Below are 115,343 nucleotides of genomic sequence, written 5' to 3' on the forward strand. Positions count from 1 at the left end.
CACGCCCGGTGCCAACGACAGCAGGATCCCGCCCACCGCAGCGACCTCCGCGAAGATCACCGACAGGACGGTGGCCTTGACCGGGTTGGCCGTCACGCGCGCGGCCGCCGCGGCCGGAGTGATCAGCAACGAGAGCACGAGCAGTGCGCCGACGATCTGCACACCGATCGCGCAAGCCACGCCGACGAGGACGGCGAACACGGTGGACAGCAGGCGCATCGGGACGCCGCGCGCCTCCGCGCCTTCGGGATCGGTGGACGCGAACAGCAGCGGTCGGTAGACGACGAGGAGCACCACCATCACGACGGCGGCCACCGCCAGCAGCAGCCCCAGCCCGGTGGATCCGACGCCGACGATCTGGCCGATCAGCAGCGAGAAGCTGGTGCCGGTTCGGCCGGGATACGCCCACAGGAACAGCACCGACAGACCGAGACCGAAGCTCATGATGACGCCGATCACCGAATCACGTTCGCGCGCACGCCGACCGAGTACCGCGAACAGAATTGCGGCGACCACGGAGCCCAGGATGGCGCCGATCCCGACGCTCAAGCCGACCAGCAGTGCGGCGGAAGCGCCGGTCAGGGACAGCTCGGACGATCCGTGGACGGCGAACGACCACTGCCGCGAGACGATGAGAGGTCCGAGGATTCCGGCGATCACGCCGAGAACCGCTGCGGCGATCAGCGCTTGCTGTACGAAGTCGTAGCGCAGAAGGTCTGCGGTGGTGGCGAAGTCGAGTGCTTTGCTCAACGCGTCGAGAACTTTGTCCACTGCTCTACTCCGGACCGACGTGATGTGAGTTGCTGCCGAGTGCGTCCATTGCGTCGCCCGTGCCGACCACCACGAGCCGCCCGCGCACACGCAGCACCTCGACGTCGGTGTCGTACAACTCGGACAGCACTTCCGACGTCATGACCTCGTCGGTGCTGCCGATGCGGAACTTGCCGTCGACGAGGTAGACGATGCGGTCGACGATGGGAAGGATCGGGTTGATCTCGTGCGTGACGAACACGACGGAGGTGGCGTGCGCGCGTCGGCGCTGATCGATCAGGTGCGCCACCACTTGCTGATTCGCCAGGTCGAGGCTGAGCAGGGGCTCGTCGCACAGAAGTACGTCGGGGTCGCCCACCAGTGCCTGCGCGACTCGAAGTCGTTGCTGCTCACCGCCGGACAGTCGGCCCAGCGGGTCGTGGGCGAAAGCGCCGGCGCCCACCGACTCGATGGCCAGGTCGACGGCCGCGCGGCGTGCGCGTCGCTCCCGGAACCCGATTCCCCAGCGGTGGCCGTCCCACCCGAGCCCGACGAAATCGCGCCCGCGCAGCGGGATCCCTTCGTCGATCGCCTTCTGCTGCGGGATGTATCCGGGTGTGCCGCCCAGACGCGCGGTCCCGGACGTCGGGTGGTTCTGTCCGAGAAGCACTTTGAGCAGGGACGTCTTTCCCGACCCGTTGGGGCCGAGCACGGCGACGAACTCGCCCGGTGCGACGGTGAGATCGAGGCCCGACCACAGGGTGCGGTCCCCGAACTTCAGCGACGCATCACGGAGTTCTACGAAGCCGCGCTCGACACCACTCACTTCGCCAGCGCTGTTTCGAGATCCTCGGCTGCCTTCGTCTGCCACTGGACGTAGGACATGCCGTCGGGGAGCGTTTCGGTGACCTCGACGACGGGGACGTCGTTCTGCTCGGCGACGGTGCGAATGTTCTGCGTCACCGAGTCCTGGGTCTGCGTGTTGTAGACGAGAGCGCGAACCTTCTTGCCGGTGAACAGATCCTGCGTCGCGGCGATAGCGGCGGGGGACGGGTCGTTGCCCTCTTCGATGGCGTCTTCGAAATCGGCCGGAGTGAGGTCCATCGACTGTGCACCTTCCAGCAGGTAGTGGGCGATCGGCTCGGTCTGCGCCACCGGTGCGTCGGGGTGATCCGCGGCGATCCGCGCGGTCACGTCGGTGATCTCGTGAATCTGGTCGTGGAACGCCTCGGCGTTGGCCGTGTAGGTGGCTGCGTTGTCCGGGTCGATCTTACCGAGTTCGGCGGCGATGGCTTCCGCGGTGGCCGCGGCGACCTCGGGGTGGTACCAGACGTGCTCGTTGACGCCGGAGTGGTCGTGCCCGTCGTGGCTGTCGTTCGAAGCCGCAGCCGTCGCCGTCTCCGGTTCGGACGCGTGGTCGTGACCGGAATGATCGGCGTCGAGCTGGGAGAACGCGTCGACGGCGGGTGTGCCCGACTCGGTGTCGAGGATGTCGGTGATGAACTGGTCGTACCCGCCGCCGTTGTAGACGACGAGGGATGCCCGTGAGACCGTCGCCGCATCCGACGGGCTGGCCTCGTAGGAATGGGGGTCGGCCGACGGGTCCGCGATGATCGAGGTCACCGTGCCCTTGTCGCCGACCACGGCCTCCGCGACGCTGCCCCACACGTTGGTGGACGCGACCACGTTCACGCCACCACCGGACGCGGGGGAGTCGGAGGAGCTGCAACCGACGAGTGCCAGCGCTGCTGTCGCGGACACGGCAACGCCGAGAACCATCTTGTACACGGGGGTCTGCTCCTGAGTTGATATTGGTAACCGTTTCCATTTCATTCTGGCACAGCTGCGCCTTCCACGAAAACCGGCGCAGGCGGCTACCGTTTCAACCATGTCGAGGTCTCGGGAACCACGCCGAGTCGCCACGCTCGCCTCCCTCGCGTCCGAGCTGGGCGTCTCCCGCACCACGGTGTCCAATGCCTACAACCGCCCGGACCAGTTGTCCCCGGAGCTGCGCGAGCGGGTGCTGCTGGCGGCGAAGAGTCGTGGGTACGCCGGGCCCGACCCCGTGGCCCGGTCGCTGCGTACCCGACGTGCCGGCGCTGTGGGCCTGGTCCTGACCGAAGCGCTCAGCTATTCCTTCCGGGACCCCGCCGCCGTCGGCTTCCTGACGGGACTGGCGGAATCGTGCGAGGCCGCCGGCCGCGGTCTCCTGCTGATCCCGGCCGGTCCGGCGTCGTCGCCCGAGGACGCTGCCGCCGTCGTGCAGCAGGCGGGGGTCGACGCGTTCGTCGTCTACTCCGTTGCCGACGACGACCCCCATCTCACCGCGGTCCGCGAGCGGCACCTGCCGACGGTCATCTGCGACCAACCACGAGATCTGGACGGCACGTCGCTGGTGGGGATCGACGACCGACGGGCAATGCGGGAGTTGGCCGAACGCGTTCTGCAGCGCGGTCATCGGCGCATCGCCATGCTCTGCATGCGGGTGCGCCGCGACCGCAACGACGGCGTGATCGACTCGGATCGCATGCAGCAGCTGCAGTTTCACGTCCAGCGTGAACGTATCGCCGGCGTGCGCGACGCCATGACCGAGGCCGGACTCGACCCGAACTTCCTCGTCGTCGAGCGGTTCGATCACAGTCGCGAGGCCGGCGCGTCCGCGGCGGCCGAGGCTCTGCGTGTCGACCCGGGCCTCACGGCGCTGATCTGTTCGTCGGACGTTCTCGCCCTCGGCGCGCTCGATCACGCACGCGCGCAGTCGCTCTCGGTACCGGGCGACCTGTCGATCACCGGGTTCGACGGCGTGCCCGACGCCATCCGCGCCGGACTCACCACCGTCCGCCAGCCCGTGTTGGACAAGGGGCGACGGGCGGGCGAGCTGGTGCTGGGCGTCTCGCACTCCGGCTTCGATCGCACCGAGTTGCTCCCGACCGACGTGGTCGAGGGCACGACGCTCGCCGCGATCTAACCTTTCGGAGCCAACAGCGACGCGCACCGCAGCAGGCCGAGGTGGCTGTACGCCTGCGGATGATTTCCCAGCGACCGCTCGGCGACGGGGTCGTACTCCTCGCTGAGAAGGCCCGTCGGGCCCGCTGCGGCAACGAGCTGCGTGAACAGCGCCTCGGCGGGAAGCCGTTGGTCGATCAGCAGATATGCCTCCACCAGCCACGCGGCGCAGAGGTGGAACCCACCTTCGCCGCCGGGCAGTCCGTCGTCGTGGTGGTACCGGTACACCGTTGCGCCGCTGCGCAATTCGGCCTCGGTGGCGACGACGGTCGCGGCGAACCGGGGGTCGTTCGGGTCGATCAGTCCCGACAGCCCGATGTGCAGCGTCGACGCGTCGAGGTCGGTGCCGTCGTAGGCCGCGGTGAACGACTGCGCTTCCTCGCTCCATCCCTTCTCGAGGACCTGGGCGCGGATGACGTCGCGCAGGGTGCTCCACCCCAATTGCGCTTCGCGCCCGAACGTCTCGGCGAGGGTGATCGCCCGATCGACGGTCAACCAGCACATCACCTTCGAGTAGACGTGGTGACGTGGGTTGCCGCGGATCTCCCAGATGCCGTGGTCGGGTTCGGACCACCGGCGCTCGACGGCCTCGACCATGGAGCACACCAGGTTCCAGTCGTCGTCGGTGAGGGCGTCGTCGATTCCCTTGTCGCGCCGCGCATGTGCGAGCGTCGAGATGAGGTCGACGATCGGGCCGAACACGTCGAGCTGCACCTGCTGGTTGGCCGCGTTCCCCACGCGCACGGGCCGCGAGCCGGCGTAGCCGGGCAGCGAATCGATGACGGCTTCGGGCGGAAGGCTTTGTCCCCACAGTGTGTACAGGGGGTGCAGGCGTTCGGGACCGGTCACCGTCTGCAGCACGTCGTGCACCCATTGCAGGTAGTTCTCGGCCTCGGTCAACGATCCGAGGGCCACGAGCGCCGACGCGGTCAGCGCGGCGTCACGTAGCCAGCAGTACCGGTAGTCCCAGTTGCGGACGCTCCCGATCTCCTCGGGAAGCGACGTCGTGGCGGCGGCCATGATGGACCCGGAATCGGCGTGCACGAGTCCGCGGAGCGTGAGGGCGGACCTCTTCATCAGGTCCGGCTTCAGTTGCGGCAGAACCAGATCGCGCGCCCAGTCGTGCCAGTACGCCTCAGCCTGTGCGCGGCGGTCCGGCTCGGGCACCTCCGACGGCCCCAGATCGGAACTCCCGCAGCGCAGTTCGAGAACGATCGGTCCGTTCGACGGATCGACCTCGGCGTGGGCGGTGTCCTGACCACCCTCGTCGACGATGTTCCAGGTGACGCCCGGCGAGCGCAGCACGATCGGATCGTTGGTGCCGATGACGCGGATGCCGTCGTCCTCGGCCTCCAACCGCACCCATGCCTGACCGAACTCGGGGCGGGGGGCGAAGGTGATGACCGCCTTGGCCTTACCGGTGATGACCCGCGTGAAATCCGTTCGGCCAGAGGGGACGTCGTGCGGGAGGTAGTCGTCGACCTGCAGGCTCGCCCACCGCGTCTGCACGGTCATGGTGCTGTCCAGGTACTGCTGGCTCAGGGGCAGCGCGTCGCGACGCGGGCCGATGGTGAAGTGACCGGCTTCGTTGCCACCCAGCAGATGCGCGAAGATCGCGGCCGAATCGGGCTCGGGATGGCAGAACCACGTCAGTCCGGCTTCGGGGGTCAGGAGGGCGACCGAGCGCGGGCTCGCGAGCATCGTCAGGCGCTCGATGCGGGGAGCGTCGGCTCCCGAGAGCCAGGTGCGGCGCTCCTCGAGAAGAAAGACCAGTGCTGCGGCGACCTGCTCGGTGGAGTCGACGCGGTACTTCGCGAGCGATTCCCCGCCGCCGACCTTCACGCCGATGTCGGGCCCGTGGAGGCGCCGAAAAGCCTTCTCGTCGGTGACGTCGTCGCCGAAGAACACGGCCGCCGACGCGCCTCCCTGGTGCCGGAGGATGTCGAGCGCCTGTCCCTTGTCGGTGGAGATGACGGCGAGCTCGATCACCGACTTGCCTTCTGTCACTTGCACTCCGGCCCACGTAGCTGCGCCGGCACGGACGTCGTCGAGTGCTCGCGCACCCTGTTCGGGGTTCGCGTTGCGCACGTGGAGGGCGGCACTGGCCGGCTTGACCTCGACGGAGATGTTCTCCCCGCGCGACGCGACGTCCTTCAGTTCCGTGACGATCCTGTCCAGGAGGTTCTTGGCCTCGTCGGGCAGGCCCGTGACGAAGCCGGCGTCGAATTCCGACCCGTGGCTGCCGACCAACTGAACTTCGACGGGCAGGCGCGAGAGGATTGCGAGATCACGCAGCGCCCTGCCCGAAATGACCGCTGCGTCCGTTCCGTCCAATCCGGCCAGGGACCGAAGTGCGCGAACGGATTCGGGGTGCGGGAAGGCCTTCTGCGGGTCGGAGACGATCGGCGCCATCGTGCCGTCGTAGTCGGAGGCGACGAGGAGCCGCGGCATCCGCGCCACCCCGGACAGTGCACGGCGCAGTTCGATCGGTAGTTCCACAACACTCACAGGGGACAACCTAGGTGATCGAGGGGGCCGACGCGTTATCGGAGAGTGTCCCCTCCGCTACTCCGGTCGCTGCGCGTTCAGGGCGTCGACGGATTCGGCGACGATCGCTCGCATGGCGGTTTCGGCGGCGTCGGCGTCGCCCGTCTGTATGGCCGACGCCACGACGCCGTGCAACCGGATCGCGTCCGGGTCGGCGACGGTCGGCATCAGGTCGTAGCGAGTGCGGCCCTCGAGTGATGCCACGACCAACGCGGACATGCTGATCAGCATCACGTTGGCGGACGCGTCGAGCAGGGTGCGGTGGAAGTTGCAGTCGTGCGCGAGGTATGCGGCGGCGTCGGCGGCCTTCGCCGTGGACGACATACCGATCACGGACGCGGTCAGCTCCCCGCACTGCTCGGGAGTCGCGCGTCCGGCCGCGAGGCGTGCGGCGAGAGGCTCGATACCGAGGCGAACTTCGCTCAGAGCGTCGAGCTGGTCGAAACGTTCGGGGCCGGTGAGCCGCCAGCGGATGACGTCGGGGTCGATGGCGTTCCACTCGGTGGTGGGCTGAACGGTGATTCCCACGCGGCGACGGACGCCGATCAGTCCGACCGACTCGAGCACTCGCACCACTTCGCGCACGACGGTGCGGGAGACGCCGTACCGCTCGGCGAGGTCGTCGGCGTTGAGGATGGTCCCGGTGGGCATGGACCCGGAGGCGATGTCCGAGCCGAGGGCATCGAGGACCGAGCGATGCAGCTGCCGGGCGGGCCCCGCTTCTGCGCTGGTCATTGCTCGACTATGGCACGTACTCGGCGGGGTTTCGCGTCGACGGCGCGAGGTAGGTGTTACTCGAAGTCCGTCTCGCGTGCTTGTTTCAAATACTACGATTAACTTCTAGTTGGCCCATTCGTCATGTAATTTTGGAACCGTGGTGCAGGACACCTCGACACACAGGAGAGCCATGACGAAACCCGTACAACTCCCCGAGCCGGTCTCCTCGACCTGGGAGTGGCAAATGGACGGACTCTGCCGCGGAATGGACTCCGCCGTCTTCTTCCATCCGGAAGGCGAGCGCGGCAACAAGCGGTCCGACCGCGAGAGGCGTGCCAAGAAAGTCTGCGCGCAGTGCCCGGTGCTGCAGCGATGCCGTGACTACGCCGTCGCCGCGGGCGAGCCCTACGGCGTGTGGGGCGGACTGTCGGCACCCGAGCGCCTGGGTTGGGACACCCGCGCGACAGGATAGGAGCCATGAGCTCACCAGTGGTCCTCGTCGTCATGGGCGTCTCGGGGTCCGGCAAGACCACCATCGCCGGCGCCATCGCGGGACGTCTCGGCTGGGAACTGCAGGAGGGCGACGACCTCCATCCCGACGCGAACGTCGAGAAGATGGCGCACGGGACTCCGCTCACGGACGACGATCGGTGGCCGTGGCTCGACCGCGTCGCGGCGTGGATCGACGACCATCTGGCCGCCGGAAAGTCGGGTGTCATCACCTGTTCCGCGCTCAAGCGCAGCTACCGCGACGTACTGCGGCGCGACGCCGTCCACTTCGTGTACCTCGAAGCGAGTCGAGACGAACTCGAGAAACGGCTCATGCGACGGCAGGGCCACTACATGCCCGCATCACTCCTGGACTCGCAGTTGGCGGCGCTCGAACCGCCCGCCGACGACGAGCAGGTCTACGTCGTTCCCGTCGGACGCCCGGCGCCGGAGATCGCGAGCGACATCGCGGATCGGATCGCCGGCGGCTGAACGGGCAGGCCGGAGGCCGGTCGCAGCCGACTGAACGGGCAGGCCGGAGGCCGGTCGCAGCCGACTGAACGGGCAGGCCGGAGGCCGGTCGCAGCCGACTGTCGGTGCCGTGGGGCACCATCTGCGCTCATGACCCGAGTTCTTCGCAGCGTGCTCGTCACCGCCGTCTGCATCACCACCGTCATCGGTGTCGCCTCGTTCGTGCTGAGTTTCGCTGCGCTGTGGGATCTCGCGACGATGGCCGGCGTTCCGCGATCCCTGTCCTGGCTGTGGCCCGTGATCGTCGACGGCACGATTCTGCAGGCCACCATCGCCGTCATCGCCCTCGCGTCGTACCCCGACCAGGCGAGTGGCCGACGGTTCTTCTGGGGCGTTCTCTTCGTCGCCGCCTCGGTCAGCGTGGCAGCGAATGCGTTGCACGCGTTCATCTCCGGGGCGGGCAGCCTGCCGCCCGCACTCTCCGCGGCCATGGCCACGGTTGCGCCGATCAGCTTGCTCGCCGCGACGCACGGTCTCGCGGTGCTGGTGCGAGTCCCCGGTCGCGCTCCGGCCGTGGCGGATTCCCGCGAGATCGTCGCCGATCCCCCGGTAACCGAATCACTCCCTGCTGCACCGCAGTTGACGCCACCTCACGTCCAGACGGAGCCCGAGGAACCGGCCGACGTCCTGGATGTGCACGCCGAAACATTGCGTCTGCATTCTCTTGGACTGTCGGCGTCGGACATCGCGCAGCGGCTCGACGTGCCCACGGCGATCGTGGAGCGAGTTACCGCGTCCGAGTTCAGGTTCGGGGACGAGAAGTTCCCGGTCCACGCGCCGTGAGGGCGGTAGATTCGGGCCATGTCCGACTCCCAGTCCCAGTCCACTCCGTTCCACCGCTCGCTCGACGAGAACGTCGACGCGATCGCCGACAAGTACCTCGATCGTCAGGTGTCGATGCAGCACGTGGTCACCGATTCCATCGAGGCCTACACGGCAGCATGGAAGGAACATCGGGGCGGCGAGGCCCTCGATCTTCTCGAGCCCGCCAATCGGGCCGAACTGAGCTCGTTCGTCTACACGTGCATCACGTCGGTGGGCGAGCCCGAGAATCCGCAGTTCCCCGTCCGCCGCTCCTGAACCGGCCCACGGGATTACCGTGGTTGTCATGTGCAGAAACATCACCGAACTGCGAGGACTCGAACCGGCGGCGACGGACGAGGAGATCGAAGCGGCGGCCCGGCAGTACGTGCGCAAGGTCAGCGGATTGCGCACCCTGTCCGACGCCAACCGCGACGCGTTCGAGAAGGCGGTGGCCGAGGTGACCGCCACGACCGAGCGCCTGCTGGCTGTGCTTCCTCCGCGCAAGCAACCCCCGGCGACGGTACCTCCGCTGCGCCGGCCCGAGGTCCGCGCGCGGTTGGGTATCTAGCCGCCGGTCGGATCGAACTGAATGTGCTCGACGGGTGTGCCCACCAGTCGCAGCGCGTACGTCGTGCTGCGCACCATCGACGGTGAGCCGCAGATCTGAATTTGGCGGTCGGCCCACGAGCCGTACCGAGTGACCACCTGACCCACCTTGCCGACCTGCAGGTGATAGAGCCCGCGCGGTATGTCGCGGCGGGCGTCCGGCCGCCACCACGGCTCCTCGGTGTCCTCGACCACCGGCACGACGGTCAGCCACGGGTTGGTCTGCGCCAGATGCCACAGCGTCTCGATGTCGTAGAGGTCGCTCGGATACTGGCCGCTCACGAACAGGTGGACGCGTGGATTCCGACTGCGCATCGCCATCGCCATCAACTGGGCGCGCAGCGGCGCGAGGCCCGTTCCGCCGGCGATCATCAGCACGTCCTCGCAGCCCGGCGACGTGTCCACGTTCAGCCCGCCCAGCGGCGGACCGACCAGCCAGCGGTCTCCGACCACGGTGTCCGCCACCAGCGCCGGGCTCACCCAGCCACCGGATACGCGTCGGACATGGAACTCGATGCCGCCGTGGTCGTTCGTCGGAATCGCCGGGGAGAGATAGCGCCACATCCGGGGGCGCTGCGGAACCTGCACGCTGACGTACTGCCCCGGCTCGTACGGAACCACGCCGTCGGTTTGCACGCGGATGATCGCGAGGTCGTCGAGCACGCGTCGATGCTCGACGACGGTTGCGCCCCAGAACGCCGGCATCCGATCGCTGTCGGCACCTGCGGCCATCGAATTGGAGACGACACCGAAGGTGGTACGCCACGCCGCCTCGACGGTCTCGGTCCACACTTCGGTGCCGACGAACGACCTGAACGCCGAGACCAGGGCGTTCTCCGCCGCAAGAAAGTGTCGGCCGTCGATGCCGTGCTTGCGATGGTCGCGGCCCAGCTGGTGGAGGAACGGCAGGAATCGGTTGGGGTCCTCGAGGTTGTCGATCACGTACTCGAGTGCGCGGACCAAGCGGTGCCGCTGCTGCTCCATCGCGGCCGGGAAGAAGGAGCGGAACTCGGGGTGCTCGGCGAAGAGGTGCGCGTAGAAGGATCTCGCGATGGTCTCCGGCCCGTCGTCCTCGGCCAGAACGGACTTCAGACCGGCGCGTACCAGGGAGATCGCTTGCGCATCGAGCACAGTGCAACCTCCAGACCTGCGTGAAGTTCGATCGGCCCCCGAATTGCCCGCTACCGGGGCACGAACCGACTCCTGTCACAGTAGTGGCTTCTCACATCAGTGACCACTGCACGGACGCATCGTTATGTTTGCCGATTCGGGGGCGGTTCGGTTGGGGCACCGCGGTTCGCGTCGGGCACTCTCGATCGGCGATGCGCGAGGCGATTCGGGGTGTCCGGGCGTGGGGCACTCACGATTGCGGGTGCGCGGGTCGGGCCGCTTCGTGCACCTCCGATCGCAGGTGCGCGGGCTTGCGGCACCGCGGTTCGCGTCGGGCACTTCCGATCGGCGATGCGCGGGGCGATTCGGGGTGCCCGGGCCCGACCATGCACGCGCAACCACACCGCCCACGCTCAACTAAGTTGAGTGGAACAGACTCAAGTGTTGTAGTGTTGCACCCATCGACAACCGTTACACGAAACAAGTGAGGTGACCGGTGGACTCGTTCTCTCCCACCACCAAGACGCAGGCGGCGTTGAGTGCTGCCCTGCAGGCTGCTTCGGCGGCCGGGAATCCGGACATCCGTCCGGCTCATCTTCTCGTGGCGTTGCTCGATCAGACCGACGGCATCGCCACCCCACTCCTCAAAGCTGTCGGCGTCGACCCGGCCACGGTCCGGCGCGAGGCGCAGACCCTGGTCGATCGCATGCCCACCACGTCGGGGGGCGCGTCCAAGCCGCAGCTCGGGCGCGAGGCGCTCGCCGTCATCAACGCTGCGCAGCAGCTGGCGACGGAGCTCGACGACGAGTACGTCTCCACCGAGCACGTCCTCGTCGGCCTGTCCGAAGGCTCGACGGATGTGGCCAAGCTGCTGGCCGGGCACGGTGCGACGTCCGTCGCGCTGCGCGAGGCGTTCGCGACGGTCCGCGGGAGCGCACGCGTCACCAGCCCCGATCCGGAGTCGACGTACCAGGCCCTCGAGAAGTACTCGACGGACCTCACCGAGGCCGCCCGGTCCGGCAAGCTCGACCCTGTCATCGGTCGCGACACCGAGATCCGTCGCGTCGTGCAGGTTCTCTCGCGTCGCACCAAGAACAATCCGGTGCTGATCGGTGAGCCCGGTGTCGGCAAGACCGCCATCGTCGAAGGGCTGGCTCAGCGCATCGTGACCGGCGACGTGCCGGAAAGCTTGCGCGGCAAGACCGTCATCTCGCTCGACCTCGGTTCCATGGTCGCCGGCGCGAAGTACCGCGGTGAGTTCGAGGAGCGGCTCAAGGCCGTGCTCGACGACATCAAGAACTCCGCCGGGCAGGTCATCACCTTCATCGACGAGCTGCACACCATCGTCGGCGCCGGGGCGACCGGCGAGTCCGCGATGGACGCGGGCAACATGATCAAGCCGATGCTGGCCCGCGGCGAGCTTCGGCTGGTCGGTGCGACCACGCTCGACGAGTACCGCAAGTACATCGAGAAGGACGCCGCACTCGAACGGCGGTTCCAGCAGGTTCTGGTCGGCGAGCCGTCGGTCGAGGACACCGTCGGCATTCTGCGCGGGCTCAAGGAGCGGTACGAGGTGCACCACGGTGTGCGCATCACCGACTCGGCCCTGGTCTCCGCCGCCGCACTGTCCGATCGCTACATCACGTCGAGGTTCCTGCCGGACAAGGCAATCGACCTGGTCGACGAGGCCGCGTCGCGTCTGCGCATGGAGATCGACTCGCGTCCCGTCGAGATCGACGAGGTGGAGCGGGCCGTTCGACGCCTCGAGATCGAGGAGATGGCGCTGGCCAAGGAGAAGGACGACGCGTCGAAGTCCCGTCTCGAGAAGCTTCGCAGCGAACTGGCGGATCTGTCGGAGAAGCTGTCGGAGTTGACTGCTCGCTGGCAGAACGAGAAGAACGCGATCGACTCGGTTCGTGATCTGAAGGAGCAGCTCGAGCAGTTGCGCGGCGAGTCCGAGCGCGCCGAGCGCGACGGTGACCTGGGCAAGGCAGCCGAGCTTCGCTACGGCCGAATTCCTAACCTGGAGAAAGAACTCGCCGCGAAGACCGTCATTCCTCAGGGCGACATGATGCTCAAGGAAGAGGTCGGACCCGACGACGTCGCGGACGTGGTGTCGGCGTGGACCGGCATTCCGGCCGGACGCATGCTCGAAGGTGAGACCGCCAAGCTTCTGCGCATGGAGGACGAACTCGGCAAACGCGTTGTCGGACAGGATGATGCGGTGCAGGCCGTCTCGGATGCGGTGCGTCGCGCACGTGCCGGTGTCGCCGATCCCAACCGGCCGACGGGCTCGTTCCTGTTCCTCGGACCGACGGGTGTCGGTAAGACGGAGCTCGCGAAGTCGTTGGCGCACTTTCTCTTCGACGACGAACGCGCCATGGTTCGCATCGACATGAGCGAGTACAGCGAGAAGCACGCCGTCGCGCGGTTGGTGGGTGCACCCCCCGGCTACGTCGGCTACGAAGCCGGCGGGCAACTCACCGAAGCCGTTCGGCGACGGCCGTACACGGTCGTGTTGTTCGACGAGGTCGAGAAGGCGCACCCGGACGTCTTCGACATCCTTCTCGCCGTGCTCGACGAAGGTCGCCTGACCGACGGTCAGGGTCGCACGGTCGACTTCCGCAACACGATCCTGATCCTCACGTCCAACCTCGGTGCCGGTGGCACCAAGGATCAGGTGATGGACGCGGTGCGGCACGCGTTCAAGCCGGAGTTCGTGAACCGTCTCGACGACGTCGTGGTGTTCGACTCGCTCTCGGAGGTTCAGCTCGAATCGATCGTCGACATTCAGCTCGATCAGCTGCAGAACCGGTTGGCGACACGGCGTCTGACGCTCGACGTGTCCGACGACGCGCGGGCCTGGCTCGCCGTCCGCGGCTACGACCCGCTCTACGGAGCGCGTCCACTGCGCCGGCTGATCCAGCAGGCCATCGGCGATCAGCTCGCAAAGCTGTTGCTGGCCGGCACGATCGTCGACGGAGACACGGTGCGGGTGTCGGCGTCCGAGGACGGCGAAGGATTGACGCTGGGCTGACACATTTCGGTGCGGAATCGTGCGCTGAGCGCACGGTTCCGCACCGAAGTTGCAGACCGTCAGGCCATTTCCAGCGGCAGGTAGTGACCCATCGCCGAGCGTTTCATCTGCAGGCCGCGTCGTCCGCCATCGTCGCCACGGCGGAGCACCCGTACACGCAGGGCCTCCTAGGCTGCATCCCGACACTCGCCAACCGATCGGCGGACCGGCTGCCCGTTCTGGCCGACTTCATGAGCTGATGCGCTCGCCTTCCTTGTGGAGTGCACCAGTTCCACGGGCTCTTTTACGCTGATTTCTCATCGTGGTTCGTGGTCGTGAGGGCAACTTTCGGCCGATATTCTTTGACGTGTGGAGACGGAGTCCGACCTGGCGTACGCAGGGGAGCGTCGGGCCGAGCGCGGTTCATACGACGTGCTGCTCGACCCGGTCCACGGCGCCGCGATGCCGCACGGGTACACGGTCTACTTCATTCCGGAGCTGCCCGAGGAGCCGCCGGTCGCCGAGGCCCCGCTCCTCGTCGAGCCGGAGCCGATTGTCGAGCCCGAGCCGATTGAGCCCGAGCCGGTTGTCGAACCCGAGCCGGTTGTCGAACCCGAGCCGGTGGTTGTCAGCAAACCCGAGCCAGCCCCTGTCCTCCCCGAGGAGCCCGAGGTCCCCGCCTGGATGTTGACGACCGGGTGGACGCCTCCGCCGCCGCCCGACGTCGTCGTGGCGGCTCCGGAGCCGGTGGTCGTGCCGGAGCCTGTAGTCGTTCCGGAGCCCGTGGTGGTTCCCGAGCCTGAGGTGGTTCCCGAGCCGGCACCCGAGCCGCCCGCGGCCAAGTCGGTCACCGCCGAGCCCATCGCGCCCCCACCACCGCTCGACCGTCCCCGCCGCTCGGCGCACCGCAAGCCCGTGCCGGCCGCGACGGAGTCACTGTTCGCGCCGCCGACCCCGCGCCCGCCGGTGACTCAGCCGGTCAGCACGCTGCCGTCGCCTCTCGAGCAGCAGCCGAAGCACGCGCAACCGCCCGTCCCTGCTGTGCGACGTCGTATCACCACGGTTCGTCTGGCCGCGCTGGGGACGCTCGTCGTCGTGATCGGTGGGTTGTACCTCGCGACGCAGGGCGGCGACGATCAGGAGGCGACGCCGCGTACGTCCGGATCGTCAGACGCGTCGGTCACCTCGACTGCCCCGACTGTGCCTGTGCCACTGTCCAATCCGGACATCACAGGTTCCATCGTCTACAACGACGGGACGACATTGGTGATCATGCAGGCGGGTCGCAACGAGATGACGGTCGAAACCGACGCGTCGACCCGCATCGTCGGCACGAGCGAGACGATCCCGGAACTCGCTGTGGGGCAGGAGATTCTGGTCCAAGGAACACGGACGTTGGCCGGAACCTATCTGGCGCAGACGATCACGATGCAATCGTAGCGTCGAAGGACTTCGGCCGTCCCGGATAGAACCCCTGCACCATCGTGGCGCCCAGCGCCCGGGCAGCGGACAACTCGTCGGCGTTCTCGACCCCTTCGAAGATCGTGTCCGCGCCGATTTCCTTGGCCAACCCGACGATCGACTTCGCCGCTGCCCGGCGGACGGGGTCGTCGTCGATCCCGCTGACGATCGACGCGTCGAGCTTGATGATGTCCGGGCGCACCTCGACGACGTGGCGGAGACCGGCGTATCCAGATCCGACGTCGTCGACCGAGATGCCGACTCCTGCAGTGCGGAGCGCCGACACTGCGTGCCCGAGAGCGGTGTAGTCGACCACCATGTCCTGCTCGGTCAACTCCACGATCAATCGTCGCGGCGGGACGATCGACGCAAGCATGTCGGGGAGTCCGGTGGTCAGAATGGTTGTCGCCGAGGCGTTGAGGCTCAGGAACACGCCATCGGGCAGTGAGTGAGCACCGGCGATGGCGTGCTGAATGGCCGCAAGTTCCAATTCCGCGGACTGTCCGGTCTCGGTCGCAGCAGTGAACCAGGCCTGAGGAGAGCCGAATCCGGCGGGGAATCGAGAGAGTGCTTCGTAGCCGATGACGGCGCCGTCCGACGTCGAGCAGATCGGCTGATACACGATGCGTGGTCCGCCCGATTCGATGATCGACCGAATCATGCTGTGCGGCAGCTGTTCCGTCTCGGATCGATCGCGGAGTCGAGACGCCTGCACGTCCAGTCGCGCGCCCGCGAGCAGTCGCTGGAACGCCTCTCGTGCGCCGTCGCCCACCGTTCCGAGCGCGGAGACCGAACGCACCGTCACCCGCGCACTGCGCAGCGATGTTTCGCTCACCTCGACCGCAATTCGCGCCAGTGACTCCTTGACGGCTGCGCTTCGACCCCAAGCGACACAGACGATTTCGGTGATGCCGATACGTGCCAGCTTCATGTTCGGGGGCGCGACCCGCGAGAGTCCCGTCGCCAGTTCGGCGACGGCGTCACCCATCGACGAGCGATCCACCGGGCTCGTGGTGCTGTTCGGGTCGAACACCTGCACGAGCTCGATACCGAGTGTGGTGTCCGCTCCGCCGACCTCGGCCAGTTCTCGATCCAGACCACGAAAGGTGAGCAGCCCGGTGAGCATGTCCGTGTGCGAGGTTCGAAGGTCCCGCTTGAGCGTCGAGATGTACAGCCGCATCGCCAGCGGCGCCACGGAAGCCGAGAGAATGGTCAGCGAGCGCGAGATCACGATCGCGTATCCATTGCCCTCCACGACGGAGAGTGCGGCGAAAACGAAGGTGACGGCGACCGCGAAGCCCGTATGGACGAAAAGAAATCGTGACGTCGTGTAGACCGCGGCGAACAGTGACACCACGAACAGCAGCGCCACGCCCGGCATGGCGACCCACCTCTCGGTGAATCCCCACAGAATGACGGTGATCCCGATGTCGGCGAAGACGACGAACGCCACCTTCCAATGTGGCGGGTCGACGGGGCGAAGCCATACGGCGGCGATCGCACAGCACGCCACCGCGAAGACGACGGCAATCCACGACCAGCCCGGGCGGAGAGCTCCGGACGGGATGAGGAGCAGGCCCGAGGCGCCGGTGGCCAGTGTCACGGTGGCGATGAGCCGACGAACCAGCGGGGCTTCGAGTGTGTCGATCGACAGCAGAGCTTCCGGCCTGGACCGCATCACATCCACTGACGCTCGTTTCGGGTCGCCCGACGTCGGAGTGTCGAGAATTCGTACAGGGCACGAAAGCACGTGCCGGAAACCCCCGATTGCCGACAAAGGGACCTTACCCTCGCGTACGGCTATCTGGGGTCGGAACCCACCGTCGACGCGTCGGCGCGCTTGTTCGACGACTGTTTCCACACCCCGAGCGCCACGGTGATCACCGCGAGAGCGAGCGTGAGGAAGATCGAGGATCGCTGTTCCGGCATCACCACCATCATCACGAGCACGAAGATGATGAATGCGATCGCGATGTACGTCAGCCATGGATAGAGCCACATGCGGACCGCGGGAGACCTGCCTTCGCGGTCGAGCTTGCGGCGGAGAACGAGCTGGCTGCCGGCGATGGTCAGGTACACGAACAGCGCCACCGCTCCCGTCGTCGCCAGAAGATAGGTGAACAGCTTCTCGGGGAGAATGTAGTTACCGATCACGGCGAGGAACCCGAGCACCATCGACGCGATGACGGCGACCCACGGGACGCCGCGGCTGCTCACCTTTCGCACCGAGGCCGGTGCGTCGCCGCGCCCGCCGAGGGAGAACAGCATGCGCGACGCGGTGTACAGCGCGGAATTGAGGCACGACGCCACGGCGGTCAGAACCACCACGTCCATGATGCGGTCCGCGTGCGGAATACCCATGCGCGACAACACGTATTGGTACGAGCCGGTGGACACGTCGAGCTGATCCCACGGAACGAGAGCCACGACGATGAAGATCGAACCCAGGTAGAAGAGGAAGATGCGGTAGATCACCGAGTTCGTGGCCCGGGTGATCCCCTTCTCCGGGTCGGGCGATTCCGCGGCGGCGATCGTCACGATTTCGGCCCCCATGAACGAGAACATGGTGGTGAGCATCGCTGCGATCACGGCCCCGAACCCCGCCGGCATGAAGCCGCCGGACGCCCAGAGTTGGCTGACACCACTGACTTCCGAGTTCGGGAGCAGGCCGAAGATCGCCGCCACGCCGAGCGCGATGAACGCGATGATCGCGACCACCTTGATGAGCGCGAACCAGAATTCGAACTCGCCGTAGTTCCCGACGCTGAACAGGTTGGTGCCGGTCAGGAGGATGACGATCACCAACGCGTACAACCATTGTGGGCCGCCGAGCCAGGTGGAGAGAATGACCGCGCCGGCCGTGGCCTCCACCGGAATCACCAACACCCAGAACCACCAGTACAGCCACCCCACGGAGAAGCCGGCCCAATGGCCCAGCGCGCGTGTGGCATACGTGGAGAACGATCCGGTATCGGGGTTGGCGGTGGCCATCTCGCCCAGCATGCGCATCACCAGGACGACCAACGTTCCGGCGAACAGGTACGACAGGAGCACGGCCGGTCCGGCGGTGTTGATGGCCGTTGCCGATCCGACGAAGAGTCCGGCGCCGATCACGCCGGCGATGGAGATCATGGTGACGTGGCGCGGCTTGAGGCTGGTGCCCAGCTCGCCCGCAGGCGCGTCCTTTTCGATAGTCATGACGGCCTTCCCGACTCGAAAAAGTAGATCCTCGTAGTCGATCACAAACGCAAACCCGGCGCGATGTGCCTGGTCGAAGTCGTCCGGTTTGGGCGGATTCGAATATCCCCGCTGTTCGAGAGCCGAATGCGCTTCTGCGAGCCCTACAGGGCTATCGAGGAAACGATCGACTCTCGAAGAGTGCGCGCTGACCTATCCTCGGACGCATGACGAACCCGAACGATCCGGACCGGGACGGCCGTGACAACCCGACGGAGCACTTCGACCGGCCGGGCAACACCAACGACCCGAACCAGGCATACGGCCAGTCGGGATACGCCGCTCCCGGCTACCAGGCGTACCCGGATCAGGAGTACCGCCCCACCGAGGGGTACCCGACCTACGAGGGCGGCCAGTACCCGAACCAGCAGAATCCGAACCAGCCGTACCCGACTCAGCAGTTCCCAACGGCGGGATACGGCCAGCCCCAATACGGCGGTCAGCCCCAGTACGGCGGTCAGCCCCAGTACGGCGGTCAACCCCCGTACGGCAATCAGTACCCGACGGAGGCGCCCTTCCTGGAGAACGGGAACGGCGGCGGCGGTGGGAACGGATCGCGCAACCTACTGATCGCGCTGGGCGTGATCGTGCTCCTGGCCGTCGTGGCCGGCGGTGCGTTACTGCTGATGCACTCCACCGCGGCTGAGGATGCGGCTGCCGCCCCCTCGACCACGCGGTCCGCACCCACCACGACGAGAAGCCCGTCGGCGCTGCCGAGCCTGCCCTTCGAACTTCCGAGCAACGTCCCAACCGCGCCGAGCGACATCCCCGGCGCGACGGGAGCGGCGCTGGGACAGATCGCGTCGATCGACGGCACCACCATCACGCTGAACGACCTGACCGGAGTGCAGGTCGAGATCCGCACGGATGCGCAGACTCAGGTCATCGGACTCGGTGCGTCCTCCGTCGGTGACCTGAAGCCCGGCGACAGCCTGGTCGTTCAGGGAACGGCCAACGAGGACGGGTCGATCACCGCGGCGACCATCATCAGCACCAGCGTGCGGTAGCCGACCCGCCCCACCCCCCCTGTGCGCGAATTCCGCCCCTACAGGGCACTATTTCGCGCACAGGCGGCGGAGCCGCGTTCCACCGCCGCCACCAACTGCGGCCTCAGCTCGGCTGCTTTCACGATCGAGTGAACCGAGCCCACCGTGCGCGCCCGCTCGATGTTGTGCACCGCCTCGAACTCGGCGGCAACCTCGCCGAGCTTCTGCGACCGCACGGCCGAACGGGTCTTGGCCAGCTCCACCTGCAGGTGCGCCCGCTCGGTGTCGTCGTCGGAGGAGTTGTAGCGAGCTTCGAGCTCGCGAACCTCGGGGTCGCTCGCCGTGCGGGTGTTGACGTCGCGGGTGAACACGACGGCCGCGGCGGGGGCGCCGCCGAGAACCGAGGCGAACGATCCCTCGACCGCGAGCACCTGCATGTTCTCGTTCAGCGCTCCGGAGAACACCACGAACGCGCCGCCGTGGTAGCGCGAGACCACGCAGAACACGATCGGGCCGTCGAAATTGACGATGGCCCTACCGATTTCGGCGCCGTACTCGAGCTGGATGTTCCGCAACGATTCCGGTGACCCGTCGAATCCGGACAGGTTGGCCAGCACCACCAGCGGGCGATTTCCACTGGCCGCGTTGATCGCTCGTGCCGTCTTCTTCGACGACGCGGGGAACAGCGTGCCCGACGTCCACTGGTCGGGGCCGTCCGCCGCGAACCAGCCCTTGCGCGGGATGGCACGCGACTCGATGCCGACCACCGAGATCGGATACCCGGCGAGGTGAGCGTCGAAGACCACCGAGGTGTCCGCGTCGGCCATGTCGGCCCACCGCTCGAGCACCGGGTGATCCTGATCGACCACGGCGCGCATCACGGTGCGAATGTCGAAGGGCTTCTTGCGTTCCGGGTTCGTCTCCGCGGAGAAGATGTCGCCGACGGTCTTGAAGTCCGACGACGGATGCACGTGCGGGTAGCTCCTCACGTCGCGGTCGATCGGGTCCGAGGTGGCGGCGCGACGCGGGAAGCGTTCACCCACAGCGAGATACGAGTGGTCGTAGTGCGCGAACAGCACCTCGACGGCCGCGGTGAGGTTGGGCGCCCAGTACTGCGCCTGTCCGTTCGGACCCATGACGCGGTCGTATCCGCCGATGCCGAAGTTGTCCTCGGCCGAGACTCCACCGGAGTAGTCCAGCGACTGCTTGCCGGTGAGCACCATCGCGCTCTCGGGGGTCATCACCAGGATGCCCTTGGTGTGCTGGAGCATCGTGGCTTCGGCGTTCCAGTACGGCTGCGCGCCGACGTTGATGCCCGCGACCACGATGTTGATCTCGCCGCCGCCCTGGGTGAAGGTGATGATGCGGCGCAGTGCACGCGAGACCCAGTCCATGTTCTCGGTGCCGCTGTCCATGGAAATGGTTGCACCGGAGGACAATGCGAACCACTCGACCGGAGCCTTCATCTGCTCGGCGAGGTCGATCGCCTTCACGACGCGGGCGCACTCGGCCTCGGCCACCGTGCCCAGTGCCTTGGTGGGGTCGCCGAACAGGGCGACTCGCTTCAGCCCTTCCGGGTACAGCTCCGTGGGGGTCGAGACGACACCGACGATGATGCCGGCGGAGTTGCCGCCGTACGGGCGCTCGACCGGAACCAGTTGACCCGACGCATCGAGATCGTGCTCGACGAACGTGCCGTCGGCGCCCGTGAGTAGCGGAATCAGCTCGTACGGGTACATGGTCCCGCGCGCCTGCGACCGCTGCACCTTCTGCGTGTACTGATCCAGCGGGCGCATCGGCTCGGTGGGCGGATCGGTCACCTTGACGACCAGTCCGGTACCGGGGCGGTAGGAGAACCTGAGCGCCAACGACTTCGGCTCCGCGCCGGGCGTCGACCGCAGGCGTGCCATGAGGGTGATCTCTTCGAGGCCGGCGGCGGTGGTGAGCGGTGCGAGGTGGCGGGCGACGGTCGTGAGGTCCTCGATGGACAGGTCGAGAACCTGCCACACGTAGAGCACCACACGGTTGTTGTCGAGGCGTCGCGATCCGCGTCGGGCCTGGGCCCGGCGGATGCCGTCGAGGCACGCCGACAGGGTGCGTTCGATGGCGGGAACGGAGACGACCTTGCCGCTTCCGTCGAATTGCACCGTGGCGTCCCGGATTTCGGCGAACGCGACGAAGCGCTCGTCCTTCGGGTTCTCCTTCGCGCACAGCTGGAACAGGTAGGTGCCGACGGGCGACGTGAGGCGAGTGGCGTCGAAGTTCTTCAGGCGCCACAGGTCCAGCCGCTGACCCGTCAACGGGTGGATGTCACGAATCGCGTGGTCCTCGGCGTACTCACCGTTCGGGCCGGGACGCAGAGTGACCTGGCGGATGGCACCGTCGGCGGCGCCGAAGACGGTCACCGTGACGCGCCGCCAGTTCTCCGAATGCCGTTGCGCGTCGATGATCTCGCGCAGCGCGTCGGCCAGTGCGTCGCCGCCGGCGGGTGCGGAGGGCCAGGAGACGTAGAGGTCCACGGCCAGCTTCTCCGGAGCGGGCCCGGCGATGTCGTCGACCACGGACAGGCTCGACGCGATGCCGGCGTAATCGGTGATGGTCGCCAGCAACTGAACCTTGCCGCCCACCAGAGTGAAGGTTCCGGAGACGAAGTGGAAGCCGTCGCGGTCGAAGGCCTTGACGTCCTCGAACTGGCGAATCTCGTAGTACTGCCGCGTGATCACCTCGAGCAGGGCGCCGGGATCGGACACCCGGTCGGCCAGCATCTCGATGAGCGGCTCGTCCGTGGCCACAAGGGCGGCGATGCGCTCGGCGTGGTCGGGGGAGTCGGGGCGCTCGGCGAGGTACTGAAGGCTGCCCCGAACTCCGTCGTAGACCTGCTCGCGCGCACGGCGGATCTGCGGCTCGTCGAACAGCTGGAAGCGCAGGTTCCGAGCGACGTCACCGATCAGTGGGTACCGCACCTGAGTGGCAACGACCAAGCGCTCCAACACTTCTCCGAGTGCGGGGTCGCTGTCGGGTGCGTCCGACGCGTCGGCCAGCCACCGCTCGAGCAGCGACGCGATCACGGGCACCTGGTTCTCGATGCGCTGCTGCGCGAGGAACAACCGGTAGACGGCCTCCTCGAGGTCGCTGCCGGGCTCGAGGTCGTGCTGGTCGTAGTGCCGCAGCGCGCGAGAGAGCTTGTCCAGGAAGCTTTCCGGCAATCCCTTCTGATCTGCGTACAGCGCCTTGAGGAATGCGTGGAAGTGCTCGCGGGGACTGTGGACACGCTCGTCGGTGTCCTCTTCGTCCATCGTCGGCCGGTTACGGGTCAGCTCGCACATGTCGGCGAAGGTGGTGAGCAGACCCAATTCTGCTTGCAGCAGTTCGCGATCGCGGCGAGGCAAGGATGCCCGCACGGTCTCGTACTGCGCCATCAGCGATTTCGCACGGGAGGCGTTGACGTCGTAGCCACTGATCAGGGCGCCGATTTCCTCGAGGTACGAGAGGGCGTGCGCTCGATCGTCGGCGGTCGCGGACTCGTCGGGGCGGAACTCCACCCGCGCCGTCTGGGACGCGGCGGCCTGTTCTCCCTCGGGATCGATGCGCAGAAGCGACGCACCCGCGTCGACCTGGGCGTTGACGACGGCGAGAACCTCACGCACCGTGCCGGCCGCGGGTGCTCGCACGGCGGTTTCCATCTTCATCGACTCGAGAACGACGATCGTCTGTCCGACCTCGACCTTGTCACCGACGGCGACGGGAACCGCGACGACGACGGCGGGGGCGGGTGCACGGACCAGGCCGGCTTCGTCCTGGCTGATCTGGTGGCTGATGCCGTCGACCTCGACCAGGTAGTTGGCCGGTCCGGCGACGGTGACGACGGAGAAGCGTCGGCCGTCGAGGGTCAGGCGCGACTCGAACGTGCCGAGCCGCTCGATGTCCACGTCGAGATCGCGTCCGTCGACACCGACCGTGTAGCGGTGCGGGCCGAGCTGGCCGACGGTCAGTTCGTAGCCCTGGCCCTGGTAGCTGAGCTCGACTGTCCGGCCGATGTCGTGGCTGGCGCGGGGACGGCCACCGCGTGCGGAAGAGAGGAACTTGGTGCGTTCCCGAGCTTCCTCGGCGTCGTACGCGTCGACGGCGGCGGCGATCAGAGCGATGTCGGCGACCCGCGTCGGGCCGGTCGCGGTGCCGGCGCCACTGCGATCGAGCCAGCCGGTGTCGGCTGTGGCGTCGATCAGTTCGGGCTTGTCGAGAAGGTCGAGAAGGAACGACTTGGTGGTGGTGCCGCCGTCGATCACGACGGTGGTCTCGCGGAGCGCCGTGCGCAGTCGGGCGAGTGCTTCGGACCGGTCCTTGCCCCACGCGATGATCTTGGCGACCATCGAGTCGTAGTCGGGCGGGATGACGTCGCCCTGGGCGATGCCGGTGTCGACGCGCAGGCCGGACCCGAGCGGGAACTTCAGCAGCCGGACGGTGCCGGGGGCCGGGGCGAATCCGTTGTCGGCGTCCTCGGCGTTCAGACGTGCTTCGACGGCGTGGCCGAACTCGGGCGGGCAGTCGCCCTCGAGCGGGCGGCCGTCGGCGACGAGAATTTGCAGCTTGACGAGGTCGAGGCCGGTGGTCGCCTCGGTGATGGGGTGCTCGACCTGCAGGCGGGTGTTGACCTCGAGGAACGTGAAGATCTTCTGCTCGGGCTGGTAGAGGTACTCCACCGTGCCGGCGCCGTGGTAGCCGGCGGCGCGAACGAGTTCTGCCGACGCGGAGCGCAGCTGGTCCGACTGCTCCTTGGTGAGGACGGCCGAGCTGGACTCCTCGATCACCTTCTGGTTGCGACGCTGGATCGAGCAGTCGCGCACGCCCGGTGCCCACACGTTGCCGTGCTTGTCCGCGATGACCTGCACCTCGACGTGGCGGGCTTCGGTGACGAGACGCTCGAGGAAGACGACGGGGTCGCCGAACGAGCGCTCGGCCTCGCCCTGGGTGCGCTCGAGTGCCAGTTCGAGCTCGTCCTCGGCGTAGACCTTGCGGATGCCGCGGCCACCGCCGCCGCTGCGCGCTTTGATGATCAGCGGGTAGCCGATGGCCTGGGCGTGACGGCGGGCGTCGGCGCGGGTCTCGACGGGACCACCCGACCACGGCGCGACGGGCACGCCGACCTTCTCGGCCAGAAGCTTGGCCTGCACCTTGTCGCCGAGCAGGCGCATGGCGTCGGCGCTCGGTCCGATGAACGTGATGCCGAGACGAGAGACGATGTCGGCGAACGTCGGGTCCTCGGCGACGAAGCCCCAGCCGACCCACACCGCGTCGGCCCTGGACTCGACGAGTGCGCGCTCGAGTTCGACGTAGTCCAGGTACGGGTTCTGCGTACCGGTCTTGTGCAACGTGACAGCCTCGTCGGCCTGCCGCACGAACATTGCGCGACGCTCTGCCTCGGTGTGCATCGCGATGACACGGATGCCGTAGTCGTGCTCGGCATTGAGCTCACGTACCGCCCTGATCAGGCGTACTGCGGCCTCGCCTCGATTGACAACTGCTATCCGTGTGAACATTCGTCTCCGCCGTATTCGTCGTGTGTCGTGGTGTCGCGTGCGCAGACGTCGATGTTTGGCGTTGCGACCACAGCCGTCATGGCGACGTCATCTTCGCCTGTCCTCGCCGTCTTCACGGTGCCCTGGACAATCGTGGTTACACGTCACAAGGCAATGGTGTTCGGCTGCAACAGGAGTGATGAGGGGTCGCTCGATTTCAACCTCATCACACATTTGCGCTACTAGCGAGTACAGCTGTGATGGTTGACTTTTCGCGTACGTGCCCGATTTCGCCTACTCGTGGGTATACCCGTCGGTAGTGGTCGGAGCGGCGTCTTCGGCGAGGTCGAGCCGCCTGCGCGATAGAGTTGTCGCCAATGACTGCCACGTGGTTCGGACTCGCCGTGATCGCACTGCTCGGAGCAGTGGCGCTGCTCTACGTCGATCGCACGCGTCGCCGCCGATCCGGCAAAGTCCGTCAGATCTGGGCCAAGGCGCAGGGATACCGCTACACCGACGCCGACCGCGACCTTCCGGGCCGCTGGAGCCGCGCCGTCCTCGCCAATCAGGAATTCCTCGGTGCCGTCGACGTGGTCGAGGGCGTACGACGCGGCGAGGAGTTCGTGCTGTTCGACCTCGAGGACACCGTCACCGTCGTCGCGGTGCGGCGCGAGGTCGGCTCCGACGTCGACCTCGACCTACGACTGCGCAGCACCCCCCCGCCGAAGGATCCCGACATGAACCTTCTCGGTTCCCTCGGGCCCCGCATCATCTTCTCGACCGACCTCGACGTGGCCCGCCGCGTGTGCGACCAGCGCATGGTCGCCTTCACCCACTCCGTGCCCGACGTGGTGCAGATGCTGTGGTCCGAGCGCGAATGGACCCTGGGAACCCTGTCCGTCGGCAGCACCGGGCGCGACTGGGACGCCGCGATCGACACGGTCACCCGGCTGTCCGGTCTACTGCACGTGTTGCCGCCTGCAAGCCGTCGACCGGCGGCTCCGGACGAGGAATCCGGAGCAATGCGCGTCGAGCGGCCGGAAGCGCAGTCACGTGTCGAACAGCCGTCACGCGCCAACCCTTCGAGCCGCGTCGAGCCGCCGGCCCGCGTCGACCCGGCCCGGCGCCCGCCGCCTCCGCGAGTCGAGCGGTCGGCGCGCACCCCGGGTGCCGCACGACCCGCCGAACGCCCCGGCCCGCCCGCACCGCGCGTCTCCCCGATCTCGGATCGCCGACGTCCCCGCGGGGACGCTCCTCGGCCCGAGGGTGGTCGTCCCGACGGTGGTCGGCCCGATGGTCCGCGGTCCGTCGAGGACTTCCGTGAGCGGTCCGAACCCACCCGCGGTCGACGCCGACCTCCCGAGTCCGACTGACCTGCTCCGTCCCCTCGTCGCGTCTACTGTCGGGTGCATGACAGCTCCTCAGCCAGGCTCGAAGGTCCGTCCCGTCGCGCTCGTCACCGGCCCCACCTCGGGCATCGGTACCGGATTCGCCCGTCGTCTCGCCGCCCGCGGGTACGACATGGTTCTTGTCGCCCGTGACTCGGAACGGCTCGAGGCGGTCGCGGCCGAACTGAAGACCGACTACGGCGCCGAGTCCGAGATCATGGTCGCCGATCTGGCGTCGGAATCGGATCGGATCCGGGTCGCGGCGAGGCTCGAAAAAGGCGTCGAGTTCCTGGTCAACAACGCCGGATTCGGTACGTCGGGCGAGTTCTGGACGGCCGAACCGGCGCTGCTGCAGTCCCAGTTGGACGTCAACGTGACATCTGTGATGCATCTCACTCGGGCGGCGTTGCCGTCGATGATCGCTGCGGCCAAGGGGTCGATCGTCAACGTGGCCAGTGTCGCCGGTCTGCTGTCCGGACGAGGGTCGACGTACTCCGCCTCCAAGGCGTACGTCATCTCGCTGACCGAGGGCCTCGCGGGCGGATTGGCCGGTACGGGCGTGCAGGTCCAGGCGTTGTGCCCCGGTTTCGTGCGCACCGAATTTCACGAGCGCGCCGGAATCGAGATGACGTCGATGCCGGGCTTCATGTATCTCGACGTGGAGCAGGTCGTCGGCGCGTCGCTCGCCGATCTGGACAAGGGCAAAGTGCTGAGTGTTCCTGGCGTTCAGTACAAGTCACTGACGACCGTGAGCCGTCTTGTGCCCAGAAACATCGCTCGACGGGCCACGTCTTTGGTCGGACGGGGTCGCGGCCGAACCTGAGATATGTTGCTCAGGTGACTCTTGTGACGTGTGTTGCGATCGTGATCGCTGTCGGGGCGGTGCTCGTGGTGTTGGGTGCACGCAAGATCAAAGCTCGGCACGGCACCGCGCGTGCCGCGCTGGCGCTGCTCGAGGCAGAACTCGAACATCGCCGCGCGGTGATACCCGACCTGGTGCGGGCGGCGGTGGAGGCCGACCTCGATCGCGAATCCATCAACCAGCTCGTGGGCGCCCGGTCGTGGTCGAGGGTGGTGCAGGAGAACGACTTCGACCTTCCGCGTCGAGCGTCCGCCGAGAACGCACTGTCCGTCGCCCTCTACGAACTCATCTACTCCGCTCACCAGGCCAACTGGGAATTCCGCCGTCCCGCAGACGAATTGGACGTCATCGAGCAGCGCATCGTCGGCGCAGTGCGGGTCTACAACACGCACGCCGACGCCCTCGTTCAGCTGTCGCGGTCTCCGCTGACCGCGCTGAGTGCACGTCTGGCCGGCGTGCACGCGCCCGACCTCTTCGCCGATCCGATCGCGCCCCCGCACGCGCGCGCCCGCGTGGCCGCCTGAGCGGTGGCGGCGAGTCGTCGGCCAGTAAGTTGTGGGGCATGGCTGAACGGGAAGAACTGGCATCACTGGTACGTGAGCTCGCGGTGGTGCACGGGCGCGTGACGCTCTCGTCCGGCAAGGAGGCCGACTACTACGTCGACCTCCGCCGCGCGACGCTGCACCATCGGGCCGGCCCGCTGATCGGGTCGCTGATGCGAGAACTGGTGTCCGACTGGGACTTCGACGCCGTCGGCGGCCTCACCATGGGAGCGGACCCCGTCGCCCTCGCCGTCATGCACGCGCCCGGTCGACCCATCGACGCGTTCGTGGTCCGCAAGGCCGCCAAGGCGCACGGCATGCAGCGCCAGATCGAGGGCCCGGACGTCGTGGGCAAGCGCGTTCTCGTCGTCGAGGACACCACCACGACCGGCAACTCGCCCCTCACCGCCGTCAAGGCTCTGCGCGCCGCGGGTGCGACCGTCGTCGGCGTCGCGACGGTGGTCGACCGGGCGACCGGGGCCGACGAGGTCATCGCGGCGGAGGGTGTGGAGTACCGGTCGCTGCTGGGGCTGGGGGACTTGGGGTTGTAGGCGGCTCTGGCCGGACTGCCCCTGGGCTGATCGCGCACGTTTTCGTCTGATCGCGCGCGCAATGGTGCGCGCGGTTGGTCCAATGTGCGCGCGGTAAGGCCTGTGACTCGGTTCGGGCCAAGGGCGGCTCGCCGGCCCCTACCCCAACTCCGCCACCACGATGTAGTTGTCGTCGGTCGGCTCGCCGTTCTGCACGTCGCAGTTCGCGAGGATGAGCCGGCCGGGAACCGATTTGCGGAGGTCGTTGTCCGCGAGCAGTGATCCCTTGGGCAGCGGTCCGACCCGCTGCACCGCGTACTCCAGCACACCGGTCGGCAGGCGCAGCACCACCCGATCGCCCGGCTGCACCACACGCAGCGCTTTGAACGGGGCGTCGCGCTTCGAATAGTTGTGCCCCACAACCACAACGGTCTCCTGCGTATCCGTTCCGGGTAGACCACTCTCGGCCCACCAGGCGGGTAACGCGTCGACCGGATTCAGGACCTGGTTGCTGTCGCGGTAAAGCCCGTCGGGGTTGATCGGGCTGCTGAGGTACGTGTCACCGGACGCGGAGCGCAGCTCGATCGCAAGAGGCTGCGCCGGTTCCATGGGAACATCCGATACCGCAGGAATGACCGCCTGGACGGGTGACCGGTCCGGCGGCGCCACACCGGGCTCCTCGCTCCCACACGCAGTGAGAACGAGGAGCCCGGCGAGGATCCAGAGAAGCAGCGATCGCATCTATGCGGACTGCTGTCCCTTGCGGCGGCGAACCAGGAGCGCTCCACCGGCACCGACCACGGCAACCACGCCGACACCGGCGAGTACCGCAGGGAGGGCGGAGCTGTCCGAACCGGAATCGGCTGCAGCAGAGGCGGAATCACCGAGTGCGAGGTCGACGGGCGGCAGTTGGCCGGCGACCTTGGTGGTTCCGTTCTCGTCGGTGGTGAAGTAGTCGGCGACGGTGAACGATCCGTCGTCGTTACGCACACCGATCAGCTGCACGCCGGTCTCGTCGACGGCGACGGTGTTCTCGTCGACCTCCGTGACCGGGACGTTCTCCTTGACCACGTTGCCGAGGTTGATCGTGAACGAGAACTTCGGGCCGCTGGCGGCGAGTGCAGCCGCGTCGGCCTTCAACTTGTCGTTCGCGGCAGCGGCGGTGGTGGCCAACGCCTTCGCGTCGTCGGCTTCCTTCTTCGCCGAAACAACCAGAGCAGCATCGGCATCCGCCTTGGCCTTGGCTGCGTCTGCCGCCGTGTTCGCGGCGGCGAGCTTGGCGTTCGCCTCGGTGGCAGCAGCCTCCGCTGCGGTCAACGCTTCAGCGGCAGACGCGGCCTTCGCTTCCAGGTCGGCCGTCGTGGCGTCGGCGGCCGTCACGGCTGCGTCCGCGGCGTCGGCTGCGTCGGCGGCGGTCTTGGCGTCGGCCGCTGCCTTGTCGGCGGCGGCGCGCGCATCGGTTGCAGCCTTGATCGCGGCTTCCGAGTCCTTGCTGGACGCCGCTGCGGCGGCTTCGAGTGCGGTTGCCCGTGCGTCCGCTGCGGCGGCGGTCGCCTGAGCCACCTGCGCCTGCAGGGCCGCAGTGGCGAACTTCGCTGCGGTGGCGGCTGCGTTACGCAGTGCCGCAGCAACTTTCGCCACGTTGAAGTCGTCGAACGCCTTCTGAACGGCGGCCACCGACGCGTCGAGCTCGGTGCGCGCTGTCTCGGCCTTGGTGGCGGCGTCGGCCGCGGCTGCGGCCTTCGCGTCGGCGTCGGCGCGGGCAGCTTCGGCCGCAGCGACGGCGTCGGGATCACCCGCGGCCACTGCTGCCGCCTCCAGCTCGGTTGCTTTGGCGTCGGCTGCCTTCGCGGCGTCGGCGGCCTGGTCGGCTTCGGTCTGGGCGGTGGCAGCGGCGGCCTTCTTGGCGTCGGCGTCGGTCTTGGCTGCGGTCACCGAGGCCGATGCGGCCAGGCTGGCCGTCTTGGCGTCGGCTGCGGCCTTCGCTTTGGCGGCGGCGTCGAGCTTCGCGGCGGCAGCGTCGGCCTGAGCCTTGACGTTCGCATCGGTGGACGCCGAGGCTGCTGCGGCTGCCTTGTCGTACTCCGCCTGTGCCGCGACGGATGCTTCGGCGGCGGCCTTGCTGTCTGCTTCGGCCTTGGCCAGTGCGGCCTTCTCGGCGTCGGAGAGCTGGGGGATCAGTGCCGCGTTGATGGTGGTGGTGCCGTCCTCGTTCTGGACCACGCCGACGGTGAGCTGCGGTGCGGGCCGATCGGTGGACGGTGTCTCGGCGGTCGCGGCGACGCGGGCCTCTTCGGAGACGACGGCAGGCGGGGCTTCGGACGGAATCACGACCTGCTCCGGCGTGGTTTCGGTCGACTCTTCCGGTGCGGGAGTGGGCGTTTCGACGCTGGTGGTCGAACTGTCCGATGGGTCCTGCGCCGACGCGATGGCGGGCGCTCCCACGGCCAGTGACAGCGCGACTACCGCGCCGGCCGCAGCGAGGCGGACTTTTCGGGAGTTGACGGTGGACTTCGATGACATACGAACTGCCCTTCAGATCTCGAACGAAACGGGCAAGGCACCGTCGCAGGTGCGGCGGTGCCTCCTCGACGTCGGGGATCCCGAGTTCCTTACGTCAAGTAACCCTTTACTTCGAGTTTGGACTGTAGGGGGTTAGTTCGCGTCCGTAAACGATTTTCAAAAATACTGTTCGGTTCGTTATAAACGAACCACCCGTCACTCAGTCCCCAACCGTCACAGCCTGAGCTTCCTCGACCACGGTCGGCTCGTGGTCGTCGACGTGGGCGAGAACCTTGCGACCCGACGCCAGAACCGCGATCGCGAGGAAGGTGCAGACGGCACCGACCCAGAAGGGGACGTGGATGTTGATCGACTCGCCGAGCTTGCCGGCCACGTAGGGGGCAGCTGCACCGCCGACGAACCGGACGAAGCTGTAGGCCGCCGAGGCCGTGGACCGCTCGACGGGAGCGGAGATCATCACGGTCTCGGTGATGAGAGTGTTGTTCACGCCGAGGAACACGCCCGCGAGGACGACGCACACGACCAGAACCGCTTTGGTGTCGGTGAACATGGCCATCACCGCGAGGTCGAGCGCGAACAGCAGCAACGCCAGCATCATCATGTTGAGCGTGCCGAAGCGGCGTTGGAGCCGGGGAGCGAGGAAGACCGACGAAACGGCAAGTGCCAGGCCCCATCCGAAGAAGATGAAGCCGATCGAGTATGCGCCCATGTTCAGCGGGAACGGCGTGTAGGCCAGCAGGGTGAAGAAGCCGTAGTTGTAGAGCAGCGCCGTGATGCCGACCGTCAGGAGGCCGCGGTGCCGGAGAGCTCGGAAGGGATCGGCCAACGACGTGTGATGCGTGGGCTTTTCACCGGCGGGCAGCATGACGAGAAGGAAGATGAACGCGATGGCCATGAGTGCGGCGACGCCGAAGAACGGACCGCGCCAGCTGATGTTGCCCAGCACGCCGCCGACCAAAGGTCCTGCGGCGATACCGATTCCGAGCGCAGCCTCGTACAGGATGATCGCTCGTGCGACGCCGCCACTTGCCGCGCCGACGATGGCCGACAGCGCAGTGGCGATGAAGAGCGCGTTGCCCAGTCCCCAGCCGGCGCGGAATCCGACGATCTCGTCGATCGAGCTCGACGAACCTGCGAGGGCGGAGAACACGACGATGATCGCCAAGCCGACGAGCAGCGTCTTCTTCGGTCCGAACCGGCTCGACACGACGCCGGTGATCAGCATCGCGACACCGGTCACGAGCATGTAGCTGGTGAACAGCAACGACACCTGCGACGGCGACGCGTTCAGTTGCTCACCGATGGGCTTGAGAATGGGGTCGACCAGCCCGATGCCCATGAAGGCGATGACGCTCGCGAACGCGACCGCCCACACGGCCTTCGGCTGCTGGAGCAGGCTCGGTTGTGTCTCTGCTGTGGTGCTCACGTGTTGCTCCCTGTCTTGACTGCGCCGCGGATTTCGTCGAGTCCACGTGCGATGTTTTCGATCTGTTCGGGTTCGAGATGGTTCAGGTACTGCAGGAGTCCGTCGCCGATGGCGTAGCGGGCGTCGGTGATCCATTCCCTGCCTGCGTCCGACATCTCGACGACCACCGCACGGGAGTCGTTGGGGTCGGAGCCGCGCGTGACGAGGCCCTGCTCGCCCAGCGTCTTGAGCAAAGCGGTGGCGGACGGTTGCGAGCACCGATCGATGCGAGCGAAGTCGCTTATGCGCAGCGGCCCGTACTCCTCGATCAGCGACAACGCGCGGGTCCACGTGCGCGGCCGCGTGTCCGGACTGATCGACGACGCGAGGCGGGTGAACCTCGACGCGTTCGTCACGAGTTCGGACAGCAGGCGGCGCAGTTCGGCGTCGCGGTCCACTGGAGTCGTCACCGAATTATTATTGCATAGGGTAACTATCCGTGAAAAGGGTAGTGTCCTGCCGATGATCGGAGCTGCCTACGTCGCTGCCGCGGCGGTCACCGTGGCCGGTGCCGCGAGCGGTCGTGATCGCCTTCAGTGGGTGACGAAACCGCTACTGATGCCGCTGCTGGCCACGCGTTCGCGCGACCCGCTCCTGACGGCCGGTCTCGTCGCCGCGACCGTCGGAGACCTCGCGATGCTCGACCCCGACGACGATGGGCGTCTGATGGCGGGGGCATCGTCGTTCGCCGTCATGCAGACCATCTGGTCGCGGCTGCTCGTGGAACGGGGAGCCCGGCTGCATCCGTCGACTGTCGGTCCTCGGCTCGCGGGCTGGGCGGCGTCGTCGATGGTGACCGCATCGCGGAGCAAGAATGTCGCGCCCGTCCTGTCGGCGTACGGACTGGCGCTCGGCACCATGTCGGCGCTCAGCGCGGACCGGTCGATGCCGCGCGCGACGAGGCTGGGCGGTCTGTTGTTCACCCTCTCCGACGCGACCATTCTCGTTCGCCGATCGGCGCTGACGGACGAGCGTGCCCGGCGTGCGGCCGAAGCGTTCGTGCTCACGACTTATGCTGCGGCGCAATACCTTCTGGTGACCGAGTTCGCTCGAGATTCAGCAAGTAGCGCTTGACCTCGATGCCGCCCGCGAAGCCGGTGAGCGAGCCGTTCGTGCCGATGACGCGATGGCACGGCACGACGATCGAGAGCGGATTGCGGGCGTTGGCCGCAGCGGCGGCGCGGACGGAACCGGGGCGACCGGCAGCAGTCGCCAGTTCGGTGTAGGTACGAGTTTCGCCATAGGGAATGGTGCGCAGGGCGGCCCACACCGACCGCTGGAACTCGGTGCCGTCCGGTGAGATCGGGACGTCGAATGCGGTCCGCGTTCCGTCGAGGTACTCGGTCATCTCCGCGACGATGCGGTCGAACCCCTCGGTCGACGGTGTGCCCAGCCGGTCCGGGCGCGGCGTAGGGGCGTGGCTCGCGAAGTACACCCCGGTCAGAACGTCGCCGCTGCGGACGAGGGTGAGCGGGCCGACGCCGCCGAACCCCACTGTGCGCGAGGTCAAATCCACAGAATCTTCTGCCGATCGTTCGGGTCCACCCTGACCGACACGGTGTCACCCTGGTGCCACCGCTCCGACGGCCCGGGCTGCACCACGAGCCCGCGGTACGACTCGGCCCCGGGAACGGTGATGGACAGGTCGAGTTCGGTCGACTCGCCCACCTCGCGTACGTCGTCGATCACTGCCCACCCTTCGATCCCGTCGCGTTCGAGGCGTCGCTCGTCGCGGGTGGGCCTCGACGCCCACATCATCGCCAGGCCGAGGGATGCGCCGAACAGCGCGACGAGGCCGGCGAGTTGGTACGGAATGGTACCGCTCGGTGATTTTCGGACCAGGAAAAGGATCCACACCGCGAGTAGAACGACATACCCGACGGTGACCGTGAGAACGGCGCGAATGGTGCGTTCATGATTCATGAAGATCCGAACTTACTTTTGAGTAGCTTCGTCGCCTACGCTGAGCGACATGCCTGAATCCACTGTGTTCATCACCGGCGCTGCTGCCGGTATCGGGCGCGCGACCGCGCTCACGTTCGCCGCCGCCGGCTATCACGTCGGTGCGTACGACATCGACGAAACCGGTCTCGCGTCCCTGGCCAAGGAGATCACTGCCAAGGGCGCGAAGGTCACCACCGGGGTCCTCAACGTCACCGATCACGAGCAGATGGTTACCCGTCTGTCGGAATTCGACGCAGCCGCGGGCGGGCGCCTCGACATCCTCATCAACAACGCAGGCATCCTCGTCGCGGGTCCGTTCGAAGACATGCCGATCGAGGTGCACCGCCGCGAGATCGACATCAACGTGGGCGGCGTCATTTCCGGCACGCTCGCCGCGTTCCCGTATCTGAAGAAGACGCGCGGCGCGCAGGTCGTGAACCTGTGCTCGGCGTCGGCGATCTACGGCCAGGCCGAGCTCGCCACCTACAGCGCCAGCAAGTTTGCGGTCCGCGGACTCACCGAGGCGCTCGATCTGGAGTGGAAGCGCTACGACATTCGCGTCATCGCGATGTGGCCGCTGTTCGTGCAGTCGGCGATGACCGCGAACATCAGCACCGGTACCACCAACTCGCTCGGCATCAAGCTGACGACGCAGGACGTGGCCGACGGCATCTTCAAGGCCACGCAGGATCGCAGCAAGCTCACTCAGGATCTGCTGCACAAGGTCCACTTCCCGGTCGGCACGCCGTCGAAGGCGCTGGCGCTGGGGTCGCGCTTCTCGCCCGCATGGCTGACGCGTCGGGTGAACAAGAAGTTGGCGAACACATAGCTGATTCGGAGGCGGGCAGGCCGGAGGCCGGTCGGGAACCAGACGCGGGTGCCACCGAGTGGGGTGAGCATCCGAACGGCGTGGGTCCCTGGGACGAGGAACGTCAGAGACCCAGGCCGACCGACCCCCGTTTCGACCCCGTCCTTCTCGACGAGGGTGACCGTCGGAACGTGGTCGACTCGTACCGATATTGGCGACGAGAAGCGATCGTGGCCGACATCGACTCACGTCGTCACCCTCTGCACGTGGCCATCGAGAACTTTGCGCACGACGCCAACATCGGGACCGTGGTCCGGACCGCCAATGCTTTTGCGGCACAGGCGGTTCACATCGTCGGCCGTAAGCGCTGGAACCGTCGGGGAGCGATGGTGACCGATCGGTATCAGCACATCGAGCACCATCCCGACGTCGCCTCCCTGGCGCAGTATGCGTCGCGCACCGGCCTCGAGATCGTCGCCGTCGACAATGTTCCGGGGTCGATTCCGCTCGAGACGGCCGTCCTCCCACGCGACTGTCTTCTGCTCTTCGGGCAGGAAGGTCCGGGGGTCACCGACGATGCGCGCGGGGTCGCGTCGATGACGGTGTCGATCGCGCAGTTCGGATCGACCCGCAGCATCAACGCCGGCGTGGCCGCCGGGATCGCCATGCACGCGTGGATTCGGCAGCACGCCGACCTGTCGAACGCCTGGTAACGGTGCGGTCTCGGTACCTGGCAAGATTGTCACCATGCACGACACGTGGTCCGCTCGCGCGGACAGCGCCGAGGAAGCGGTGTTCGCTCGCCATGTTCGCCGCCTCTGGGGACTTCCGGGAACCGCGTTGGGTGTGGTGGCGTGGCCGCCGGTTCGCCGCGAACGCACCTTCATGCGCTGGCACTATTGGTGGCAGGCGCACCTGATCGACTGCGAGGTCGACGCCGCCGAGCGCGCACCCACCGCCAAGCGTCGGCGCCGCATCGCGCGCATCGCTCGTGCACACCGGCTACGCAATCTCACCGGCTGGACCAACTCGTACTACGACGACATGGCGTGGCTGGGCCTGGCGTTGGAGCGCGCGCAGCGTCTGCACCTCGTCGACAACCGAGGTGCCATCGCGGCGCTGGAGTCGCAGTTGTTCGACTCGTGGGATCCCCTGTCGGGCGGCGGGATTCCGTGGAGCAAGAAGAACAAGTTCTTCAACGTCCCCGCCAACGGACCGGCCGCGATCCTGCTCGCGCGGACGGGAAAGCTGTGGCGCGCGCAGGCCATTTCCGACTGGATCGACTCGACGCTGATCGACCCCGACACGCACCTGGTGTGGGACGGCATCAACGCCGACGGCCGCATCGAGACGCCGATCTACTCCTACTGCCAGGGTGTGGTGCTCGGTGCGGAGACCGAATTGGCGATTCACCTCGGCGACCCGAAGCACAGCCAACGGGTGCACCGGTTGATCGACGCAGTCGAGCAGCACCTGACCAAGGACGGGGTCATCGTCGGCGGCGGCGGGGGAGACGGTGGGTTGTTCAACGGTGTGCTGGCCCGCTACCTGGCGTTCGTCGCGACGGCGCTTCCCGGCCACGACGACGAGGACTACCGCGCGCGGTCGATCGCCCGCGACATCGTGGTGGCGTCGGCGGAATCGGCGTGGAAGAACTGCCTGCTGATCGAGGGACTGCCGCTCTTCGGCCGGGACTGGACCGAGCTGGCCAAGCTACCCGGCTTCGGGCAGGGCGGCATCGCTCGGTTCACGGGCGGCACGGTCACGTCGTCGTCGGTGCCCGAGCGAGATTTCTCGGTTCAGCTCAGCGGCTGGATGCTGATGGAAGCAGCCCACACGGCGCAGAACTGACTGCGGTGAGTCAGTCGAAGTCCGGCACGGTCGCAACGACCTCGGGCCGGTGCATCTCCTTGCGGTACTGGTAGATGCCGAAGATCGTGCCGGCGATCAGCGTGACCACCATGACGACCAGCACAGCCGGGAACAGCCACGGCACCTTGTCGATCCACGATCCGAAGTAGAAGCCGATCAGCAGCAGTACCGGCGCCCAGACGATGGCTCCGATGGTGCTCGCGATCGTGTATTTGCGGTGGTTCATTCCGCCCGCACCGGCGACCATCGGGCACAGCGTGCGCACCCACGGAATCCAGCGGGCGACGAGCACGGCCCAGAACCCGTGCCGCTCGAGCAGTCGATTGACCTTGTCGAGATTCTCGGTGTTGACGTACTTGCCGTTCTTGCGGGCGACCAGTTTGTGGCCGGTCTTGTGCCCGATGATGTATCCGACCTGGTTGCCCGCCACTGCCGCAACGAACGCGCCGATCGACAATGCCCAGACGTGCGCGCTGCCCGACGAGTGCGCAGCGAGCGCGATGCCCGCGGTGAGCAGCAGGGAATCGCCGGGCAGGAACAGCCCGATGATGAGCGCGCATTCGAGGAACACGAACGTGACGACGACGATCCACACCAACAGTGGTCCCGCCGACTCGATCATTCCGAAGCTTCCGCTGGCCAACACCATAGAAACGAAGCCCTACTTGTCGTCGTCGAAGTGATCGACGGCTTCGGCCATGGGGGTGGTGCGGGCACTGATCATGCGCTTGCCGACCTCGATGGCGATCGGGACGACCGACACCAGCACGATGACGATGAAGATGATGTCGACGTGGTCGCGGATGAACGCGATCTGTCCCAGGGCGTAGCCGAGGAGCGTCACGCCGGCGCCCCAGACGATGCCGCCGATGACGTTGTAGGTGATGAAGATGCGGTACTTCATGTTCGCCGCGCCGGCCACGAGCGGCGCGTAGGTGCGCACGATCGGGACGAAGCGAGCCAGGAAGATGGTGACCGGTCCGTGCTTTTCGAAGAAGGCGTGCGACTCGTCGATGTAGCTCTTCTTCAGGAAGCGGTTGCCTTCCTTGAAGAGACCGGTTCCCGCCTTGTTGCCGATCAGGTATCCGACCTGGTCACCGAGCACCGCGGCGATCGGAATGGTGACCATCAGGACCCAGAGCGGGGCGAACGGCTCGATCTCCGTCGACTTCGACGCGGCGATCAGGCCGGCGGTGAACAGCAGCGAGTCTCCGGGAAGGAGGGGGAAGAGGAGGCCGGATTCGATGAAGACGACCAGGAGCAGACCGACCAGCACCCAGGTTCCGAACGAGTTCAGGAGGTTGACCGGGTCCAGAAAACCGGGGAGAAGAGCCAGGTTGGTCACGGCGGTGTCGGTCGAGGCCAGAATGCTCACTGCGACCACATTACCGGCGCAATTCTGAGAGTTCCCTGTACTCGCCGGTAAGTGTGGTCGACGCGACCCGATGCGCGAGGATTGCCATACTGCTAAATGCAACGAGGCGATCGACGCCTCACCACGCTCACTCTTGGAGGTTTCTTCCGTGCCGATCGCAACTCCCGAGGTATACGCCGAGATGCTCGGCCGGGCCAAGGAACACAAGTTCGCCTTCCCCGCCATCAACTGTGTCGGCTCCGAGTCCGTCAACGCGGCCATCAAGGGCTTCGCCGACGCCGGTAGCGACGGGATCATCCAGTTCTCCACCGGTGGAGCGGAATTCGCGTCGGGCCTCGGTGTGAAGGACATGGTGACCGGCGCCGTCGCGCTGGCCGAGTTCGCGCACGTCGTCGCCGCGAAGTACGACGTCACCATCGCGCTGCACACCGACCACTGCCCCAAGGACAAGCTCGACACCTACGTGCGTCCGCTGCTCGCGATCTCGCAGGAGCGCGTCGACGCCGGCAAGAACCCGCTGTTCCAGTCGCACATGTGGGACGGTTCCGCGGTCCCGATCGACGAGAACCTCGAGATCGCGAAGGACCTGCTGGCCAAGGCTGCGGCCGCGCGGATCATCCTCGAGATCGAAATCGGCGTCGTCGGCGGCGAGGAAGACGGCGTCGAGGCCGAGATCAACGACAAGCTGTACACGTCGAACGAGGACTTCCTCAAGACCGTCGAGGCACTCGGCGCCGGTGACGCGGGGTCGCGCTACCTACTGGCCGCGACGTTCGGCAACGTCCACGGCGTCTACAAGCCGGGCAACGTCAAGCTCAAGCCGTCCGTGCTCGCCGACGGCCAGAAGGTCGCGACGGAGAAGCTGGGCCTCGCGGCCGGGTCCAAGCCGTTCGACTTCGTCTTCCACGGCGGATCGGGCTCGGCGAAGAGTGAGATCGAAGAGGCGCTCGAGTACGGCGTCGTGAAGATGAACGTCGACACCGACACCCAGTACGCGTTCAGCCGTCCCCTCGCGGGCCATTTCTTCAGCAACTACGACGGCGTCCTCAAGGTCGACGGCGAGGTCGGCAACAAGAAGGTCTACGACCCCCGCAGCTACCTCAAGAAGGCCGAGGCCGGCATGTCGGCTCGCGTCGTCGAGGCGTGCCAGGACCTGAAGTCGGCCGGGCGGTCCGTGAGCGGCTAAAACCAGCTGTGCGCGATTTCCGTCCCTAGGGGGCCGGAAATCGCGCACAGGGGGCGAAGGCCCCTACCGGCACACCTTCCACGCCTCACCCTGCTGCTGCAGGTCGAACGTCCGCGCCGACATGACCGTCGGCGCGGACTTCGTCGAGGCGGTGACCTGCACGATCGCGGTCGCGTCCGTCACCTGCACCGCGTCGATCGTCTCGATGATCGGAATGTTCCCCTGCGCGACCGCGCTCGCGTGCACCGACGCGAACTCGGCGTCGGGGATGTTCGTGTAGTACTGCCCCAGGTCCCCGCAGGTGGTGGCCCGCAGCGCGGCCAGATCGCCGTTAGCAAGCGCATCGGTGAACGTGGTGACCGACGCGCGGATCTTCGAGTCCGCCGATTCCGGCTCGGGCGCGTTGTTCGTCGTCACCAGCAACGCGGCCACGACGACACCGGCGATCACCAGGGCGGCCACGATCAGCGAGACGATCCACAAGCGTCGACGCCGCCGCGGCTCGGCGACGGGCGTTGTGGTGGGCCCCACCTTCTGGGGCAGTGCACGAGGACTCATCACCGCGCACTCTATCCAGCGATGATGGTGAAATCGCCCAAGGAGGCACAATGACACCCATGACTTCTTTCGGTGATCTCCTCGGCCCGCAGCCGACCCTCCTCCCCGGTGACGACGACGCGGAATCCGCCCTCCTGAACCACGAGGCGCCCGAGAAGGTCGCCGCCGATCATCCGACCGCGTCCATCGCGTGGGCATATCTCGCCGAAGCGGCGTTCGACGCCGGCCAGACCATCACCGCTTACGCGTACGCCCGCACCGGTTACCACCGCGGACTCGACCAGCTCCGCCGCAATGGGTGGAAGGGCTTCGGGCCCGTCCCGTACAGCCACGAGCCGAACCGCGGATTCCTCCGCTGCGTCGCGATCCTCGCGCGCGCAGCTCAGGCCATCGGTGAGACCGACGAATACGCTCGCTGCCTCGACCTTCTCGAGGACTGCGACCCGCGGGCAGCGGGGGAACTTGGCGTCGGCCAGTAAGTTCGCGACACGCACCAAGGCGAAGGGGCGTGCGTCCCTCCGCAGGTTGACGTTGTCGGCAGTTCCCGTCGTGCAGTGTGCGTTGGCGGCGGGGTTGGCGTGGTTCATCGCCACCGAGGTGGTCGGTCACGCCCATCCGTTCTTCGCGCCGATCGCGGCCGTGGTCTCGCTCGGCGTGTCGTTGGGTGCGCGCCTGCGCCGCTCGGTCGAGCTGGTCGCGGGTGTCACCGTCGGCATCGGCATCGGCGACGTGCTGATCTCGCTGATCGGCACCGGCCCGTGGCAGATCGCTCTGGTGGTCGCGCTGGCCATGTCCACCGCGGTGTTCCTCGACGGCGGCGCCATCATTCCGATGCAGGCGGGCTCGTCGGCGGTTCTGGTCGCGACGCTCATCCCGCCGGGCAACTCGGGCGGCCCCGACCGCATGGTCGACGCTCTGGTGGGCGGTCTCGTCGGGATCGCGGTGGTCGCGTTGGTGCCGACTCATCCGGTGCGTCGCGCCCGCAAGGACGCGGCGATGGTGGTCGACACGTCGGCCCGGGTGTTGCGACTGGTGGGGGAGGGGTTGTTGGCCAACGACTCTCGGCCGATCTCCGAGGCGCTGGCCAAGGCGCGGGCGACGCAGCCGCTGATCGACGCGATGCGCACCGACCTGCGGGGCGGACGCGAGATCAGCCGGATCTCGCCGCTCTACTGGAACAGCCGAAAGCGGCTCGAGGACTTGTCGAGGACGGCGAACCCGCTGGACAACGCGGTGCGAAACATTCGCGTTCTCACGCGTCGGTCACTCTCTCTGGTGCAGGACGACGAGATCCTCGATCCGAGACTGGTTCATCTGGTCGACGCGCTGTCGGACTCGATGATGGTGTTGCACAAGATGATTCTGGCCGATCCCGGCGAGCAGCCGGATCAGGCGGAAGCGGCCCGGGTGCTGCGCTCGGTCGCGGCGCACGCCAAGCCCGAGTTGATGCGCGACGCGGGCCTGTCGGCCACGGTCGTGTTGGCTCAGATCCGGTCGATCATCGTCGACCTGCTTCAGGTGGCGGGGTTGTCGAGGATCTCGGCGTTGGCAACACTGCCGCCGACGGTGCAGAAGCCGGCGGTGCAGCCGGACCTGTAGGGCTGCATCGACATATGCATATGTGCGCATGTATGGTCGGGCTCATGGGGCATGGACACGCGCACGGGCACGACGTCGGAGCCGACGCGTCGACGGCACGCATCCGCAGAATGGGCATCGCCTGGCTGATCCTGGTGGTGTTTTTCGTCCTCGAACTCACCGTCGGCCTGCTGATCAACTCGCTCGGCCTGATCGCCGACGCCGGCCACATGCTCACCGACGTCCTAGGCATGACCATGGGACTCGTCGCTCTGATGTTGGCCCGCCGCGGCAGCAACTCGGCGTCGCGCACCTTCGGCTGGCACCGCGCCGAGGTCCTCACTGCCATCGCCAATGCCGTTCTGCTGCTCGGTGTTGCCGTGTGGATTCTGGTGGAGGCGATCGGCCGCATCGGGGAAGAACCGGACATCCCCGGCGGTGTCATGGTGGCTGTCGCCGCGGCAGGCCTGGTCGCGAACATCGTGGTCATGCTGCTCATCCGCGCCGACGCGAAGGACAGCATCGCGGTCCGCGGCGCGTACCTCGAGGTGCTGGCCGACGCGGTGGGCAGCGTCGGCGTCCTGATCGCCGGCGTGCTTCTCATGGCCTTCGGGTGGGGGTGGGTGGACATCGTCGTCGGTGTCGCCATATCGGTGTGGGTGGTGCCGCGGGCGGTCAAGCTGGCGGGCCAGTCCCTGCGCATCCTCACCCAGGCGAGCCCGTCGAACATCGACATCGGCGCCCTGGAAGCCGATCTCGCGGCGCTCCCCGGAGTCGTCGACGTGCACGATCTGCACGTCTGGACCCTGACCACCGGAATGGACGTCGCGACGGTGCACATCACCTGCAACGGATCGGGCTCGGTCACGCTCGACCGGTCGCGCACGATTCTCGCGGGCTACGGACTCGCACACGCGACGGTTCAGGTGGAACCCGCCGCAGAAGGCAAGCTCTGCCGGGACGAACTGACCTGGTGAGAGCGGCTGCTCAGCGAACGAGCAGCCACTGCTGGTCGTGGCGGTACATCGAGGAACGCGTCGTCTCGCGGGGAATCGCCACACCGTCCTTGGTGAGACGGGCCGCCTTCGCGCCGAGTTGCACCGCCCGACCGGACACCCAGCGGCGACGGAACAGGCCGCGCTTGCCCTGCACGCGTGCACGCAGGCCGGGCATCTCGAGCATCGGAGAGACCTCGATTCCTGGCACGGTGCCGGAGAAGAGGCGGGTGTCGTCCACGTACGCCTCGCCGACGAGCTCGCCTTCGGGTCCGTTGACGGTCGCGCGGCCGACCAGCGCGGTACCGGTGTCGTCCCGGATCAGTGGGGTGGGCGACGCTTTGCCGGAGAGCGCTACCTTCGCAGCTCTCGATCCGGTGCCGGTGTGGAAGAGGTCGCTGGCGTCGCTGGCCGTTTCCGGAACGTAGGCCACTTCCATGTGCAGCCGCTCGGTGCGCAGCAGCCGGGTGAGCACCGCTGCGAGCGACGCGTCGGTGCCCAGAACGATGATGCGGGGGTCGTGCGCTGCGTCCATTTCGGTGAGGAGAGCGTCGCAGTCGTCCTTGGTCGGGACCTCGGGCGCATCGAACAGCGGGAGATCCGACAGTGCAATGGGAAGCAGTGGGCTTCCACACTGCAGGACGAACGGAGTCACGCTTTTCCCCCTGGTTTCTGATCGAACGGCTTTGTCCACCATAAGTGCGACTCGGGATCGCGCCACCCGATGAGGGGCTCGGGACGGTCTCGATTTCGCGTCTATTTCAGATTTCAACGACGATTGCCCGCGACGACGGAAAATTGCTTCGCAAAACTGTTGATCGAAATGTCCTTTTCGAGCGCGATCGAGGACCCGAAAATGCGCTTCTACGTGCTGAAATGCTGACGATACGGGTCTAGCATCGTCTGCTATGACACACAGCTTCCCGCTGATCAGACGTGCGCTCGAATTCGAGGTCATTTCGTCAGCGTTGGAGCCGAAGGCGGTAGTCGATCACGCCGGATGTGGGGTCGTTCTCACCGGTGCGGCAGGTGTGGGAAAGACCACGCTGGCGCGCGAGGTCACCAAGACAATGCCGGAACACGTGCGCTGGGTCGCCGGCACCGAATCCGCCCGCAGCATCCCGTTGGGCGTCTTCGCCCACCTGGTCGGGACCGGAACATCGTCGGATCCGGTCGCCTTCCTCTCGGCGGCCAGATCGGCTCTGCTCGCCTCGGACGGCCCCGTCGTCATCGGAGTCGACGACGCCCACCTTCTCGACCAATTGTCCGCGACGCTCCTGCACCAACTCGCCATCGACCGGGCCGTACGGATCGTCGCGACGGTGCGCAGCGGGGAGGAGGTGCCCGACGCCGTCACCTCCCTCTGGAAGGACGGCCACCTGATGCGCGTCGACCTGACGCCCTTCACGCGGGAGCAGAGCGTCGGATTCATCGAATCGGTGCTCGACGGTCCGCTCGAGGGGTTCAGTGCCGACCGGATGTGGGAGGCAAGCGGCGGAAACGCGCTGTTCCTGCGGCATCTGGTGGAGGGCGCGCTCGAAGCCGGAACGTTGCGACGCTCCCGCGGTGTGTGGCAGCTGCGCGGACGGACCGGCATCACCTCCGAGCTCGCGTCACTGCTGGAAAGTCGGATTCAGCAACTGCCCGACGGGGTCCTGCGCGCGTTGCAGCTGCTCACGTTCTGCGAACCGCTCGATCTGACGGTTCTCAGCGAAACCGCCGGGGAGGAGGCGGTGGAGGAGGCCGAGACCCGCGGACTGGTGCGCGTGGCGGAGACCGGTGACGATCTCGACGTCCGCTTCACCCACCCGCTGTTCGGCGAAGTGATCCGCGGGCAGATCGGGCGCGTGGCAGGTCGGCGGTTGCGGGGCCTCCTGGTGCGCGCGTTGAAGGAGCGGCCGGTGACAGGGGCCGCCGAGCGAATCAGGTTGGCGGAGTTGGCACTCGACAGCGACCAGAGCGTCGACGTGGAACTGTTGTCCACCGCCAGTCAGGATGCGCTCGGGTTCGGCAAGCTCGCGCTCGGTGAACGTCTTGCGCGGGCCGCCGTCACCGCCGGCGGCGGGTTCTCTGCGTCGGATCTGCTCGCGAGAGCGCTTCTGTGGCAGGGACATTCCCGCGACGCCGAGGATCTGCTGACCGCCTACGACCCCGACTCGCTCGACGAAGTGCAACTGGTGCGGTGGGGATCCTCGCGCGTGGCCAATCTGATGTGGGCGCGCGGGGATTCGGTCACCGCCGACACGGTGCTCGACATCGTGCGGGAGCGCGTGACGAACCCGCATCTGCGCGCCATCGTGGACGGGGTCGCCTCGATCGTGCTGGTGTTCGAGAACAATCCGGTCGACGCCGAAAAGCTGGCGATGAGTGTTCTGACGCAGCGCAATTCGCTTCCGTGGGCCACGGGGTGGGCGGCATTCGGAGCCGGCTACGCACTGGCGGTGCAGGGTAAGGGTTCTCAGGTGCCGGCCGTCGCGGCGATGGGCGCCGCCGTGCACGATCAGCTCGACGGTCTTCTGCGGTTCCCGGCCGGTTTCGGCGAGGTCCTCGCGCTGCTGCTGACCGGCGACTACGCCTCGGCCACCGCCAAATCGAAGGAGTTTCTGGACTTCTCGGCGACCGGGCAGTACCTGTCGTGGGGACTGGCGAACGTGCACGTGGGGACGGTCGAACTGGCGCGCGGGCAGTGCGCTCGGGCAGCGAGCCGACTCGAACAAGCCCTCGCCGCACTCGATTCCGACTCCGATGCCGCCGGCTGGGCGTTCCCGGCGAGAGTCGGCCTGATTCAGGCGTATTCGCTTCTGGGCCGGGTGTCGGAGGCCGAGACGGTCTTGGCCACGGCCGACCAGAAACGTGGACGTCACCTCGCGGTGTTCGACGCCCAGCTCGAACTGTCGCGTGCCTGGCTGGCGGCCAACCGCGGCGAGACGTCCATCGCCGAGCGGCACGCCCGCCGCGGCGCCGAGATCGCGCAGACTGCGGGGCAGTTCGGCATCGAAGCGGTGTTGCTGCACAACGCCGTTCGCATCGGTGACCGCACCTGCTCCACGCGCCTCACCGAACTGGTGGCGCTGTGCGACGGGTCGCTGGTTCCGCTGTACAAGGCGCACGCGTCGGCGGCGGAGAACGCCGACGGTGAGGAGTTGATGCGTCTGTCCGTCGAGTTCGAACGCATCGGAGCTCTCCCCGACGCGATGGATTCCGCAGCCCTGGCCGCAGTCACGTTCGCGGGCAAGGGTGAACGCCGCCGCGCCGCCGAGGCCGGAGTGAGTGCGCGGTCGTTGGCCGACCGCTGCGACGGCGCCACCACGCCCAACCTCGTGGCGGCCGCCAACCCCCTGCCGCTGACGAGCCGCGAGCGGGAAGTGGCGTCGATGGTGGGGAGCGGGCTGTCGAATCGTGAGATCGCGCAGCGGCTCTTCGTCTCGGTCCGCACGGTGGAAGGGCACATCTACCGGGCCTGCACCAAGCTGGATGCGCCGGATCGTGGGGCGTTGGCGAGGTTGTTGGAGGCGTAGGGGTCGCTCTTTTCGGACCCAATGTGACGTTCGGTCCACATAGGCGACCCAACGTGACATTGGGTCCGGGAAATGCCCGTGTGGACAATCCACCCTCACACCTCGGCTAGACTGTGCTACCGGCCACTGCCGGTTCGCGGCAACTGGTCTGCACACTCGACCTAGGAGCACACATGCCGGCAATCGTCCTCATCGGCGCCCAGTGGGGCGACGAGGGCAAAGGCAAAGCCACCGACATCTTCGGTGAACGGCTGCAGTGGGTGGTGCGCTACCAGGGTGGCAACAATGCCGGCCACACCGTCGTCCTGCCGAACGGCGACAAGTTCGCGCTGCATCTCATTCCGTCGGGCATCCTGTCGCCGAACGTGAACAACGTGATCGGCAACGGCGTCGTCGTGGATCCCGGTGTGCTGCTGGAGGAGATCGCCGGGCTCGAGGCCCGCAACGTCGACACGACGCGGCTGTTCCTCAGTGCCGACGCGCATTTGATCATGCCGTACCACGTCGCCATCGACAAAGTGACCGAAAGGTTCTTGGGCGCAAGCAAAATCGGCACCACGGGCCGGGGCATCGGGCCGTGTTACCAGGACAAGTTCGCCCGTGTGGGCGTCCGCGTCGCCGACGTTCTGGACGAGAAGATCCTCACCCAGAAGGTCGAGGCGGCACTGGAATTCAAGAACCAGGTGCTCTCGAAGATCTACAACCGCCGCGCGCTCGATCCGGCGCAGGTCGTCGACGAGGTGCTCGGTCAGGCCGAGGGTTTCAAGCACCGCATCTCCGACACCCGCCTGGCTCTCAATCTCGCGCTGGAGCGCGGCGAGACCGTGCTTCTGGAAGGTTCGCAGGGCACGCTGCTCGACGTCGACCACGGCACGTATCCCTATGTGACGTCGTCCAATCCGACGGCGGGCGGCGCGGCCGTCGGGTCCGGTGTCGGGCCCAACCGCATCGAGACGGTGCTCGGCATCCTCAAGGCGTACACGACGCGCGTCGGGTCGGGTCCGTTCCCCACCGAGCTGTTCGACAACAGCGGTGAGTACCTGGCCAAGACCGGCGGTGAGGTGGGCGTGACCACCGGGCGTGCGCGTCGGACAGGGTGGTTCGACGCGGTCATCGCCCGCTACGCCACCCGCGTCAACGGCATCACGGATTACTTCCTGACCAAGCTCGACGTGCTGTCCTCGCTCGACACCATTCCGATCTGCGTCGCGTACGACGTCGACGGGGTGCGCCACGACGACATGCCCATGACGCAGACCGGGTTCCATCACGCGAAGCCGATCTACGAGGAGATGCCGGGCTGGTGGGAGGACATTTCCGCCGCTCGCCGATTCGAGGACCTCCCCGTCAACGCGCAGAACTATGTGCTGCGTCTCGAGGAGCTGTCCCATTCCCACATCTCCTACATCGGTGTGGGTCCGGGACGCGACGAGACCATCGTGCGTCGCGACATCCTGCCCTGATCGCTCCCGTTTGGCGGTGATCACGGTCGAATCGCTCGAAATTCGCCGAAAAGCGAGCAATATCGCCGTGATCACCGCGAACCAGGCCCCGCTTCCTGTCCAACTTCACAAACCCGCCGGTCTTTTGTCGTGCTTGTTCGCTTCCAGTAGGCGATAATGAAGGTAGGCGCCGTTTGGGCGGCGTCACAGAAGCAAAGGCCGCGACATGGTGGGAACGTATCTGGGTCTGGAAGTCTTCGTTGCCGTGTTCGAGCGCTTCGAGTACGAGCACCCGTGGATCGGTCCGCAGAAGGGCGATCTGATGCTCGGCCCCCGCGGCGGTGGCATTCTCGAGTATCAGAACGCCATGGTCTTCAGCCTCCCCGACGGTGGGGCGCACGAGGTCCACGGCGAGATCCTGGAGTGGTACCTCGGCTACGGCGGAGCGAGTGGACCCCTCGGCTACCCGATCAGCAACGAGAAGCGCACGCCCACCGGACACGGGCGGTACAACACGTTCGAGAACGGGACCGTGGCCTGGTTGCCGGGGGTCGGCGCGTTCCTGATGGGCGCACCCTAGAACAGGGTCGGTTCCTCGAACCCCGCAACACCTTCTGCGGCAAGGATTTTGGCCTTGGTTGCCGCGCCGCCCGGTGCGGAGAAGCCGCCCACTTCGGTGCCGGCTCCGAGGATGCGGTGGCACGGCACCACGATCGGCACCGGGTTACGTCCGAGCGCCCGACCCACTGCCTGCGCCGCCTTCGGTCGACCGATGAGCGCGGCGACCTGTCCGTACGTCATCGTCCGGCCCCGCGGGATCGTGCGGGTGACGGCGTAGACCTCGCGGTCGAAGCTCGGTAGGTGGTCCAGTGCGACGGGGATGCCGCCGAGATCGACGTCCTCGCCCGCCAGCAGGGCGCGGATGCCGTCGACGGCGGTCCGAGCCAGGGGAGTCGGTTCCGACTCCAGGCCGGTGAGCGTTCGCACGTCGTCTTCGGGCAGGGCCACCGTGACGATCGCGTCGTCGTTCCATCCCACTCCGCACGGTCCGAACGCGGTGTCGAAGAGGTGGAAGCCGGTCGCGGTCACGCCAGTGAGTATGACTGGACTTGTCACGAGGGTCCAGTGACCTCGATACTGGCGCCATGAGCTCACGCGTACTCGGTGCCACCACCCTGGCCCGAGACCTCGGCCAGTGGCGGCCCGGTGACGGCGTGAAGGGGCGTCCGACCTACCGCGCCTTGGCCGACGGCGTGCGCCTGTTGGTGCACGACGGGCGCATTCCGCTCGGGGTGGCTCTGCCCAGTGAGCGCGACCTCGCCGGTGTTCTGAAACTGTCCCGCACGACGGTCACCAACTCGTACGCCGTGCTGCGCGACGAGGGATATCTGGTGAGTCGTCAGGGATCTCGCAGTACCGTCTCGCTGCCGGCGTCGGCGCGGGTACGGGCGTTGTCGTCGGCCCGTGTGCCGTCCGCATTCCCCGGCCCGACGATCGACATGTCGCACGCCGCGATGGGTGCGCCGTCGGAGGCGATGCTCGCCTCGTATGCCTCTGCGCTGCAATCACTTCCGACCTATCTTGCAGGGCACGGGATGGAGCCGGTCGGACTGGCGGCTCTGCGCGCTGCGATTGCGCGCCGGTACGACGATCGGGGTCTCCCGACGAGCCCCGACCAGATCATGGTCACCAGCGGCGCCCAACACGCGTGGCGTCTGGTGCTCGCCGTGTCGTCGACGCGGGGTGACCGCGTCCTCGTCGAACACCCGACGTACCCGAACGCTCTGGAAGCGTTGCGCCGCACCGGAGCTCGGCCCGTACCGGTGCCCCTGCGGCCGGGGCCAGACCACTGGGATCTGGCCGCGGTGCGCAGCGCCGCACAGCAGACGGGGGCACGAATTGCCCATACGCTGCCCGACTTTCACAACCCCACCGGCGCCGTCCTGAGCGCAGAGGGCAGAGCCGAACTCGTGTCGATTGCGCGCGAGCAGTCGTTGATGCTGGTCGTCGACGAGACGATGGCGGAGCTGTGGCTCGACGAGGCGCCGCCGCCCCCGGTGGCGTCGTTCGCCAACGAGTCGACGACGACGGTGGTGACGATCGGATCGGCGTCCAAGTCGTTCTGGGGCGGCCTGCGCGTGGGGTGGATTCGAGCGAAACCGTCGATGATCACGCGGCTCGCGAGTTCGCGCGCGGCGCTGGACATCGGAACGCCGATCATGGATCAGCTGGCGTGCGCCGCGCTGCTCGACGATCACGAGGCGGTATTACGGCCGCGACGCGACGAGCTGCGACGGCAGCGCAGTGTTCTCGCCGGCGCGGTGCGCGAGCAGCTACCGGAATGGGAGTTCGAGACCGCGCCGGGAGGGCTGTCGTTATGGCTGCAGATGCCCGAGGAGTTGTCGACGGCGTTGGCGGCGATCGCGCCGAGTCACGGAGTCGTACTTGCGGCGGGCCCGAGGTTCGGCGTCGAGGGCGCCTTCGAGCGCTTCCTCCGACTGCCGTACGCCCGCGTTCCCGAAGAACTCACCGCTGCGGTCGACTCGGTTGCGTCGGCGTATCGGGCATTGGCTCCGAATCACGCCGTGTTCTGAAATCAGAAATGGATTTCAGACGGCGCCGTGAATGTCTTTTTCCAACTCGGCGATGTCCCAGTCGACGAAGGATCCGAGCTCTTCGCGATCGGCGCGCGCAACCGTTCGACCGAGGACGAGAGCCACAACAATGGCAATCACCGTCCACAGCGACAATGCGATCCACAACCAGGTCACCCTTTGTTTGTAGCACCTTCGGCTGATTATTTGCTGTGAACCATGGGTACGTTTTGGACTCGAACGAATAACCGGGACCGAGACCTGATTCACAGGTGCGCGTACAATCGAACGCATGAGCGAACAGACACCGAATCAGAACCCCGAGAAGGACCCGTCGGACTGGGTCACCGGCGATGAGCCGATGACCGGGCCGCAGAAGAGCTACCTCGAGACGCTCGCGCGTGAAGCCGGCGAGGAGATCGAGGGAACCCCGAACAAGGCCGAGGCATCGGAGCTGATCGACAAGCTGCAGTCCGAGACCGGCCGCGGCTAGCCGGTTCCAACGTGGCGCCGGGCGTCGTACTCGATCCGCGCCGCGGCCACCGTCGGAACGTGCTCTTCCACCACCCGGATGAGGCTCGTCAGATGGTCGGCCACGGTGCGCCCGAGTGGCGTCAGGCTGTATTCGACTTTCGGAGGAATTGCCTCGAGCACGGTTCGCACCACCAGGCCGTCGCGCTCGAGGCTCTGGAGCGTTTGCGACAGCATGCGTTCGCTCACTCCGTCGACGCGGCGGCGCAGCGCGCTGAATCGGTAATCGCTCTCGGCGAGGGCCGCGAGGGCCAACACGCCCCACCTGCTGGTCGCGGTTTGCAGAATGTCGCGCGACTGGCAGTTCCGTGCGAACACGTCCGCCTCGAGAGTGGGGTCTTCCATACCTTCAGGCTAACAGCTTTGGTTGCACTGCACGAAAAGTAAGTGCATGATGATCGGGAAGTTCAAACCCGACGTGCCTGGAGGCATCATGACCATTGCAGTGACCGGAGCGACCGGACAGTTCGGCGCCATCGCCATCGACGAGCTCATCGGCCGTGGCGTGCAGCCCGCCGACATCGTGGCCGTGGTGCGCGACGAGGCCAAGGCGGCGCCGCTCGCCCAGCGCGGCGTTGTCGTCCGCGTTGCCGACTACTCCGATTCGGACGCACTGAAGGCCGCGTTGGCCGGCGTCGACAAGCTGCTCCTGGTCTCCGGATCCGAGGTCGGCAAGCGAATCGAGCAGCACGACAACGTGATCGGTGCGGCCGAGGCTGCCGGGGTGACGCTGATCGCGTACACCTCCATCCTGAAGGCCGACACGTCCACCGTGTCCCTCGCGGTGGAGCACCGCGCCACCGAGGCACGCCTCGCCGAGTCGTCCATCCCGTCCGTTCTGCTTCGCAACGGGTGGTACTGGGAGAACTACCTGGGTTCGGTGCCGCAGGCCGTCGAATCCGGAACGATGTACGGCAGTGGGGGCGACGGGCGCCTCGCCGCTGCGTCCCGAGCCGACTACGCCGCCGCGGCGGCTCAGGTGCTGGTCCAGGACGGCCAGGGCGGCGCCGTGTACGAGCTCGGTGGTGACGAACGGATCACGTACAGCCGCTTCGCCGAGATCGTGTCCGAGGTCTTCGGTTCGCCTGTGGCCTACGTCGACCTCCCCGAATCCGACTACGCGAACGCGTTGATCGGTGCCGGCCTGCCCGAACCGGTGGCCACCATGCTGGCGGGCGCAGATGCCGCAATCAGCCGCGGTGACCTCGATACGGACTCCGGCGATCTGCAGTCGCTCATCGGGCGACCCAGCACTCCGGTCGAGGAAATTTTGCGCAAATCCCGTTAGTCCGTTTTAAATTCGTCCACTTCGTAGCAGAGCATGGAAAACGGGGGAAAACCCTGTTTACTGGGTAGATAACCAACTGCGACGAGAGGAATGGACGGATGTTCGGGGCATCTACAACGTTCTCGAGCGGCATCGCTGCCGCGGGCGACACGTGGCGGGGCGGTCAAACTCGCTACTCGGATCCGGACTTCGACTACACGGTGGTGGTGTCGACGCCGTCCGATCGCCCCGACCTGTGGGCGCAATACGTGAACGGCGCACTGCAGAGCTACGAAAAGTTCGGTGTCGCCGACGCGCTGGGGCTCGAGAAGTTGAGTGACGGCCGTTCGACGACGATGTTCCTGGCTGCGATCGACACGGGCGGACGGGTCGTCGGGGGTGTGCGGATTCAAGGCCCGTACACCCGCGACGACCAAACCCACGCGGATGTCGAGTGGGCGTCGGACGAGGCGGGCCGCGCGGTGCTGCGCCGAATGGTGGCCGAACGGCTGCCCGAGGGAGTCATCGAACTCAAGACCGGCTGGGTGGCGTTCGGCGCTCCCGAAGCCAAGGACGTCGCGCGGGTCATCGGTCAGGGTCCCGCGGTCGCGGGCTCGCTGCTCCATGCGCGATACACGTTGTGCACCGGCGCAACTCATGTCACCGCCGCACATCTGCGCTCGGGTGGCGTGCTGGCCGAAAACATCCCACCCGTGGCGTATCCGGACGACAGATACAGCACGCGAGTCTTCTGGTGGGACCGCCACAATCTCCAGGCGACCGCCGACCGGCGTGAGTACGCGCGTATGGCCAACGCCGTCGACGCTGCGGTGTTCGGCTCGGGTCCGTTCGTCGTCGAGCAGAAGAAGCTCGCGTCGTGACCGCCGCCTGGCGTGCGCAGCTCTTCGATCGGTCCAGTGACGCCGACGTCGCCGCAGTAGAGGCGTTGCGCTCCGATCCGTCGATCGAGTTCGTGGACCGGTTCGACGAGCAGATTGCCGGCCTGCGCAAGCTGACACCCACCGTGACCGACGCCGAGATCGACGAACCCGGGCGCTGGGTGTACTACCCGTGGCGCCGGACGGTGGTCTCCGTCCTGGGGCCGGCGTCGTTCCGCAGGCTGCGGCTGGACCGCAACCGCAACAAGATCAGTGCCGACGAGCAAGAAGTGTTGCAGCGACTCAAGATCGGCGTCGTCGGACTCAGCGTCGGCCACGCCATCGCGCACTCTCTGGCGTTGGACGGAGTGTGCGGCGAGCTTCGGCTCGCGGATTTCGACGAGATCGAGCTGTCGAACCTCAACCGGGTCCCGGCGTCGCTGCTGGATCTCGGAGTGAACAAGACCGTCGTGGCCGCCCGTCGCATTGCCGAGCTGGACCCGTACCTCACGGTCACCATCGACGAGAGAGGCTTCACGGCCGACAACGCGGCGGAGTTCGTCGACGGCCTCGATCTGGTCGTGGAGGAGTGCGACTCGCTCGATGTGAAGTTCATGGTCCGCGAAGCTGCTCGCGCACAACGCATTCCGGTCGTGATGGAGACCAGCGACCGTGGTCTGATCGACGTGGAGCGGTACGACCTGGAACCGGATCGACAACTGTTCCACGGCCTGCTCGGCGACATCGATTCCTCGGCGCTGAAAGGACTCTCGACTCACGACAAGGTCCCGTACGTGCTGGCGATTCTCGGCGCCGAGCACCTCTCGGCGCGCATGGCCGCCTCGATGATCGAGGTGGAACGAACCATCTCCACGTGGCCGCAGCTCGGCAGCGAGGTTGCACTCGGCGGGGCGAGCGTCGCCGCAGCGGTGCGGAGATTCGGCCTCGGCGCGCCGTTGGCGTCCGGTCGCACGCGCATTCACCTCGACGAGTTGCTCGACACGCTCGAGACCCCCGAAGTTCCGGAGAAGAAGGCCGACGACGCAGTCGACCCCGCCGTGGAATCGTCGATTCTCGAGGCGGCGCGCCGTGCACCGTCGGGAGGAAACGTGCAGCCGTGGCACCTGACCATGAACGGCGACGCCCTCACCATTGCCGAGGACCCCGGCCGCACAACCGGATTGGACGTGAAGTTCCGAGGCACGCACGTTGCCGTGGGTGCAGCGCTGTTCAACGCGAAAGTGGCTGCGGCAAAGGAACATCGACTGGGGCCGGTCACAGTGGAAGTCGACGACGACGGGCTCGTGCAGGCATCGCTCGAATTGACGCCGGGAACCGACGACCGCCTCAGTGCCCGATACGACGCGATGTTGGCGCGCAATACCAATCGCATACTCGGCACACCGTCACCCGTGCCGGTCTCGGCGGTGGACGCCATCCGCACGGCGGCGAAGGCCGAAGGAGGTGACGTCGTCGTCGTGACGGAGAGATCCGACCTCGCCGAAGTGGGGGAAATTCTGGCGGCGTCCGACACCCTGCGCTACCTCACTCCGACACTGCATTCGGAGATGATGTCGGAGCTGCGATGGCCCGGTGATCCGGATCCCGATGCGGGGATCGACGTTCGAAGCCTGGCCATGGATCCGACCGACCTGGTCAAACTGGATGTCGTGCGCAGACCCGAGGTGATGGATCTGCTCGCGTCGTGGGACACCGGGGACGCCCTCGGCGACGACACCCGCGACCGACTTGCCTCCAGTTCTGCCGTCGCCGTCGTCGTCGTGAACGGGACCGGCGCGGCGGACTTCGTTCGCGGAGGTTCGGCGACCGAAAGCGCGTGGATTGCGGCAGAAGAGCAAGGTCTCGCCGTGCATCCGGTGTCACCGGTGTTCATCTACGCGCACGAGAAGGACGATTTCGTCGAGCTGTCGAACCAGTACGCGGACAGGCTGTCCGACCTGCAGGACCGGTTCCGCGCCGTTGTCGGGTTGCGGGAAGACCAGGCGGTCGTTTTGATACTGCGCTTGGCTCATTCACCGGCGTCGAACATTCGAAGTCGTAGACGTACAGACTGAGAGCGGGTTGGCGGTATCGTCGGTCACGTCACAGTTCCATCGGGTGTTGTCGACGTGAAGGTCGGGTGGGTCAGCTTTGTCTCAGCGTCGAAGCCTCGACGTGCTTGTGGCCGACGTCGCAAAGCGGTTGATGAGCGTCGACTCGTCGAGCGTCGGCTCTGCCTACACGCTGGTCCTGCGCGATCTCGTCGACTACTTCGGGGTCGATTCGGCGTTCCTGCGGCACACCGACCGGAGCATTCGAGCGTCGATCATGGTCGCGGAATGGCCACCGCGAGACAACGTTCCGGATCCGGATCCGTTGGGCGTGGTCAGCTTCGAGTCCGATTCGGTGTTTGCGCAGTGCGAGCATCCGATCGAGCCGATCTTCTTCCGGCCCGTGGTGGAGGCGGAGGACTATCGCCAGCGAGTGGAGGCGGCATCCGGGCTCGCGGCGGTGTCGACGGCCGTCGTTCCCCTTGTATCGAGTGGCGTGTCGATCGGCATGCTCGGTTTCGTGAAAGCGGGCGACCGAGACTGGTCCGTGGACGAGACCAATGCGCTGGTAGCCATCGCCATGCTGTTCACCCAGGTGCATGCTCGCGTCCGCGCCGAGGACGGTCTGCGCTTCGCCGGCCTGCACGACGTCATGACCGGACTCGCGAACCGCCGCGGACTGTACGAGCACCTGACGTCCCGGCTGTCCGAGGGCGGCCGCGTGTCCGTGTTGTTCCTCGACGTGGACCGACTGAAATCGATCAACGACGCGTACGGCCACCCCACCGGTGACCTCTTCCTGCGGACCATCGCCGACACCTTGCGTCGCTGTGTCGGCCCCGACACGATGGTGGCCCGGTGGGGCGGCGACGAATTCGTGCTCGTCCTGGACGCGGACGGCGTCGTCGATCGCGCACGTGAGGTGCTTCGCCAGGTCACCAGCACCCACGTGAGCGTCGCCGGAGACATCCTGAACCGCACGGCCAGCATCGGAATCGCCACCGCCACAGCCGGAGTCGACACCGTCGACGACGTCATCAGCAACGCTGACCAGGCGGTGCTGGCCGCGAAGAACGCCGGCGGCGACGTCGTGGTCGAGTACGACCCGGCGGTCCACTCGCGCAACGAACTCAGCAACGACATCGAGCTGCATCTGCGCTCCGCCATCGAAACCGGTTCGCTCCTACTGTATTTCCAGCCCGAGGTCGACCTGATCTCGCACCGCATCACCGCTGTCGAAGCGTTGGTGCGCTGGGATCATCCGTCGCGGGGGATGCTGCCGCCGTCGGAGTTCATCCCGATCGCCGAGGCGTCCAATCTCGCCGCCGATCTGGGCCGCTGGGTCCTCGACCACGCGTGCTGCACCTACGTGCAGTGGTCCGAAGCCGTCGACGGCCTCGACATCACGATGCGCGTCAACGTCTCACCGGCGCAGTTGCTCGCACACGACTTCGCGAATCAGGTCGGCGCCGTGCTGACCGAACACGGTATGTCCGCCGACAACCTGTGCCTCGAAATCACCGAAGCCGCTGTGGTGCACGACCTTGCGATGACCGCGCGAACCCTGGTCGATCTGCGCGAGCTGGGCGTCGACATCGCGATCGACGACTTCGGTACCGGCTACAGCTCCCTGTCCCACCTCAAGGTGCTCCCGGTCGATGCACTCAAGATCGACCGCGCGTTCGTCGAGCATCTGGGAACCGCGTCCGCGGATCGCGCGATCGTCAGAACCATTGCGACACTTGCCGATGCGTACGGTCTCGATCTGATCGCCGAGGGCGTCGAGCACGCGGAGGCGACCGATGTGCTGATCGATATCGGCTGCCATCGCGCCCAGGGCTACCTCTACTCGCGGCCTATTCCCGCCGATCGCATGCTCGAGCTGTTGTCCGTCGGGTCGATCTGAGGGTCCTCCGGCCACCACCGGGCTCGCTTCATGTCCACGATGCCGCGACGCGTCGGAGTGTCCTCGACCAACCAATGTTCCTGCGCCTCGATGACCAGGTGCGGCGGCAGCGTCCCGTCTGCGCGCACCACGCGCCACCAGGTGACCGAATTGCCGTCGCGCGCCATCACGCTGCCGACGCCGCGCGGGCCACCCTGCTCCAGGACCTCCGCGATCTGGCCGTAGCTCATCACGCGGCCCGGCGGGATCTGATCGACCAGCTCGAGGACCCGCGCGCTGAAGGCTTCGTAGGCGTCGTTCATGGTGGAGCCGAGTATTGCACCTGCAGGTCAGGCGTGTATGTCGGACTCGCCTCGCAGGACCTGTCGTGCGCGGGCCGATTCGAGCCGGTCCCTGTCGAGCTGCGCTCGGCGCCGGGCCTCGGCCTCCGCTGCCTGATCGCGTTTCAGAAGCCACGCTCGTCTCATCACGGATCCGATGGCCAGTGCGGCGACGAGGCCCATCGACGTGGCGAACATGTTCTGGAACAGGCTGTAGACGACGAAGAACAGCACCACTGCGCTTGCACTCTGCGCCCGCTCGTCCAATCTGAGTGACCACGCGTCGAGCAGAGCTTTGAGCAGCAGCACGGTGACGACGATCGCGGCGAACGGTCCGGCCCTGAAGAGGATGTCGACGAACATGTTGTCCAGGTTGGCGACGGTGTTGTTGGACAGGCCGATGGCACCCTTGCCGAAGGGATAGAGCATCGCCTCGGGAATCAGTTTGATCAGTTCGAGCCGGGTCTGAGCGGACTTGTCACTGCCGGCGTCGAAGTTTGTGAAGCGGTCCACGGACAGAATGGACGACGACCCGCTGAATCGGTCGACCACCTGCAGCAGCAGATATCCGGCGGCGACCGCGATCACCACGGGCACGAGGCGACGAAGACCGCCGCGCCCGCTGATGACCATCCACCCGAGCCCGACCGCGAGGCCGAGCAACGTGGCACGCACACCGGTCAGGATCAGCGCAAAGGCCATGACGCCGATCGCCACGGCCAGCATGATCTGCACGACCAACTTCGCCTGAAGTATTCGACTGACCGACACGAGCATCGACGTACCCAGCAGGGCCGAGAACGGGTTCGGGGCATCGCCGGTGCCGAATACTCGAACCTCCTGCGGCAGAGGGTTTCCGATCGATGTCAACTCGGTAGCGTTCATCCACTGCCGATCCCACTCGGGCAGGACGAAGAATTGGTAGATGCCGTAGAGACCGACGACGAGACCGAGGACCGGCAGCAGTTTCTCGAGGGTGGGCCACACGTCGGGAAGCAGACCCGACCGCACAAGCACGATCACGACCAGAAGCGCGGTCTGCACCAATGTCGTGAAGATGAAGTTGAGTCCGAACAGACCGTGGGAAGCCAGTGCGACGAAATACACAGCGGCAGTGACGAAGATGAGCTTCTGCCACAGATCGCGCGGCCCGTCCTTGCTCGTTCTGCAGTACGCGATCGCGATGAGAATCAGGAGCGCGGGCACCACGACCAACGGGTCGGCGTCGATCTTGCCGCCCTCGGCGAGGATGCGCCGGACGAATCCGAGGAAGAAGACCACGATCGTGGCGACCACCAGGGTGGTGCTGGGTTTCCACGCGATGCCGGCCATGAGGGCGAGAAGCAGTGCCACGTAGAGCTGGTCGGTGAGCGTTGCACCGGCGAATCCGATTGCGAGCGCCAAGCCCGCGACGCCCACGACGATCGCGCCAATGGCCGCGGTGCGAACCGACAGGATTTCGCGAAGGTGCAGCCGGTCCGCCATGCGCCGCGGCCGCGTGGGAATTACCGGTCTTTCCTGCATGAGTGAACTCTGGTCGTGCGAACACATTCCTGCAACTCGGAACAAGCCGGTGACCAAAGTTTTCACGGCCGTCACGAAGTATTCGCGACTTCCCCATACTCTGTGCGAGAACTGTTGTCGCACGCATACATTCACCGTCACCGGTAAAGGCGACCAGAACATACGCTTTCCCCGTTTTCTTTCGACAAGGAGTCGAAACATGAGCGATATGCGTCATGGTCATATAGACGCTCTTCGGACGTTCGGCATCGTTGCCGTGGTGGTGGGTCACGTGAATCTGACCGAACCGATGCGTCTGCTCGTGGCCCCGTGGCACGTTCCGGTCTTCTTCTTCCTGTCGGGGTACCTCTGGCGACGCGGTGGGCGCACGGTCCGTGACGAAGCACAGAAACGTTTCTTCAGCCTCGCGGTGCCGTACCTGTTCTGGCTCGCGGTGGTCGGCGTGATCTGGTTCGGCTACAACGCATTTCGAGGTGACTTCGATCCGAAGGCGGTGATTCAGGCGGTGTACGGCGGGGCGTACGCGACGAGGCCCTTCAGCGCGTTCTGGTTCGTGACCGCTCTGTTCTTCGCGTGCCTGCTCTACCGCTGGATGCAGCGCCTTCCACTGTGGGCGACGATGACGCTGATCCTCGGCAGCGTCTGCGTGATGTACGTCGTCGGCGGACTCGTCTCGCGCGCACCGTTGGCAGTTCTGTCGGCGCTTCCCTGTCTGGTGTTCGTGGTCGGCGGCGAGCTCTTCGCACGAGTCGAATCACGAATCCCGTGGGGTCCGGCGGTGGGCGCCGCGGGGTTGGCCGTCGCGTCGGTCCTCGTCGTCACGCGCATCTCGGAGCCCCTCGACCTCAAGAACGGGAACTTCGGCACTCCCGTTGTGAGCGTGGTGGTAGCCGGGGTGATCTGCGCGTCGCTCCTCCTGGTCCTGCGCCCGATCCTCGAAATAGCGCCGGGCGTGGGACGGACGATGACCGCACTCGCGCTACCCGGTCTGGTGGTGGTGCTGACGCACGCGCTCGTCCTGGCGTTTCTCGAGACGCCGCCGACGGGAGGCGCTGTCGACCTGATTCTCGCGCTCGTTCTCCCGTGGGCGCTGGCGCTGGCGTTCGCCCACTATCCGGCCTCGAGGAGATTCACCGGACAGGAGAGCAGAAATACTCTGACGTGGAGCCGATGACGGGAATCGAACCCGCGTGTGCAGCTTGGGAAGCTGCCGTTCTGCCATTGAACTACATCGGCGAAGTGCGGAGGCAAGGTTAGCAAGGCGTCGATTTTGCGGGCAACCAGGGACGAATACGGCGCCCGTTCCGTCCCTGACTGCCCACAAATCAGACCGGCGCCCCGGCGTCCCTCAGCGCCTGCCGGATGTGGCCGAGGATCAGCTCCGGCTGTCGCGTCAATTGCCTGGCCTTGACCCGGATCAGTCGCCAACCAGCAGCGCTGAGGGCATTCCAGCGCTCGATGTCACGGTGTCGCTGTTCGTTCTCGAAGTGTTGATCACCGTCGTACTCGACGATCACCTTCCACTTGCGGTATCCGAGGTCGAACCGTCCTATCCAACGCCCCCATTCGTCGTGGATCACCAGTTGCGTCTCGGGGCGGGGCAGCCCGCTGTCGACGATGAACAGTCGAGTGCGGGTCTCCCAGATCGACTCCGCTCCCTCGTCGGTCAGGTCGACGACGTCGCTCACGCCGCGGTAGCCGTGGAGTCGGGCCGCGCTGCCGGCGTAGTCGAGCAGGTCCGCCTTGGTCATGGCCGTCGCCTGGTAGAGGGCGTCCACGGCCTCGACAGCTCGGTCGCGGTCGAGATCGCGGCACAGGTCGAACGCTGTCCGCACCGCAGATGTGACGCGCATGCCTCGAACGGTGTCGATGTCCTCGGTCGAGACGGTCCGCCTCCGCACGGTCACGCCCGTCGGCGGCCTGACCCGGTGCGTCACTATCAACTCAGCCCTCGCGCTGTTCGGTAGGTACTTCGCGCCGTGCACTGCCGCTGCGGAGTATCCGGCGAGTATCGCCCCGGCCGGAGCCCATTTCCACGCTGCCTCGGCTCGCACGGACGCCGTCAGCACTTCGCCCCGCTTCACCCACACGCCGGGGTGTAGACGTCGATAGCCCGAGCGCAGCGACTGCCTGGTCACACCGGGATCGGACGGCCCGCGCACTGTCATGAGGTCAGCGTCGAGCACCGGACTCGCCGGCGCCAGCCCCCGACTCCGAGCCTGTGGATAACTCGACTTTCTGGGCAACCAGGGACGTTTCAGCCGCAGATTCCGTCCCTGATCGCTCACAAATCGGCACCCCGACTACCCTTCACCCGTGCTCCTCTCCGACCGTGACATCAAGGCCGAGATCTCCGCCGGAACACTCGGCATCGAGCCGTTCGACCCTTCGATGGTTCAGCCGTCCAGCGTCGACGTCCGCCTCGACGGCCTTTTCCGGGTGTTCAACAACACGAAGTACACGCACATCGACCCCGCGCAGCGCCAGGACGAGCTGACGACACTGGTCGAACGCCGGGAGGGTGAGCAGTTCGTGCTGCACCCCGGTGAGTTCGTCCTGGGTTCGACCCTCGAGCTGACGACCCTCCCCGACAACCTCGCAGGCCGCCTCGAGGGCAAGTCCAGCCTCGGCCGCCTCGGCCTACTCACGCACTCGACCGCGGGCTTCATCGATCCCGGCTTCAGCGGCCACATCACGCTCGAGCTGTCCAACGTGGCGAACCTCCCCATCACCCTGTGGCCGGGAATGAAGATCGGGCAGCTATGCCTGTTCCGCCTGTCCAGCCCGTCAGAGCGTCCCTACGGGAGCGCGGGCACAGGGTCGAAGTATCAGGGCCAGCGCGGGCCGACCCCGTCGAAGGCGTATCTGAACTTCGAAAAATAAACTTCGAGTTCGTTCGAATCGTTCAATACGTTGCTTCTCCCTGATTGACCCGATACTCTCGGGCCAACTGTTGGCTTTGTCGGGGTTCAAAGCGAGGTGTACACCGATGAGGACACATGACGGCGCGTTCGGAGCGTCGATGGGCGCCGGCTGCGTGCGTGGCGTCGTCACCGATTCCTACGGCAATGTCATCGACTCCGACGTCAAAGCAGTTCACGGCCCTTCCATGGCCGCTTCCGCCGACGCCGTGCACGAGCTCGCGCAGTGGTACGGCGACGAGACGCCCGTGCTGGTCGTCTCCGATCACACCGGCAACCCTGTCGCAGATCCCTATGTCCACGACGGCCTGCGTCTGATCGGTGAGGTCGACGCCATCGTCGCGGCCAATCGCTCCCTCGGCGTCATGGGTTCGCTGCGCGAGTTGGCCATCGTCGACGTCGGCCGCATGGGCACCCGCGTGCACGTCGTCGATTCCTACACCGGCGAGATCATGTCCACGTCCCGCACCGAGCTGTTCGGCGGCGACGTGTGCGACCTCGCCGTCGTCGAATACCTCGTCGATACCTACGGCGCCGCGGAACTTCTGTCCGATGGAGCCGTAGCCGCCCTCGCTAAGGAAGTGGCCGCGGCGAAAGAACGGCTGTCCACCGAGGCGTCCGTCGAGGTCTCCGGCCCGTTCGTCACCGACTCGGTTCGGTTGCGCCGCTTCGTGTTCGAGGATCTCATCGGCCCCGAGCTGGGTCCGTTGGTTGCGCTCGTCTCCGCCGCGCTGGCCGAGGGCGACGTCGACGGTGTCCTGATGGTCGGCGGGGGAGCGAACATCGCTGCCGTGGTGCGGGCGGTCATGAACATCACCGATCTGCCGGTGGTCGTTCCCGATCGTCCCGAGCTTTTTGCCGCGGTCGGCGCCGCCCGATTGTCGACGGTCATTCCTGTGCGCACCCCGGTGCCGGCCCTGCCAACCCCCGCACCGGTGTCCTCCTCACCGAGGCAGCATGCTGCGGTGTCGTTGTCCTCGTCTTCTCGCCGGCGCCGTTCGCGTATTGCCGGCTATGTCGGTACGTGTGCGGTGATCGCGGTGGCGGTGATGGCGTCACTGACTGCGGCGTCGGCCCGAACGACAGCGGTGGGCACCATGTCGGAGGAGTCGTCGGGTTCTCCGTCGATCGTCGTCTCCAGTAGTGTGCCTCGGAGCCCACTGTCGGCGTTGCCGCAGGCCGATGCGCCGGCCATCCCTGCGGCGCCGCCGGTGACCGACGGCACCACCACCACGACCACCACCACGACGACCACGACCGATCCGACCACGACCACGAGCGCGCCTGCCGATCGGATCACTCGCGATGCGGACCGACCGGACCCGACCACGTCCGCGCCGGCAACCACGACGCCGAGCGTCACGCAGCCGCCCACCACGACCAAGCGCGACCGCGGTCCGAGTTCGCAGGCTCCGACCACGTCGGGCGCTTCGACCACGGCCGCTCCGCCGACGACCACTTTCAAGATGACGATGCCGTCGATGCCATCCATGACCATCGTCATGCCGCGTTGACGCTTTCAGCAAGACCAGTTCGGGGGAACGACGATGGATGTTGTACTGGGTATTTCGGCTGGGTTGGCAGATGTGACTGCCACTCTGGTCGATCCGGAATTACCACAACTCGGTGCAGTGGACGAGCGGATCACTCCGCTTCGACCGGATTCGGGGATGTCCGTCGGGGACGTCGTTGCGGCTGCGGTAGGCGTGATGTCGCTGCGGGCGGAGCGAAACGATCTGCGTATCCGTCGTACGACGGTGGCGTATTCGTCTGCTGCGCAGCGCGATTCGATCGTGGCCTCGTTTGCCGCGCAGAAGATCACCGGCGTCGCTCTGGCCGATGCGTCCAACCCGGAGCTCGATTCGACGTTGGCCACTCCGGTGGCCGTCGCGGTGTGGGGTATCCAGTCTGCCGACACCACCACGTTCGCGGCCATCAAGGATCCGCGTAAGCAGGACCCGTCGCGTCGCGGTCTCGCGCTGGTCGCGGGCGGTATCGCTGCCGCGGTCGTGGCCGGGGGCGTCGCGGTGTGGGCGGTCGCGGGTACGCGCGGTCCGGAGTCGACGGGCACCAGCACACCGCTGACCTCGCAGACGTCGACGGTGACGCCGACCAGCAGCGTTCCGGTTGCGCCGCCGATTCTGCCGCCGGCTCCGGTGGCTCCGCCGGTGACCACCGACCCGGACACGGGCGAGGTGTACTCGGTGGACCCGGACACGGGCGAGACCTACACCCCGGAGACGTTCACCGAGAACCCGTATACGGGCGAGACGTTCACGGAGGAGACGGTGCCGCAGGGCAACGTGCGCACGTCGACGGCAGCAACGCGTACGTTCGCAGTGGCAACCCCGCCGTCGACCCGCTCGTCGTCGCGGCCGAACGGCGGTGGTTCGGCGTCGACGGCGTCGCCGGTGCCGACCCAATCGACCAGTGTGCCAGAGGAACCCGTGGTGACCGACCCTCCGGTGGAAACAGTGGATCCGACTGTGGACCCTGTGGTGGATCCCACCGTTTCGGGCGAGTAGCCGAGAAATATGGGAAAAAACCAACCATAAGAATGTTTAATGGCCTAGGATTACGAGATACCAATTCGCGAAGCCTGAGTGGGGTCGGATCATGCGCGCAGTAGTCGGAGTATCCATGGGAGCGTCCGCTATACGCGCCGCCGTCATGGACCCGATGGGGCGCGCACTCCTCGGCACCGAGGCGGTGCACGGGTGCGATCCCAGCACGCGCCTCGCCACCGCGCTCTCGTTCGTCGATTCCGTTGTGGCCAAACATCATGCGCAACGCGACGGCGCGGTTCTCGTGGTACCGGACGATCCGTCGTCGCGCATCGGGCACAACATCCTCGAGATTCACGAGGGCGGTCCGGTTCGTCTTGCGTCCGAGCTCGGTGCCCAGTTGATGTACCTGCGTATGCGGGGATTGCTCGGTCCCTCACGTACCACTGCGGTGGTCGACATCGGCCGCACCGGCATATCGGTGTCCATTCTCGACTCGTCCAGCGGGCACGTGTACGACGCCATGTGGACCGAATCTTTCCGTGGCGACATGTTCGCCAACGCGATTTTCGACCACTTGGCGGAGGAGTACGGCGACCACAACGCCATGACGGCCGAGGCACTCGATCGACTCAGCGAGGGCATCGAGTGGAGTCTGGAAATGCTCGCGCTGCACCGGGTCGTCAAGATCGGGGGCCCGTTCGTCGGGGGTTCGGTCAATCTGTGGCGGACCACCGTCGACCGGCTGATGTTCGATCCGCTCACCGACGCGGTGGACTGGGTGGGCGAGACGCTCGATCGCAGCCCACGCCAGGTCGATACTGTCGTGCTGCTCGGTGGATGCGCCAATCTTCCCGTCGTGCGCAGTCTGTTCACGCAGGCGTTCGGCCCCAAGCTGGTCACGCCGTCCACGCCGGAGTCGGTATCGGCCAAGGGTGCGGCTCTGCTCGCGGTGCAGCGCACCAGCGTCGTGTTGCGTCAGCGTTCCTCGCAGCCGAGCTACCAGCGCAGAGACGTCTCCCGGCACGCCGGATCCGTGTGACGTTTGCCACCCACCAGGTGGCTGTTCGTTCCCGCAATTCACGTCCGCCCGTCTCGTTGTCGAATCGATAACGGTCCCCGTCCCGGTTAACACGGCACTCGATGCCGGCAGCGAGAATTGCTGCGCCCGTGGGTCTCCCGGTCGTGGCACGCGATGCCACTGTGTCCTGAATCGGTGAATTCGTCTCGACAGGCGAGTGGGGTCAGCATGCAGCACGATCGACTTCACTGACTCGTGGCGCCTCCGGCCTTCCCGCGTGGGTGTGCCATCCCGAGAGGACGCGCGCATGTCGATTCACGAGCTTTCCACCGGCGTCCACCCGTCGCTGCTCCGCGACCTCGAGGCAGGGGCACCGTTCGTGGTCGCGTTCGGCGGCCAGGGAAGTCGTTGGCAGAGCGTACTTTCCGAGATCGCGTCGGACTACGGCCTCACTGCCGAACTCGAGCAGGTATGCGAGGACGCGGATCGGCTCTTGGCGCCCGTCGCGAACGATCTGCTTCCGTACGCGCCGAGCGCTTTTCGTCCGTTCGCACCGAGCGACGGGTCGGCGCCCGAGACGTCCGTGCCCGGAATTCTGTTGGCGCAGATGGCCATGATCCGTGCCATGGCGGTCACGGGTATCGATGCCGCACGTTTCCCGCACGTTCGGGTGATCGGGCACTCGCAGGGATGCTGGGGCGCGGCGGCGTGGAATGCGGTGAGCGCCGACGACGCGGAACTGATCGCCGCCGCGCGCATCACCGTCGCCGCGGTGGTGAAGGCCGCACGTGAGAGCGGACTGACGGGCAAGGGGGAGCGGGCGCCGATGGTGTCCGTGTCCGATGTCGACCCCGATCGGCTGTCCGCTGTCGTGGACCAGGTGCCGGACGTGGTCGTGTCAATCAAGAACAGCCGCCGCCGCGTGGTGCTGTCCGGGCCGTACGAGGGCCTTCTCCGTGTGCAGGAGTTGTGCGGGGCCATCGCCGACGCCGACCGGGCTGCACGAACGGAAAAGCGCACCGGCGGAGCGCCGTTCGACCCGACATTCGAAAGACTGCCCATTCGTATCGGATTTCACCACCCGGCGCTCGAACCGGCGCTCGACGACGTTCGCGCCTGGTCCGAGCGGTGCGGCCTGAATGCGGACCGCGCGGTCGATCTGGCCCGGCGTACGGCGGTCGATCCGGTGGATTGGGTGGACGAGCTCGACACGGCGTGCGTGGACGGGCGGGAAGGCCGGAGGTCGGTCGGAAGCGTCGACTGGTTCCTCGACATGGGGCCGGACGACACGATCGGTCGTCTGAGCCGATCCACGTTGGCGGGCAGCGGAATCGGCATCGTCTCGGTGTCGACGCGGGCGGGGCAACGTCAACTCGTCACCCCCGGTGCGGCTCCGGTGCGCGAGCGGCCATGGTCGTCGTACGCGCCGACGCTGGTGTCGTTGCCGGACGGGCGCACCGTCGTCGAGACCTCGTTCAGCCGACTGACGGGGCGCTCGCCGATCCTGCTGGCGGGCATGACCCCTACGACGGTGGACGTCGGCATCGTCGCGGCCGCCGCCAACGCCGGCTACTGGGCAGAGCTCGCGGGAGGTGGCCAGGTCACCGAAGAGATTCTCGCTCAGCGTATTACGGAGCTGACGACCACGTTGGAGCCCGGTCGCGCGGCCCAGTTCAACTCGATGTTCCTCGATCCGTATCTGTGGAAGATGCAGGTCGGCGGCAGGCGCATGGTTCCGAAGGCGCGGGCGGCCGGAGCGCCCATCGACGGTGTGGTGGTCACCGCGGGGATTCCCGAACTCGACGACGCGCTGGCCTTGATCGCCGAATTGCGCTCGGCAGGAATCGAGTACGTCACCTTCAAGCCCGGCACCGTCGCGCAGATCATGGCTGTCGTGGCCGTTGCGAAGGCCACGGACGAGTCGGTGATCGTGCACGTCGAGGGTGGCCGCGCCGGTGGACATCATTCGTGGGAAGACCTCGATGATCTGCTGATCGCGACGTATCAGCAGCTGCGCGCGGTGCCGAACATCGTGCTGTGCGTGGGCGGCGGCATCGGGACACCCGAGCGCGCTGCTGACTATCTCACCGGCTACTGGTCCGTCCAGCGCGGGTACCCGGCCATGCCGGTGGACGGCATCCTCGTCGGTACGGCCGCGATGGCCACCCTCGAAGCCACCACGTCTCCCGACGTCAAGCGGCTGCTGATGGAGACCCGTGGGTCCGATGCGTGGATCGGCGCCGGTCTGACCGACGGCGGAATGTCCTCCGGCCGGAGCCAATTGGGTGCGGACATTCACGAGATCGACAACTCCGCGTCGCGCTGTGGGCGCCTGCTCGACGAGGTGGCCGGCGACGCCGACGCGGTCGAAGCCCGTCGGGACGAGATCATCGATGCGCTGGCCCGGACGGCGAAGCCGTACTTCGGGGATGTACGGGGGATGACGTATGAGACGTGGCTCCGCCACCTGTGCGCGAATTTATGCCCCCCGGGGGCGGAAATCGCGCACAGCCCGAGTTGGGTCGCCCGGCTGCGCGCCTGTTGCACCCGGGCCGAGGCCCGCCTGCACCCGGTGGAGCGCGGGACGGTCGAGTCCGTTCTCCGCGGCGACGAGTTGCCCGCCGACGCCGTCGACACCCTGGTGCAGCACTACCCCCACGCCCGCGACACCGTTCTCCATCCCGCCGACGTCGCGTTCTTCCTGCAGCAATGCCGGGTGCCAGGCAAGCCGGTGCCGTTCGTGCCCATCATCGACGCGGACGTCCGCCGATGGTGGCGCTCGGATTCGCTTTGGCAGGCGCACGATTCGCGCTACTCGGCCGATCAGGTGATCGTGATTCCTGGCCCGCAGTCCGTCGCAGGGATCGACCGGGTGGACGAGCCCGTCGCGGAACTGCTCGCGCGGTTCGAGCGGGCCACCGTGGACCGCCTCGCGGAGACCCCGACGCCCGTGCCCGGCCGCCGCCGCGACGATCGAGCCGACGGGCCACTGGCTGTACTGCTGGGCGCCGAGAGCGTCGACTGGGCGGGCCGTCAGATCCCGAATCCCGTTCATCGACTGGGTGACTGGCATCGGCAGGACGACGGGGCGTTCGTGTGCGCCGCCGGTGCAACCCTCTCCATCATCGGTGCTGAAACCGTGTTGCTGACAGTACCTCTGGGCGACGGCAGGCTGTCCGTTCCGATCACTGTTCCACCGTCGGCCACCGATGGCGGCGTACCGGTGGTGACCGCCGAGGTCGCCACGGAATCCATGCACGTCCTCCTCGAGATCGCCGCCGGTGGTTCGCTGCCGGAGGTTCACCACGGCGTCGCCCGCGCCACCGCCGCGTGGATGCCGAGCATGGCGTCCGGCCACACTGCTGTCACCGCAGCAGGTTTGGCCGACGACCGGCACCCGAGCGGCCCGGTCCCCGACGTTCTGATGGGAGCCTGTTGGCCGTCCGTATTCGCTGTTCTCGGCGCGGCGCAGACGGATTCGGGTGTGCGCGTCGTCGAGGGCATGCTGGATCTGGTGCACCTGGACCACAGGATCGACGTGACAGCCGCACTGCCCACGGAGTCGAGCGCGTTCATCGTGCGCGCCGAACTCGTCGGAGTCACCGACACCGACGTCGGCCGGGTCGTCGAGGTGACGGTGCGCGTGCAGTCGTCGGGAGCGCACGATCTCGGCGTCGTAGACATCGCAACCATGACTGAACGCTTCGCCATTCGCGGCCTGCTGGGGGATCAGAAACTCCCTGCGGCAGAGCCGATCGGGATATCGACCCCGCGCCGACATCGTCTCGACACCCACCTGACCGCGCCCGACGCCATGCAGGCCTTCGCTGCCGTGTCGTCCGATCACAACCCCATCCACACGTCCGATGCCGCGGCCGCGCTGGCCGGACTCGACGGCCCCATCGTTCACGGGATGTGGCTGTCGGCGGCTGCGCAGCACGCGGTCGGTGTCGAACTCGACTCCTGGACAGCCTCGTTCCTCGCACCGGTCGTCCCCGGTGCGCACATCGACGTCACCGTCGACCGCATCGCTACCACCGGCGGGCGCGACGTCCTCGAGGTCGTGTGCCGCGTCAACGGCGATCCGGTCATGTCGGCGACAGCGGTTCAGAAGGCCCCCGTCACCGTCTACGCGTTTCCGGGCCAGGGGATTCAGAGCGTCGGGATGGGGCAGGCCGCTGCAGCAACGTCGCGTGCCGCGAAGAAGGTGTGGGACCGCGCCGACGCGTTCACCCGAGATCGACTGGGCTTCTCCATCCTCACCATCGTGCGCGACAACCCGTCGGCCATCACCGTCGACGGCCGTGAGTTCCGCCATCGCGACGGCGTGCTGTTTCTGACGCAGTTCACGCAGGTGGCGATGGCCGCACTCGGGTACGCGCAGATGGCCGAGCTGCGCGAAAGCGGTCCACTCGCAGACGATTACGTCTTTTGCGGCCACTCGGTGGGCGAGTTCACCGCGCTGGCCGCCGCGGCCGGGGTGTTCGACCTCGAAACCGTACTCGAGATGGTGTACGAACGCGGCAGCATCATGTCGGACCTCGTGGAACGAGACGGCAACGGCCGCAGCAACTTCGGGATGGCCGCCGTACGTCCGGATCGAATGGGTCTCGACGACGCATCGTTCGTCAGCGACGTCGCCGCACGCACGGGTGAGTTCCTCGAGGTGGTGAACCACAACCGACGCGGCTCGCAGTACGTGGTCGCGGGAACGCTCGCCGGGCTCGATGCCTTGGAGAAGGTCTGTGCCGACCGGGCCTTCGTCAGGGTGCCGGGCATCGATACCCCCTTCCACTCCTCAGTCCTGCACGACGGCGTCGAGCGCTTCCGCGCCGTACTGAACCGGCTGGTTCCCGAGTCGATCGACGCGGACGTGCTGGTCGGGCGGTACATACCGAACCTGACGGCGCGCCCGTTCGACGTGCCCGCTCCGACTCAGGGGCGCCCTCACGTCGACAGTTCGACCGAATGTGCCCCTGAGTCAGACAATCCCGCCCGCACCCACCTCATCGACCTCCTCGCCCAGCAGCTCGCGAACCCTGTGCGCTGGATCGAGACACAGGACGTTCTGTTCGACGAACTCGGAGTCGAACGCTTCGTCGAGGTCGGCGTTGCGACGGCACCCACCTTGGCCAACCTCTCGCGTGGCCGCGCCGCGCAGGTGCTCAACGTCGAACGCGATCACGCCGTGGTGTTCTCGCAGGACGCAGACCCTGTCGAGTATGCGGAGCCAGAAGCCGAAGTGGCCGCGCCGGTCATCGTCGAGACCACGGCGGTGACCACGACGCGCCCCGCCGACCTCACGTTCACCGCCGCCGACGCGGTGCGCGTGCTCGTCGCGACGTGGACCAAGGTGCGGCTCGATCAGCTCAGCCCGACGGACACCGTCGAATCGCTGTGCGAGGGTGTCTCGTCGCGGCGCAACCAGGTGATGCTCGACCTCACCTCCGAGCTGGGCATCGGCGCTATCGACGGCGGCGCGGACCTGGATCTCGTGGCGCTCGGCGACACTGCCACCCGAATGTCGCCGCGCTACAGCGCCTTCGGACCCGTATTGACCGACGCGGTGGACGACATGCTCCGCCGCACCCTCGGACCGTCGGGTAAGCGGCCGACCTACGTCACCGAACGTGTCGCGGGCACATGGCAACTCGGTACCGGGTGGGCCGCGCACGTGCGCGCCGAACTCGCCATGTCGACGCGCGACGGTATGAGCCTGCGCGGAGGCGCCCTCGGCACCCTCGACGTGTTGGACGTCGACACTGCGATCGACGAAGCGATTCGTAGCGTCGCCCTGCGTGCGGGAGTGAGTGTGGCACCCCCGTCGACCGGTAGTGCAGCAACTGCGGTCGACAGCGAGGCGTTGAACGCACTGTCCGACAGCATCATCGGCGCCGAAGGTGTGCTCGCCACCACCGCGCGCACCATCCTGGAACAGTTGGGACTCGCCGACTCCGCCGGCTCGACCACCGTGCTCGACGACGACCTGGCTCGTCTGGTGGCCGACGAGCTCGGATCGGAGTGGCAGAAGAAGGTGGCGCCCGCGTTCGATGCGCAGAAGGCCGTTCTGTTCGACGACCGCTGGGCAACGCTGCGCGAAGACCTCGCTCGCATGTATTCCGGGGAGGAGGCCGTCGACCCGGCGCGGTTCGTCGGCGCGGGGGAGGCGGTGGCGGCTCAGGCGCGCTGGTACGCGACCCAATGTGACGTTGGGTCCACATACGCGACCCAACGTGTCATTGGGTCCACCGAAAAGGACACCTTCGACCACATCGCCACCCTCGCCGCCCAACCGCCCGTCGACACCTGGTCCGCCGACACCGCTGTGGTGACCGGCGCTAGCAAGGGGAGTATCGCCGCGGCGATCGTCGCGGACCTGCTCCGCGGCGGCGCTACGGTCATCGCCACCACGTCACAGCTGGACGGCACAAAGCTGGAGTTCTACCGAAACCTGTACCGCGACAACGCCGTCGTCGGCGCGTCGCTGTGGGTGGTGCCGGCCAACGTTGCGTCCTACGCCGACGTCGACGCGCTCGCCCACTGGATCGGCGAACGGCAGACGGAAACTCTGGGCGGCAAGACCATCGAGATCAAGCCTGCCCTGCAGCCGACGACGCTCTTTCCGTTCGCGGCGCCCGCGGTGTCGGGCGATCTGACCGACGCCGGTGGCCGCGCCGAAACCGAGATGCGGGTGCTGCTGTGGTCCGTCGAGCGCATGATCGCGACGCTCTCGGCGATCGGCGCCGACACCAACGTCCGCGCGCGGCTGCACGTGGTGCTGCCGGGCTCCCCGAACCGCGGCCTGTTCGGCGGCGACGGTGCATACGGCGAGTCGAAGGCAGCGCTCGATGCCGTCGTAAAGCGGTGGCGCTCCGAGTCCTGGTCGCGCCGAGTCACGTTGGTACACGCCTTGATCGGCTGGGTCAGCGGCACCGGACTGATGGGCCACAACGATCGGCTGGTCGACGCCGCCCGCGAGCGCGGCGTCGAGGTGTTCACCCCCGCGGAGATGGCCGGCCTTCTGTTGCAGACGTGCACCCCCGATGCTCGACGCGCACAGGCCCCGGTCGACGTCGACCTCAGCGGCGGACTGGCCGACGCGGGGCTCGATTTCGCGTCGTTGGCTGCCGCCACCCCCGGACCGAGGGGCACATTCAGTCGATCTGACGACGTGGGGGTGCCCCTGAGTCAGAAAATACGAGCCCTCCCCTCCGCCCCCCACGCAGCACCTCTGACCCTCGACCCCTCCTGGCCGGAATCGTCGGCGCGGCCCGAGGACCTCGTCGTGATCGTCGGCGCCGGGGAGGTGGGCGCATACGGCTCGTCGCGCACCCGTTTCGAAGTCGAAGTGCACGAACGATTGTCGGCTGCCGGCGTCATCGAGCTGGCCTGGAACACCGGCCTCATCGAGTGGCAGGACGGCTGGTGCGACCGCGACAGCGGCGATCCCGTCGACGAGGCGGACATCGCCGATCGCTACCACGACGCTGTTCTCGAGCGGTCCGGCATTCGCACGTTCCCCGATTACGGCGTGATGACCGACAACGCCCTGCCGCTGCTCACGTCGGTGTATCTCGACAAGGACCTCACGTTCGTGGTCGGCTCGCGCGCCGAGGCGCAGTCGTTCGTCGACGCGGACCCAGACAACACGGTGATTGTCGAGAAGAACGGGGAGTGGACCGTCACCCGCAAGCAGGGCACGGAGATTCGGGTGCCGCGGGCGATGAAGATGACCCGCACCGTCGGCGCACATCTGCCCGACGGCTTCGACCCGCTCCGCTGGGGCATTCCCGCGGACATGGTCGACGCTCTCGATCCGGTGGCGGTGTGGAACATCGTCGCGACGGTCGACGCGTTCCTCTCCAGCGGCTTCAGCCCGGCCGAGCTGCTGCAGAAGGTCCACCCGCGGTACGTCGCGAACACCCAAGGCACCGGGCAGGGTGCACAGCAAGCGATTCACGCCGCCTACGTGCAGACCATCCTGGGCGAACCGGTGGCGAACGACATCCTGCAGGAGACGTTGCCGAACGTCATTGCTGCGCATGTGGTTCAGAGTTACGTCGGCGGGTACGGAGCGATGGTCAATCCCGTCGGTGCCTGCGCGTCGGCGGCGGTGTCCGTCGAGGAGGCCGTCGACAAGATTCGGTTGGGCAAGGCCACCCTGGTGGTCGCCGGTGGGTTCGACGACGCCGGCCCACAGAGCATTCTCGGCTTCTCCAACATGTCGGCCACCGCAGATTCGACGGCGATGGCAGCGAAGGGCATCGACCCGCGGCGGTTCTCCCGCGCGAACGACCGTCGGCGTGCAGGGTTCGTCGAGGCGCAGGGCGGCGGCACGGTGCTGCTGGCCCGCGGCGACCTGGCGCTCGATATGGGTTTGCCGGTCCTGGGTGTCGTGGCCTGGGCGGGATCGTTCGCCGACGGTATTCACACCTCCATCCCGGCCCCCGGAATCGGCGCCGTGAGTGCTGGGGTCGGCCACCGCGACTCCGAGCTCGCCCAGAGCCTGACCACCCTCGGCCTCACCGCCGACGACATCGGCGTCGTGTCCAAACACGACACCTCGACCCGAGCCAACGACCCCAACGAAGCCGAGTTGCACGAGCGCCTGGGTGACGCGATCGGTCGCAGCGAGGGCAACCCGCTGATCGTCGTGTCGCAGAAGTCGTTGGTAGGCCACGGGAAAGGCGGCGCTGCCGCGTTCCAGATCATCGGGCTGTGCCAAATTCTCGAACGCGGAATCATCCCGCCCAACCGGTCCCTCGACTGTGTCGACGACGCGATGGCGCAGTACCCGCATCTCGTATGGCCGACGAAGCCGCTCCAGAAGACGGTGCGAGGCGGCATACTCACGAGCCTCGGTTTCGGCCATGTCTCGGGACTCGTGGTGGTCGCGCGGGTCGACGCGTTCCTGGCGACGCTGACCCCGGAGCAGCGGCGGACCTATGTCGAACGGGCACGGCGCCGCACCGAGAAAGGGCAGCGCACCTTGCTCGACGCCATGTGCGGTGGTCCGGCTCTCTACGAGAAGCCGGATCGACCGTTCGTCGACCGCCGCGAGGTCGAGATGTTGCTGGACCCACACGCCCGATTGGGTCCGAACGGCGACTACTGATCCTGGTCCGGAACCTGTTTTCGGCCGTGATAAACGGACCATTGTTCGGCTAGGGCCGGTGAATACGTCATCGGGTTGCGAAACGTTGGCGGACAACGAATTACATTCAGGTTCGTTATCGCATTGCGATCTTGCCCGATCCGCCCTTTTTGTTCCCACTGGTTACGATCTTGGTGGAGTCGAGAGAGGCCCGGTGGGCGCCTCGATCCCGTGTTCTCGGGGGGAACGAGGAAACAGCGCAGTTTCCGAATGTCGAAGTGGGTCAGGGAAACCGGCCCGCCCGTTCTTCATCGAACACGAATGGTGGATCAGTGACCGAAAGTGTTGTGGAACCTCGACCGCGAGTAGCGATTGCGCACGACTACCTCACGCAGCGGGGTGGAGCAGAAAAGGTTGTTCTCGCCATGGCGCGGGCATTTCCCGACGCCCCGATCTACACCACGTTGTACGACGCAGAGGCCACGTATCCCGAATTCGCCGACCTCGACGTGCGGGTGTCACGGCTCAACAACGTCGGTCTCCTGCGTTCGAATCATCGATTCGCGCTGCCCTTGCTTCCGTATGCCTCGACCATGACCGAGATCGACGCCGACGTCGTTCTCACCAGCTCCAGCGGTTGGGCGCACGGGTTTTCGACCACCGGAAAGAAGTTGGTCTACTGCTATTCACCGGCGCGGTGGCTGTATCAGACCGAGGTATATCTCGGTCAGTCCAGCGGACGAATGACCCGACTCCTGTTGTCGATGATGACGCCCTCTCTGCGCCGGTGGGACCGCAGGGCTGCGCGCTCCGCCGATCGCTATCTGGCAATCTCGACCGCAGTTCGCGATCGCATCACCGCGACGTACGACATCGACTCCACGGTCGTCCCCGCCCCGTTCACCCTCGATCGGGACGCCCATACCGAGGATATTCCCGAGGTCGCGGAGTGGTTGCAGGACAACGACTTCTACCTCTGTGTGTCGCGCCTGCTGCCGTACAAGAACGTGGACAAGGTGATGAGGGCCGTCGAGGGGTCGACCCGCAGACTCATCGTGGTGGGCCGCGGTCCGGAGAAGGACGGCCTGGCGTCGCTGGGGCTGGACAACGTGCTCATGCTGAGCGATCTCACCGACGGTCAGATGACGTGGCTCTATCGGCACACCACCGGTCTGATCGCCGCCAGCTACGAGGACTACGGGTTGACGCCGCTCGAGGCGGGGGTCCACGGCAAGCCGAGCATCGTGCTGCGCTGGGGCGGCTTCCTCGACACCATCGACGAGGATGTCACCGGGATCTACTTCGACAAGCCCGAGCCACAGGCCATTTCGGCCGCGCTCGACCGATTCGAGCAGATGACCTGGGATCCGGAGCGCATCGTCGAGCACGTCCAGCAGTTCGGCGAAAGCACGTTCGCGACGACGTTGAACGAGACCATCGACGATTTGCTGGGAACCATCAACACACACCAGGTCGGTACGAAACAGATAGGCACTGTACCGGCGTGAAAATCGATCGGACACCATGACCGTCACTCGGACAACGCCGTCGGGGTTGGTACCACCATCACGCAGAACCGGCGTCACCATGCGCCGTGCCGAGCGCGGGCGACACCGTCGCAAGCGCATCGTCAAACGCACGATCATCGCTTCGAGTGTGCTGGCGCTGGTCGCGGTCATCGGAATCGTGGCGACCTTCGTGGTCGTCTTCGAGCGGTATTTCGACGAAGTAGACCGTATTCCGGGGGTTTTCGACGGACTCGACGAGGGATCTCGTCCCGCGCCGTCTCCGGGTGCCACCAATTTCTTGGTGGTGGGGTCCGACGCCCGGACCACCGGCCCGACGACGGGAACGGACGCCACCGAGGAGGCGAGCGACGCCCGGTCGGATCTGATCATGTTGGTGCAGTTGCACAGTGACGGCCGCACCGCCGAAGTCGTGTCCATACCCCGTGACTCCTGGGTGCCCATTCCCGGCCGCGGCAACGACAAGATCAACGCGGCGTACGCATTCGGCGGCCCGACGCTGCTGGTGCAGACCGTCGAGGCTCTCACCCGAGTGCGGGTCGACCACTTCGCGGTCATCGACTTCTTCGGTTTCGTCGCGGTCACGGATTCGCTGGGCGGCGTATTCGTGGACGTTGCTCGGGAGACCCAGAACGAGGGGGTCACCTTCTATCAGGGACGAAACTTCCTCACGGGTCTGGCCGCATTGGCGTACGTGCGCCAGCGCGTCGGGCTCCCCGACGGGGATCTCGACCGAATTCTGCGTCAGCAGAACTACCTTCGCGCGCTGGCCACCAAGATTCGGCAGCTGAATCCGGTCCAGAAGCCCCGTCAGGTCGACCGCGTCGTGAAGTACCTCACGAAGGCGGTGAGCGTCGACGACACGTTGAGCAATCTCGATCTCGCGAAACTTGCTGTCGCTCAGCGCGGGCTGGGGCCGTCGGACGTCTCGTTCCTCCGGGCACCGGTGGGTGGATCGGGAACGGAGGGCGGTGCCAGCGTTCTCTATCTCGACGACACCGCACGCACCACCCTCTGGCGCTACATGGCCGGCGGGACGCTGCGCGATCGCGTCTCCGAGTTCGCGCGGCTGCCGGCAACCCCCTTCTGACCGCTCAGAAGAGGGACGTGTAGAGCTCTCGATGGCGGGCCGCGATGCGGTCCCAGGCGAACGTCTCCGCGTGCACGCGGCATTCCTTGGCGGTGGGCCCGATCCCGTTCAACACGTCGACGATGCGCGCGGCCAGAGCATCGGCATCACCGACCGGAACGACGAGCGACGGGTCGAGTCCCACCACCGTGTCCGGCAGGCCGCCGCAGTCGGTGACCACAGGCGGGCGACCGGTCGCGAGCGATTCGAGCGCAATCAGGCCGAAACCCTCCAGTGCGAGGCTGGGAACCGCAGTGACCGTGGCCATGCGATACAGCTCCTCGAGCCGATCGTCGGACACCCGACCTTCGAAGACGACCGACTCACCCAGCGACAAACTCGTTGCGAGAGCGCGCAACTCCCGCTCGTAGGTGCCCTGTCCCACGATGATCAGTCGTGCGTCGGGTTGAGAGCGCAGGATCTCCGGCCACGCCCGAAGCAACACGTCGATGCCCATGCGGCGTTCGAGGCGCCGCGCGCACACCACGACCGGGTCACCCGTCCCGGCCTCGGCGAAAGCGAAGCGGTCGAGATCGACCCCGCCGGGAACGATCTCGACGACGTCGGCGTCGACCCCGTAGTCGTCGACGAGCACGTCCTTGAACCGTTGGCAGAGAACGACGAAGGCATCCGACCGTGCATAGATCGACTTCTCGAGAAGTAATTTCGCCCGCGTGCGCATGTCCTGCGAGCCCGCCAGCACACTTTCGGCCGCCCAGGGTCCGTGAAAATGTGTGATGCGATTCGTGTGCCTCTCCAGGGTCGCTCGCGAATGCCCGTACAGCGCGAAGTGGCTGTCGATCAACGAGGTGCCGCTAACGGGCGGGTGCACGCGCGACGCGAGTACACGGGTCGCCAGCGACGTGCCGACCGGTCCCCACGAGGTACCGCCGCGGGGTGGATCGCCGAACGCGGAAGCGGTCACAGGTCCCGTTTCGTCGTCACGCAGAGCCGAGAACAAGGATTCGAAGTATCGGTTCAAACCTCCCGGCCGCGAATCGAACCATTCGGACCCGGTCATGTGTACGTGCACGGCAGCCTCTCGGTGAATGTGCTCATCCGGCAACGATTGCCGACAAGCAAATGCCAAGCGGCACTTGTAGTATTCACTGAATTCGTCTGCGCGGCAAAAGAAGGAAAGGCCGGGAATGTGAAGCGTGTTCTCGTCGTCACCCGCGAATTCCCGCCGGAGCCGGGCGGTGTGGGTGACTACTGCGCGCGCTGGATCGAGGAGACGGCCAAGCGGTGGCCGCAGTGCCACGTCACCGTGCTCTGCGCTCCGTGGCCCGGGCGGGCCGCCACGTTCGCCGGTGCGGACATCGTCGAACACGAGGACTGGAGTCGGTCGGGGTACGCGCGGATGGTCGAGACCGCGCGGGCGCTCGAACCCGACGACGTCGTCTTCCATTACGTGCCGCACATGTATCACCGTCAGGGCCTACCGCTGTCGATCCCGCTGCTGGTCGCGATGCTGCAGCGCCACGTGGCGCCCGTCACCACCGTGTTCCACGAAATGAGCTCTGCCGTAGTGACTTTCCGCCATCGCGTGCTCGCAGTGCCGCAGGCGATACTGGTGATGCTGATCGCCAGCACGTCGCCGACGTCGGTGGTCACCATCTTCACCCGCGCGCACCGGCTCTCCGTGTTGGTGCCCTGGGTGCGCCGCCGTATCGCGGTCGTTCCCGTCTCGCCCACCATGCACAACCTGTCCGCGCGGGCAGAGCTACCGCCCGAACGTCCGGCGTTGCGGCTGTTGCACTTCGGGTCCAAGCACCCGTCGCGTGACTTCTCGATGATCGTCGAGGCGATGGACGCCCTCGATGCGCGCGGAATCGCCTACGAGATGCGGATCGTCGGGACGGCGGCGGCTCCCGATCCACGGGCCGTGCCCCTGGGATACCGCGCCGAGACCGAGGTGATCGAGGAGATCCTGTCGGCGGACATCGCCGTGCTCCCGTTCAAGGACGGTGCCTCGGGCCGACGATCGACGGTGGCAAACTGCCTCATCGCCGGCGTTCCGACGGTGTCGACGAGGGGTCACGACACCACCCCGTCGTGGTACGGCGACGCTCTCGTTCTCGCCGGCGACTCACGTGGATTCGCCGATGCAGTGGTCGCTTTGGCGTCCGATCGCGACCTGCGAGCGCGGCAGGGCGCCGCTGCCGCCCGATGGGCGGAGGCCACCATCTCGTGGTCCGTCACCGGCGAAGCCTGGGCCGATGTACTTCGGCTCGATACGCGTGAGCCGGTCACGTGAAGGTTGCGAGCCTGGGCAAGTACCGCAAGATCATCGGCACCGCCGGTGTTCAGTTGTCCACCACGGGACTGGGACTGATCAGTGGAATCCTGATCGCTCGTACGCTCGGCGCCGACGGTCGCGGATCCATCACCGCGGTCATGATCGTGTTGACGGTGTTGTCCTGGCTGGTGTTCCTCGGGGTTCCCAACGCCGGCGGATACATGTCCACTCACACCCGGACGCCCGTCGTCACGCAGGCTGCACTCACGTCCGTGATGCTGGGCGGCCTTGCGGGGGTGGTGTTGTGGATCGTCGCGCCGTCCGTCTCCGGTGACTACCCGGGGTTCGTCACCGACGGCCTGCGCGCCGCGGCGATCACGCTCCCGTTCGTCGGACTCGGCCTGTGCGGCCAGGAGATCCTCTACGCGGAGTCTCGGGTCAGGGCCTGGAACATCCTCCGGATCGTTCCGCTCGCCGGTCCCAGCGTGTGTGTGATCGTCTTGGCCGCAGTGGGTTTGCTGACCGCTCCGCATGCAGTGCTCACGTATCTGGGGTCGATGGTCGTCTACATCGTCGGCGGCAGCGTCGTTCTGCTGACCCGGACCGCGGGGTCGATACGGTCGAACGTGTACGGCGCGTTGATCGCCTACGCATTTCCGCGGTGGATGTCCGCCGCTTCCGACGCTGTGACTGCGCGCATGGACCAGCTCGTCATGGTGGTGCTGTCGACGCCGTCCGAATTGGGCCGTTACGCCGTGGCGGTCACCGTGGTGTCGGTGTCCAACCCGCTCTCGCTGGCCGTCGGAATGATGATGTACCCCGAGACCCGAAATGCGTCGGGTGACCGGCGTGCTCTCCACCGCTCCATGCGTCGACGAGCGGTGATCCTCAGCGCAGCAGCGGGTCTGGTGGTCACCGTGGTGGCCGCACCTTTGATCGGGGTGCTCTTCGGGCCGGACTTCCGCGGTCTCGAGTCGATCATCGTCGTGCTGGTGATCGCGCAGATTTTCAACGACCGCTACTACGTCGACATTTCGTACTTCGCCGGGATCGGTCGGCCGCACATTCTGATCGGACCGTCGTGGGTCACGGCCGCGGTGATGGCGGTGGGTCTCGTCGTGCTCGGCCACGGCGGGCTGACGGGCTTCGAGGCGGCGGTGGTCACCATGGCGTGCGCCATCGTGCGGTGCCTCGCCATCTCGCTGGCGACGCGTCGGGACGAGCGGCGGACCCCGCACGAGGAGACGGTGGCAAGCGGGGTTACCGACTAGTCCAGCGTACGAACCACTTTGGCGGGAGCGCCCATCACGAGTGTGTTCGGCGGGACGTCCTTCGTGACCAGTGAACCGGCGGCGACGACAGACCCGGCGCCGATCGTGACGTTCGGAAAGACGGTCACGTTGGCACCCACCCAGGCCCCGGCTCCGATGTCGACGCGGCCGACCACCACCGGGCCGTATCGCTTGTCGGCAGAACCGATTTCGTGGGTCGAGGTCAGCAGGGTGACGTTGTACGCGAGTCCGGACCCGGGACCCATGGTGATGGGACCTGTGGCGTCGAACGTGCAGCCGGAGTTGATCACCGCGGTACGCCCGATGTTGACCTTTGCATCACCGTAGAACGAGACACCGGGGTAGAACGCGACTGCGCGGCACTCGACTCCACCGAGACGGCACAGCACGCTACGTACGCGGGTGCTCCAGATGGCGTTCGAAACAACACTGTTGAGCCAGAAGCGACGAGCAAAACCCATCGGTTCAGTCCTGCTTCGTCATGGCTGGACCAGACACGGCAGGATCATTCACGTCAGCCGTCTTGTCGCCCGGCACGGCTGGACCCGGAAGCGGGGGTGGGGACTGTTTGGCCGCTTTCTTTCGGGTCGAGAACTTGAGGAACGGTTTCTCCACCAGTTGATATCCGAGATAACCCGCCAAGACGCTGAGAGCAATTCCGAGGAGACCGTTGTTCCAAGGCGGCGGTCCGAAATGATTGATGAACAGTTGCTGAAACAAGTAGGTGCTGTACGAATTGATGCCGACGAAGGTGAACGCTTTGAACGAGAAGAATTTGATGACGTATTTCGACCCGTTCAAGCACGCCACGATGATGATTCCGCTGGCGACGCCGTCCATCGTGTAGCCGATGGGGAAGTAGTAGTGGAGTGCGAAGAAGCCGGCCAGGTACGGCTCGACCAGCACGATGAACGCCGTCGCCGGAATGGCGAGGCGCAGACACCAGCGCACCATGTGTTCGCGGAAGCGCTCGTCGTTGAGCAGAAGCGCGAACGCGCCACCGATCAGGAAGGAGTCGACGCGGGTGTGGAAGGTGATCGTGATGTTTCCGCGCAGCGACTCGAACAGCAGGTACTGCCCGACGCGCACGATCGGTCCCAGCACGATGGCGACCGCGGCCACCCGGAGCCCGATCTTCGGCCCGAAGAAGTACAGGATCAGCGGCCAGATCAGCAGAAACTGCACCTCGATAGCGAGGGACCAGGAGTGTCCGACCCACCACGCGTTGGCCTCGCCGGAGACGTAGTTGTTGATGAAGAACGCGGCCGACAGCCATTGGCGTAACGAGACGCTGATGTACGAGACGTTGGCTGCGAGGATGGCAATGATGATCAGGAACACGGCGAACGCGGGTATGAGCCGCATGGCCCGGCGGTAGTAGAAGGCACCGAGCGCGATGCGCCCGGTCCTGTTGAGCTCGCGCACCATGAGCGAGGTGATCAGAAACCCGCTCAGTGCGAAGAAGATGACCAGAGCGCGGTATCCCTGGAACAGAACGGCTCCGGCGAGCACGGGCCATCCCATGGAAATGGCCGCGTGGCCGAGCAGCACCAGAATTGTCGCGAATCCGCGTAATCCGTCGAGCGCTTGCATTCGGCTTTGCGGAGCAGCGGTGACGGCCGCTTTCGCGGGGGCCGATTCGCGATTACTCATTGGCCAATAATAAGAGCGACTTGTCGATATTGCGCGGCGAGAGAGCCGCCCCACTTTCGGCTACTGTCTGTGCATGGGAATCAGACCCACGCCGCGGTCACTACGTGATTTTGCGGTCGACAGCCGCATCGAATTCGCGAATGTTCTGCTTCGTGTTCCGAGTTCACGATTTCGTAATCTATTGGCTCGCACCCTGCTGCGGTGGAACATCGGGAACGATGTGGTCGTCGGCCGCCACATCCGCGTGTTGGATCTCGGTGGTCTCACCACCGGTGACGTCGTCAACATCGGCCATCACGCGCACCTGGACGCGCGCGGCGGAATCGAGATCGGCAGCAAGGTCGACATGGCGCCGTACGTCAGTATTTTCACCGTCGGCCACGATCCGGACAGCCCGACCTTCGAGGGCACCAGCAAGAAAACCGTCATCGGCAACCGTGTGTGGTTGGCCACCGGATGCTCGGTGGCACCCGGCTCCGTACTCGAGGACGGAGTGGTACTCGGCGCGAAATCCGTTGCGCACGGCCGACTCGAAGCCAATGGTGTGTACGCAGGCAACCCGGCACAGCTGTTGCGCTACCGGGCCGAGGGAGCGCAGGAAGGTCTGCGTCCTTACCGGCGATTCTGGATCTGACTCAACTCGCACAGGGCGCGATCCAACTTCTCCACGAGGACGGCGTCGGAGAAGTCGGCCGCCCGCTCGCGTGCCCTTCCCGACATCACGGTGTAGCCGTCGGGGTCGTCGAGCACCCGCTCGAGCGCGTCGGCCACAGCGGCGGGATCGCCCGGCTCCACCAGAAGACCGTTCGAACCCGAGGTGATGATCTCGCTCGGTCCGCCGCCGCGTGTGGCGATCACCACCAGTCCGGCGTCGAGCGCCTGCACCACCACCTGTCCGAACGGTTCCGGCGTGAGGGAGCAGTGCAGCATGATCGCGCTGGAGTCGAACAGGCCGGCAACGTCGTCGGTGTGGCCGAGGTACTCGGTCGACGGGGAGGCGTCCACCATCGCGAGGAATCGCTCCCGGAACTCGTTCTCGCCGAACAGTGTTCCGCCTGCCATCGTCAGCCGCACCCGCTCTCGGCCGGCCCGGCGATTGACCTCGTCGACCGCCGCGATCGCGATGTGTGGGCCCTTCCACTCCGAGATGCGGGCGACGAAGGCGACCGGGACGGGACCGGAGTCGGGGAGGGTGCGCGGTTCCATGGCTCGCCGGTTGCTGTCGATACCGCTGGGGCTCGGGACGACCCGTGTCGGCAGCGCCGGGTCCAGGGCGGTCACGGTGTCGGCCGTCCACTGCGAATTGGCCAGGGCCGCCGCCATTCTGGGTACGGTTCCGTAGCGGGTCAGCAGCTGTTTGGCGCGCGACATGTAGGTGTCGGTCAAGCCGTCGCGCACCCAGTAGACGATCCTGGTTCGGCGCGTGCGCACGATGGCCAACAGCAGCGCCATGCGCATGGTGTTGGCCACGAACACCGCGTCCGGGTGGCGGCGGACGAACCCGCGCAGTGCCAGGAGAGTGCCCACAGAACCAGTCGAGGAGACGACGGTCACAGGGACGCCGCTCTCGCGCAACGGAATCCACACGTCGCCGTCCTCGAGCGCGAGCAGCTCCACGATGTCCAGACGACTGGCCTGCAGGTACCGCACGAGGGCCAGCTCTCCGCCGCCCGGTGCCGACGTGTGGTCGGCAAAGATCCACCGCTGCGGCGAGGTCACGACGCGGGTCTCGCTGTGGGCGTGAGGCGGTCGAGCTCGGCTCCCAGCAGTGGGGTGAGAGCAGCGGCCGCATGGGCACTGAGGTGATGTTCGTCGCGATAGATCAGGATGTCTCCGACCATGGGGTAGCAGGTCGATCGGCACAGCCACTGCGACCCGTCGACGTAGGTGGCGCCCGCCGACGCTGCAGCGTGTTTCTCGACGTCACCGAGTGCACTGTCGGTGACATCACCGACCGGTTTGGCGCACCGGTCGGGGCTGTCGAGGTTCGCCGACAGGCACACGGCGGGAGCGGTGTCCCAGTGCGGGGTGTCGCCCAGAACCATGGTCGACGAGGTGGACGGCAGTGCGTCGAGAACGCGCGTCAGTCCGGTGGACCACGCGTCCGCATAGTCTCCGGTGCCCTGCCACACCGAGGAGTAGACGGTCGAATAGGCACTCATCACAACGAGATCGGGATTCATACGCTCGATCTGGTCCAGCGCAGCTGCCCGCCACTGGTCGCACTCGGTGAAGGGCCGTTGGAGCAGGGTGCTGTACATCTCGATGTCCACCGGCGGACACGCGGACTTGGTCATCGTGACCAGCTTCGTCGACCGTGAGGCCGCGTACTGTTCCATGGCCGGAAACCATTGTGATGCATGGGAATCACCGAACAGCACGACGGTGCGATTCGATGTGGTGTCGCCGTAGTCGCAGGCGATGGGCGTGGTGTCGGCAGGCGCCGCCTCACAGCGGTCCTCGTAGATGCGGGGGAGGTCCTTGCGCGCATCGAGCAGGGTGGGCTGGAGGTTGCTCGGGACGGAGGGTGGGAACTCCGCGCCGGTGGACGCCAGCACCATGTTCGCCTCCGGGGCAACCGAATCCGTGTAGAGCGCGGGGATTCGCCCGACCGCGAAGCCGGCCACGAGGACAATTGCGGTCATCGAGGCGGCCATGGCGTAACTGCGCCGCGCCCGCGCCGAGACGACCGGTGCGCTGCGCACGGTTTCCTCGATGAATCGCCACGTCAACCAGGACAGGGCGACTGCGATGACGGCCAGACCCAGCTTCTGCGCCAGGCCGAGCTCCTGCGGGAGGAGCAGTGCCGGAATCAGGAACAGCGGCCAATGCCACAGATACAGCGAGTACGAGATCTTGCCGATGAACTGGAACGGGGGAAGCGCGAACAGCATTCGTACGCCGAATCTGGTGTCGTTGCCGGCGATCATGGCGCAGGTGGACAACACCGGGGCCAGCGCAATCCACCCGGGGAAGGGAAGACGGTCGGTGATGACGGTGGCGGAGACGACAATGCCGATCAGGCCGGCCCAGCTGACGGTGGCCAACACCGCGGCAGGCAGTCGTGCGATCAGCGGTACCGCAAGCGCCAGCAGGGCGCCGGCAGCAAGCTCCCATGCCCTCGTCGGGAGCAGAAAGAACGCCAACCCACGGGAGAAATCCGTGACCACGACCGACAGGGCCAGCGACACCGCCGCCACGCCGCCGACCCACAGCGCGGTGCGTCGGACACGGCCGCGCGATACACGGGCGACGAGCAGAAGGAACAGAGGCCACACGAGGTAGAACTGTTCCTCGACCCCGAGTGACCAGTAGTGCTGCACCAGAGAGGGTGTGGGGTCGGCGAGGTAGTCGGTGCCGTTGTAGGCGAACCAGAAGTTCCCGAGGTGAACCGCGGAGAACATGACGTCGCGGGTTATCTCGGTGAGCGTGAGCGGCGGAAGCAGAAGTTTGGCGGCGACGAGCGTCACGAGAAGCACGAACAACGCTGCGGGCAACAACCGTCGAAGCCGCCGCGCGTAGAAGTTCGTGAGCGAAATGGTTCCGGTGCGGCCGATCTCCGACAGGAGCATCCCGGTGATGAGGAATCCGGAGATGACGAAGAACGCGTCCACCCCGACGAACGATCCGGGTAGCGGACTCAGTCCGGCGTGGTAGGTGACCACCAGTCCGGCAGCGAGGGCCCGCAGGCCCTGAATGTCACTGCGGTGGATGTCACTGCGGTGGATGTCACTGCGGTGGCGAATTCGAGCCACCGAACGTCACTTACCGAACAGGTCCGAGCGCCGCGAACCGACCGCGCCTGCGTCGACGCCGTCGTCGTCGTTCGCCGGGACGCTGTGTCGGCCGTTGCGGAGCGGAGCCGGTACCGGCCGCACCGGAGCGGCGGGCGTGACGGGGACCCGCGGGTGAGCCGGCGGTTCCTGGACTCGGGCAACCGCTTCGGTCACGGCGTCGTGTTCGACCGCCTCCGGCTCGGCAGCTCTGGTCTCGGCAGCCTTCGTCTCGACAGCCCGGCGGTCGGCGGGCTTGCGAGAACCTCGCTTCCTCGGCTCGGCTTCGACTGCGTAGTAGGTGCTTTCGAGAACGCTCGACGTCTTGACGAAGGTCAGAACCGAGCCGATCACGTTGGCGTGCACAGTGCGCAGCAGCTTGGTGACGTTCTCCAGGCTGGATGCGTTGGACGAACGCAGCGCCGCGACGACGACAACGCCGTCCACCAGCGGTGAGATCACCGAAGCGTCGGTGACGGGGAGCGCCGGCGGCGAGTCGATGAGGACGTAGGTGAACCTTTGTCGCAGTTCGTCGATCAGTTCGGTCATCGCGGCCGAGCCGAGGAGCTCACTGGGGTTGGGCGCCAACGTTCCTGCGGAGATGATGGCCACTCCGGCATCACCGGGGTACTCGATCGCATCGTCGGCGCGCGCCGATCCGTCGAGGATGTCACCGAGACCGGCCCGTGCGTGGAGGTCGATGATCTTCGCGAACGACGGCCGACGAAGATCGGCTTCGATTGCCACGACGCTCTCGCCTGCTTCGGCCAGGGCCTGAGCGAGGTTGAGTACCACGGTGGTCTTGCCGTCACCGGCTTTGGCGCTGGTGAAAAGCACTGCGCGCGGGGGATTGTCGAAGTCGACGTGCGCCAACGAGGTGCGCAGTTTGCGGAACGACTCCGCTGCTCTGGAATGTCCGATGGTGAACTCGGCGATCGAGTCCTTCTTGAGCGCGCGATCCTTCGGAATCTCACCGAGTGTGGGGACGTCCAGAAGTGTTGATGCGGTGGACTTCTCGGTGACCTTGTTGCTCAGGCGTGTCCAGAGCATGGCCACCGCGATGCCGACCACCAGGCCGCCGCCGGCGCCCAGCAAAAGGAACCGCAGCAGGTCGGGGCCGACGGGTGCCGCTGGAAGCGCGGCAATTTCGGTCTGTTCCACCTTGACCACCGCGGGCCGACCGGCCTCGGGTGCGTCGACCTCGGCGATGTAGGCAATGGAGTTCGCGGCAACCGCGTTGGCCAGATCTTGAGCCGTCTGGGCATTGTCCGCCACCACGGCGATCGAAATGACCGGGGAATTCAGGGTATTGGTGGCTGCGACGCTGCCGACGAGGTCGTCCGGGCTTTCGTCCCCGAGCTGCGCGGCTGTGCGGCTGAGCACCTGCTGGCCGCTGACCAGCGAGGTGTAGGCCGCAGCGCGCTGGGAAGACAGCACCGTGCCCTGATACGCGTCGGCCACGGAGCCGCTTCCCGTGGCGGTGACGAACAATTGGGACGTCGCCGAATAGGTCGGGTCCACGGTGGTGTACGCGAAGTACCCACCACCCAGCCCGATGAGCAGGGTTGCCACGATGACCCACCAGCGTGACGCGAGGGCCTTCAAGTAATCGGTGATGTCCACAAATGGAAGTATAGAAATAGATCGGGATATCCGCCCGGTCAGCAAGGAAACTGTGTGTGACGTTTGTCTTTCGTCGGCAGCGTAAATCGCAGCGCGAGTGATGTTTTCACGAGCGAATTCCGTGATCGGCCGATTCGGTCCCCGATAGGAACAGTCGAATCAAACCATTTACCGATTTCAGGCGGAGCAGTCGTTCTTCGGGTCGGTACCGGCAAATCGGTCCTTCAGGAATGCGACGAAGGGTGTGGGGTCGACGGCGTGGCCCTTGCCGGCCTGAACCTGGATTTCGATCAGGTCTCCGAGTGCGCACGCGGCGGTGATCGCCTGCTCGGTGGACGACGGGATCACGGTCATGTCGGCATCGCCGTAGACGACCAGCATCGGGGATGCGGCCGGACCGCGCGGTAGTGCGTAGCGCTCGAGCACGGCTCGCAGGGCGTCGGCGTCGGCAGGTGTGGACGGCGCGAACGACGTCTGCGGGGCAGCGTTGACGAGCAGATCCTTGCTCTGTTGGTTCTGACCGACGCATTCGAGCATGGTCGACAGACCTTTTTCGAGGGTGTCGTGCAGGTAGTTGCCGACCTCGATCGTCGGGTCGGCGTTGTGCACTCCCGCAACGAGCATGGGATAGACCTGCTTCTGCTGACCGGTCAGCTTCCCGGTCGACGCCGCGGTGACGTAGTCGGTGACGTTCGCGGCGGGGGACAGGGCGACGGTTCCGACCAGGTCGAGCCCCGCTCCGTACGTCGCTGCTGCTTCGTTGGCGGCCCAGGCTGCGTGTCCGCCTTGCGATCCGCCGACGGCGGCCCAGCGGGTGGACGTGTCGGGAACGGTGTAGCGCGCGGTGCGCACGATGTCGATGACGTTGTTCGCGGCGGTGGTGGGCTCGAGATACGGGTGGTCGGAGGGTTGTCCCGGCCCGAGCCCCTGGTAATCCGTTGCGGCAACGACGAATCCGAGCTTGAGGAGCGCCGACATGGACGGTGCGACACCGCGCAGAGCGGTCGAGGTGGTGGGCCCGCACTCGGGCAGAATCCCCGATGTTCCGTGGGCGAGCGAGACGATGGGCCACCCGCCTTCGGGAACGTTGCGGTTGGGCACCGCGATCGTTCCGGTCACCTCCGTCAACTGACCGGTGACGCCCGAGACGGATCGGTACGTGACGGTACGAATGGACTTCGATGATCGGGCCAGGTCTTCGTCGGAGGTGTCGATGTCGGCGGACGTGACCACCGTGCCGCGGTCGTCGCCGACAGGCGGAACGGCAAGTGCGCCGGTGGCGTAGATGTCGGGCTCGGTTCCTTTCAGAAGTTTCGCGGCGAACGCGATCACCACGAAGGCGACGACGACCGCGGCCAGCGCCAGCAGGACGGTGCGCGGCCGGAATCGGGATGTGCGCGACGGGGCGCGCCTCATACTCACTGGTCGTCTCCGCAGGTGCTCGTGGCGGGCACGCCCGCGAACCGGTCGGCGACCCAGTCACCGATCGGGGTGGTGTCCACTCGGTGTTTGCTGTCGGGTTGTAGCCGGGAGTCGACGAGGTCACCCAGGCCGCATGCTCTGTTCACTGCTGTCTCCACCCAATTCGGTAGTACCAGATCGTCTTTGCCGCCGTAGAGAACGAGGATCGGTACCGTCGTGGCGGCTTTCGGCAGTGCGGTGTCGCGGAACCACCGCCGGAGCGAGGCCGCCGCGTCGGTGGTGGCGGGCACGAAATCGGTGGGTGTCACGCGCTGCAATGTGGCGTCGCGTTCGGCGGTTCCGTCGCTGGCGCAGATCAGAGTGCCGGCCAAATTCTGCTCTGCATTGCGCATGTAGTCCTCGATACGTCGCTCCGGGTGCACGTTGACCATGCCGGTGAGGGCCAGCGGAAGAACCGCGATCTGCCGGGTGGTCGGCGTCCCGTCTACGGCGGCGTCCGCCATTCCTTCGAGATCGAGCGCCGGCGAGGTGGCCACGGACCCGACGAGGGGAATGTCGGGCGCGTAGGTGGGTGCCTGCTCGGCCGCTGCCCAGGCCGCCTGTCCGCCTTGGGACCCACCGTAGGCGACCCACTCGGGGCGGGTGTTCGGGACCAGTGTGCGGGCGGCTCGAACGGCGTCGATCACGTTGTAGCCCGCGGTGATCGGCTCGAGGTACGGGTGCCCCGATCCGACGCCGAGACCTTGATAATCGGTGGCGGCGACAACGTATCCCCGCGAGACCAGTGTGGCGATGGTGGTGGCGCTCCCGTAGAGATCGGGGTGCACCGACGGCCCGCAGTCGGGTTCGACACCGGTGGTGCCGTGAGCGAAGGAGATGACGGGCCACCCGCCCTCTGGCGGTGCGCCGGGCGGAACGGCGACGACGCCGGACACCCGGGTGAGTGATCCGTCGACACCGGAAGTGGAGGTGTAGACGAGGCGGGTCAGTGCCGCCTGCGTCCTGGCGAGGGTCGGTTCGGTGGTGAAGAGGCGTTCACTGCTCTCCACCTGCCCGGGTGCGCGAGCGGGTTCGGGCCGGCTCGACGGGGCGTTCGACGAATCCGTGCAGGCCGATGCGCAAATGGCGAAGGAGCACGCCAGGATGGCGATTCTTGCGCCTCGAAACAAGTTCTCGTCACCTTTCGCAAGGTTCAAACCACCGTGGAGTCGACGATCGGACAGTCGACGCGGACTTTTCGAACCCTAAGGTGCCGTGGTGCTTTCGGCAATTTGCAGACCTTCGGTCGGTTTTCGCAATCAGGAAGAAGAAGGTTTGGCACTTTGTCACCGAGAATGGCAAACGTGGTGTAGAAATGGCTCGAACAGGTATTTCGTGAAACCTGATGAATGCAAGATCGGTGATTTCATGAAAACTCGTCCTCGCTTTTCGGGGTGGACTCGCGGGCTGCTCGGCGCTGCATTGGCGGTAGCGATGACGGCTGCGCTGACGTCGGTACCGGTGCAACCGGAGCAGCCCCTCGTCGAACCGGTCGCCGCGACGCAGTTGGATCGCCTCGGGTTCGCGGAGGGCCCCCAGCTCCTCTACCAGTCCGACGCCGATCTGGGCCGCGAACTGGACGCGATGAAGGCCGCGGGAGCATCGTGGGTTCGGATGATCACGAGCTGGTCGATGATCGAGCCGAGGCAGGGCCAATTCGACTGGGCGGCAACGGATCGACTCGTGAACTTTGCGACGGCGCGAAACATGACAGTCCTCGGACTGGTCACCTACACACCGGGCTGGGCGCGGTATCGCCAGTGGGCGGGTTTCGAGGGCCGCCCGGCGGATCCGAACGCGTTCGCAAACTTCGCCCGCATCGCCGCCGAGCGCTATCGGGGTCGGGTCGGGACGTGGGAGGTATGGAACGAGCCCAATCTGTGGTTCTTCTATTTCCCCGGGGTCGACGCCATTTCTTTCGCGGAAATTCAGAAAGCGACGTACACGGCGATCAAATCGACGGTTCCGGAAGCGACGGTCTTGGGCCCGGGATTGGCCAACGCCAACAACCTCAGTGCCGTGTCGCGTTCACCGATCACATTTCTCACGTCGCTGTACAACGCCGGCGCCGGTCCGTACATGGACGGCATCTCGCTGCATCCGTACACGTACCCGTACCTTCCCACCGACGCGGCCAACAAGACATGGGCCAACGTCGAGGACGCGTACGAGGTGATGAGCGCCAACGGCGACGCCGGCAAGAAGATATGGATCACCGAGTACGGCGCCCCCACGGGCACGGCGACCCAGAACGTCTCCGACGCTCAGCAGGCCGCCATTCTGACGTCGTTCCTCACCCTCACGGCCACCGTCCCGTACCTGGGTCCGGTGTTCCTGTACTCGCTGCGTGACTCGGGAACGGACCCGTCGAAGACGGAACAGAATTTCGGTGTGCTGAATCACGACTTCACCCCGAAGGCGGGCTACGACGCGGTCGAGAATTACGTGCAGTCGGGCGGAAACTGAATCGCGCGCTTTTCGATTCGCCGATGTCGGAATGGTCTGAAATACTCGTCGAAACATCGACGGCAAGGGACCTTTTCGCGTGATCGCACTACGCACTTCGCTACGTAGGCTGACTCTGGCTCTGGCCTTGATGATCGTGGCCACCGTGGTGGCCGTCTCGTTGGGATCCTCGCCGCGGGCACATGCCACCCCCGCAGACGTCGGATTCTCGAGCGGCGCCTCGATGGTGGAGCTGTCCGACGGCGATCTCGCCGGTGAACTCGACGCCATGGTGAACGCCGGCGCGTCGTGGCTGCGGCTGGACATCACCTGGAAGACGGTGGAACCCCGTCCGGGACAGTACGACTGGTCGCGCGTGGACAATGTGGTGAACCAGGCCCGCGCCCGTGGGCTGACGGTGCTGGGCCTGATCGGCTACGCGCCCGGGTGGTCGCGGCCCCCGGTGTCGGTGGGGCAGGGTCCGCCGCTCGACCTCGAATTGTTCGGGCGCTTCGCCGAACTCGCAGCGGCGCGCTACAGCTCGTCCATCACGCACTGGGAGATCTGGAACGAGCCGAACCATCCGGGCTTCTTCGCTCCGTGTCCCAGCGTTCCGGTGTACTTCGGATTGCTGCGCTCGGCGTACACCGCCATTCATCGGGTGCAACCGAATGCGGTGGTGACCAGCGGTGGCCTCGCCAATCGACGCGACGGGTTCTGCTCCATCGCGCCGAAGACCTTCACCGATCAGCTCTACGCGCTGGGCGGCGGCGCGTTCCTCGATGCGCTGGCCGTGCACCCGTACACCTGGCCGGACACCGTGGCCGAGGACACCCGTGGCTATTGGAACGCGGTGGCCGACGTGCACGCCACGATGGACGCCAACGGCGACGGCGCAAAGAAGGTGTGGATCACCGAATACGGCGCTCCCACCGGCACCGCCGGCGTGAGCGACGAGCGGCAGGCGCAGATCGTGGCGAGCGGTGTCGAAGCGTCCAGAGCGTTGCCGTACACCGGCCCCATCTTCATTCACGCCATTCGCGACCGCGGAACCGATGCGGCTGCCCCAGAGGACAATTACGGGTTGATCCGCAAGGATTTCTCGCCGAAACCGGCATTCGGACAGCTTTTGTCGCTCAATTGATTCGACATATTCTTACCGCCGCGTGAACTCTTTGAAACAGTGAGCTCAGTGCATTCCATCTCGGATACGGCCGGCCGGAAATCGCGCTAGGGTCTGTTCAGCAATTGCAGACATCGTCGCCTGCACGCAATACGAGCGACGTGAAGGGTTCACAGGCGATGGCAACCATTGATTCTTCGGCAGCGGGACGCTCGGTGCCGGTGGCCACGGACATCGCGCCCTCGGGACGACCGCGACGGGTGCGCCGTACGTCGTCGCGCCGCGACTGGGAACAGGGCTACGTCGACAGGCTGCGCCTCTCCGATGTCGTTGTCGTGATCGGTGCTGTCGCGACGGCGCACTTCGTTCGCTTCGGAGCAGCCGACGTGGACGTGGCCCTGACATCGGCCAGCTACACCATTCTTTCGTTCGGCCTCGCCGCGCTGTGGATCGTCTTCCTCTCCATTTTTCGTACGCGCTCACCCCGAGTCGTCAGTACCGGTGCGGAGGAATACCGCCGCATCATCTCCGCCACCTTTCAACTCTTCGGTGTCATTGCGATCCTTGCTCTGGTGCTGAGGCTCGACATTGCGCGCGGGTACCTCGCTATCGCGTTCCCGGCCGGTCTGGTAGCGCTGATAACGTCACGCTGGCTGTGGCGCCGGCACATCACACTCGCCCGCAGTCACGGCCGGTATCAGACGTCGGTGATCATCGTCGGCAGCCGAAGTTCGGCAATGTCGATGGCGCGCAGCTTCACTCGGGATCCGAGCTGTGGTTACGCCGTCGTCGGAATGTGCCTTCCGGAGTATCAGGTGGACGCGGTGAACCGGGCCCACGACGGCGCCTTGACCGTCGACGGGTTCGACATCCCCGTGTACGGCTCCGAGCACGACGTGTTGACCGCGATCGAGGAATCGGGTGCCGACACGGTGGCCGTCACCGCGACGGATCACATGGGCCACCAAGGTCTTCGCAAGATGATCTGGGATCTGGAGAAGAAGAACGTCGACCTCGTCGTCGCCCCCGGTGTGGTCGACGTCGCCGGGCCGCGTCTGCACATGCGGCCCGTGGCCGGCCTCCCGTTGATTCACGTCGAGAAGCCGCAGTACAACGGCGCATCGCGGTTCGGCAAGACCTTCTTCGACTTGGTGTTCGCCGTGACGGCGCTGCTACTGATCTCGCCTGTGCTCGTCGCGGTGGCTGTGACCATCAAACTCACCAGCAAGGGTCCGGTGCTGTATCGGTCCGAGCGAATGGGGTTGGACGGCAAACCCTTCCAGATGATCAAGTTCCGCAGCATGGTCGTCGACGCCGACAAGCAGGTGGCGACTCTCCTCGCGCACAACGAGAGCGACGGGGGAGTGCTGTTCAAGATGCGCGACGACCCCCGGATCACCAAGATCGGAAAGATCATGCGGCGCTTGAGTATCGACGAGCTGCCGCAGTTCGTGAACGTGCTGAGGCGTGAGATGTCCATCGTGGGTCCGCGCCCGCCCCTGCGTCGCGAGGTGGAGACCTACGACGGCGACGTGCGGCGCCGGCTGCTCGTGAAGCCGGGCGTCACCGGGCTGTGGCAGGTGAGCGGCCGCTCCGACCTTTCGTGGGAGGAGACGGTGCGGCTCGATCTGTCGTACGTCGAGAACTGGTCGATGACCGGCGACATGCTGATCGTGTTCAAGACGCTGCGTGCGGTGCTGGGCAGCGACGGGGCCTACTGAGACAGAGCTTCTGAAACAGGCCTACCGAAATAGGGACTACTGCAGCGCCGGCAGCGCCGATCAGGCGGCGCCGCTCGCAACCAATTGCATGTCGTGTTCGACCATGGCCTTCACCACGTCGTGGAACGTCTTCGTCGGCTCCCAGCCCAACACGCGTCGCGCCTTCTTGGCGTTGCCGAGGAGGATTCCCGAGTCGGTGGGCCGGTTGAAGCGAGGGTCGATCACGATGTGATCGGACCAGTTGGGAACACCGGCCGCGACGAAGGCCGCTTTCACGAAGTTGCGGACCGTGTGTGCTTCACCGGTGGCGATCACGAAGTCGTCCGGCTCGTCCGCCAGGGCGATGCGGGTCATCGCGTCGACGTAGTCCGGCGCCCACCCCCAGTCGCGCATCGAGTCGAGGTTGCCCAACGAGAGGGTGTCCATCTTGCCGGCCGCGATCTGCGCGACGCCCGCGGTGATCTTGCGGGTCACGAAGGACATGGGTCGACGCGGAGAGTCGTGGTTGTAGAGAACCGCGTTGCTGGCCGACAGTCCGCGTGAGCGGTACGACCCGACCATGTTGTGAGAGAACGCTTTTGCCGAGCCGTAGGGCGAGATCGGCACGATCGGCGAGATCTCGGTCTGCGGCACTTCGCCGGACCCGGCGTAGATCTCGGCGCTGGATGCGTTGACGAATCGCACCTTCCGTTCGCCGCTCTTGGTGAGCGCAAGGCACTCCTCCATGAGGGCGATGGCAGCCAGACCGTTGACCTGAGCTGTCTCGAGGGGTCGTTCCCACGATTGCGCGACCGACGACAACGCCGCCAGGTGCATCACGTAGTGGGGGCGGACCTCGCAGATGACTTCTTGAGCCGTCTTGGATTCGGAGAGGTCGGCTTCGATGATCTTGACGGTGGCCGGCAGATCGGGGTTGTGCTTCGTGTGGGATCCCGGCTGGCGCGTTCCCCAGACGGTCCAGTCCATGTCGAGGAGCTTTTCGGCGAGGTACGTGCCGTCCTGGCCGCCGACGCCGGTGATCAGGACCGTGGGGGTGTCGCTACCCGATTCGTGCGCCATGGAGATCCACCTTCGAATGGTGTCGAACAAACGAACCCGAGCGCGGCTACAGGGTTTAACCGCATTATCTGAACTCTGGGTTTGTTTACTTTTTTCTCGAATCAATAATGGCACAGAATGACCAAAACGCCCTGTTGAGTGAGTATGGGTATGCGTGACACGGACAGCGGTCGACCATTCTCTTTTGGTAATTGAAAGTTCATCTGAGCGTGCATTCGATTACGTTGCCAAAAACGGGCCGTCCGTCCAATGTATGGGGGACAAACAATCGCCACGCATAAATCGCTGCGGTCAGCGCGACGGACGAACGAAAACCAGGGGGCAGGCGGTCGTGACGTCGACGGTCACCCTGACGGTGGAGTTCCAATTGCGTCCAGCCAGGCGGATAACAAACTTGCCGACAGTTGCCTCTGTGTTCACGGCGTCGTCATCTCTGTCGTCTCGACCATTTTGTCTGCGCGCCAGTGCGTCTCGAGTTGCGGGGTTTTTTGGTGAGTCACGGTCGGTGATCCATCTGGCGAACCATGTGTGACCGGTTCGTCATGGGTCGAAAGGTTGTCCGGTTCGACGTAGTCTGACCGCATTCGACGCGCGGCACATGCTGTCGCCACTGTTGGGGGTAAGTACATGCGCATCACCGTTTTCGGAACCGGATATCTCGGTGCCACGCACGCCGCGTGCATGGCCGAGCTCGGTCACGAGGTTCTCGGTGTCGACGTGGACCCGGCGAAGCTGGCCAAGCTCGAAGCCGGTGAGGTCCCGTTCTGGGAGCCGGGTCTCGAGGAAGTTCTGCAGCGCAACATTGCGGCCGGTCGCTTACGTTTCACCTCCTCCTACGAGGAGGCGGCGCAGTTCGCGGAGGTTCACTTTCTCGGCGTGGGTACACCGCAGAAGAAGGGGGAGTTCGCCGCCGACATGAAGTATGTCGACGCGGTGGTCTCCACTCTGGCCCCGTTGCTCACCGGCCCGGCCGTGATCTTCGGTAAGTCGACCGTGCCGGTCGGCACCGCGGAACGCTTGGGCGCGATGGCTCGGGAGCTGTCGCCGGCAGGGGATGCGGTCGAGGTCGCGTGGAACCCGGAGTTCCTTCGCGAGGGATTCGCCGTCAAGGACACCTTGCACCCCGATCGTCTGGTGCTCGGTGTCGACCGCGTACGTCCCGGCCGTGCGGAAGCGTTGGCTCGAGAGGTGTACGCGCAGCTGCTCGACGAGGAGATTCCGTTCCTGGTCACCGACCTCGCGACCGCCGAGCTGGTCAAGGCGTCGGCCAACGCCTTCCTCGCCACCAAGATCTCGTTCATCAACGCCATCGCCGAGGTGTGCGAGGCATCCGGTGCCGATGTGACCGTCCTGGCCGACGCTATCGGCCACGACGCGCGTATCGGTCGACGCTTTCTCAATGCGGGCATCGGCTTCGGTGGCGGATGCCTGCCCAAGGACATCCGGGCGTTCATGGCTCGTGCCGGCGAGCTCGGGGCCGACCAGGCGCTGACATTCCTGCGTGAGGTCGACAACATCAACATGCGGCGACGCACCCGCATGGTGGAGTTGGCGCGCGAGGCCTGCGGGACGCTGTTGGGAGCGCGGGTGGCAGTGCTGGGCTCGGCCTTCAAGCCGGACTCCGACGACGTTCGTGATTCGCCGGCACTTAACGTGGCTGGCCAGATCCAGCTGCAGGGCGCCGCGGTGAACGTGTACGACCCGAAGGCCATGGATAACTCGCGTGCGCTGTTTCCCACTCTCGGATACAGCGCCTCGGCGCTGGAAGCGTGCGACGGCGCAGACGCCGTGTTGGTCCTGACAGAGTGGAAAGAGTTTCGTGAGTTGTCACCGTCGGACCTCGCGGACGTTGTGAGATCGAAGACGATTATCGACGGTCGCAATTGCCTCGACCCGAAAACATGGCGTGACGCTGGGTGGAATTATCGCGGCCTTGGACGACCCTGAGTCGGTGTAACTGCGTAAGAGTCTCCACTAGTACGTCGCATGAACGAATCTGACCGAATTGAAGCACACTAGTTTAGAATTCGATTACATTCCGGAGAAATCTCACCTCGCCGTTCGATGTAATTCACACCGTCGTAACAAACTTATCGTTCTCAATCGATGGTCACCGCTTGGCTGGACACTTTACGCTGGTCAAGCGCTCAACGTGCTCGCTCGACTGCTTCTTAATGGCGTCGTTTCATCTTATTTCGGCAATCCTGTAACGGCGGTCGACGACTATTCGACAGACAAGTGAAGGCCGAGATCGATGCTGTCGTCCGATCGGACGACATGCGCCCAAACGATATGCCGATCTACCTGCGAGTTTTAAGCCAACAGCTTGTTTTGCGGGTTGTGACGAGGCGCACGCACCGCGCACCCGTGCGGCAAACATGAGATATTTTAATCGTTCCCCACCGTCGGGGGTGGGACCGTCACCAGGGGGGTGGCGGTCGACCAATTGGAAGGGTGATCGTTCGTGACAGCGCTGCGTTCGGAGTCGCCCCCGGCGCGATCACGTCGGGCGTTCGTTCTCTCTCGAGCTCGCGGTTCCGTACAGGAACCCGAATCAAGACACATCTGGGAACAGAAGTACGTCAAGAACCTGCGAGTGACCGACACGGTCGCCGTCGTCATCTCCATGGCCCTTGCTCAGTGGGCGAGATTCGGTGTGGGCGCCGATTCGCAGTACTCGGTTACCGTCGGTCATTTCGATCTGATGTACACCGCCATCTCGACGGTCCTGGCCGTCGCATGGCTCGCGTCGTTGGCGATCTTCCGCACGCGATCCCCGCGAGTGATCGGGACCGGCGCGGAGGAGTACCGCCGCATCGTGTCAGCGACGCTGAGGCTCTTCGGCGCACTCGCGATCGTTGCCTTGGTGTTCAAGGGCGACCCGGCCCGCGGTTATCTGGCCATTGCGTTCCCGCTTGGCCTGGCGTCCCTGCTGGTGACGCGGTGGGGATGGCGCAGGGTGCTCACACGCCGACGCATCAGAGGTGACTTCCAGACGTCGGTGCTCGTAGTGGGAAGCCGAACGTCCGCCACCACCCTCACACATTCGTTCGCCAAGTCCCCGGCCTCCGGGTATAACGTCGTGGGCATTTGCCTGCCCGGCTATGAGGCGCATGATTCCGACAGCGTCACTGTCGGTGACAACGTAGTCCCTGTCCTGGGTGACGAGAATTGCGTCCTGGACGCGTTGGAGGTAACCGGCGCTGACACCGTGGCCGTCACTGCCACAGAGCACCTCGGCGCACACGGAATGCGCAAGCTGGCGTGGGACCTCGAGAAGCTGAACGTAGATCTCGTTGTGTCACCCGGCGTTGTCGACGTTGCCGGCCCACGGCTCATCATGCGTCCCGTCGCCGACCTACCTCTCATTCATGTCGAGAAGCCGCAGTACAACGGCGCCACCCGCTTCGGCAAGACGGCGTTCGACTTTTGCTTCGCCGTTCTCGCGCTGCTGGCAGTCTCGCCCGTGCTGATCGCATCGGCGATCGCGGTCAAGACTACGAGTCGTGGACCGATCTTCTACAAGTCGGAACGCATCGGTCTCGACGGAAAGCCGTTCCAGATGATCAAGTTCCGCAGCATGGTCGACGGCGCTGACAAGCAGGTATCGGCGTTGATGGATCAGAACGAGAGCGGCGGCGGCGTGCTGTTCAAGATCCGCGACGACCCCCGTATGACGCCGGTAGGCAAGGTGATGCGCCGCTTCAGCGTCGACGAGCTCCCGCAGTTCTTCAACGTGCTGCGTCGCGAGATGAGCGTTGTTGGTCCGCGGCCGCCATTGCGTCGTGAAGTGGAAACCTACGACGGAGATGTGCGCCGGCGGTTGCTGGTCAAGCCAGGCATAACTGGATTGTGGCAGGTGAGTGGACGCTCGGACCTGTCGTGGGACGAGACGGTGCGCCTGGATCTCTCGTATGTGGAAAACTGGTCAATGGTGGGTGATTTGCTGATCGTTGCGAAAACAGCCAAGGCAGTGGTGGGCAGCGATGGGGCATATTAGCGCGCCCGAGAAGTAAGGCTGTCAGCGCAAGTAAGGGCAGCAAATTGAGCAAAGAATCGACGAGCGGATTAATCGTGAAGGCTCGCCACCCTAATGGCATCACCGAGCGCAGTACCGCCTCGGCCAATGCCATTTCGCAATCGCCAGCCACCTCTAGGCAGCAGCGTTTGACGCTTCGTGAAGCCAGCCAAGCTGGAAAGTCGCTTGAATTGAGCCAAGGCTTGGGGCATAGAAACCGCTCGGCATCGTGGAAGCGGGATCTGTTCGGCGCGGCTGGCATCAAGGCGTTAAGTTTGCCGGTCGCAGCTTTGATAGGCCTATTTGCGACGCGCAACCTGACGCAGGCGTATGGGCCGGATGGCCTCGCTTTGTACGGATTGGTTCTTTCTGTGCCGCTTCTTATCCCCTTTGCTGATATGGGATTGGGTGGGGCAGCGGTCGAGGTGGTGGCCTCACGGGAGAAATACGGGAAGCGGCTAGTTGACGCGAGCTTGCGCAAGATACTGCTCCGCCTTATTGCCGTCGCCTCAACTCTGCTTGCGATCGACATACTGCTGTTCGCGTTCAAACTGTGGCCAACGCTTCTCGCGTTCGAAGGCGACCAGGTAAATTTGGCGTGCGCTGTCGCAGTCGGGTTATTCTGCCTCACCATTCCCGCGGCTATCGGATATCGGATACTTCTCGGTCTTCAAAAGAACTGGCTAGTAGTACTTCTTCAGTCCCTTGCTGGAATTATATCGGGGTGCGCAATAATCGCCTTTTTACATCTCGGGGCACCGCTCTGGACTGCAATAGCGATACCGCAATCAACCGTGTTGCTGTTTGCGATTCTCGGATTGTTGCTTGCAAGGCTTGCGCTCAAGAATAATGAAATCTACGGAAAGCCACGACGTGCGAGCCAGGCAAAGCCGGACGTCAAGTTAAACGAGTTGGCCATTTTTAATCTAATAATCGGAATTGCTCTACCGGTCGCTTTTCAAACTGGAAGACTCGTACTTTCGCACAGATCAACAGTTGACCAGGTGGCAGTCTTTACGGCCGCATCGCAGTTGTACTTGCCGATGCTGTCTCTAATTCAGGCTGCCGGTCAGTCCCTCTGGCCTCGTTTCAGCACTTCTCGTGCTTCCACTGGCAGTTTGGACAACAAAGTCGTGTACAAGGTCAGTGCGATGTTCGGAGCCGTTGGAGCTGCTGGGGCCGGCGTCCTCTTTGTTCTGGGGCCGCCCGTTGCCGGATGGGCCACGGCAGGCATGGCTCAGCCCTCAGGAACAGTTTTCCTTGGATTTGGCTTACTGCTCATGATCGGCGCTGCGAATCTCCCGCTCGGTATGTCAATGATGGGAGAGGAGGGGATCGGATTCCAGTCGTGGTTGATGGTTTTGATGGCAGTGACCTCTATCTCCGTTTCGCTCACTTGGGCGGGATGGTTGGGAGCCGTGGGCCCGCCTACAGCGACCGCTGTGGCATCCTTTTTTGTCCTGGTCGTGCCTTCGGTCCTTTTTTTGCGGAGAATAAAATGATTGCGAATAGCAATCGAGCCAGCCGCTCGCGACTCCTTGTGGCTCGACCTCGTCCGGACTCGAGACCTTCGTACTCCGCGGTCTCGGACTTCATTGATGGGTTCGACGAAATCATTTCATCGAATAGCGTTGTACCATTGAATGGTAAACTAGGACGTGTAGTAGCGAGGCTCCCTCCACCTATCGCCCGCAGGATCAGGCCAGCAAGAGCCAAGGTAATCACACCGCTGATGGGCCCGCGCTTCAATGTCCTTGCGGAATCTTCCCTGCGCGGATGCCCGGTGCCGTACATCTGGGATCTATGGCCTGATGATTTACTAAAGTGGGTCGACCAACTGGACCGGCATAAAGTGAAACTCGTGTTTTGCTCATCGTCGCAGGCTGCTGCTGAGTTGAACCGACTGACAAAAGGTTGGTCCGCAATACACATGCCAGAGGCCGTAAATGTCACACCATATCTCAATTCCCGCCTACTGATTGACAGAAGGGTAAGGGTACTTGAACTAGGCCGAAGGTACTCTGCATGGCACGATAAAGTCGTAGGGTGGACGTCTAAGAATGACATCAGTCATCTTTTCGAGAATCCAACGGGAACTCTTGTGTGGAGAACACGCCGCGAGCTATTCGAGGGACTTCACGACACACAGGTGTCAGTATGCTTTCCGAGGTCTATGACTCATCCCGCTAAAGCTCTGGGCTTTGAGTCTATGACGATGCGCTACCTTGAGAGCATGGCCTCCGGATGTGTCATTCTCGGACATGCACCGCCCGATCTGGTGGAGCTATTTGGTTTCAATCCGGTAATCGAAGTCGACTGGGATAGGCCGGCTGCTCAACTCCGTGGGATTCTGGACGAGATCGGGGGTTACCAGGATATTGTCGACCGCAATAGGGCGGCGGTTCAAACCGCCGGATCTTGGCGATCGCGGGCGGGGGCGATTTGCGACGCGATTAATGATTGCTAAATAACGATCATCAGTGTCAAGGCAGCGCGTAGTAAGAATCAAAGCTGAATTGTAACGAGGGGGCAATGGCATTGGAAAATGTTCCAAGCAGTGGGATGAGCCGGGGGCCGACTTCTCAAAGTCAGCTAGTAGGAAAACGTATAGCGCCCGTCCTCGTGTGGCCGTTTGACGTGAAAGTTCATCCCATGGAGCCAAGAGACGTCGTTCAGTGGCTCGAACTGAATAAAGGCCGCAAAGCCTTGCTGGCCAACCACAATATGCACAGTCTGTTTCTTTTCGAATCTGACTCCCAATTCCGCGCAACATACGAGAAAGCCGATATCACGCTAATCGATGGCTTCCCCATCTGGGCCATGGCTCGCTTTCGGTCTGTTTGCACGCGCGGCGACGTATTCGCCCGCGATGCTCGGTGCGGATCGACGGATTGGTTACTGTGTCCTGACTTTTTATCCTTAGATATACGGCTCGCCGTGATCGGCGCGGCGTCAGTATCCAACGAAAACGCCGTGAAACGTCTGAGGGAGATCATGCCGCGAGCTCGGATAAGTGGTTGGAACGGCTATCATGACCTCAACAATCTACAAAAAAATAGGTTTGCCGAGCTGGTCGATTTCAAGCCCGATATAGTTGTTGTCGGGCTTGGGATGCCTGTTCAAGAAGCATTTCTGCACGAAAACTGGAAAAAGCTTCCGACGGCCATATACGCGACAGTCGGCGGAGCGATTGACCAAATATCGGGCGAACAACGATTGGCGCCGCGATGGGTTGGGAGGGTTGGACTCGAATGGCTTTGGCGACTGGTCTCATCACCCCGAAGGCTTTGGTTTCGGTACATGGTCGAACCGGCACTTCTTGTGGGACATCTTATTAGGCGCCGCCGTGTCGCTGGGCGAGGGACGGACACACCGAGGTGACTTTGAGGGTCAGCGTGATAATCCCCACCACGGGCCGTGAGACACTCAGGCGTGCGGTCAACAGCGTCAGCTCGCAGACTCTCCCTGTCTCGGAAATCATCGTAGTTCTGGACAAGCCTGAGAATGAGCAAGCCGTCCGTTCGTGGATCGGAACTGCGGCGACCGTTTTGGTCACGGAAGGCGGCTTGGGTGGGTCTGCGGTACGCAATCGCGGGGTTTCAGCCTCAAGCGGAGAGCTCGTTGCATTCCTCGATGATGATGACTGGTGGGAGCCAGATAAAAATGAACTTCAGTGCGGCCTTCTGGCGGAAAATCCAAATTTTCAGTGGTCCTATACCTACAGCAATTTCGTAGATGGAAAGCGCATACTGAAGGTGCCGCGTGCGGATCGGATCGCCGGTCAGACAATCGCTTCTTATGTCGCGCAACGGCCAAGCCTTCGATACGGCGATGGGTTCGTGCAATCAAGTAGCGTTCTCCTCAGGAGAAGTATTGCAGAGGAGTTTCGCTGGAACGAGGCGCTCCCAAAACATCAAGACTGGGACTTGATAGTTCGCCTCACGGATGTCTCCGGGCTGGAACCACTCGTTTGTCCTCGTTACGTGGTTAATGTCGAAAAGCAGGATGCTAAAGCTGGGTCTGTTTCAAGCACACCCAGGTGGAGGCAAAGTTGGCAATGGTTGGACACGTACGAGGTCTATCTCTGCCCTAAGGCGTATGCTGATTTCGTCTTGGCGATCGTAGTGCGGTCAGGTTTGATGGCAGGACAGCTTAGCTGTTTGCAAACGCTAACTAAGCTACGCGCGGTCCCGCATTTTTCTGCTTTACTGCTAGGGGCAACTGGTGTGATTGGATACGCGAAATTGCGTCTTGAAACACTTTTCAGGTCTAGGTAGGAGGCGATCGTGTCCATTGGCTTCGTGATCCCAACACTTGGTACGCGTCCTGATTGGTTGCGCCTTTGCGTCCGGTCAGTGTTGAGTCAGGATGCGGACGGTTTGGCTGTCGCGATTGTTACAGACGATACGGCCAGTATTGAGGATTTCGCAGACACCAGACTCGGTGTCGTCCGGTCGAACCGCAAGGGGCTATCGAGGGCGATCAACGACGGATGGAACGAGCTGGGGCGTCATGACTTTTATGCATGGCTTGGTGATGACGACCTGCTTGCCCCGGGCAGTTTAAACGCGGCCACTGGTGCACTTTCAAGGAATCAGGAATACTCCGCCGTGTTTGGCAACCTAAGGTATATCAATGATGCCGGTGAAACGCTATTTTTGTCGCGGCCCACTCGCTTCGCGGGTACATACGCTCGAGTAGGTAAAGATCTGATACCCCAACCAGGGAGCGTATTCAGAGCTGAGGATGGCGGACCTCCTTATGTCGATGAGTCACTCACCTACGCGATGGATTTTGATCTCTTCCTCAGGCTTCAGAGAAACGCGCCGCTGTTGTATCTTAACCGTGAATTAGCCAGTTTCCGATTGCATTCAGGAAGTATCACTGGGACGAACACGAGTTTCATCGAGGCTGACTCGGTTCGGCGTCGCTACATGTCTGGGTCCATGGAAAGGGTTTATAACCTCGCTAGCCCCATGTTGAGGCAAGCTGACAGGTTGCTGTACAAACTGATTCAGACAACAGCGGACAGCACGTCAGTCTCACAGGGATATCCCTCCGACTGGAGGTCGGCGTGACAATCGATTATTCGGACGCGGGTAATGATCTCAGCGGCCCGTCCTTTCGGCTTGGGTGGTTGGCACAGGATTGGCACGTAAACCAAGGTAGATACAAGATTCAGGTTGTGTTACTTCTATTTCGGCTTGGCCAAGCTGCGAGATTTCCGAATGAGCGGCGCCCTAAGTTTTACAGCTATGTGCTGACAGTGGTGTATCTCGTCGTGTCGGAGTGGGTCTTCGGGATAGAGCTTCCAATCAAGACTGAAGTCGGCCCGCGGCTTAGGATCAGTCATGGTGTCGGCTTGGTGGTAAATGAGAAGGCCACCCTCGGCAGCGACATCTGGCTTCGCAATAGTGTGACTATCGGAAACAAAGAGCCGGGTGGCGATTGTCCGATTGTTGGTCCCGGGGTGTCGTTTGGCGCGGGCGCAGTTGCTGTGGGCGGAATTCGAATCGCAGCAGGTTGTGTTATCGGTGCGAATAGCGTCGTTGTGAAAGACACTGAGCCCGGCTCTGTGTACGCAGGGGTCCCCGCGAAGCGACTGGGTGCGACGAAATAGGATAGGTATATCGGTGCTAAGTCTCATTTCACCATCTAGAGTGGGGTCCGTTGTGCATGTTGTTCGCGCGGTAAAGCGTAGGCTAATTGGATTTCAGCAAATGGTCTTGGCCCTGTGTGGCCCAACAGGTAAAACCAGTCGCAGCGCCACGTCTTCAATACCAGTCCGCGTCTCACTTACTTCGTATCCCGCGCGTTCGCGCTTTCTATTTATTTGCTTGAAGTCGTTGCTCCGGCAAGACGTTGAGCCCGTCGGAGTCGTTTTGGTGCTTTCGACAGATCAGTATCCTAGGGGGTTGACCGATCTTTCGCGTCCACTTCGTCGACTTGTTGATCGGAATCCGGGCCTCTCTGTTGTGTTTCATGCCGGCGATATCAGATCCTACAAAAAGATTGTTCCTTTAATTGATGAAAAGGAGTGTTCGTACGTTATTACGGTTGACGACGATGTCGTCTATTGGTCTAGCTACCTTCGGCGACTGTGGTCTGCGATAAACGAGAATGCTGGATTAGTCGTAGGGACCAGAGGCTATCTAGCAGGTGTCCATGGAGGAAGAGTAACGCCCTACGAGACTTGGTCCTGGGCGCCTAACTCTGTAGCTGGCTCTGATGTTGTCCTAACAGGCGTGGGAGGTATTGCTTATCCCGTTGGAGCGCTCGACCCCTTGTTTTTTGATTTTGACTCCGCGTTGAAGGCATGTCCACGAGGTGACGACCTGTGGTTCAAGTTGTCCTCACTCAGGGCCGGTGTCAAGAGTGTTTGCGTCCCGCATGCGCAAAATTTTTCTATCATTTGGGGGTCTCAATATCGGGGGCTGTGGCACGAGAATGTCTACGAAGGCGGCAATGACTCGATGATCAAGTCGTTGGTCGACGGGTACGGATTTTTTGAGCTCTTATCGTCCAGTCCGGCCGCGATTCAGGCCCCTCATTCTTGACGACTGCTGTTGCTAGCATGTTGAGGGGCCACCAGGGGTGGACGGGTCGCATTATAGTCAGAGGGCGCTCCTCGCCTGAAACTGGAGCGCGAGCTCTGGTGCTGTACTGCATTGGACGGCGTCAGAGGACGTGAAGGTTTCGGTCGGTCGATTGATAATGCACTGATGCGGGCAGATGGCAGTACGATTGGCCGGTGGCTCGTTCCGCTGCGCAGTTGCGTTGAACTTCGCTCGTAATGGGTCAGATTTTGATGGGTAGACCGGGTTAAGTGCTCTAGCACACGGCGGTGCTGTCGGGCGGGTGCTTCCGTCAGGTTCAACGATCAAATTGGAGTTCCACGTGACCGCTCAACTTCACCAGGGTGTGGGCGTTAAACCCCCCTTAACGGACCGAAGCAGATCCGGTGACCTCGTGCTATTCGGCGTTGCTGTTTGTCTTCTGTGGCTATACGGCGTTGGGTCTGCTTGGCTTGGCTTGCAGGTGAACGGACGTGGCACCCTAGCGATCGGTGTCGCACCCAATAATCACGCGGTGAACGTGCTTCGCACCTACACAATGTTGGCTGTCATGGGTGTGACTTTGATGATGATTGCGAAAAACTGGCGGCAGCAACTCCGCGTACCTATATGGAATCTAATGATTTATTTGGGTCATTTCGTAATTTTAAGTTTGCTTGTTGTTGCGTTCGATGCGCAGCTAGGTCTTGGATTCGCTATGTTTGCGCTCTTTGGTGGCGCGGTTTGGCTCTCCGATCTACGGTTTGAAGACGCAGCAATTGTTGGCTGGCTTACCATCGGGACTGCACTTTTGGCGCTCGGAATGGGACTCTTCGACCCAGACCAAGGCCTCGCGATCCGCGGTTCCGGCTCGCGCGACAGCAAGGCAATAATTGGTTCGGAGTTGCTGGCGGGTCCGTTCGCTTCCCCCAATACGCTCGGACTCATCTTCGCCCTTGCGTTGCCTACAGTTTGGCTCGTTCGAAACAGTGTAGCCCGCACCAGCGGCACGGTCCTGGTCTGCGCGGCGCTGATCTGGTCCGCTTCTCGTTCGTCGATCGTCGCTGTAGTTGTTGCCGCAGCATGCGTCGTCCTCTGCAGACGCGGGCTCTTTAAGGTTGCTGCTGCGCTGCCAGTTTCGGCGCTTGTGATCATGGTTGCCCTCCCGTTGACTACCGTTGAAGGTGACGATTTCACCGGCCGTGGGCGAATCTGGCTTGGAAGTCTTGCAGCAATCAACGGTGACCCGTGGTTTGGGGATAGTCCCGATTTTTATCAGCTCTTGCCGCTCTATCGGAATTCTCTCGGAAACACCGCATTTCACGGACACAACGTTTTCGTGCAATACATGGCGATCGGAGGGCTAGTAACCACTGCTGCACTTATAGGTTTTCTGCTTTGGGCGGTGAAGATTTCGACTCAGGTCGCTCGAGAGGGCGCAAGTGCGGTTCCTATGGCGTGTGTGGCCGCGTTCTGTGTTTCAGGAATACTTGAGAGCGTTTATGACACGCGGTCTCCCGCCTACCTCGGTTGGATCACGTGGTCGGTCCTTGCTCTGTTAGCGCTTGCCGCGCATCGAACGCGGTCGGTCTCAGACCTTGCAGATGCGAAGTGACGGAACCAGTCGGGCAGAGGTTGGCAAGTTGTCCTGGCGAGCGATTTCCGGGATGATGTGTAAACATGCTCACGGTTTGTTTTCGAGCAGTGATTTCGTCGGGCTGACGTACGAATGGAGTTCAGGACCTTATGAAGGTTGCGTTGATCACCGGCATCACCGGCCAGGACGGCTCGTATCTAGCCGAGCTGCTGCTGTCCAAGGGGTACACCGTCCACGGGTTGGTTCGACGTTCGTCGACCTTCAACACCTCCCGTATCGACCACCTCTACGTCGACCCGCACGACCCCGAAGCCAAGCTGTTCCTGCACTACGGCGACCTGAGCGACGGTGCGCGCCTGGTTACGCTGATGTCCGAGATCCGGCCCGACGAGGTCTACAACCTCGCCGCTCAGTCGCACGTGCGCGTCAGCTTCGACGAGCCCGAGCACACCGGTGACACCACCGGCATCGGTTCCATCCGACTGCTGGAGGCCGTCCGACAGGCCGGCGTGCGCTGCCGCTACTACCAGGCATCGAGCTCCGAAATGTTCGGCGCATCGCCGCCGCCGCAGAACGAAGACACCTTGTTTTACCCGCGCTCGCCGTACGGCGCCGCGAAGGTTTATTCGTACTGGGTCACAAGAAACTACCGCGAGGCTTATGGACTGTTCGCAGTCAACGGCATTCTCTTCAACCACGAGAGCCCGCGCCGCGGCGAGACGTTCGTCACTCGCAAGATCACCCGCGCCGTCGCCCGCATCAAGGCGGGCATCGAGAAGAACCTCTACATGGGCAATCTCGACGCCATCCGCGACTGGGGCTACGCTCCGGAGTACGTCGAGGGCATGTGGCGGATGCTGCAGGCCGACGAGCCGGACGACTTCGTTCTCGCCACCGGCGGCAACTACAGCGTTCGTGACTTCCTGACCACCGCGTTCGAGCACGCCGGTCTCGACTGGGAGAAGCACGTCAAGTTCGACGAGCGCTACCTCCGCCCCACCGAGGTCGATTCGCTGATCGGTGACGCATCCAAGGCAGAGCGTGTTCTCGGATGGAAGCCCAGCGTCCACACACCCGAACTGGCGAAGATCATGGTCGACGCCGACATCGCGGCCCTCGAGCATGAAGGCCGGCACTGGATCGACCGTCCCGACCTTCCCGACTGGAAGGTGTCATGACGGAGACGGTCGACTTCACGCCCGCCGAACTGGATCGCAACGCACCGGTCTACATCGCCGGTCACCGCGGCCTTGTCGGGTCGGCCCTCTGGCGGCACTTCGAGTTCCAGGGATTCACCAACCTGATCGGGCGCACGTCGTCTGAATTGGACCTCAAGGATCGCGCCAAGGTCGCCGAGTTCTTCGAGGAGACCAAACCTGCGGTGGTCATCTTGGCTGCGGCCAAGGTCGGCGGCATCCTGGCCAACAGCACATACCCGGTGGACTTCCTCACCGACAACTTGCAGATTCAGGTCAACGTGCTGGACGCGGCACTGGAGCAGCGGGTTCCGCGCTTGCTCTTCCTCGGCTCGTCGTGCATCTATCCGAAGTTCGCCGAGCAGCCCATTCGCGAGGATTCGCTGCTCACCGGACCGCTGGAAGAGACCAACGACGCATACGCCATCGCCAAGATCGCCGGCATCCTGCAGATTCAGGCTGTTCGCCGTCAGTACGGTCTGCCGTGGATCTCGGCCATGCCGACCAACCTCTACGGACCCGGCGACAACTTCTCGCCGACGGGCTCGCACGTACTGCCCGCCCTCATTCGGCGTTACGACGAAGCGCGCCACGACGGGCTCGACGTGGTCACCAACTGGGGCACCGGCTCACCGCGTCGTGAATTCCTTCACGTCGACGACATGGCGTCGGCCTGCCTGCATCTGCTGGAGAACTTCGACGGACCGCAGCAGGTCAACGTCGGCACCGGCGAAGACCAGACCATCAAGGGCATTGCGGAAATGGTTGCCGACGTCGTCGGGTATGACGGCGCCATGGAGTGGGACACCAGCAAGCCTGACGGCACTCCGCGCAAGCTGCTCGACGTGTCGACGCTGCGAAACAGTGGATGGGCGCCGAAGGTGGGCTTGCGTGAGGGACTCGCGTCGACGGTGGAGTGGTTCCGCGAGAATCACGACACCGTTCGATCCTGAGACATTTCCGCCCGACTACGCCGAAGCCGCCCTTGACTGGGGGCGGTGTCATAACTCGGGCGCTGCCGACTGCTGTCATTCTGAGGTCCACCGCCAAATGAGCCACAGAATTCGGGATCGAATCTTTCAAAACCGACATCGGTAAAGACGAAGCTGGCTGGGACCGCTCGGGGAAGCCGAACAAGTTTTGCGGGTCGGTCACCGAGCGAACCCCTGAAACAAGAAATACGAAGTTCCGTAACGGTTTTGGCCTGACAGCCTTCCATCACCGGACGCACAGGCACTCGTCGAAAGACTGAGCTGCGCATCGGGCGCTTCATCGTGGGGCGCCGGGCCGGGTGACTGATGATCGGTGCGTTCGTTGCCACCGCGTTGGCAATCGTCGGTGTCCACTCCGCGGCCCGCAGGTCGAAGACTCACGGATCGTCGCGATAGCACGCCGATGGAAGAACTCGAAGACGCTTTGTATGGTGGAAATGGGGAATCCGCTCTCATTCATCGACCGAGATCGCATCGGTGCGCCAATTCGGTTTGGAAAACGGACTGGTTTCTGCCGCAACAAGATTGAGTTGACTTTGTCTCAGCGTCGACGGAAATGCCTGGCTATGATTCGCCCATAAGTGCCTAGCCGTATGGGGTAATCAGATGCTCGATGTTCTAGAAACCCAACGACGGGTGCATGCGAAGGCAGAAAGCCGCGCAAGGAAAGACCGGTTCCGTCCGGACATCCAGGGCCTGCGCGCGGTTGCCGTCGTCCTTGTCGTGCTCGACCACCTGTTCGGCTGGCCATCGGGTGGCTTCATCGGCGTCGACGTGTTCTTCGTCATCTCCGGGTTTCTGATCACCGGGTTGCTCCTCAAGGAGGGCGGTCGGACTCGGTCGGTCTCGATCCTCAACTTCTACCGCCGGCGTGCAAGAAGAATTCTCCCGGCGTCGCTGCTGGTCCTTGCCGTGACGGTAACGGCGTCCTACCTTCTGCTGTTGACCGACCGGGCGCAATCGGTCCTGACCGACGCCTGGTGGTCGCTGGGGTTCTTGGTCAACTGGCATCTCGCGTCCGTCGGCACGGACTACTTCGAGTCGTCGCAGCCCCCGAGTCCACTTCAGCACTACTGGTCACTCGCGGTGGAGGAGCAGTTCTACCTGGTGTGGCCCCTCGTCATTGCTGTCACACTCATTGTTCTGGCCAAGCTGCGCAGCCAAAAGAGCCTGAATACATTGATCTTCGCGCTCGGTGTCACCGTCATGGTCGCCTCCTTCGCCTGGGCGGTCTGGGAGAGCGCGGAAAAGCCCACCAACGCCTACTTCTCGACCTTTTCTCGGGCTTGGGAATTGGCCCTGGGAGCTGTGGTGGCAGCAGGAGCCCCGCTGTTGCTGCGAATGGGGACGGGAACTCGAAACGTGCTGGCCGCGGTCGGTCTTCTCGGAATCATCGCCTCTGCGGTCCTGATCTCGTCGGATATGAAGTTTCCCGCGCCCGTCGGCGCAGCGCCCGTCATCGCGACCGCTTTCGTGCTTGCCTCGGGGATCGGAAGCGGATCCGTGGCTCTGTCCTGGCCGCTCACGCTCCGGCCAGTCGTCTACGTCGGATCCATCTCTTTCTCGTTGTATCTCTGGCACTGGCCAGTCATCGTGCTGATGGATGCCGTCATGGAACGTGGACCCACGTTCTATGTAGCAGGAATCGCGATAATGGCGGTTCTGTCGGTGGCCAGCTACCACTTCGTCGAGCAAGCCGTATTGCAGTCCACGTTCCTGACTCCGGTGGAGCGCACGCCGCGCGAAGGCCGGCGTCGGCACCGTCGACGCCCGTTCCGGTTGCGTCGCCCCCGGTTTCATCGTGGCACGTTCATCCCGGGGCGAGATACGCAGTTCGTCGCCCTGGCGGCTGTGTCCGTCCTGTTGGTCTGCCTTTCTGTCGTCGCCTTCAACCCCAAGGCGGACGTGAGTGCGCCTGTGGCGACACTGGCAGCTCCGAGCTCGGCCGAGGAAGACCCGCTCGCGGTCGCTGTGGCCGATGCGCTGAAGATGAAAACCTTTCCACCGCTCAATCCTTCGTTCGAGAACGTCACCGCAGACCTGGCGCCCGAGATGGACCCTGCTGCGGGTTGCCTCAATCCGGAGAATTTCACCGACCCCGATATTTGCGTGTACGGCGCGGCCGATGCTCCGAGCAGCGCGATGGTGGTGGCGGATTCCATCGCGATCAGCTGGATGCCCGGACTGCGAGATGCATTGGAGCCCAGAGGTTATCGGATCCATGGCGTCAGCGGGTCGGGGTGCACCTTCGCAGATGTGGACCTCTCGCTACCGGGCGATCCCGAAAACTCCGAACGGTGTAACAACGACAGGACTGAGCTTTACAAGCAGATCAACGACACCAGGCCGTCGTTGGTGATCGTGTCCGGCACGGTCATCTCCTTTCAAAGCCTTGCAAGCGGGAACAAGGACGAGCGAGCACAGGCCGAGTGGCAGGCGGGGAATGAGCGGGCGCTCGCAGAGATCGCTCCGAGCGGCGCGCGTGTGGTGTATCTGGCCCCCAATCCGCAAGGGCCGTCGCCGGCGGGATGCGTCACCAGAGTCTCTGCTCCGTCTGACTGCGTCATGGACATCCCGAAGGACTGGCAGCTCAAAGCACTCGCCGAAAAAGCAGCGGCCGCATCGTCGGGAGCCACGTTCGTCGACACGAGCGGCTGGTTCTGCGACGCAGGGGTATGCCCGATCTTTGCTGCCGGAGCACCGATCAGGTGGGACGAGCAACATCTCACCGCGACGTACTCACGTCTTCTTGCCCCGTACCTGGAGCGGGCAATCCTGGGCTGACGGCAGCGTCAGCCCGCGTACCGAGTGAGTGCGGTGTCGTACGCTGCGCACACACGGTCCCAGGTGTAGATCTCCTGAGCGCGGTCCGCCGCGCCGCCGCTCAAGACCTCTTGCCGCTCGGTGTCCGTGATCAGCTCCTCGATAGCGGCGGCGATGGCGTCCGCATTCGGCTCGACGAACACAGCATGGTCACCGAGCACCTCGCGGTTGTACACCGTGTCTCGGGCAACGACGGGCGCACCGCATGCCATCGCCTGCACCAGAGCCGGATTGGTGCCACCGACACTGTGTCCGTGAAAATAGGCACCTGCGTTCTCCCACAGAGCGAACAGCATGTCGTCGTCGCTCACGTGTCCGTACCACCGCACTTTCGGGCACTCGGCTGCGAGTTGGGCGACGCGCTCGTCGATGTCGCCGCCGTACCCGGATGATCCGACGATGACGACCTGCCATTTCTCGCTGACTTTCCGCGCGGCGTCGAGGAACTGGTCGATGGTGTTCTCCGGGACGAAGCGTGCCACCATGAGCGCGTACTTGCGGCGACTCAGACCTGGTACCACCTCGCCCTTCTCACGCATCGACCCGCCATAGGGGATGAAGACGCCGTCACGACCGCATCGCGCTTCCCAGCGCTTGCCGAGTTCGACGGAGTCGTACACCAGTTCCGTCGCAAACTTGGCCGTCAGGGATCCACCGACCTTGAACACCGATTTTGCTGCCGTGCCCCACTTTTCGCGTTCCCATTCGATGCCGTCGACGTTCACGAGGGTGGGGATCCCGCGGGCTCGAAGGAAGGGAAGCCAAAAGCCGTTCGCAACGTTCATCACGAGTGCGACGTCAGGCTTCCTCAGTGCAGAATGCAAGGACGAGGTGAACCCATAAGACAGCGTGCTCAACGACTTGGTCTCCACTCCGCGGGTGATGACGGACCGAACGGTTGGATCCAAGGTGGGGTCGACAGCAGTGACGCCGCCGGGCCGCCCGTACACGGTCACATCCCATCCGTGTTCCGACAAGTACGGCGCCAACACCCGCACCAAGGTCTCGAAACCGCCGTAGTAACTGGGGTAACCACGAGTCCCGATGATGCTGACCGACCTTTTCATGGCATTCCTTTTGCTGAGCCCGACTTCTGAGAATGGGCGACACATTGGCCTGATGTTCGGGTGGTGCGATGTCGGTACTACTCCGCTGGTCGATATCTCTGCGATCACCGTTACAGATGGATGCTATCCAATGTCGCCGATGAGCATTCGGATCAAATCGACCGGCGGTGGTGAAATTCGCACTCGGCTCGCACTAATTCGGGTGCTGAGTATGTTTTGTCCGACTTGTCGAAGCAATCGACGCCGTATAACGATCGAAACAAGCCTCCAGTCAACCGACTGTATTCAGTATGTCCTCGACTTTGCGGCGGAAGCTCGACGCGGAGAACTCGTTCAGTTCCGGCGTCGAGGGATCCAACCTGGTCACCGACGCCAAGCCGGCCAGGTCCGGTGACGTCAGACCCACGGTGATACCCAGATCTCGGACGTGGTCCGGGAAGCCGTCGAAAGCGAATTCCGTGCCGATCACGGGCACTCCCCGCGAAAACGACTCGAGCACTTTGACCTTCATGCCCCCACCGAGGTCGATCGGCGCCAGGGTGGCGTCTATCAGGCCGTAGTAGTCGTTCAGGTCGTCCACCATTCCCATGGCGGTGACGCCGGATCTGGGCTCGAGGGCCTCCGATCCCATCCCGGCCACCACCACTCGCCAGCCACAATCGATCAGGGCGGGCAGCCAATGATCCAATACTGTTCGGTAGGCATGGAGATTGGGCCAGTAGTTGAAGTTGCCCAGGAGACCGGCAACTTTGCCACCGACGCCGATGCGAGGCACCGTCTCGAATTCGCTGTCTGCTATGGGCGTAGGGAGCCATACCGCGTCGGTGTGGCCACGTTCGATCAGGGATTTCCAGTCGGACCATCCGGCGGCGGTCACGATGTGCGCGGACGCGCAGTACTTGTCTTCCCTCGTTGCGAGCCATCGTGATTGAGCCAGCGAGGTCAGTTTGGCGGGCCCGAAACGCTGTACCGATTCCCGCCTCCCGACATCACTCCAGATGTCCATGAAGTCGAGCCAGAACGTAGTGCGGTCCGGGTCGACGAACTGCGCCTGGGACAAAATGCTGGCAACTGTCACGTCGGGGTCGATGCCCGACACCCTTGCCCCCAAGCGAGTGGAACGCTGTCCCAGCTCGGTCGGGAGGGGGAGGAGGCGGCGCTTGACTTCGCCGGTTGCCGCGCGCGCCGACGCCAGTCGGCCGGTCGACCGCTTCCCCTCGTTTCGCAGACCCGCATCGCCCACAGGATGAACGCACGTCACGTCGAAGCCGGAAACGGCGATCGACTCGATTATCGCCCTGGTCCTGAGGGTGCCGCCGTCGCGTTTGGCGTAGGGGTCCGTGAGTGACAGCACCGCTGCCCGTTTCATCAATGACCCGCCCTCGCGTCGAAGCGTTCTGTGAAATGCGAACGCTACCGGACTGCCGGCGACGGAAGGGATTATGTTTCGCGTCGATGAAGCTCTGTGATCGACTTCGGGTCGCCGGAAAATCTCGGCGCATTCGTGGTTATCATGAGGCGTTCGCAGATTTGACAGTCCAATAATCGCTCATTTTTTGCGCCCGTTAAGGAGACCGACTACATGTTCGGTGTTCGACATATTGGGATTGTCGAATCGCGGCGACTTAATTTGCAGAACAAATCAGTCGATTCTCCGGTTTCGACGGTCTGCTTCGGGTCTGCGGTGGGGGAGAGCAGTCGATGACAGCGACGAGCGAACGGCCGGCTACGGTCAGGACCGTCGCCCGTGCCGACGTTCCGGTTGCAGTCGACGCCGCCTTCGGCGCCGTTCGCCGTCGGGACCGGTCGGGGGTGAAGGCATCCCGCACCGAGCCTGCTCCTCCGGGACGTCCGCTGCTGATTGCATCGGTATTCGTCATTGCCCTGGGATTCCCGTTCGGACTCGGTCTGACCAGTGCGATCGTGCCCGTTGTCGTGTTCTTCCCCCGATACATTCGCGATTACCGTCGCAGTCGGTTGCTGACCGCGGTGTACCTGGGAGCGGCCGCCATGGCCGTGAACGGGCTGATCCTCCACGTGTACGACACTTCCGGCACCAACGTCGACAACGCACTCTTC

Annotated in this window: 92 protein-coding genes and 1 tRNA gene (2 of these 93 only partly in view); 56 read left to right on the forward strand and 37 right to left on the reverse strand. The window is 65.1% G+C overall.

Going from position 1 to position 115,343, the window contains the following annotated elements; genetic code table 11:
- The 3 genes in view from AC59JP_RS13895 to AC59JP_RS13905 are tightly spaced (at most 4 nt apart) and all read right to left on the reverse strand, a layout consistent with a single transcriptional unit that may run on beyond the window.
- Positions 1-771 carry the 5' portion of a metal ABC transporter permease gene (locus tag AC59JP_RS13895; protein WP_497326349.1) on the reverse strand. 99 nt of this gene lie to the left of the window's left edge, so 771 of the gene's 870 nt are visible here — the first part of the coding sequence; it begins with the start codon at positions 769-771; the stop codon falls past the left edge of the window.
- Positions 772-775: 4 nt separating this feature from the next.
- Positions 776-1,576 carry a metal ABC transporter ATP-binding protein gene (locus AC59JP_RS13900; RefSeq protein WP_497326350.1) on the reverse strand — a complete coding sequence of 267 codons (801 nt, stop codon included), beginning with the start codon at positions 1,574-1,576 and terminating at the stop codon, positions 776-778.
- Positions 1,573-2,529: a metal ABC transporter solute-binding protein, Zn/Mn family gene (locus AC59JP_RS13905; protein WP_497326504.1), complete on the reverse strand. Its 957-nt coding sequence runs from the start codon at positions 2,527-2,529 to the stop codon at positions 1,573-1,575. The genes AC59JP_RS13900 and AC59JP_RS13905 overlap by 4 nt, the downstream gene beginning before the upstream one ends.
- Positions 2,530-2,638: 109 nt before the next feature.
- On the opposite strand from AC59JP_RS13905, the gene AC59JP_RS13910 reads away from it, so the two are divergent.
- Positions 2,639-3,718 (forward strand): LacI family DNA-binding transcriptional regulator, encoded by a 1,080-nt coding sequence (locus tag AC59JP_RS13910; RefSeq protein ID WP_497326351.1) that lies wholly within the window; start codon positions 2,639-2,641, stop codon positions 3,716-3,718.
- Here the strand turns inward: AC59JP_RS13910 and otsB are convergent.
- Together otsB and AC59JP_RS13920 are read right to left on the reverse strand one after the other, a co-directional pair.
- Complete coding sequence (gene otsB, locus AC59JP_RS13915) at positions 3,715-6,264, reverse strand: trehalose-phosphatase (protein WP_497326352.1); 2,550 nt, start codon at positions 6,262-6,264, stop codon at positions 3,715-3,717. The genes AC59JP_RS13910 and otsB overlap by 4 nt on opposite strands.
- Positions 6,265-6,321: 57 nt before the next feature.
- Positions 6,322-7,038: a FadR/GntR family transcriptional regulator gene (locus AC59JP_RS13920; protein ID WP_497326353.1), complete on the reverse strand. Its 717-nt coding sequence runs from the start codon at positions 7,036-7,038 to the stop codon at positions 6,322-6,324.
- Positions 7,039-7,210: 172 nt separating this feature from the next.
- Here AC59JP_RS13920 and AC59JP_RS13925 point away from each other — a divergent pair, with 172 nt between their 5' ends.
- The 5 genes from AC59JP_RS13925 (at position 7,211) to AC59JP_RS13945 (ending at position 9,412) form a co-directional block, all read left to right on the forward strand.
- A complete protein-coding gene (locus tag AC59JP_RS13925; RefSeq protein ID WP_497326354.1) occupies positions 7,211-7,492 on the forward strand; it encodes a WhiB family transcriptional regulator in 282 nt (93 codons plus the stop codon).
- A 5-nt stretch (positions 7,493-7,497) separates the two neighbouring features.
- Positions 7,498-8,001, forward strand: a complete 504-nt coding sequence (locus AC59JP_RS13930) for a gluconokinase (protein ID WP_497326355.1) — start codon at positions 7,498-7,500, stop codon at positions 7,999-8,001.
- Between the two features lie 129 nt (positions 8,002-8,130).
- Positions 8,131-8,823, forward strand: a complete 693-nt coding sequence (locus tag AC59JP_RS13935; RefSeq protein WP_497326356.1) for a DUF2637 domain-containing protein — start codon at positions 8,131-8,133, stop codon at positions 8,821-8,823.
- An 18-nt stretch (positions 8,824-8,841) separates the two neighbouring features.
- A complete protein-coding gene (locus tag AC59JP_RS13940) occupies positions 8,842-9,120 on the forward strand; it encodes a hypothetical protein (RefSeq protein ID WP_497326357.1) in 279 nt (92 codons plus the stop codon).
- Between the two features lie 28 nt (positions 9,121-9,148).
- Positions 9,149-9,412: a DUF2277 domain-containing protein gene (locus AC59JP_RS13945; protein ID WP_497326358.1), complete on the forward strand. Its 264-nt coding sequence runs from the start codon at positions 9,149-9,151 to the stop codon at positions 9,410-9,412.
- Here AC59JP_RS13945 and AC59JP_RS13950 read toward each other — a convergent pair.
- Positions 9,409-10,581, reverse strand: coding sequence for a globin domain-containing protein (locus AC59JP_RS13950; RefSeq protein WP_497326359.1), 1,173 nt, complete (start codon positions 10,579-10,581; stop codon positions 9,409-9,411). The genes AC59JP_RS13945 and AC59JP_RS13950 overlap by 4 nt on opposite strands.
- 475 nt (positions 10,582-11,056) lie before the next feature.
- On the opposite strand from AC59JP_RS13950, the gene clpB reads away from it, so the two are divergent.
- The 3 genes from clpB to AC59JP_RS13965 all read left to right on the forward strand — a co-directional run bounded on the left by clpB (position 11,057) and on the right by AC59JP_RS13965 (position 15,016).
- On the forward strand, positions 11,057-13,597 hold the full coding sequence (clpB, locus tag AC59JP_RS13955; RefSeq protein ID WP_497326360.1) for an ATP-dependent chaperone ClpB: 2,541 nt from the start codon (positions 11,057-11,059) through the stop codon (positions 13,595-13,597).
- Positions 13,598-13,680: 83 nt separating this feature from the next.
- Positions 13,681-13,836 (forward strand): hypothetical protein, encoded by a 156-nt coding sequence (locus AC59JP_RS13960; protein ID WP_497326361.1) that lies wholly within the window; start codon positions 13,681-13,683, stop codon positions 13,834-13,836.
- A gap of 109 nt (positions 13,837-13,945) precedes the next feature.
- Positions 13,946-15,016 carry a DUF5666 domain-containing protein gene (locus AC59JP_RS13965; protein WP_497326362.1) on the forward strand — a complete coding sequence of 357 codons (1,071 nt, stop codon included), beginning with the start codon at positions 13,946-13,948 and terminating at the stop codon, positions 15,014-15,016.
- Here the strand turns inward: AC59JP_RS13965 and AC59JP_RS13970 are convergent.
- Together AC59JP_RS13970 and AC59JP_RS13975 are read right to left on the reverse strand one after the other, a co-directional pair.
- Positions 15,000-16,715 (reverse strand): EAL domain-containing protein, encoded by a 1,716-nt coding sequence (locus AC59JP_RS13970; protein ID WP_497326505.1) that lies wholly within the window; start codon positions 16,713-16,715, stop codon positions 15,000-15,002. The genes AC59JP_RS13965 and AC59JP_RS13970 overlap by 17 nt on opposite strands.
- Positions 16,716-16,837: 122 nt before the next feature.
- Complete coding sequence (locus AC59JP_RS13975; protein WP_497326363.1) at positions 16,838-18,235, reverse strand: amino acid permease; 1,398 nt, start codon at positions 18,233-18,235, stop codon at positions 16,838-16,840.
- A 206-nt stretch (positions 18,236-18,441) separates the two neighbouring features.
- On the opposite strand from AC59JP_RS13975, the gene AC59JP_RS13980 reads away from it, so the two are divergent.
- Positions 18,442-19,281 (forward strand): DUF5666 domain-containing protein, encoded by an 840-nt coding sequence (locus tag AC59JP_RS13980; protein ID WP_497326364.1) that lies wholly within the window; start codon positions 18,442-18,444, stop codon positions 19,279-19,281.
- A 38-nt stretch (positions 19,282-19,319) separates the two neighbouring features.
- On the opposite strand, the gene AC59JP_RS13985 is transcribed toward AC59JP_RS13980, so the two are convergent.
- Positions 19,320-24,797, reverse strand: a complete 5,478-nt coding sequence (locus tag AC59JP_RS13985; RefSeq protein WP_497326365.1) for an ATP-binding protein — start codon at positions 24,795-24,797, stop codon at positions 19,320-19,322.
- Between the two features lie 356 nt (positions 24,798-25,153).
- Between AC59JP_RS13985 and AC59JP_RS13990 the strand changes: the two genes are divergently transcribed.
- The 4 genes from AC59JP_RS13990 to pyrE are packed head-to-tail and all read left to right on the forward strand — an operon-like array spanning position 25,154 to position 28,119.
- On the forward strand, positions 25,154-26,149 hold the full coding sequence (locus AC59JP_RS13990; protein ID WP_497326366.1) for a TtfA family protein: 996 nt from the start codon (positions 25,154-25,156) through the stop codon (positions 26,147-26,149).
- Between the two features lie 37 nt (positions 26,150-26,186).
- Positions 26,187-26,987: an SDR family NAD(P)-dependent oxidoreductase gene (locus tag AC59JP_RS13995; protein WP_497326367.1), complete on the forward strand. Its 801-nt coding sequence runs from the start codon at positions 26,187-26,189 to the stop codon at positions 26,985-26,987.
- 14 nt (positions 26,988-27,001) lie between these two features.
- Positions 27,002-27,550 carry a LemA family protein gene (locus AC59JP_RS14000; RefSeq protein WP_497326368.1) on the forward strand — a complete coding sequence of 183 codons (549 nt, stop codon included), beginning with the start codon at positions 27,002-27,004 and terminating at the stop codon, positions 27,548-27,550.
- A 38-nt stretch (positions 27,551-27,588) separates the two neighbouring features.
- On the forward strand, positions 27,589-28,119 hold the full coding sequence (gene pyrE / locus AC59JP_RS14005; protein WP_497326369.1) for an orotate phosphoribosyltransferase: 531 nt from the start codon (positions 27,589-27,591) through the stop codon (positions 28,117-28,119).
- A gap of 138 nt (positions 28,120-28,257) precedes the next feature.
- Here the strand turns inward: pyrE and AC59JP_RS14010 are convergent, their stop codons facing one another.
- From AC59JP_RS14010 to AC59JP_RS14025, 4 genes are all read right to left on the reverse strand, one after another.
- Positions 28,258-28,839 carry a class F sortase gene (locus AC59JP_RS14010; protein ID WP_497326370.1) on the reverse strand — a complete coding sequence of 194 codons (582 nt, stop codon included), beginning with the start codon at positions 28,837-28,839 and terminating at the stop codon, positions 28,258-28,260.
- Positions 28,840-30,621: a hypothetical protein gene (locus AC59JP_RS14015; protein WP_497326371.1), complete on the reverse strand. Its 1,782-nt coding sequence runs from the start codon at positions 30,619-30,621 to the stop codon at positions 28,840-28,842.
- A 199-nt stretch (positions 30,622-30,820) separates the two neighbouring features.
- Positions 30,821-32,047, reverse strand: coding sequence for an MFS transporter (locus AC59JP_RS14020; protein ID WP_497326372.1), 1,227 nt, complete (start codon positions 32,045-32,047; stop codon positions 30,821-30,823).
- On the reverse strand, positions 32,044-32,496 hold the full coding sequence (locus AC59JP_RS14025; RefSeq protein ID WP_497326373.1) for a MarR family winged helix-turn-helix transcriptional regulator: 453 nt from the start codon (positions 32,494-32,496) through the stop codon (positions 32,044-32,046). Before AC59JP_RS14025 ends, AC59JP_RS14020 begins: the two co-directional genes overlap by 4 nt.
- A gap of 52 nt (positions 32,497-32,548) precedes the next feature.
- Here AC59JP_RS14025 and AC59JP_RS14030 point away from each other — a divergent pair, with 52 nt between their 5' ends.
- Complete coding sequence (locus AC59JP_RS14030; RefSeq protein WP_497326374.1) at positions 32,549-33,160, forward strand: lysoplasmalogenase; 612 nt, start codon at positions 32,549-32,551, stop codon at positions 33,158-33,160.
- On the opposite strand, the gene AC59JP_RS14035 is transcribed toward AC59JP_RS14030, so the two are convergent.
- Both AC59JP_RS14035 and AC59JP_RS14040 read right to left on the reverse strand, forming a co-directional pair.
- Complete coding sequence (locus tag AC59JP_RS14035; protein WP_497326375.1) at positions 33,090-33,596, reverse strand: methylated-DNA--[protein]-cysteine S-methyltransferase; 507 nt, start codon at positions 33,594-33,596, stop codon at positions 33,090-33,092. The two genes, AC59JP_RS14030 and AC59JP_RS14035, sit on opposite strands and share 71 nt — an antisense overlap.
- Positions 33,593-34,009, reverse strand: a complete 417-nt coding sequence (locus AC59JP_RS14040) for a hypothetical protein (RefSeq protein WP_497326376.1) — start codon at positions 34,007-34,009, stop codon at positions 33,593-33,595. Before AC59JP_RS14040 ends, AC59JP_RS14035 begins: the two co-directional genes overlap by 4 nt.
- A 49-nt stretch (positions 34,010-34,058) precedes the next feature.
- Here AC59JP_RS14040 and AC59JP_RS14045 point away from each other — a divergent pair, with 49 nt between their 5' ends.
- The 3 genes from AC59JP_RS14045 to AC59JP_RS14055 are packed head-to-tail and all read left to right on the forward strand — an operon-like array spanning position 34,059 to position 36,689.
- Complete coding sequence (locus tag AC59JP_RS14045; RefSeq protein ID WP_497326377.1) at positions 34,059-34,859, forward strand: SDR family oxidoreductase; 801 nt, start codon at positions 34,059-34,061, stop codon at positions 34,857-34,859.
- Positions 34,817-35,551 carry a TrmH family RNA methyltransferase gene (locus AC59JP_RS14050; RefSeq protein ID WP_497326378.1) on the forward strand — a complete coding sequence of 245 codons (735 nt, stop codon included), beginning with the start codon at positions 34,817-34,819 and terminating at the stop codon, positions 35,549-35,551. Before AC59JP_RS14045 ends, AC59JP_RS14050 begins: the two co-directional genes overlap by 43 nt.
- A 34-nt stretch (positions 35,552-35,585) precedes the next feature.
- Positions 35,586-36,689, forward strand: a complete 1,104-nt coding sequence (locus AC59JP_RS14055) for a glycoside hydrolase family 76 protein (RefSeq protein WP_497326379.1) — start codon at positions 35,586-35,588, stop codon at positions 36,687-36,689.
- A 10-nt stretch (positions 36,690-36,699) separates the two neighbouring features.
- Here the strand turns inward: AC59JP_RS14055 and AC59JP_RS14060 are convergent, their stop codons facing one another.
- Positions 36,700-37,359, reverse strand: a complete 660-nt coding sequence (locus tag AC59JP_RS14060; RefSeq protein WP_497326380.1) for a DedA family protein — start codon at positions 37,357-37,359, stop codon at positions 36,700-36,702.
- A 12-nt stretch (positions 37,360-37,371) separates the two neighbouring features.
- A complete protein-coding gene (locus tag AC59JP_RS14065) occupies positions 37,372-38,094 on the reverse strand; it encodes a VTT domain-containing protein (protein ID WP_497326381.1) in 723 nt (240 codons plus the stop codon).
- A 139-nt stretch (positions 38,095-38,233) separates the two neighbouring features.
- On the opposite strand from AC59JP_RS14065, the gene fbaA reads away from it, so the two are divergent.
- Entirely contained in the window at positions 38,234-39,271 is a 1,038-nt protein-coding gene (gene fbaA / locus AC59JP_RS14070; RefSeq protein ID WP_497326382.1) for a class II fructose-bisphosphate aldolase, read from the forward strand.
- 63 nt (positions 39,272-39,334) lie between these two features.
- Here fbaA and AC59JP_RS14075 read toward each other — a convergent pair whose 3' ends face one another.
- Positions 39,335-39,829 carry an Rv0361 family membrane protein gene (locus tag AC59JP_RS14075; protein WP_497326383.1) on the reverse strand — a complete coding sequence of 165 codons (495 nt, stop codon included), beginning with the start codon at positions 39,827-39,829 and terminating at the stop codon, positions 39,335-39,337.
- A 59-nt stretch (positions 39,830-39,888) separates the two neighbouring features.
- Here AC59JP_RS14075 and AC59JP_RS14080 point away from each other — a divergent pair, with 59 nt between their 5' ends.
- Genes AC59JP_RS14080 through AC59JP_RS14090 form a run of 3 tightly spaced genes read left to right on the forward strand, consistent with a single transcriptional unit; the run spans position 39,889 to position 42,384 of the window.
- Positions 39,889-40,308, forward strand: a complete 420-nt coding sequence (locus AC59JP_RS14080; protein WP_497326384.1) for a DUF3151 domain-containing protein — start codon at positions 39,889-39,891, stop codon at positions 40,306-40,308.
- Positions 40,292-41,428 carry an FUSC family protein gene (locus tag AC59JP_RS14085; protein WP_497326385.1) on the forward strand — a complete coding sequence of 379 codons (1,137 nt, stop codon included), beginning with the start codon at positions 40,292-40,294 and terminating at the stop codon, positions 41,426-41,428. Before AC59JP_RS14080 ends, AC59JP_RS14085 begins: the two co-directional genes overlap by 17 nt.
- A 44-nt stretch (positions 41,429-41,472) precedes the next feature.
- Positions 41,473-42,384: a cation diffusion facilitator family transporter gene (locus tag AC59JP_RS14090; protein ID WP_497326386.1), complete on the forward strand. Its 912-nt coding sequence runs from the start codon at positions 41,473-41,475 to the stop codon at positions 42,382-42,384.
- Positions 42,385-42,394: 10 nt separating this feature from the next.
- On the opposite strand, the gene AC59JP_RS14095 is transcribed toward AC59JP_RS14090, so the two are convergent.
- Positions 42,395-43,099: a hypothetical protein gene (locus tag AC59JP_RS14095; protein WP_497326387.1), complete on the reverse strand. Its 705-nt coding sequence runs from the start codon at positions 43,097-43,099 to the stop codon at positions 42,395-42,397.
- Positions 43,100-43,310: 211 nt separating this feature from the next.
- Here AC59JP_RS14095 and AC59JP_RS14100 point away from each other — a divergent pair, with 211 nt between their 5' ends.
- The 3 genes from AC59JP_RS14100 to AC59JP_RS14110 all read left to right on the forward strand — a co-directional run bounded on the left by AC59JP_RS14100 (position 43,311) and on the right by AC59JP_RS14110 (position 47,942).
- Complete coding sequence (locus AC59JP_RS14100) at positions 43,311-45,920, forward strand: LuxR C-terminal-related transcriptional regulator (RefSeq protein WP_497326388.1); 2,610 nt, start codon at positions 43,311-43,313, stop codon at positions 45,918-45,920.
- Positions 45,921-46,093: 173 nt separating this feature from the next.
- Positions 46,094-47,383: an adenylosuccinate synthase gene (locus AC59JP_RS14105; protein WP_497326389.1), complete on the forward strand. Its 1,290-nt coding sequence runs from the start codon at positions 46,094-46,096 to the stop codon at positions 47,381-47,383.
- Between the two features lie 205 nt (positions 47,384-47,588).
- Positions 47,589-47,942 carry an LGFP repeat-containing protein gene (locus AC59JP_RS14110; RefSeq protein ID WP_497326390.1) on the forward strand — a complete coding sequence of 118 codons (354 nt, stop codon included), beginning with the start codon at positions 47,589-47,591 and terminating at the stop codon, positions 47,940-47,942.
- On the opposite strand, the gene AC59JP_RS14115 is transcribed toward AC59JP_RS14110, so the two are convergent.
- On the reverse strand, positions 47,939-48,451 hold the full coding sequence (locus tag AC59JP_RS14115) for a methylated-DNA--[protein]-cysteine S-methyltransferase (protein ID WP_497326391.1): 513 nt from the start codon (positions 48,449-48,451) through the stop codon (positions 47,939-47,941). The two genes, AC59JP_RS14110 and AC59JP_RS14115, sit on opposite strands and share 4 nt — an antisense overlap.
- A 56-nt stretch (positions 48,452-48,507) precedes the next feature.
- Between AC59JP_RS14115 and yczR the strand changes: the two genes are divergently transcribed.
- The gene (gene yczR / locus AC59JP_RS14120) at positions 48,508-49,956 is read left to right on the forward strand and encodes a MocR-like transcription factor YczR (protein WP_497326392.1); all 1,449 of its coding nucleotides are present in this window, start codon (positions 48,508-48,510) and stop codon (positions 49,954-49,956) included.
- A gap of 15 nt (positions 49,957-49,971) precedes the next feature.
- Here the strand turns inward: yczR and AC59JP_RS14125 are convergent, their stop codons facing one another.
- Entirely contained in the window at positions 49,972-50,133 is a 162-nt protein-coding gene (locus tag AC59JP_RS14125) for a hypothetical protein (protein WP_497326393.1), read from the reverse strand.
- A gap of 115 nt (positions 50,134-50,248) precedes the next feature.
- Here AC59JP_RS14125 and AC59JP_RS14130 point away from each other — a divergent pair, with 115 nt between their 5' ends.
- Complete coding sequence (locus AC59JP_RS14130) at positions 50,249-50,449, forward strand: DUF3072 domain-containing protein (protein ID WP_497326395.1); 201 nt, start codon at positions 50,249-50,251, stop codon at positions 50,447-50,449.
- Here AC59JP_RS14130 and AC59JP_RS14135 read toward each other — a convergent pair.
- Positions 50,446-50,832, reverse strand: coding sequence for a winged helix-turn-helix transcriptional regulator (locus AC59JP_RS14135; RefSeq protein ID WP_497326396.1), 387 nt, complete (start codon positions 50,830-50,832; stop codon positions 50,446-50,448). The two genes, AC59JP_RS14130 and AC59JP_RS14135, sit on opposite strands and share 4 nt — an antisense overlap.
- An 88-nt stretch (positions 50,833-50,920) precedes the next feature.
- Between AC59JP_RS14135 and AC59JP_RS14140 the strand changes: the two genes are divergently transcribed.
- From AC59JP_RS14140 to AC59JP_RS14155, 4 genes are all read left to right on the forward strand, one after another.
- The gene (locus tag AC59JP_RS14140) at positions 50,921-51,775 is read left to right on the forward strand and encodes an SDR family oxidoreductase (RefSeq protein ID WP_497326397.1); all 855 of its coding nucleotides are present in this window, start codon (positions 50,921-50,923) and stop codon (positions 51,773-51,775) included.
- Positions 51,776-51,873: 98 nt separating this feature from the next.
- Positions 51,874-52,635, forward strand: a complete 762-nt coding sequence (locus AC59JP_RS14145; protein ID WP_497326398.1) for a hypothetical protein — start codon at positions 51,874-51,876, stop codon at positions 52,633-52,635.
- Entirely contained in the window at positions 52,632-54,707 is a 2,076-nt protein-coding gene (locus AC59JP_RS14150; protein ID WP_497326399.1) for an Rv1355c family protein, read from the forward strand. The genes AC59JP_RS14145 and AC59JP_RS14150 overlap by 4 nt, the downstream gene beginning before the upstream one ends.
- Before the next feature lie 106 nt (positions 54,708-54,813).
- Positions 54,814-56,589, forward strand: coding sequence for a putative bifunctional diguanylate cyclase/phosphodiesterase (locus AC59JP_RS14155; protein ID WP_497326400.1), 1,776 nt, complete (start codon positions 54,814-54,816; stop codon positions 56,587-56,589).
- On the opposite strand, the gene AC59JP_RS14160 is transcribed toward AC59JP_RS14155, so the two are convergent.
- Together AC59JP_RS14160 and AC59JP_RS14165 are read right to left on the reverse strand one after the other, a co-directional pair.
- Positions 56,529-56,891 (reverse strand): MGMT family protein, encoded by a 363-nt coding sequence (locus AC59JP_RS14160; protein WP_497326401.1) that lies wholly within the window; start codon positions 56,889-56,891, stop codon positions 56,529-56,531. The two genes, AC59JP_RS14155 and AC59JP_RS14160, sit on opposite strands and share 61 nt — an antisense overlap.
- Before the next feature lie 27 nt (positions 56,892-56,918).
- Entirely contained in the window at positions 56,919-58,433 is a 1,515-nt protein-coding gene (locus AC59JP_RS14165; RefSeq protein WP_497326402.1) for a hypothetical protein, read from the reverse strand.
- Positions 58,434-58,632: 199 nt separating this feature from the next.
- On the opposite strand from AC59JP_RS14165, the gene AC59JP_RS14170 reads away from it, so the two are divergent.
- Positions 58,633-59,607: an acyltransferase family protein gene (locus AC59JP_RS14170; RefSeq protein ID WP_497326403.1), complete on the forward strand. Its 975-nt coding sequence runs from the start codon at positions 58,633-58,635 to the stop codon at positions 59,605-59,607.
- On the opposite strand, the gene AC59JP_RS14175 is transcribed toward AC59JP_RS14170, so the two are convergent.
- Positions 59,596-59,669, reverse strand: a tRNA-Gly gene (locus AC59JP_RS14175). The two genes, AC59JP_RS14170 and AC59JP_RS14175, sit on opposite strands and share 12 nt — an antisense overlap.
- Before the next feature lie 89 nt (positions 59,670-59,758).
- Positions 59,759-60,601: a DUF559 domain-containing protein gene (locus AC59JP_RS14180; protein WP_497326404.1), complete on the reverse strand. Its 843-nt coding sequence runs from the start codon at positions 60,599-60,601 to the stop codon at positions 59,759-59,761.
- Positions 60,602-60,749: 148 nt separating this feature from the next.
- Between AC59JP_RS14180 and dcd the strand changes: the two genes are divergently transcribed.
- The 7 genes from dcd (at position 60,750) to AC59JP_RS14215 (ending at position 76,589) form a co-directional block, all read left to right on the forward strand.
- Complete coding sequence (gene dcd / locus AC59JP_RS14185; protein ID WP_497326405.1) at positions 60,750-61,316, forward strand: dCTP deaminase; 567 nt, start codon at positions 60,750-60,752, stop codon at positions 61,314-61,316.
- Between the two features lie 106 nt (positions 61,317-61,422).
- Positions 61,423-62,868 carry an Hsp70 family protein gene (locus AC59JP_RS14190; protein WP_497326406.1) on the forward strand — a complete coding sequence of 482 codons (1,446 nt, stop codon included), beginning with the start codon at positions 61,423-61,425 and terminating at the stop codon, positions 62,866-62,868.
- Positions 62,869-62,940: 72 nt separating this feature from the next.
- The gene (locus AC59JP_RS14195; protein ID WP_497326407.1) at positions 62,941-63,879 is read left to right on the forward strand and encodes a hypothetical protein; all 939 of its coding nucleotides are present in this window, start codon (positions 62,941-62,943) and stop codon (positions 63,877-63,879) included.
- A gap of 91 nt (positions 63,880-63,970) precedes the next feature.
- Complete coding sequence (locus AC59JP_RS14200; RefSeq protein ID WP_497326408.1) at positions 63,971-64,900, forward strand: Hsp70 family protein; 930 nt, start codon at positions 63,971-63,973, stop codon at positions 64,898-64,900.
- A 286-nt stretch (positions 64,901-65,186) separates the two neighbouring features.
- A complete protein-coding gene (locus AC59JP_RS14205; RefSeq protein ID WP_497326409.1) occupies positions 65,187-73,994 on the forward strand; it encodes a fatty acid synthase subunit beta domain-containing protein in 8,808 nt (2,935 codons plus the stop codon).
- A gap of 311 nt (positions 73,995-74,305) precedes the next feature.
- On the forward strand, positions 74,306-75,481 hold the full coding sequence (locus tag AC59JP_RS14210; RefSeq protein WP_497326410.1) for a glycosyltransferase: 1,176 nt from the start codon (positions 74,306-74,308) through the stop codon (positions 75,479-75,481).
- Positions 75,482-75,497: 16 nt separating this feature from the next.
- A complete protein-coding gene (locus AC59JP_RS14215; protein ID WP_497326411.1) occupies positions 75,498-76,589 on the forward strand; it encodes an LCP family protein in 1,092 nt (363 codons plus the stop codon).
- 4 nt (positions 76,590-76,593) lie between these two features.
- Here AC59JP_RS14215 and AC59JP_RS14220 read toward each other — a convergent pair whose 3' ends face one another.
- On the reverse strand, positions 76,594-77,649 hold the full coding sequence (locus AC59JP_RS14220) for a glycosyltransferase family 4 protein (RefSeq protein WP_497326412.1): 1,056 nt from the start codon (positions 77,647-77,649) through the stop codon (positions 76,594-76,596).
- A gap of 129 nt (positions 77,650-77,778) precedes the next feature.
- Between AC59JP_RS14220 and AC59JP_RS14225 the strand changes: the two genes are divergently transcribed.
- Positions 77,779-78,885: a glycosyltransferase gene (locus AC59JP_RS14225; protein ID WP_497326413.1), complete on the forward strand. Its 1,107-nt coding sequence runs from the start codon at positions 77,779-77,781 to the stop codon at positions 78,883-78,885.
- A complete protein-coding gene (locus tag AC59JP_RS14230) occupies positions 78,882-80,138 on the forward strand; it encodes a lipopolysaccharide biosynthesis protein (protein WP_497326414.1) in 1,257 nt (418 codons plus the stop codon). Before AC59JP_RS14225 ends, AC59JP_RS14230 begins: the two co-directional genes overlap by 4 nt.
- Here AC59JP_RS14230 and AC59JP_RS14235 read toward each other — a convergent pair.
- Together AC59JP_RS14235 and AC59JP_RS14240 are read right to left on the reverse strand one after the other, a co-directional pair.
- Entirely contained in the window at positions 80,135-80,620 is a 486-nt protein-coding gene (locus AC59JP_RS14235; protein ID WP_497326415.1) for an acyltransferase, read from the reverse strand. The two genes, AC59JP_RS14230 and AC59JP_RS14235, sit on opposite strands and share 4 nt — an antisense overlap.
- A gap of 4 nt (positions 80,621-80,624) precedes the next feature.
- A complete protein-coding gene (locus AC59JP_RS14240) occupies positions 80,625-81,812 on the reverse strand; it encodes an acyltransferase family protein (RefSeq protein ID WP_497326416.1) in 1,188 nt (395 codons plus the stop codon).
- Positions 81,813-81,993: 181 nt separating this feature from the next.
- Here AC59JP_RS14240 and AC59JP_RS14245 point away from each other — a divergent pair, with 181 nt between their 5' ends.
- Entirely contained in the window at positions 81,994-82,446 is a 453-nt protein-coding gene (locus tag AC59JP_RS14245; protein WP_497326417.1) for an acyltransferase, read from the forward strand.
- Here the strand turns inward: AC59JP_RS14245 and AC59JP_RS14250 are convergent.
- From AC59JP_RS14250 to AC59JP_RS14270, 5 genes are all read right to left on the reverse strand, one after another.
- Positions 82,425-83,531, reverse strand: coding sequence for a glycosyltransferase family 4 protein (locus AC59JP_RS14250; RefSeq protein WP_497326418.1), 1,107 nt, complete (start codon positions 83,529-83,531; stop codon positions 82,425-82,427). The genes AC59JP_RS14245 and AC59JP_RS14250 overlap by 22 nt on opposite strands.
- Positions 83,528-85,567 (reverse strand): acyltransferase family protein, encoded by a 2,040-nt coding sequence (locus tag AC59JP_RS14255; RefSeq protein ID WP_497326419.1) that lies wholly within the window; start codon positions 85,565-85,567, stop codon positions 83,528-83,530. Before AC59JP_RS14255 ends, AC59JP_RS14250 begins: the two co-directional genes overlap by 4 nt.
- Before the next feature lie 6 nt (positions 85,568-85,573).
- On the reverse strand, positions 85,574-87,208 hold the full coding sequence (locus AC59JP_RS14260; RefSeq protein ID WP_497326420.1) for a tyrosine-protein kinase domain-containing protein: 1,635 nt from the start codon (positions 87,206-87,208) through the stop codon (positions 85,574-85,576).
- Positions 87,209-87,385: 177 nt separating this feature from the next.
- Positions 87,386-88,624: an alpha/beta hydrolase family protein gene (locus AC59JP_RS14265; RefSeq protein ID WP_497326506.1), complete on the reverse strand. Its 1,239-nt coding sequence runs from the start codon at positions 88,622-88,624 to the stop codon at positions 87,386-87,388.
- 2 nt (positions 88,625-88,626) lie between these two features.
- On the reverse strand, positions 88,627-89,799 hold the full coding sequence (locus tag AC59JP_RS14270; protein WP_497326421.1) for a lipase family protein: 1,173 nt from the start codon (positions 89,797-89,799) through the stop codon (positions 88,627-88,629).
- Between the two features lie 238 nt (positions 89,800-90,037).
- Here AC59JP_RS14270 and AC59JP_RS14275 point away from each other — a divergent pair, with 238 nt between their 5' ends.
- From AC59JP_RS14275 to AC59JP_RS14285, 3 genes are all read left to right on the forward strand, one after another.
- Positions 90,038-91,135, forward strand: a complete 1,098-nt coding sequence (locus AC59JP_RS14275) for an endo-1,4-beta-xylanase (RefSeq protein WP_497326422.1) — start codon at positions 90,038-90,040, stop codon at positions 91,133-91,135.
- Between the two features lie 79 nt (positions 91,136-91,214).
- Positions 91,215-92,258 carry a beta-galactosidase gene (locus tag AC59JP_RS14280; RefSeq protein ID WP_497326423.1) on the forward strand — a complete coding sequence of 348 codons (1,044 nt, stop codon included), beginning with the start codon at positions 91,215-91,217 and terminating at the stop codon, positions 92,256-92,258.
- A gap of 158 nt (positions 92,259-92,416) precedes the next feature.
- Positions 92,417-93,958: a sugar transferase gene (locus tag AC59JP_RS14285; RefSeq protein WP_497326424.1), complete on the forward strand. Its 1,542-nt coding sequence runs from the start codon at positions 92,417-92,419 to the stop codon at positions 93,956-93,958.
- Positions 93,959-94,018: 60 nt separating this feature from the next.
- Here the strand turns inward: AC59JP_RS14285 and AC59JP_RS14290 are convergent, their stop codons facing one another.
- Positions 94,019-95,017, reverse strand: a complete 999-nt coding sequence (locus AC59JP_RS14290; protein WP_497326425.1) for a GDP-mannose 4,6-dehydratase — start codon at positions 95,015-95,017, stop codon at positions 94,019-94,021.
- Between the two features lie 627 nt (positions 95,018-95,644).
- Between AC59JP_RS14290 and AC59JP_RS14295 the strand changes: the two genes are divergently transcribed.
- The 10 genes from AC59JP_RS14295 (at position 95,645) to AC59JP_RS14340 (ending at position 112,158) form a co-directional block, all read left to right on the forward strand.
- Positions 95,645-96,964: a UDP-glucose dehydrogenase family protein gene (locus tag AC59JP_RS14295; protein ID WP_497326426.1), complete on the forward strand. Its 1,320-nt coding sequence runs from the start codon at positions 95,645-95,647 to the stop codon at positions 96,962-96,964.
- 616 nt (positions 96,965-97,580) lie between these two features.
- Complete coding sequence (locus AC59JP_RS14300) at positions 97,581-99,017, forward strand: sugar transferase (RefSeq protein WP_497326507.1); 1,437 nt, start codon at positions 97,581-97,583, stop codon at positions 99,015-99,017.
- A gap of 74 nt (positions 99,018-99,091) precedes the next feature.
- The gene (locus tag AC59JP_RS14305; RefSeq protein WP_497326427.1) at positions 99,092-100,537 is read left to right on the forward strand and encodes a lipopolysaccharide biosynthesis protein; all 1,446 of its coding nucleotides are present in this window, start codon (positions 99,092-99,094) and stop codon (positions 100,535-100,537) included.
- 1,030 nt (positions 100,538-101,567) lie between these two features.
- Complete coding sequence (locus tag AC59JP_RS14310) at positions 101,568-102,416, forward strand: WecB/TagA/CpsF family glycosyltransferase (RefSeq protein WP_497326428.1); 849 nt, start codon at positions 101,568-101,570, stop codon at positions 102,414-102,416.
- A 14-nt stretch (positions 102,417-102,430) separates the two neighbouring features.
- Entirely contained in the window at positions 102,431-103,312 is an 882-nt protein-coding gene (locus AC59JP_RS14315; RefSeq protein ID WP_497326508.1) for a glycosyltransferase family 2 protein, read from the forward strand.
- Positions 103,313-103,321: 9 nt separating this feature from the next.
- The gene (locus tag AC59JP_RS14320) at positions 103,322-104,113 is read left to right on the forward strand and encodes a glycosyltransferase (protein ID WP_497326429.1); all 792 of its coding nucleotides are present in this window, start codon (positions 103,322-103,324) and stop codon (positions 104,111-104,113) included.
- Positions 104,114-106,124: 2,011 nt separating this feature from the next.
- Complete coding sequence (locus AC59JP_RS14325; RefSeq protein ID WP_497326430.1) at positions 106,125-107,204, forward strand: O-antigen ligase family protein; 1,080 nt, start codon at positions 106,125-106,127, stop codon at positions 107,202-107,204.
- A gap of 131 nt (positions 107,205-107,335) precedes the next feature.
- Complete coding sequence (gene gmd, locus AC59JP_RS14330; RefSeq protein WP_497326431.1) at positions 107,336-108,364, forward strand: GDP-mannose 4,6-dehydratase; 1,029 nt, start codon at positions 107,336-107,338, stop codon at positions 108,362-108,364.
- Positions 108,361-109,335, forward strand: a complete 975-nt coding sequence (locus AC59JP_RS14335) for a GDP-L-fucose synthase family protein (RefSeq protein ID WP_497326432.1) — start codon at positions 108,361-108,363, stop codon at positions 109,333-109,335. Before gmd ends, AC59JP_RS14335 begins: the two co-directional genes overlap by 4 nt.
- Before the next feature lie 675 nt (positions 109,336-110,010).
- Positions 110,011-112,158: an acyltransferase family protein gene (locus tag AC59JP_RS14340; RefSeq protein WP_497326433.1), complete on the forward strand. Its 2,148-nt coding sequence runs from the start codon at positions 110,011-110,013 to the stop codon at positions 112,156-112,158.
- 8 nt (positions 112,159-112,166) lie between these two features.
- Here AC59JP_RS14340 and AC59JP_RS14345 read toward each other — a convergent pair whose 3' ends face one another.
- Complete coding sequence (locus AC59JP_RS14345; RefSeq protein ID WP_497326434.1) at positions 112,167-113,264, reverse strand: glycosyltransferase; 1,098 nt, start codon at positions 113,262-113,264, stop codon at positions 112,167-112,169.
- Positions 113,265-113,535: 271 nt separating this feature from the next.
- Positions 113,536-114,633, reverse strand: a complete 1,098-nt coding sequence (locus tag AC59JP_RS14350; RefSeq protein WP_497326435.1) for a glycosyltransferase — start codon at positions 114,631-114,633, stop codon at positions 113,536-113,538.
- Between the two features lie 332 nt (positions 114,634-114,965).
- Here AC59JP_RS14350 and AC59JP_RS14355 point away from each other — a divergent pair, with 332 nt between their 5' ends.
- On the forward strand, positions 114,966-115,343 hold the 5' portion of the coding sequence (locus AC59JP_RS14355; RefSeq protein WP_497326436.1) for a hypothetical protein. Its footprint extends 963 nt past the window's final position; 378 of the gene's 1,341 nt are visible here — the first part of the coding sequence; it begins with the start codon at positions 114,966-114,968; its stop codon lies beyond the right edge, outside the window.

Source organism: Rhodococcus sp. 320_ES (genome assembly GCF_059691855.1).

What these genes read in the sequence shown, in the direction of transcription:
- AC59JP_RS14010 (WP_497326370.1), bottom strand. Translation starts at nt 28,839, where the DNA reads ATGCGATCGCTGCTTCTCTGGATCCTCGCCGGGCTCCTCGTTCTCACT.
- AC59JP_RS14215 (WP_497326411.1), top strand. Translation starts at nt 75,498, where the DNA reads ATGACCGTCACTCGGACAACGCCGTCGGGGTTGGTACCACCATCACGC.
- AC59JP_RS14130 (WP_497326395.1), top strand. Translation starts at nt 50,249, where the DNA reads ATGAGCGAACAGACACCGAATCAGAACCCCGAGAAGGACCCGTCGGAC.
- AC59JP_RS14110 (WP_497326390.1), top strand. Translation starts at nt 47,589, where the DNA reads ATGGTGGGAACGTATCTGGGTCTGGAAGTCTTCGTTGCCGTGTTCGAG.
- gmd (WP_497326431.1), top strand. Translation starts at nt 107,336, where the DNA reads ATGAAGGTTGCGTTGATCACCGGCATCACCGGCCAGGACGGCTCGTAT.
- AC59JP_RS14220 (WP_497326412.1), bottom strand. Translation starts at nt 77,649, where the DNA reads ATGACCGGGTCCGAATGGTTCGATTCGCGGCCGGGAGGTTTGAACCGA.
- AC59JP_RS14285 (WP_497326424.1), top strand. Translation starts at nt 92,417, where the DNA reads ATGGCAACCATTGATTCTTCGGCAGCGGGACGCTCGGTGCCGGTGGCC.
- AC59JP_RS13985 (WP_497326365.1), bottom strand. Translation starts at nt 24,797, where the DNA reads ATGTTCACACGGATAGCAGTTGTCAATCGAGGCGAGGCCGCAGTACGC.
- AC59JP_RS14345 (WP_497326434.1), bottom strand. Translation starts at nt 113,264, where the DNA reads ATGAAAAGGTCGGTCAGCATCATCGGGACTCGTGGTTACCCCAGTTAC.
- AC59JP_RS13940 (WP_497326357.1), top strand. Translation starts at nt 8,842, where the DNA reads ATGTCCGACTCCCAGTCCCAGTCCACTCCGTTCCACCGCTCGCTCGAC.
- AC59JP_RS14165 (WP_497326402.1), bottom strand. Translation starts at nt 58,433, where the DNA reads ATGCAGGAAAGACCGGTAATTCCCACGCGGCCGCGGCGCATGGCGGAC.
- yczR (WP_497326392.1), top strand. Translation starts at nt 48,508, where the DNA reads ATGAGCTCACGCGTACTCGGTGCCACCACCCTGGCCCGAGACCTCGGC.
- AC59JP_RS14170 (WP_497326403.1), top strand. Translation starts at nt 58,633, where the DNA reads ATGAGCGATATGCGTCATGGTCATATAGACGCTCTTCGGACGTTCGGC.
- AC59JP_RS14080 (WP_497326384.1), top strand. Translation starts at nt 39,889, where the DNA reads ATGACTTCTTTCGGTGATCTCCTCGGCCCGCAGCCGACCCTCCTCCCC.
- AC59JP_RS14075 (WP_497326383.1), bottom strand. Translation starts at nt 39,829, where the DNA reads ATGAGTCCTCGTGCACTGCCCCAGAAGGTGGGGCCCACCACAACGCCC.
- AC59JP_RS14205 (WP_497326409.1), top strand. Translation starts at nt 65,187, where the DNA reads ATGTCGATTCACGAGCTTTCCACCGGCGTCCACCCGTCGCTGCTCCGC.
- AC59JP_RS14140 (WP_497326397.1), top strand. Translation starts at nt 50,921, where the DNA reads ATGACCATTGCAGTGACCGGAGCGACCGGACAGTTCGGCGCCATCGCC.
- AC59JP_RS14055 (WP_497326379.1), top strand. Translation starts at nt 35,586, where the DNA reads ATGCACGACACGTGGTCCGCTCGCGCGGACAGCGCCGAGGAAGCGGTG.
- AC59JP_RS13905 (WP_497326504.1), bottom strand. Translation starts at nt 2,529, where the DNA reads ATGGTTCTCGGCGTTGCCGTGTCCGCGACAGCAGCGCTGGCACTCGTC.
- AC59JP_RS14015 (WP_497326371.1), bottom strand. Translation starts at nt 30,621, where the DNA reads ATGTCATCGAAGTCCACCGTCAACTCCCGAAAAGTCCGCCTCGCTGCG.
- AC59JP_RS14135 (WP_497326396.1), bottom strand. Translation starts at nt 50,832, where the DNA reads ATGGAAGACCCCACTCTCGAGGCGGACGTGTTCGCACGGAACTGCCAG.
- AC59JP_RS14105 (WP_497326389.1), top strand. Translation starts at nt 46,094, where the DNA reads ATGCCGGCAATCGTCCTCATCGGCGCCCAGTGGGGCGACGAGGGCAAA.
- AC59JP_RS14100 (WP_497326388.1), top strand. Translation starts at nt 43,311, where the DNA reads ATGACACACAGCTTCCCGCTGATCAGACGTGCGCTCGAATTCGAGGTC.
- AC59JP_RS14275 (WP_497326422.1), top strand. Translation starts at nt 90,038, where the DNA reads ATGAAAACTCGTCCTCGCTTTTCGGGGTGGACTCGCGGGCTGCTCGGC.
- AC59JP_RS14290 (WP_497326425.1), bottom strand. Translation starts at nt 95,017, where the DNA reads ATGGCGCACGAATCGGGTAGCGACACCCCCACGGTCCTGATCACCGGC.
- AC59JP_RS13990 (WP_497326366.1), top strand. Translation starts at nt 25,154, where the DNA reads ATGACTGCCACGTGGTTCGGACTCGCCGTGATCGCACTGCTCGGAGCA.
- AC59JP_RS13995 (WP_497326367.1), top strand. Translation starts at nt 26,187, where the DNA reads ATGACAGCTCCTCAGCCAGGCTCGAAGGTCCGTCCCGTCGCGCTCGTC.
- AC59JP_RS14030 (WP_497326374.1), top strand. Translation starts at nt 32,549, where the DNA reads ATGATCGGAGCTGCCTACGTCGCTGCCGCGGCGGTCACCGTGGCCGGT.
- pyrE (WP_497326369.1), top strand. Translation starts at nt 27,589, where the DNA reads ATGGCTGAACGGGAAGAACTGGCATCACTGGTACGTGAGCTCGCGGTG.
- AC59JP_RS14240 (WP_497326416.1), bottom strand. Translation starts at nt 81,812, where the DNA reads ATGAGTAATCGCGAATCGGCCCCCGCGAAAGCGGCCGTCACCGCTGCT.
- AC59JP_RS13945 (WP_497326358.1), top strand. Translation starts at nt 9,149, where the DNA reads ATGTGCAGAAACATCACCGAACTGCGAGGACTCGAACCGGCGGCGACG.
- AC59JP_RS14350 (WP_497326435.1), bottom strand. Translation starts at nt 114,633, where the DNA reads ATGAAACGGGCAGCGGTGCTGTCACTCACGGACCCCTACGCCAAACGC.
- AC59JP_RS13970 (WP_497326505.1), bottom strand. Translation starts at nt 16,715, where the DNA reads ATGCGGTCCAGGCCGGAAGCTCTGCTGTCGATCGACACACTCGAAGCC.
- AC59JP_RS14090 (WP_497326386.1), top strand. Translation starts at nt 41,473, where the DNA reads ATGGGGCATGGACACGCGCACGGGCACGACGTCGGAGCCGACGCGTCG.
- AC59JP_RS14335 (WP_497326432.1), top strand. Translation starts at nt 108,361, where the DNA reads ATGACGGAGACGGTCGACTTCACGCCCGCCGAACTGGATCGCAACGCA.
- AC59JP_RS13930 (WP_497326355.1), top strand. Translation starts at nt 7,498, where the DNA reads ATGAGCTCACCAGTGGTCCTCGTCGTCATGGGCGTCTCGGGGTCCGGC.
- AC59JP_RS14200 (WP_497326408.1), top strand. Translation starts at nt 63,971, where the DNA reads ATGCGCGCAGTAGTCGGAGTATCCATGGGAGCGTCCGCTATACGCGCC.
- AC59JP_RS14265 (WP_497326506.1), bottom strand. Translation starts at nt 88,624, where the DNA reads ATGAGGCGCGCCCCGTCGCGCACATCCCGATTCCGGCCGCGCACCGTC.
- AC59JP_RS13920 (WP_497326353.1), bottom strand. Translation starts at nt 7,038, where the DNA reads ATGACCAGCGCAGAAGCGGGGCCCGCCCGGCAGCTGCATCGCTCGGTC.
- AC59JP_RS14180 (WP_497326404.1), bottom strand. Translation starts at nt 60,601, where the DNA reads ATGACAGTGCGCGGGCCGTCCGATCCCGGTGTGACCAGGCAGTCGCTG.
- AC59JP_RS14060 (WP_497326380.1), bottom strand. Translation starts at nt 37,359, where the DNA reads ATGGTGTTGGCCAGCGGAAGCTTCGGAATGATCGAGTCGGCGGGACCA.
- AC59JP_RS13975 (WP_497326363.1), bottom strand. Translation starts at nt 18,235, where the DNA reads ATGACTATCGAAAAGGACGCGCCTGCGGGCGAGCTGGGCACCAGCCTC.
- AC59JP_RS14040 (WP_497326376.1), bottom strand. Translation starts at nt 34,009, where the DNA reads ATGAATCATGAACGCACCATTCGCGCCGTTCTCACGGTCACCGTCGGG.
- AC59JP_RS14295 (WP_497326426.1), top strand. Translation starts at nt 95,645, where the DNA reads ATGCGCATCACCGTTTTCGGAACCGGATATCTCGGTGCCACGCACGCC.
- AC59JP_RS14095 (WP_497326387.1), bottom strand. Translation starts at nt 43,099, where the DNA reads ATGGTGGACAAAGCCGTTCGATCAGAAACCAGGGGGAAAAGCGTGACT.
- AC59JP_RS13935 (WP_497326356.1), top strand. Translation starts at nt 8,131, where the DNA reads ATGACCCGAGTTCTTCGCAGCGTGCTCGTCACCGCCGTCTGCATCACC.
- AC59JP_RS14050 (WP_497326378.1), top strand. Translation starts at nt 34,817, where the DNA reads ATGGCTGACGCGTCGGGTGAACAAGAAGTTGGCGAACACATAGCTGAT.
- AC59JP_RS14145 (WP_497326398.1), top strand. Translation starts at nt 51,874, where the DNA reads ATGTTCGGGGCATCTACAACGTTCTCGAGCGGCATCGCTGCCGCGGGC.
- AC59JP_RS14045 (WP_497326377.1), top strand. Translation starts at nt 34,059, where the DNA reads ATGCCTGAATCCACTGTGTTCATCACCGGCGCTGCTGCCGGTATCGGG.
- AC59JP_RS13980 (WP_497326364.1), top strand. Translation starts at nt 18,442, where the DNA reads ATGACGAACCCGAACGATCCGGACCGGGACGGCCGTGACAACCCGACG.
- AC59JP_RS14160 (WP_497326401.1), bottom strand. Translation starts at nt 56,891, where the DNA reads ATGAACGACGCCTACGAAGCCTTCAGCGCGCGGGTCCTCGAGCTGGTC.
- AC59JP_RS13925 (WP_497326354.1), top strand. Translation starts at nt 7,211, where the DNA reads ATGACGAAACCCGTACAACTCCCCGAGCCGGTCTCCTCGACCTGGGAG.
- AC59JP_RS14190 (WP_497326406.1), top strand. Translation starts at nt 61,423, where the DNA reads ATGAGGACACATGACGGCGCGTTCGGAGCGTCGATGGGCGCCGGCTGC.
- AC59JP_RS14310 (WP_497326428.1), top strand. Translation starts at nt 101,568, where the DNA reads ATGGCATTGGAAAATGTTCCAAGCAGTGGGATGAGCCGGGGGCCGACT.
- AC59JP_RS14235 (WP_497326415.1), bottom strand. Translation starts at nt 80,620, where the DNA reads ATGGGTTTTGCTCGTCGCTTCTGGCTCAACAGTGTTGTTTCGAACGCC.
- AC59JP_RS13910 (WP_497326351.1), top strand. Translation starts at nt 2,639, where the DNA reads ATGTCGAGGTCTCGGGAACCACGCCGAGTCGCCACGCTCGCCTCCCTC.